This is a genomic window from Anaerobacillus sp. MEB173 (assembly GCF_052119505.1).
Classification (GTDB): Bacteria; Bacillota; Bacilli; order Bacillales; family JBJMAU01; genus JBJMAU01.
The window spans coordinates 401949-517291 of the sequence record NZ_JBJMAU010000001.1; the positions used below are offsets into that span (position 1 = coordinate 401949).

Sequence of the window (115343 nt, forward strand, 5' to 3'; positions counted from 1 at the left end):
GAAGCCCCCCTTACATCGCTTTAATATATTGTGGAGCCTCTTTTTGAATAAAGTTCACAATTTCATTGATTGAAGAGCCCATCGGGAAGACACCGTTTGCTCCAATTTCTAGTAATGTATTTACATCTTGTTCAGGAATAATTCCACCAACGACGATTAATACATCATTTCGCACTCCCTCATCTTCTAATCTATTTACTAATTTCTTAGTTAACGAGACATGGGCACCTGATAGAATACTTAAACCAATGACATGTGTATCTTCTTGAATTGCAATTTCTACGATCTGTTCAATGTTTTTTCGTAACCCTGTATAGACAACTTCCATACCTGCATCACGTAAAGATTGGGCAATTACTTTTGCACCTCGATCATGACCATCAAGTCCTGGCTTTGCAACTAATACACGAATCGGCATTTCCATATATATCTCTCCTAACATTGTTTATTTGATTGATAGATAATTAAAACGTTTTTGGTTCATTAAATTCACCAAAAATTTCACGCATAGCTCCCGTCATTTCCCCAACCGTTGCACCAACACGAACAGCATCGATTAAAAGAGGCATCAAGTTAACATTTCCTTCAGCACCACGCTTTAATGCAGAGATTGCCTTATTCACTTCACTATTACTTCTTTCTAACTTTAATTCTTTTAAACGATTTAATTGCCTTTGTAAAATATTAGGATCAGGCTGATAAATTTCCGTTTCGATCTTTTCGTCTTTTCTTGCAAATTTATTCACACCAATTATCGTCTTCTCACCTGATTCAATATTACGTTGTACTTCATAGGCACGTTTAGAAATTTCGCTTTGAATTATTCCACGTTCAATAGCAGGTATCATTCCCCCTAACCCTTCTATCTTATTTATGATTTTCAAAGCTTCTTCCTCTACTTTATTTGTAAGTTCCTCAACGAAATAGGAACCACCTAATGGATCAACTGTTTTTGACACTCCTGTTTCGTCTAAAATAATTTGTTGTGTTCGCAGGGCTAATTCCGCTGTGCTTTCAGATGGGATCGTAAACGCTTCATCCCATGCACATGTAAAGACCGACTGAACACCTCCTAATACAGCTGCTAACGCTTCAAAAGAAACACGAACAGTATTATTTAATGGTTGTTGTGCAGTAAGAGAACTTCCGCCACATACTGTTCCAAACTTAAACATCATTGTCTTTGGATCTTTTGCGCCAAATCGCTCTTTCATCAAATTCGCCCATATTCTTCTACCTGCTCGATACTTTGCTATTTCCTCGAAAAATTCAGTATGAGTGTAAAAGAAGAAGCTAAGCGACGGACCAAATTTATCAACATCTAAACCGCGGTCAAGTGCTGCTTGTACGTAAGTAATACCGTCTGCTAATGTATACGCAAGTTCTTGTACAGCAGAAGCTCCAGCATCTCTAAAGTGGGCACCAGCAATACTAATAGGCTTAAAGCGAGGTGCTTCATTCATACTCCATTCCAATGTATCTACAATTAAACGAACAGATGGTTCTGGTGGGAAGATCCAAGTACCGCGTGCTACATATTCTTTTAAAATATCATTTTGTGTGGTGCCAGTAATTTTCCGCCAAGGTACTCCTTGTCTTTCAGCAACAACAGCATACATAGCTAACAAAATCGCTGCAGTTGAATTAATTGTAAAAGATGTTGATATCTTATCTAACGGTATGTTATGAAAAAGAATCTCCATATCTTTAATAGAATCAATGGCCACACCAACTCTCCCAACCTCTTCCTCAACCATGGGATGATCAGAATCATATCCTAACTGTGTTGGGAGATCCAATGCGACACTTAAACCTGTTTGCCCCTGGTCTAGAAGGAAGCGATAACGCTCATTCGATTCTTCAGCAGTACCAAACCCAGAATATTGCCGCATTGTCCATGGTCTTTTCGTATACATACTTTTATAAATCCCTCTTGTATAAGGGTACTGTCCAGGTTCACCGATCCTTTCTTCATCGATACTAGTATTTTCTTTCGAATACAACGGTTCAAGTTCAATTCCTGATTCTGTTTTGAATTTTCCTGTCTCTGTCGCTTTCATGCAAATCCTCTCCTTTGAAAATGTATATTGTCGACATTATTTATTAACAAAATATTCCATTATGTTGGCCTAGTAACGGTGCTGGAGTAAATTTTTCGTCGCCTGCTTTCCCTTTTAGTTTTATGGGATTACCAATCGCTTTAACTTTTCCACATGTTGGATGATCCATCTCAATAACCATATTTCGTGCAAGAACCTGTTGATGCTGTAAAGCTTTGTCAATCGTTAAAACAGGAGCACAAGGTACACCAGCTTCTATTAATAAATCAGCCCAGTAATCGGTTGTATTTGTAATCAGTCGTTGTTTTATTCTTGTAATGATGTATTCTTTATTTTCCATACGACTTTTCATTTCTTTTAAATTCTCATCGTTACCTAAATCCCACAACTCCAATACGTCACACAGGATTTTCCAAAACTTATCATTCATTGCAGCAATCGTTATAAATCCGTCTTTTGTCGGAAAATTTTGTGCAGGTACAATCGATGGATGACCAGATTCGGGGATTCGCTTTGCAATATCGCCAGCATTTAAATAGTTAGCTGCTAAATACGTTAGCATGGATAACTGACTATCCATGAGGCTAACATCTAATGGTACACCTTCTCCTGTCCTCTCACGATGTAATAGCGCTGAAGCAATTGAAAAAGCTGCAAACAACCCACCTACATGATCGACCATAGAAATTCCTGTTTTCGTTGGCAGACCATTTGGTTCCCCTGTTAAGCTCATTACTCCTGTTAGTGCTTGAATAATATAATCGTATGCAGGCTGATCACGGTATGGTCCTGTATAACCAAAACCTGATATCGAACACGTAATAATATCAGGTTTTATTGTTTTTAAAATGTCATAATCAATTTTTAAACGACTGGTAACTCCAGGCCTAAAGTTATCAATAACTACATCAGCGTCTTTTACTAATTGATAAAATTGCTTTAATCCTTCATCTGTTGTTAAATCAATCGTTACACTTTTTTTCCCGCGATTAAGACTTAAAAAATAAACACTTTCCTCTTCAATGAAATGAGGCGGTACATTTCTTGCACTATCTGGCTTATTTGGATTCTCTATTTTTATGACATCACCACCGAGGTCAGCAATTAACATTGTGCAATATGGTCCTGACAAAAAATGAGTTAAATCTAAAATCTTAACACCTGATAACAAATTCAACATCCGTTTCCCCCCTGTTATGATTTATTTTTAAAAAATTATTAATATTCAGTAAGTTTTGTAGGTAATTTCAGTAAGTCTAGCTATTAACGATAATAAACGTTCCTAATGCTTGCGCAATCAGTGAACCACTCTCATCCTCAATACTACACTCACCAACAATTGTTTTTCCTCCTAAATGAAGAATCTTTGGTTTTGCTATGAGTTTTGCCCCTGATCCTTTTTTAATATAATTTATTTTTAATTCTAACGTAAATACCTTTTGACCTTCGCTAAGAGTATCAATCACTTTATAACCAATCGCAACATCAGCCAGTGTATAAAGAGCTCCTCCTTGAGCAACACCGTACGTATTTGCATTTTGTAAACCTAAATGCATGTATACATGATTTTCTTCCACAATTCGTTCAATCCCTAAAAATTGACCAAGGTAATGAAGCCCTCCGTCCTCTTTTGCAGAACGAAGAGACTCAAGTACATGTAAGACCTGCTGTAACTCTTCAACAGTTGAATTTTCTATGTTGGTATGTACCAACCTCGTTAAGACTCTTTTTTGTTGTGTCTCTTCTATATTATTCAGATTCATTTATAACCCTCACTTTCTCACCATTATCATTTCATCGGAAAAGTAAATGAGTGTCAGACGTTATTTTTTTATATATGTTTCTAATATAGCTAAAGCTCTATTTTCCTTTAAGCGTAAACTTTCTAAAATGCGAGTAAAGTTTCTTTCATTTAAACCTTTGAGCATTTCCTTATACTCTGATAAAGAATATTCTAAACTAGAAGGATAGGAAAGTGAGATATATCTAAATGGTGTTAGTTGCTTTTTAAGCTTGAAATAAATATCCCTTAATACATCATTATCGGAAAACGTAAAATATTTACTTTGCAGCTCATCTAAGAAAATATAGTAGCTTTTAATATCCTGTCTTTTTACCGCTTCCTCCATTTTTTCTACTAAAGAATCTAGCTCTTTTAATTGTTCTGGTGTGACCAAATCCATGACTTTTCTTAAAGCGATTTCTTGTAACCGATAGACAGTTTCATATAAATCACTTAATTCTTTTTTTGTATACTCTTTTACAAAAACCCCTCTTCTTGGAATGCGTTCAACAATTCCATCTTTCTCAAGAATATATAACGCCTCCCGAATCGGTGCGCGACTTGTTCCAAAGAAATTCGTTAATTCATTTTCCAAGAGGCGATCACCCTGTTTGAGAATTCCTTCAGAAATTTGACCAGCTATTGCTTGAGCTATTTTTTGAGATAAAGTAATATTTTCAAACTCATTTGATTGAAATCCTTCAAAAATAGCCCCAGTATGAAAACTATGTTCTTTTGACATCCTAACCACTCCTAAACCTTACTCTATACGTTTTACGCATGTTTCTATAAAGATAGTACCATATTACGATTTAGCTATTAGGTTTAATGTTTGACTATTTTGTTGTGAACTTTTCACTCTTCTCCAATGCAGTATCACAAGGATAGTAAGAAGAGATACCCCTAGTAAATCAGTACCCCATCCTGGAATAATTAAAGAAAATGCGGTAACTAAGGCAAGGAGTCGTTCAAATTTAGTTGTAGGTAAAATAACAATACCCATTGTCCCAGCAGCTAAAATGAGTACACCAACGAGTGCAGTAATAAAACTAAGAAGGATTTGGTGAAACTCTCCATTCATTAGTAAAACAGGATTATAGACAAACATAAATGGGATGATAAAGGCAACGATACCAATACGAAGTCCCTGTAATGCTGTTTTGCCCCAGCTTCCCTGTGATATCCCACACGCTACAAATACGGCTGCACAGACTGGAGGAGTTACCGCAGAAAGGGATGCAAAATAATATAAAAACAAATGTGCCGTAAGCCCTTCTATCCCCATACTAATTAAAGCAGGACCAACTACAGAGGCAGCTAAAACATAGGCCGCAGGAGTCGGTGCCCCCATCCCTAATATAACAGTAATTACCATCGCTAATAATAACGCAGGTAATAGCATGCCTTGACTCATAGTCATGACTACCGTTGAAAACTTCACACCTGCTCCACTAATATTAATGGCCATGACTAATGTTTGGGCGGCTCCAATCAGCATAACAATAGTTACCATATTTCGAGCACCACGTCCAATTGAAACAAATAGACGACTCAATGTATCCTTAAAGCTTTCTATTGAAGTTACATTACATACTAAGTACAACACTGCTGTTGCAACAAAGGCAAAGTAACCAGCTGTACCTGCAGTATATCCTTTGATCATTAAATACACCATAATTACCATTGGTATGAATAATGGCACGGTTTTTCTCCAATTAAAAGCCACCTTCCAAGTAGGGATTTCATCTTTCGGTACACCATGTAACCCATTTTTCTTGGCATAAAAATTAATTGATATCATTAACGAAATGAAAAACAATAGGGCTGGGATTAACGCGGCCATTGCCACATGAATATAATTAATTCCTAGTAGTTCTGCCATTAAGAATGCACCTGCACCCATTACAGGGGGCATAAACTGTCCTCCAGCAGATGCCATTGATTCCACAGCACCAGCAAAATTGCGATTGTAGCCTAAACGTTTCATTAATGGAATTGTAAAGTTTCCAGTCGTTGCAACATTGGCTACTGCACTTCCATTAATAGTCCCAAAGAACGCGCTTGTTACGCAGGCCATCTGTGCTCCACCACCACGCCACCGACCAGTCAGCTTTTTTCCAATGTCAAAAAATGTATCTCCTAATCCCAAATATAAAATAAGGGATCCATAAAGAATAAAAATCACTAATACATTTGCTGAAATCGACATAAGTTGGCCCCAAACTCCTTGCGTTCCTAACATAAAGACTTGGATAAACCTGCCGTAGTCTACACCGGGATGAGCCCAAATTCCCGGAAACATTGGACCAAAAAATGTATAGAATAACGCAACAATAATTAACCCTGGGATCACCCAGCCTAATGTTCTTCTCGCACCCTCGACAACCAACAGTAAAAGAATCGTCCCTAATACGATATCAAGATTGTTATATACACCATGATGCTCAACAATACGAGGATAGATTACGATCATATATACAGTAATAGCAACTGCTAATATTGCAAAAATAACGTCTACAGTAAACAAAACGCGATTTTTTTGCAATCGGGAATGACAGGCATACATAATAAAACATAAGAAAATTGCTCCGCCAAGATGAATTGAACGTTGTATAATTCCTGGCAATGAGCCAAAGCCCATCGTGTAAATATGAAATAGTGCCCAACTAAACCCGACAATACCAAGAATGAGTAAGTATGGCGTTGATAATTGCCTCGTTTTTGAACGATCAGAATGATTTTCAACTTCAAATAACTTTAGAAACTGGTTATAAAGTTGTTGGAACATATTTTCCCCCCTCCTTAAGAGGTCGTATACTCCTAACCAACGTTAGGAGTATACTGCCCACTCCTAGTTTACTTCTTCATATTCGGCCGGAATTAATTCTTCAGGAACATCTAATCCGATTTCTTTTAAAAATTGAACAGCACCAGCATGCAAAGGAATTGGTGAATTTAACGTAAGCTCAGGTAAGTTTATATCCTTTCCTGCTGGATATGAGCTTCCCCAAATGCCTTTTCCTTCATCAGACCACATTGCCGTCCACATTTTATAGCCAACTTCCTGTGAAACAGATTCATCTAATAGTGCTCCTAACATGAACTGAGGAGTTAGAACATCTTCATCAACACCTCGATATGAGCCACTTGGAATAGTAGCAATGCTATAATACGGTAGCTCTTGTTGAACTAATTCCGCTTGTTCCTCTGTAATCCCAAGTAAATTAATATCAACTTGTGCTGCGACTTGTTGCACATATGAATCAGGTGCAGCACCCGCCTTAGTCAGTCCATCAATACGGCGGTCTGAAAAAGCGTTTTGAGCATCAGACATACTTCCGCTATAATGATTTGTTTCAATATTTAATACATCAAAAATCTCCCGAATTGAATTTTCCGTTGTTGTACCAGAGCCCCCTAAAGAAAAATCCGCTTCTACTAGGTCTTCTAAACTTTCAATCCCAGTCGACTTATTGACAACAAAATTAAAAGGTGATGGCGCAAAGTACCATAATGCACGAATACTATCGTTTTTTTCAAAGTCATCCAAACCATTAAATGCTTTGTAATCGCTTACAGAGACACCAAGTGAAAAAGTTGACTCTCCTCGTGCTAGCCTTTCCATATTATCAGTAGCACCTCCTGTTTCAGTTACAGTAATTTGTAGCTCTGGAAACTGTGTACTAATTGCATTAGCTGCACCTACGAAAAATGCATAAAAGGAAGAGGAGCTATCTGTTGTTAATAAAGAAAACATATGCCTTTCTTCTCCATCAGCTGAGGACTCTGATGCCCCTGAAGAACATGCCGTTATAAATAGTAAACTTAGAACCATAAGCAATACTTTAATTGAACCAACCCGTTTCATAATCTGCTCCCCCTTAAATGATTATATTTTGTTTAAGAAAAACAAATTGATATTAGTTGTCTGTTCTCCCCCCTAACTCAGATATTTAGTATGCTTGTCCATTGCTAACTAAATCCATTGTTATAACTAAAGCTAGTAAATTATTATGTATAATGTCGACAATATTTCCTTGAACAAAGTATAGTACAATTTCAGAATTTTGTAAATATTATAACTATTGAAAAAAATAGGTTCTTTTGTAATATAAAAACGAAAGCCATTTATTTTTTTGACTTTCGCTTACAAAGCATTATCATTTTTTCAAAAAATTTTTTTTTGATATGTATAACCCTCCTCAAAACGGCAATAATAAATAACGTGAACGGCACTACACAGTGTCTTCACCCAAATCAAATACTTTCCTATATGCCATATCAGTTCGTTTAAGGCTCCAAATGTTTGCCTCAATTAAAGGGGTGGGTTAGCTTGAACAATTTAGTGATTTACACAGATTGTTAATGCAGTGACTTTACACTTTTGAAATGAGGTGTCTACAAAAGACAAATATCGTTTCGACCCTAGACGTAACAGTGATTGGAACTGATTAGGAAGATTGGTTTGGAACAAAAGAGGTGATCATAGGTGATCACCTCTTTTGTCATGTTCTATTATTGGTTCCCTGTGCCAAATAAACGTCTTTCTTTTTCTTCTTGTATTTTTTCCTTGTAACCTAATGCTACTGTTACTAAGTACATCGACAATCCAATGCCTGCTCCAATTCCTACACCTTTAAAAAATTTCCCCATGATACAATCCTCTCCCCAGAAAGATAATTTAACGCAAACCTTGACATAAAATTAGAAAATTTGCATTCTGCATTCTTACTATTATTTTAGAGAATTTTTACTATTTCCTCAATCAAATTTTTTGTGACCGAAATTTTTCCGGTTGTTTTCTAAAATAGATTTGTTTCCTTTAAATCTTTGGAGTATTATGATTGTGTTTTCGTGAAAAAAAAGCTTATACTAATGTTCAGGAGGTGTATAGTATGGACAGTCAAGAAGTGATTCGACTCACATCCTTATCTACAAAAGGGGGTTGAGGATGCAAAATTGGTCCTGAGGACTTGTCGCAAGTTTTGCGGCACTTACCAGAAAGAGAACATGATCCTAACTTGCTTGTTGGGCTTGATACATCAGATGATGCCGGAGTTTATAAGTTAACTGAAGAGATTGCGATCATTCAAACAGTTGATTTTTTTACTCCAATTGTTGATGATCCATATATGTTTGGTCAAATCGCAGCAGCCAATTCATTGAGTGATGTGTATGCGATGGGTGGAAAGCCAAAAACAGTCATGAACATTGTTGGTTTTCCCATTAAAAAACTAGGCGCTGAAGTGTTAGCACAAATTTTATGCGGTGCAGCTGATAAAGTAAAGGAAGCTGGGGCGATCATTGTTGGTGGTCATTCGATTGATGATCAAGAACCAAAGTTCGGATTATCTGTAACAGGTCTTGTGCATCCTGATAAAGTCTACAAAAATATTGGTGCTAAGCCAGGGGATGCAATCGTCTTAACGAAGCCACTTGGTGTTGGTATTCAAACGACCGCGATCAAAAATAACGCCTTAACAGATGCACAAATTGAAAAAGTGATGGAAACAATGGCAACATTGAATAAAGAAGCTGCTGAAGCACTGAACTCTTTCCATCCAAATGCAGTAACTGACATTACAGGTTTTGGACTTTTAGGACATGCGTATGAAATGGCTAGCGGCAGTCATGTAAGCATCACAGTCGCTCTTAACAATGTTCCTTTCCTTGATGGAACAAAAGAACTTGCTGAGAAAGGAATCGTTCCTGGAGGCTCAAAAGCAAATCATCGCTGGATCAAAGATTCTGTACATTACGATGAGGCAATAACAGAATTTGAACAATGGATGCTATGCGATGCGATTACATCTGGCGGCTTATTAATTAGCATGCCTAAGGATGAGGCCAATGACTATGTAAAAGCCTTACATGACCAAGGAACAACGGTTGCGGCTATCGTCGGTGAAGTTAATGAAAAAAGCGAAAAAGCCATATATGTGAGTAAGTAATCTCAAAACAAGACCATCAAAATCGATGGTCTTGTTTTTTTCTATCAATATTCAAATTAATAAAATTTAAAGTGCATTATTCAATTCTTATCAAGTAAAATGAAATGGGAGGTGTTCACTTTGTCAATTTTTCATACGATTTGCGAAAGAAGATCGTATTCAAATAAAAAAGATAGCCATGTACATGATTATTTCCAACTTCTATTTCCGCTACACGGCTGCCTTTATATTGGAACTGCCAACAAAGAATTTTCTTTAACCGAACAAGGGTTACTGTTTTTACCACCTCAATGTGAACATACTTATTACTCAATAAATCGAAATGAATTTATCGTATTAGATATACCTAGGATGCTTTTCGATAATAAACCTAAATATCCAACCGAAGAAATTTTACTCAAAAACGATGAAAACTGGCAAGCGATTCGTACGCTTTTAATGAATGAAGCAGAAAAAGGGGCAAGTAATAGCGGACTAAATGATTTAATGCATTATATTTCTCGACTTTTACGAGAACATTCTACACCACCATCGATTCAATATATCCATGAAAACTATCATAAACAAATGTCCATTGAAACATTGGCTAGTCTTGAACATTATCAAGTAAACTATTACGGGCAATGGTTTAAAGAAGCCTATGGTGTTACACCTACTAAATATATCCAATCAATTCGACTTGAGAAAGCAAAACAGTTACTACATAACACGGATTTATCTTTACTTGCAATAGCCAACCTAGTGGGATATGAATTTCAATCTTCCCTAACTCGCCTGTTTCAACAATATGAGCAAATGACACCTCAGCAATACAGACTAACTTCACGCAAAGCAAATAAAAATGAGATAAAAATAAGCTTAAAATTGGATAAGTAAAACCTTATAATTAGTGATACATTTATTTCATAGAATCTTTACTGATAAGGAGGTTTTTTATTTGAAAGCATATCTCGGCCCAATGTATTTAGCATTAGCAGCTGCCATTTGGGGAGGCCTATATGTTGTTAGTAAGTTTACCTTAGATACGATTCCACCAATGACATTGCTCTTTATTCGTTATCTTATGGCATCCGTTGTTATGTGGCTAATTTGTCTTTACTATCAAGTGCCATTACAGCTAAAGCAATATCGTGGTTTATTAATTCAAATCGGCTTTATTGGTTATTTTCTTTCCATTGCAGCACAATTCATTGGAACAAAACTTACTTCGGCGCATATGGGTTCACTAATCACGACACTATCACCTTTATTCTTATCTATATTTGCCATCTTTTTGTTAAAAGAGAAAATGTCAAGAAATCAGGTATTCTCAATGTTCTTAGCCATCATTGGTATATTTGTCATCGTTGGGATTCCAGGTGCAAATGGGGGTTATAGTGATCAAGGATTAGGTATCATTGTGTTACTTATTGCTGCATTAACATGGGGCTACTATTCTGTTATATCTAGGAAAGCTTCACGTTATTATTCACCAATTCAAATTACAACAATCGGAATTTGGTTAGCGACAATCATAACATTCCCAACCATTTTTTTTGAAATGAATCAATGGCATTACCAAGACTTATTTACCGTTCCGGTTATTCTTAGTACATTGTATATTGGAGTAATCTCAACTGCCTTAGCATACTTCAGCTGGAACAAAGGTCTGCAATTAACTCCGGCACACCAAGCAGGTTTATTTTTCTTTTTGCAGCCTGTTGTCGGCAGTTTGTTTGGCTGGATATTCTTAAAGGAACAATTAAGTGTTACTTTCTTTCTTGGCAGTATTTTTATTTTAATCGGTGTCTACTTAACGATGAAAACAGAAAAACATTCCTCCATTTCGAAAGAAACAAAAACAGAAACAGCCTAGTCACTTCAATGACTAGGCTGTTTCTGTACTTATTCATCCTTGCATGGAAACTAATGCATCTTCTTTCTCTGTATCATAGATTTCATGGAAAATGGATTCACTGAATTGTTCAGGCTTGCCATCAAAAATTAATTCCCCTTGCTTTAAAGCGATGATTCTTGTGGCATAACGCTGAGCAATGTTAACATCATGAACATTGATAATCGTTAACAGCTCGCGTTCATAATGAAATCGTTGCAATAGCTGAAAGATTTTATTCGATGTACCAGGGTCGAGACTTGCCACTGGCTCATCGCCTAAAAACAGCTTTGGTTGCTGCACTAATGCCCGAGCAATTCCAACACGCTGTTTTTGCCCCCCACTAAGTGCCTCAACTCTTCGCTCGGCAAAATCAGCAAGTTCAACATCAGCAATTGCTTGATAAGCTACCTTTTTTTCCTCTTCAGAAAAAATACCAAACAAGTTTTTCATCGGATCACGTCCGCCAAACGTTCCTGTTAAGACATTTTGCAGGACGCTTAATCGTGGAATCAAATTAAAATGTTGAAAGATCATCCCAATTTCTTTACGGACATGTCGCAATTCCTTTTCCTTTAGTCCAGAAATCTCTTTTCCCTGCCAAATCACTTCGCCGCTTGTCGGCTGCTGCAAGCCATTAAGACAACGAATAAATGTCGACTTTCCGGCCCCGCTTTTTCCTAATATACAAACAAATTCCCCTTTTTTAAAAGCGACGCTAATATCTTTTAAAGCAAATTCTTTCGCCTTTGGATAACGTACAGATAATTGATTAATTTTAAGCATTTTGATCTCTCCTAAATTGCCCGTTTGCGAATTTTTCCACCTACGAAATCGACAAGGATAACTAGAACGCTAATCATCAAAATATCAAGGGCAACAGACTTATACTGCATGGTCTGGAAATGGTTAAACAATTGCTGACCAATCCCCCCAGCTCCTATGAAACCAAGAATAAGTGATGTCCTGATAGCTACTTCAAACCGGTAAAAATAATGTGACAATACATTAGGCCAAATTTGCGGCAGAATGGAAAAAAGAACGGCGACCCATCTTGTTGCACCAACAGCTTTCATCGCCTCCTGTGGACCGTGATCAGCAGACTCAATCAGTTCCGAAATCAGTTTTCCAAGAACACCTACATTGTGAAGCATTATTGCAATCACTGCTGGAAATGGTCCAAGACCTACAGCAACAACAAAAACAAGACCAAAAACAATTTCAGGTATTGAACGCAACACACTTAGCGATGCTCTCGTCGTACTAAAAAAAATCGGGTGGCGACTTGTATTATAAGCCGCCATAAAACTGATTGGTAAAGCAATTATCAAGGCAATAAACGTCCCTAGAAAAGCCATTGCCAACGTGACAAAACTCTCTTCAATCAACTTAGGAAGAATCGACCAGTTTGGCGGAAAAAAACGTTCCTGTACAAAGTAAAAGGCATTAATAAACTGCTCGAATTTGTGTAACTGAAAATCAGTCAACCGCATACTTATCCAAATAAAAAAGATAAGAATAAGCCCTATAATGATATAGCGTCGTTTAAACCAAACCAAACCTCTCTACTCCTCTAAAAGTCCAATTTCTCTAGCCGCTTGAACAGCCTCCACAATTGCACTGTATTCTTCATCACTTGTAGCAATAAATGCAGATGCACCACCGAAAATTGTTAAAATTTCTTCATCGTCAATATTTTCAAACGCTTCTTGTACTAATGCAATTGTTGATTCATCCATATCGCCAGGAACTACCCACGGATATTGGTATAGCTGATCTGATTCCCAAATAATTTTAAATTGATCACCGTCAATTGAACCTTCTTTAATTAATGCCTGAAAAATTGCACTATCAATTGCTCCAGCATCTACTTGTTTATTTTGTACAGATTGCGCTGTAATATCATGTGATCCTGTATATGTGATCGTCTGAAAATCTGTATCGTCAACTGTTCTAAATACCCCACGTTGATAAAGTTCAACACTTGGAATAACTGAACCAGATGTTGATGACATGCTTCCGAATGCGAAATCAACTTCACTTGAATCCGCAAGTAACTCTTCTAGAGTTTCCCATTCAGCGTCGACGTGCGTAATAATATAGGAATAATAATACGGTTCACCGTCAATAAGTTGTGTTGCAACTGCCTTTGCACCACTTTGTTCATGAGCCAACACATACGTAACAGGACCAAGGTACGCCAAATCAATATGGCTGTAATTAATTGCTTCGACAACCGCATTGTAAGAAGGGTAATATTCTACCTCTACTTCACGATTTAGTTTTTCCGATAATTCAGCTTCTAAATTATTTATACCTGTTTCCATTTCACCGATTGATTGTGATGGAATAACAGCGACTTTAAAAACTCCCTCTGCTTCTGTTGCCTGTTCTTCATTTTCTGCTTCTGTTTCTCCTGTTTCTTCTGTTTGTTCCACTTCTTCTACTTCATCAGTCCCTCCAGCTCCACAACCAGCTAAAAAGAGTGCTGTAAGGATCATTAATAACCATTTTTTCATCGTATTCACCCCGTACAATTTTTATAAATTTTTAGATACGTCTTAATTTCTTGTTCAATATGATGTTCTTTTGCTATATAATCTTTAGCATTCTTTGTAATCTTATCTTGCAAACTCTTTGATCGCAGTACTTTTGTTGCCTGCTCTAAAAATTGGCTAGGATCATCAAAAAGAAAGCCTGTTTTTCCGTGCTGTATTACACTTTCATTCCCACCATTCCGTCTTGCAAACACCACTTTACCCAGACTCATCGCTTCCAAAATTGCTGCTGGCTGCCCTTCAGAAATCGATGTATTAACAACAAAATCTGCTGCCTCATAAGTACCTTTCATTTGTGATAAAGGCACTTCATTCACATATGTAAGCCATGGAGAGCTTTGACAAGCTTTTAACACGTCATCTAAGATTTCTTTTTCAATCACAGCCCCGACAATAACGAATTGCAATTGATTGTGTTCTTCCTTTAGTTGGTCTAGTGCTGAACGAAGAAAAAGAACATCTTTTACTTTTCGTAATCCTGCTGGTAATAAAAATCGTGGTGATGACATCTCAGTAAATACCGTCGATGCTTCACAATCATCCTTTGGCGGAAACCAAATACTTTGCGGAACAACGTGTAATTTCTTTTGATCCAATGCAAAAACTGAGCCAACTTTATCACGACCATCCTCACTAAAAACAGTTATAGCACAGGCATTCTCAACTAAGTTCTTCATACGGGAAACAAGATCAGATTGAAAAATATCATGATTCACATCTGTTCCCCCAGAGGTTAACACATATTTTTTATCTAAAAAGAAGTTATTCTTTTCTTGCCAGGCAGCAAAGCGCCGGAAATGTAAAATATGATACAGTGAACAGCCGGTAAGCCGCTCTTCATCAGCTTTTGTCCATTGTTTTTCTTCGTATGAAAAAACTTCAACTTCAATTCCTACTCCCCTGAGACCAGTAATAATTCTCTTAGCCGTCGTTGCATTACCTCTGTTCTGTTCAAAATAAGGGGTAAAAAAGGCAATTTTAAGCCCGTAATTCGTTTTTTCCTGCATTATTTTTCCACCCATTCTAAAAGCTTAGTTTACAAGTATACTTTTATAACTTTACTCTTTCTAAGCTTTTAGATGCAAGCAAAATCCCATCTATCACGAGTCTTTTCCTCATTTTTCAACAAATCCTATAAATATTTCCCTCCTCCCCTGAATCTACTCCATATTCGCATAAAAAAAACGAAATTGAACGATAAGATTTAATTATAAAACGAATCATACCGTGGATTAAAAGAAATGTAAATAAATTTATACTGAAAATAAAATTATAATTTTCCGAATTGTTTTATAATCATGATTATGATATAATCTAGATTAACTAGATCTGATTGTGAAAATAATCATTAAAAAAAGGGGAGATTAAAATGACAATGACTAAAGGATTAGAAGGGATTGTTGCAACATCTTCAAGCGTCAGCTCAATTATTGATGGTGTTTTAACTTATCAAGGATATAACATTGATGATTTAGCAAACAATGCAAACTTTGAGGAAGTGATCTACTTATTGTGGAATGGATGTCTGCCTAATGTACAGGAATTAGAGCACCTACAACAAGAACTGCGTATTCATGCTTCAATCCCACAACAAATAATCGAAATCATGAAAGCGCTTCCCCTGAATAAAGTACACCCAATGGCTGCTTTACGCTCTGTTATTTCAAGTTTAGCCCTTTATGACGATGAAGCAGATCTATTAACCGAAGAAAGTAATATGAGAAAAGCGATTCGACTCCAAGCTCAAATTTCCACAATTATTGCTGCATTTTCAAGAATTCGCGAAGGAAAAGAGCCAATTCCACCAAGAAAGGATTTAGGAATTGCAGCGAACTTTCTCTATATGCTAACTGGACATGAGCCTGATCAGATTTCAATTAACGCACTCGACAAAGCGCTCGTCCTCCATGCTGATCACGAGTTAAATGCCTCCACATTCACGGCGCGTGTATGTGTTGCAACCTTATCAGATTTGTATTCTGGGGTAACTGCTGCAATCGGAGCATTGAAAGGGCCATTGCATGGCGGGGCGAACGAAGCGGTTATGTCCATGCTAAAGGACATTGATCAAATTGAAAATGTACAACCATATCTTGAAAGAGCCTTTTCCAATAAACAAAAAATTATGGGCTTTGGACACCGTGTTTATAAAGATGGTGACCCTCGTGCCAAACATTTGCGTGAGATGGCCAAACAATTAACAGCAATCACCGGGGAGCACAAATGGTATGAAATGTCACTTTTAATTGAAGATATTGTAACAAGACAAAAAGGCATTTTACCTAATGTCGATTTTTACTCTGCGACTGTATATCATAGTCTCGGGATTCAACACGATCTCTTCACCCCTATTTTCGCCATAAGCCGTACATCAGGCTGGATTGCCCATATTTTAGAGCAATATCGTAACAACCGGCTTATCCGCCCAAGGGCAGAGTATGTTGGACCAACGAAGCAAATCTTTATCCCGATCGAAAGGCGATAAAACAAAACAAACTACCTTTTATCATTGAAGGTAGTTTGTTTATTATTTACGTTTAGTTCTCTGCATTCTCTTTAATATAAGAGATAAACGATGCAACAATTGGTTGTTCTACTTGGTCTTTCAAGCATGACACATAAAATGTTCGACCTGCACAAAAATCTTTAATCAGAACTTCCTGTACACGTTCAAATTGTACAGCCCGCTTTGCCGCTAACGAAGAGATCGCTGAAATTCCTAACCCTGCTTCTACTGCAGCAATCACCGCTTCTGTACTGCCCATTTGTCCAGCAATTTTAAACATATCAATATGGTACCCTGATTTAGTGATGTTTTCCTCCCAAACCCTCCTCGTACTGGAGTTTGGTTCCCGAATGATCCAATCTAATTTAATCAACTCCTGCAATGTAACTGAATCGGTTAAGTCCCAATCGAGAGGAGCAATAATTGTTAATTCATCATTTAAAAGAGGAAACGAGACGATTTTCGGGTGCTCCTCGGGTTTGCCTGTTACTGTCACATCGACTGTATGGTTTAGAAGCCATTTAATCACCTCTTGGCTCCCGGAAATACACATTTGAATACTTACATCCGGGAACCTGGTTCGATAGTTTCTAATTATCGCAGGTAAGAAATATTCAGATGGAATCGTACTTGCTCCAAGTGAAAGCTTCCCTGAAGCCTCTTGACCAAGCAAATCATTTTCTAGATTGTCCCACAACTTTAATATAATTTGACTTTGTTTATAAACAACCTCACCTTGTGAAGTTAGTTGGATCCCTTCAGAGTCCCGATTTAATAATTTTTTCTGAAAATGGGATTCAAGCAACTGGATTCGTTGGGTAATTGCAGGCTGGGAAACAGATAATAAATGAGCAGCCTCTTTATAGCTTTTTGTTTGGACGACCTTTACGAACGCTCGTAAATGATTTAAATTCATTCTCCCACCCTCTCACGATCTTCAACCATTAAAAAGCAATGATTTATTGTACCTCGGTTAGTCGTTGTACAATAAGTCCACTCTCTTCTTCTGACACTGTACGAAAATCAATCATTAATTGATCTTCTTTCATCCGAGTAATAACTACCGGATCACCAAGACGCAGATGATCGAATAGCTTTTGGGTGCTTAATTGCTTGTGCTTAATTGTAACGACAACTGTTGGAATTTCTACTGTCGGCATTGTTCCGCCCCCAATTTGAGACGTATCCTCTTTTATTTCACAATCAAAATCACCGCTATGATCACGTAACAACGCATGAAAAGCTGACGCTCTAGCCCGTACTTCTTCAACGGTCAACAGGATATCACGTACAGTCGGAATCGAATGAAGTTCATCAGTGCCATGCTCATACGCTCCAATTGTAGCTTCAAGTGCTGCTAATGTCATTTTATCAACACGTAACACCCGTGCTAGCTGGTGCTTCTTTAGTTTAGCTACTAATTCTTTTTTTCCAGCAATAATCCCTGCTTGTGGCCCGCCAAGTAATTTATCGCCACTAAATGAAACAAGATCAACACCCATCTTTAACACTTCGGAAACAACCGGCTCGTCGCCAATCCCATGCCTTGAAAAATCATAAAGTGCACCACTGCCAAGGTCCTCGTAAAAAATAAGGTTATTCTTAGCCGAAAATTGTGCTAATTCTTTTGTATCAACTTCAGCAGTAAAACCAACGGTTTTAAAATTACTCGTATGAACCTTTAAAATCATTGCCGTCTCTTCATTTGCTGCTCTCTCGTAATCATATAAATGTGTTTTATTCGTCGTCCCTACCTCAACAAGTTTAGCACCACTCTCTTCCATGATCGAGGATACGCGAAATGATCCGCCAATTTCAACAAGCTGTCCTCGTGAGACAATCACTTCTTTATCCTGGGCAAGAGCACGTAAAATTAAATAAACCGCTGCAGCATTATTATTCACAACCATCGCAGCTTCAGCCCCTGTGACCCTTTTAATTGTTTCTTCAACAATATCATGACGCGATCCTCTTGCGCCTTTAGCAATGTTGTATTCAAGGTTCGAATAGTTTTCTGCTGTGAGAGTAACTTGACGAATCGCTTCTTCGCTAAGCCTTGCTCGACCTAAGTTTGTATGTAATATTGTTCCTGTTCCATTTATCACTTTTCGCAGTTGATATTTTTGGTATCCTTCCGCTTTTTGTTCAATTGCATCAAATATTTTTGTAATAAAAAGAGCTTTTGTCGGCTCTTCACTCTCCCATTCACCTGAAAGAAGCTGATGGCGAATATGCTCAATTTCTGCCTGAACCCATTCTGTTAACGTATGATATGGAATATTTTTTTCTTCGACCATCGCATCGAACCGCTCGTCTGATTGCAAAAGGTGGATTGCTGGTAACTCTCGTAAATATTGTTTCATTTTTTTCTCCCTCACCCATATTAATAGTTGTAATTTTTCCCAATTCAAGTATGGAATATAGCTACATTCTTTAATTTGCTTGCGTTGCCTGGACCGACTTTCTATGTTGTTTCTGGATAACCGGCAGACTAATTTCCACGATTGTCCCCTGGCCTTCATCACTAAAAAATGTCATGCTGCCATTATGCTGTTCAATAATTTTAAAACAGACCATTAAACCAATTCCAGTACCCTTTTCTTTCGTTGAATAAAAAGGCTCTCCAAGTCGATGCAAACGTTCCTTAGGAATTCCGCAGCCATTATCGATCACACGTATACAAACAGTTTCATTATTTACATTATGCATTTCTACTGCAATTCGGCCATTACTACCTGTTGCCTCCATCGCATTTTGTATCAAATTGATAACCACTTGTTTTAATTGGCTTTCGATACAATCAATCCTTGTTCGATCATCCTGAACAACTAAAGTTATGTCTACATTATCTAAAATCGCATTTGTTCGCAATAAATCAGTTACATCTTTTAACGTTTTTGCAAGATTACGTGACTCAAATAAGTTTTCATGATGCGGTTTAGCCAGACTTAAAAACTCTTGAATAATTAGTTCGACCCGGTTGATTTCTGAGACGACGATCGTCATATAGTCCTTATTGACTGAGGTGGACTCATTCATCATTTGCAAAAAACCTTTTACAGATGTTAATGGATTTCGAATTTCGTGAGCAACACCGGCTGCTAATCGGCTTACAACCGAAAGCTTTTCAGATTTTAACATCAGTTCCTCTGTTTTTTTCTTTTCAGTTATATCCTCGACCATCACAAAAAGTGCAATTACCTTACCATTGACAATAGAAGGAATAAGCGTGACGCGCAAATATTTTTTTTCATCAAGATGATTCGTTATTGTCATATCAAAGATTTGTGAATTTCCTTTTAATGCATGAAGATAAATTAATGTAAAGTCGTTTTCCGTTTTTAAAGACTTTAATAATGTAAACCAATTGTTATCAATGATTTGTTTTTGAGGCAAAGCTAACAATCTTTCACATTCTTTATTCGTTGTTAAAATATTCCCCTGTCTATCAATCGAAAAAATGGCATTTGGGTGGTGATCAATTAACGATTTATATTTCTTTTCGCTTTCTAGTAATTTATTTTTTGTTTTTTCCAATTCCTTTGTTTTCTGCGTAATTTTGTTTAACAACTCATCATTTTCTTTTAACGTAATAACCTGTCTTATTACAATTAAAGCAAGGACAAATGCTCCGCCTACGAAAAGGTTTGTCAGTTCATCCTTATTGATAAACAGTAAGAATAGGAATATGAAAAGTCCAATATAAGGAATCACAATTCGGCGTAGCCCTGTTGTTCCAAACGGAGAATATAAAACGTCCTTTCCAGTTTTTATGGAAACACGGTCATATAAACTGGAAATTGCGATTAAAAGCAGACAAATATTCCATATCGGCGTTAACAACGAAAAATGCTGATAGCTTGAATATATGGACTGCGCTAAATAAACAAAATCACTTACAATATAAATAAACAATCCAATGATATTTAAGTAGATAACTGAAGCTGGGAAAATTGGCTTCGAAGAGAAATAGACTAACACAATCCCCAACAGTAAGCCTAAATGGGCAATTGGATAGGCTAATGTAAGAACACTATCAAACGTGATCAAACTTTCATTTTTAATTAATATAGGCTTAAAAAAATAGACCCAACAAACTGTTGTGACGACGGTTATAATGATAAAAGCATCAAAAAACAATTGAATATTTTTTAATAGTTGTCCCTTCCAAAACAAAGACACTCGGTAGATCAATGCTACTGCATAGAGTAATACAAAGATAATGTAAAAAAAATCAGCAAACCCCGGAAACGTATACTTAGCACCCAAAAAAGAAAGATAATATCTCCAGATGATTTCAGCAATCAAGTAACTAAAAAATGCACAAAGAATGAGAAACCAAAACTTCTTTTCCATCTCATTCCTTTTCGTTTGAATCGCCAGCATAATCACAGCTATCGCCATAACAGGTCCGATAATCCCTATCACCCCGCCCCACCGCAGTGAGTCCAAACTTCCATTACTAGTCATAATCCAAAAATAATAGATGATGGAATAGACAATACAAATAGAGATGACAAGCTTTTTATTCATTTCAGCTGAAAACCTCATGCTTACCACTAACCCTTCACGAATAATAATCATGATTATAAAATTAACTTTGATTATTATTATATCCCACTCTTTATTTATATACAATTCTGAATATTGTATATTTTTGCAGTCAATCTATTATTTTAACTTGAAAAAATAGTTTTAGTTAGTATATAATAGAATTAGATTAGTTCATGGGGTTGGTTGCGTAACTGGTGTTTGCCGAGGTCTTCAAAACCTTATGGGAGGCGCGTGCCGTCTTCGGTGGGTTCGATTCCCACACAGTCCCGCCAAATAATACATATCAAGGGGTTCGGTACTTAACATTCCTTAATAGGAAAGTTAAGACCGGCTCTTTTTTTATGAAGTGGTGCCCAAATTCGTGCCGAAACTGGATTATCTTTTATTTTAACTTTTTTCCTTAGAGTCTATTCCCCTCTGTCATATTACTTTAATGTGAAAATTTAAGATACAATCAATAATAAAAAACTTCTTTAATAAGGTGCTTGTTCTATATACTACCATTTCTACTTTGTACAAAGATCAAGCACCTCTATTGTAGCCTTTTGTTATTCTGGTTGATTTGGAGTATTAGGATCTGGAGTGAACTTAGGTTTATATCCTTGATACTTCATCTCTGCTACCATTCCTCCACCAGCATGATGTAATTCGTGGCAGTGAAATAACCAATTCCCAGGATTATTTGCTTTAAAAACAATTTCATAGGTTTCATCTGGTCTAACATTTAAAGTGTCTTTTAAAATTGGGGATCCTTGAATCATTGTTCCATTTCTTGACACGACATAGAAAATCTCTCTATGTAAATGCATTGGATGATCAACATCTGTTTTGTTTATAATTGCAAACTTTACAACATCTCCCTCTTCAACCTCATATATTTCATGCTTTGGAAACTGCTTTCCATTGATTCCAAATGACTCACCACCGTCGTTTGTTCCTAACAACATCTCATATTCTTTCGTTATTTCTCCTAAATCAATTTTCTTCGATTTCCCATACGTTGTAAAATCAAAATATGATGTTGCTTTAACAGTTTGTAATTCTTGATTTTCATAGCCTTTATACACTAATGGAATCAATATATCCAAATTATCTTTATTCGCTTCGGCAAATACTTGTATCCCCCATGATCCAGGTTGATTTAAGTCAATTTCGACATCATAACGTTCACCAGGCCCAATACGAAATGACTCTTCTGTAAGGAAAGTTGGTTCATTTAATAGTTGCCCATCTAAATGAGTTATTTTAAATGAATGTTCTGGAATAATCACTACCTGTGTAAATAATCCAGCATTTAAGAACCGAAGTTTAATCTTATCTCCCTCAGTAACAACAATCGTTTCAACATCAGGTTCAGCTTTTCCATTTATAACTATTGTATCGTACATTACATTCATCGTTTCTGTATGTGCTGCTTCTTCATCCATGTCCATAACATGGACACCCATTTCCATATTCTGATCCATATTCATTCGAGTATGATCAACTTCCATGTTCATTGGCATATCTAGCATCATCGTAGAAAATTCATCAATCACAATGACTTCATCCAAATCATATGTTGGGCCATTTTTAGGTTCAACAATAAACACACCATATAGACCATTCCCTATTTGCTCGGCACCATTCTGGTGGGAATGGTACCAATAAGTCCCAGGAACATCAGCAGTATACTCATAGGAGAATTCCTCACCTGGCATTATTGCATTTTGTGTCACACCCGGTACTCCATCCATTTCATTAGAAACAGGGAAACCATGTAAATGTAATACAGTTGGAGTTGAAAGAGAGTTTTTCACATTTAAAACAACCTTTTCACCTTCTTGAACACGAATTTCATTTCCAGGTAATGTTCCGTTAAATGTCCATGCAATAAAATTTAATTTTACATTTAACATCCAATGCGTTTTCATTGCTTCAATAGAAAACTCTTTTACATTACCATCTACACTTACATTCTCAATCATAGTTTCATCATTTTTCTGATCTAGCGATACTTCTGTTTCAGTCTCATTACTACATGCACCAACGACAATTAACAGCAAAAGTGAAATTCCCAGCAAAATAAGTTTTCTTTTCATAATCCTTCACTCCTGTTTACCTTGCTTTTTGGCACGTTCCCGACCTTCGGAAAAATTCAGCCGAAAAAAGTTTATGTGGGTATCCGCTCTGTTTTTTTATGGATTTTATAATGCCTAATGTGAATGGTCGCCAAAATCTATCAAAAAACTCTCATAAAACTATCAGGTTTTCATGCTCTTCTTCATGGCCATGTGCATCTTCTTCCTCGTCACCATGACCATGACCACCGGGAGGATTAATTATTAACCAAACTAAATTTGTTTCTTTGTTTACTTCTACGTTATATGCTTTTCCATCTAATTGAACGACTTCTTGTCTACCTTCAGGATAATATATTACTGACAAGGTTTGGTCTTGTTCATTACCAACTGCAACAATATACTCCTCTTCAGCTACCTCTGCTTCAACATCCTCTTCCTCAACTACTTGCTCTTCTAGTCCTAGACCACTTCCCCCGCTAGTACTTGAACGGGACTTATCAACCCGATAGAAACGCTCCCAAATATAAGGGAGATCTTCACTCGGAATTCCTCGTCCTGTATCACTGATCTCAATCATATTCTCGTGGTCATTTTCATATAATTTCAATGTAACTTTTCCGCCTTTAGCTGTATATCGTATACTATTTTCAATGAGATTAATAATCGCCTGCCCCATACGGTGTTGGTCAATAGTCAGCACCATGTCATCAATTCCAATAATTTCATATGTTAACAAATTTTGGTCAAACATGAGTTGTCCGCTTTCTAAAATTGAGCTTAGCCACGGAACTGCTTTTATCGTTTCTAATTCGATTCTTACTTGAATTTCTTCTAACTTCGTTAACTGGAATAGATCCCTTACTAAATGCTCCATTCTACTTGCTTCTTGATAAATAACCTCTATATTCCGTTGCCAATCCTTTTTATCAATATGATTAGTATCTCTCATAATTGCTGAATACCCTTTAATATAAGTGATTGGCGTTCTAAGATCATGTGATATATGTGAGATAAATTGCTGTCTTGAATCACGGTATTCTTTTAATTGTTTTGCCATTTTTGCCATTGAAGTAATATCATTGGCAAGCTGTCCAACCTCATCATTCCCCTTTATGTTTGGTGTAATGTCAAAATCTCCTTTCGCAATTTACAATATCCAATCATTGATTATATTAATACAGGGATCGATTTTCATATTCCTCATATTAAAAAATCATCATGCTGATAACAAGAATTAATAAACAAACGATAATCATCGTAATCTTTGTTGATAATCGTTTCTTCATAACAGACACTCCTTAGACGATTAATATTTATGTATAAAGAAGAATTAACAATTTTACTTGTCAATTCTCCTCCTCTACCATTTGATAACCAATACCCCAAACGGTTTCAATAATCATTTTTGTAAAATCAACTTGCTTTAATTTTTCTCGTATATTTTTAATATGTGCATCAACCGTCCGTGTATCACCACCATAATGATCGTCCCACTCCAATTCTAATAAATGCTCACGACTGTACACTCGTCCTAAATTAGATGCTAATCGGGTCAGCAAATTGAATTCTTTTTTCGTAAGGGGAATAGTCATTCCTTGATACATTACTTTCATTTGTTCTAGATCGAATTGTAGATCATGGACTCCGAATTGTTCCTTTTTTGTATCTCGGTTCGATCTTCTTAATACAGATTCAATCCTAGCTACAAGTTCACGAGGTTCAAAAGGTTTTACGATATAGTCATCAGCACCAGTTTGCAACCCTTCAACCACTTTTTCCGACTCACCTAAAGCAGTCAATAATATCACAGGTAACTCCTCATCTATAGCTTCACGAATTTTATTCAGAACTTCAAACCCATCAACAGTCGGCATCATAATATCTAAGATTACTAAATCATATGAACGGTCCATTATTTTTTGTAGAGCATCATAGCCTGAAACCGCCTCTTCTACAACATAACCATGGGGCTTTAAACATATCGATAATAAGTTTCTCATTTCTATTTCATCATCAACAATTAAAATTCTCTTCTCCATTGTCGTTACCTCCATCAAACCAATTAATTAGTAATTGCCATAATACTTGACCCTTTCTCGCACTATTTTTAGCTTTCTTTGTGTAAAAAGTATGTAGAAACAATGAAATTAATATGCCTCCTAGCATATAACTTTTACGTGTTCAAAACATATCTATATATTCTTCATATTTTTTTCATAACTCATAGTTAAAATAAACATAGAAATTAAGAAAGGAGATAGAATATGAGTAAGTTTAAAAAGAGAATAATCGCGTTATTAGCTACTGGTCTTATACTAGGGATTGGGACTAGTGCAATCGCATCCTCTGATACAGAGGTTTTTGACGACTTTTCATTTGAAAAAATGCTTCCATTTATGAAACAAATGCACCCGGATATGGACGAAGGCCAATTAGAGGAAATGTATGAAAATTGTCACGGAGAAAATGGAATGATGAAACAAGTGCCTAGTGAACAAAAAGAACAAATGATGGAACGCATGATGAAAAATGAAGGAACACAACTACATCAACAAATGATGAATCAACTATAATCACCTAATAGCCTTAGATTAATGACCCCCTTATTAATATAGTGAAAAGCAGGACACTGTATATCAGTGCCTGCTTAATTTGTATTTCATTTTAAATATGAAAAATGATTAAAAAAATACCAGCAAACCGTTGCGTCCATTGTCCAATTTTTCTACCACGTTTCATAAATGTATCACTCAGTCCAAAAGTCCAAATAAGATACATTGCTAGAAATAACGGAATTGATGTACCGATAGACAAAATATGTAGAAACTTTGAAATTTTAAGATACAATATTAAAATTGAGTTTATCAACGAATTTAGGAAGGAATGTATTTACATAAAAAAAATAAGATGGTATCACTAGTTCTTAGTGTACCACCTACGTTTTTTTCATTTATTCATCTACATATAATTGTTTTTTCTAAAAATATAAAGTTTTAATTAATGTCCTCCATGAGGGTCATCGCCTTTTTCTGAAACGATTTCGAGTTTTTCATCAATCACACCTTGTGTCCGATATGAAATAATATCTTCAGACCCTAATACATAGCCATGATTATATGGTCCTTCTGTAGGTTCATCTTTAAATGTTGGTTTTAAAGATCCAAGGTATTGATACACCTCTGTTGTTAACTCCCCATTCTCTAACAAAACCATAGGGGCATGTTTCCCTAGATGAGCAAATGGTGCTCCAGCAATTGCTAATTCTGGAGTTGTTGTTGAGACAAACACTAACCCATGACCCGGACTGTCAATTCCCCATCCAAAATTTGTTTGCTCATCCTTAAATTTTGCAAATTGAATCGACACCTCTACAGGATTTTCTCCAGTAATCCTTGTTACGTTTCCATACTCTTGTAATTGGTTTACAAGATCTTCAGATATTATTGATTCAGGACCTAATACATATATATTTGCTTCCCCATTGCGTTTTTCTAATGCTTCCTTCGTTGACTCTGGAATATCGCCAGCTGATACATAAAGTAACGGTTCTTCCATATGAGAAATCCAGTTACCAGCTGGAAGTGTATAAGGAATAGCTTTCTCTTCAGATGATCCTATTATTACCCCTTGCGGTACACTTCCTGTAATTTCTGAATATATTTGATCAAGATCTCTGGCAAAAGCGGCTGGATCCTCAGATGTAATCTGCTTCACTTCAAAATCTTGATTTAAACTATTCAATTGATCATCCGCTAATTCACCCATAACCATTATTTGTGTTCCCTCTATGTTTCCTTTTGGTTGTAAACGATGAATTTCATTTATAACAAGGTCATTTAAATTATTCCCTTCAAAAAGTAAAACAGGACCATCATTCGGGTGATGGATTAGGTTTACACTTGCTAAAGCTACTTGCCATTGCCCCTGTGGAGCAAGAATAACTGTACCTGGTTGATTTTCCTTATGTGTGGCAGGCCAAATCGTTTGAGAAACCATAATGGAAAATCTAATCGGATCGTCCTCATTTATACGAGTAATATTTTTTGTGCTTAGGTGCAAAAGGTTATTTGTAGCATTTTCATTAAATTCTTTTGGAGGTTCCTCTGCCCCTTCGACTTGACCGCTCCTCTCTTCCTCACCAGTTTGATTATGATCCATTTCTCCTTCGTCCATTTCCTCCATTTCATGATCAGCCTCATTTATTTCATCAGCACGTTCCTGATCTTGATCTGCACCACAACCAACTAAAGCTCCAATCCATATTATTAACACAAAAAACCTGAGTATATTTTTTCCGTACACTAGCTTTCTTCACTCCTTTGTTATTTTGTAATTTCCTCATTATGTTTTTCATATTTAATTTCTTTCATACGATTCAATAATCAATCCAATCTTTCACTCCATCATTTTATAGCATTTCACTAACAATACTTGTACTTATTAAGTTTATAAAAGCATACATTTAAATAAATATTTAAGGGGGGTCAAGTTATGGATTCCGTCTATGGATTGATCATTACCTACTCGATTATTGTTCTATGGATTTTTAGTTTTACGTTTCTGTATAGAAAACGCATTACTTGTATGGTTGGAATGATGATTGCAATGACAATGGGGATGACAATCGGAATTACATTGGGGACCATCATCGGGATGATCTATCCTGATTACCTTTTTAAAACGACTGTTATTAGTATGTTAATTGGAGGTATTACAGGAGTTATTTTCGGATTGCATATTAGTATTATGGGAGTTCTAGATGGATTATTATCGGGTATTATGGGTGGTATGATGGGTGCCATGTTAGGTACAATGATTACAAGTGAAACCTATAACACTGTTATTAATGTTTTAGGTGTCCTTTCTGCGGGTATATTTTTTATTTTATTTTTGATGATGCAAAGTGAAATAAAAGTTAAAGAAAAAGGATGGAAATATTTCTTTTTTGCAAAACCAATGCCTCTTTTTTTAGTTGTACTCTTTTTTCTTTACATAACAAATCAATATTATTATACCGCACCTCAAGCGGTAAAAGATCACTCCGAACATTTTAATAACAGTACCAGCACTCAATTAAACAGTAACTATTCACCAATAGTCATTGAAGCAAATGAATTTAACTACTCTCTGCAAAACATTGATGTAAAGAAGGGGGAAGTAGTGACTATTATTCTAAAGAATAACGGTAACGTTGACCATGACTTAGAAATTGTTGGTACAAATATTCATCTTCATAGTAAGCCTGGGAAACAAAATTCTACTACATTCTCAATAGAAAAAAACGGTCAATATACCGCTATCTGTACGCTTCCTAATCATCAGGAAAAAGGAATGGCGTTAACCATTACAGTTTTATAAGGTTCAGTTATTAAAAAACGGGCATTGACCTAAATTGGGTCTGCCCGTTCTCTTATTTTGTCTTGTATCAATTATTGAATTTTACCCTCTTTGACTAATAAATTCCACGTATTAGCTGCATCATCAGATTTATATATATGTCCATTAAACGTTGCAAAGACTATTTCTGATTTTTTTTGAGGATTTTGGGCAAGGTACATAACAGCATCTTGATTCATTGTAGGGAGTTCCATTTGTTCCTTAGTTTCATTTTCAAGTGAATACTTTACAAGTACTGGCTCCTTTCCGTATGCACCATACCATAACGTTTCTTCAGAAAAATGGACTGAAGTACCTTGTTGTTTAGTGGTTAGCAAAATAAAATTTTGACCAGCGTCCTTTGATAGGAATACCCCTCTTTGACTTGCAATAGCAACCATATCTCCATTTGTAGGGTGTACAGCAATATTTAGAATGTTTTCCCCTAACTCATCAGCATTTATTTCACTCCAGCTTTGTCCCTTATCCTTTGAAACATATAATCCAAGACCAAGTGTTGAACTTGGCATTTCATTTAATAAATACACCGTATGATTATTAAAACCTACCCCCATGGCATGAAAGTCACTTTCCCCTTCCATCCCTAAATCTTCTAGGGTTTGTCCATTATCAAAACTTCTCTTTAAACCTAAAGGATTTGGCAGATTAACACCAGGCCCTGGATGACCACTTGCATAAAAACCTTGGTTTACGGCATTAAAGCCCATATAGTCATTGTTTAATTCCTTAGTTTTAAACCATTTTCCATTTTCATATACTCTAATCCCATCATGTGCTGCAATGAAAATAGCGTTTTGATTGCCTGCATATCCTAAACCATGAATATGGTCAACTAATCCATCATATGGTTCAAAAAAGTCATGATTGGAGATGCCTTCAGTATGATCATCATTTTGCATACCATCCTCCTGCTGAGTTACTTGATTATCCATAGTAACCTGCTCAATGTTAGTCTCATCTTCTGGTACCGCCGAATTCCCACTGCCGCATGCTGATAATAGAATTGTAAAAGAAAAAGTAGTAGCAATTAATAAACTCTTTTTCAATTTTAAGACCTCCTCTATATATTCATCTATTAAATTAACTTAAATTTAAGAAGAAAATGTGAAAAAACTATAATCTTTTGTAACTCTTTAATGAATAAGTAAATATGTAAACGAGAAAACTATATTTTGTTTGGATGTACCGTAAGTCTTCGGATAATTGTGCTATATAAGGGTTCATTTTCTTCGATGATCAGTCCTGCACTCTCAATATTTGCTGTTGTTCTGCGATTAATATTTGCCCCCCATAACTTTACAGTAAGTGGATTTAATAAGTCCATCAATATGCCGACAATTTCATTTTCACTTCTTACATGGTCTATAAGCAAAATTTTACCATCTGGTTTACAAACTCTTCTCATTTCTTTAAGGCCTTGGATTGGATCTGGAACTGAACAATTAACACATGTAGCGATAACATAGTCAAATGAATTATCTGAAAAATCCATAGATTGTATGTCCATTTCAATAAGGTGCAATTGAAATGGCAAGTTGGTATTATCTCCTTTTTTCCTTGCATACTCTAGCATACCTGGACTAAAATCGATGCCTGTTAAAGTAATTTCCCCTGGATAAAATGTCAAGTTTGCACCTGTACCTATCCCTACTTCTAACACATTTCCATGTAAATCTTGAAGTAGTTCTTTTCGCCATTTCTCCTTTACCATTCGATCCATCACATCATAAATTCTAGACACTCGGTCATATCTCTTTTTTATTTTTTTCAGTTAAGTTAGGATTCATAAGTTTTCTCCTTTATTCTAATTAGTTCTAAAAACCAAAAAAAGAATCTATATAAATAAGTTTAAGTTTGAATACTTTCTCTTTAATTGTAAAATTACTAAAATATAACAGTGGTTAACTAAACTTTTAACTTATCTCAACTGGTTTTATTCTTAAAATACCTATCAAAGATTAGATAGCTTAGGAGCAATAAAAATAATATATACAGAACTATTAGAATCGAAATTACAAGTTTAACTATTTTTATATAAAGTGGTTCCGAAGTAGAAACTTCTTCGTCTCCCTCATCTTTCAATTTACTTAATGACTGTTGAAGGATAATCTCATCATCCTGCCCCTTAACGATTAATTCCCCAGAAGTACTGATTCTTATATCAACGTTTTCACCTAATTTACTAGTAAAACTAATATTATGAGTAAGCAGGAATTCATTATCTTCATCATTAACATATCATTTGTTCTTTGGTATAAAATTAGTTTTGTAATGAGAAAAGCCGTAATCCAGTAACTTTACTGTATCTTCATAAGCATTTTCACTACTCGAGGCCTTTAAAGTAACCACGATCAATTCAGTATTTTCTTGCTTGGCAGAAGTAATTAATGTGTGACCAGACTGATCAACAAAGCCATTTTTCACACCGGATACGCCCTCATAACGCCATAACAATTTATTGTGATTGTATAATGTTGTTTCCCAACCTTCTCCAATCCATTCCATTTCTTTTGTAGCTACAATTTCTCGGAACACCTCATTGTTCATAGCATATTTTGTGATCATAGCCATATCTAAAGCCGTAGTTTCGTGATCTGTATCAAATAACCCATGCGGATTGGTAAAGTTTGAATTAGAAACGTTGACTTTTTCTCCTAGAAATCGATTCATTCGCTTAGCAAATAACTCTTCACTCGAATTCATATGTTCAGCAATTGCAATACCTGCATCATTACCTGAATTAATTAACTAGTCTTGTACAAGCTTTAGTAAAGACACCTGTTCTCCCTCAAGCAAGTAAACACGGGTTCCTTCAACATTTCTTGCATTACTACTAACGGTGACGATATCATCAAGATTACCTTCCTCAATTGCTATGATCCCAGTAACGATTTTTGTTATACTAGCAGGATACATCTGCTTATTTGCTTGTTTTTCATAAAGGATTTCCCCAGTAGTCGCATCTATTACAACTGCCGCTTCACTGTTTAAAAATAATTCTCCCTCGTTATCTGCAATAATCATGATAGGGAATATTAAATTTAACATAGTAAGGAATAAGATCATAAGAAGGTACTTCATTGATTGTTTCATATTAACATGTCCTTTTTTCTTTAAGATTGTTTAACTTTTTTCAAAAATAAATATAGTAAATATAGTCCAAATAATATCAAAATTAGCTTCCCAGTCCACGTCCATTGTGTTACCTGGTAAACTGAATATGCTTCTATGAGTAATGCTGGAATTTTCCCTATGGTACTTGCAATAGCAAAAACTAACAGGGATACTTTTCCCATGGCACTTAAAAGTGTCACGATACCCGAGGGTATAAAAGGAAGCAGTCGTAATGAAAGGATTAAATAAAAGGCGTTCCTACCTTGCACACATAGTAATTTTTGGGTTATGGGATATTTTTCTACTATAGGTACAGTGAATCTCTTAAAACCTTTCCTATATAAGTAAAATGCAATGATAGCACCTAGAGCTTCTCCAACAAAGGATAATAATGTACCATACCAAAATCCAAAGAAAATAAGATTGGCTGCAGTTATAAAAAAGCTTGGTATAATACCAAAGATAGCAACAACTATATTAATAAAAATACTAATAAAAATTGCATATCGTTTATAATCTTCAAAAAAATTAAGTAATAATTCGTCCACAGTTTCTCCCTCGATGTTCACCTATTTTTTTAATGTTATATTGGAAATTTTCTTTTGAAATTAACAAATATTAATTATGAATAAATATTAACTAAAAAGTATGTAATTTCTGTGAAGATTTTTAATATGTAAAAATAACTTTTTTCATCAATCTTCACAATTTATACAAAAAGAAGTGCGATAATCTTGTTAATAATGTTTGAAATCATTATTAATAACTATTTTTAAGTTGGAGGCCTATAGGTGATATTCGCATTATTTATAATTATTTATATAATCATATTTATCCTTAGCTATATTGCATTAACAAAGGTTTTAAAGGTTAACGGACTTTTTAAACAAGGACTTTTTATATTCTTTTACCTGATCTTTCTTTTTAATAGTTTGATTCTCTTTTTTTATTTAAAAGACTCAAATTTTAAACTTGAGTTATCAAAAATACAGGTTTTTTTAGACGAGAAAATTGATTCTCAAATAAATTCGGTTAATGCTTCACTCTCAGAAATACCTAAAGAAAAAGACTTTTTACTTTATGATTCTTTTTTTGTATATAAAGATGAACAAGTTAAGGAAAAATTCCCCTCTTATGCGGAGGCTATTTCATATGCAAAAAAAATACAGGGTGCAGATGTCTTTTATAACGATCTAAATCAACGAGTTTGGTCAAGTAGTATTAAATTACCTATTAAAATTATTTTAGATGCCCCTTTAGTATCGCAATTACCTGAATTGCCCAGAGGTTGTGAAGTAGCGAGTCTTACAATGATGTTAAATTATGCAGGTATATATGAGGCCAATAAAATGCAATTGGCAGAGGAAGTAAGGAAGGATCCAACTCCTTATAGTAAAATAGATGATAAAATATATTTTGGTGATCCAAATGAAGGATTTGTCGGTGATATGTATACATTGGATAACCCTGGTTATGGTGTTTATCATGAACCGATTAAAGAATTAGCTGAACTATATTTGCCAAACAAGGTAATTAACATGACCGGCGTAGAGTTTGATACTGTTTTATACCACATAAGTAACGGAAATCCTGTATGGGTAATCTCAAATGTTACATTTGCGGAATTACCACCTAATGCATTTCAAACTTGGATAACCCCAAACGGAAAAATAGATATTACTTATCGATTGCATGCAGTGTTAGTTACTGGCTTTGACGAAGAGTATGTATATTTTAACGATCCCCTGCAGAATGCAAAGAACAGAAAAACTCTAAGGGAAAATTTTCGTGCAGCTTGGGAACAAATGGGGAAACAAGCAATTACCTATATAAAATAGTATAATCAATAAAAAAATAGGCCTAAACCCAACATAGAATAGTTGGGTTTAGGCCTATTGTGATCGATTGTGATTTCGCTCCCACTTTTGAGATACGACTAAAATAGTAACTAAATTTACATATATATTAATTGCTTTTCTTCTGTTTGAAGCTTTTCTTCTAGTCCAAAATTGTATACTTTCTCCACATATACTTGATGCCAAATCATGAAAACAAGAATTGTCCATAGCTTACGGCTCAAATCAGCTTTTCCTTGACGGTGAAGTTCCAATTGGGCAAAAATTTCAAATTTATTGAAATAGCGATCTGTTTCACTTTCTGTTATCAATTTGTGTGCCCAATCATACAATTCGTCCCTTAACCAATGGCGAATCGGAACAGGGAATCCAAGCTTTTTACGTTTTAATATTGAGTCCGGTACAATTCCTTCCATTGCTTTTCTTAAAACATATTTTGTAGTTTGCTCAGCAATTTTTGATGAATGATGTATCTTTGCGGCAACATCAAATACTTCTGAATCCAAAAATGGAACTCGTAATTCCAGAGAGTGAGCCATTGTCATTTTGTCTGCCTTAACGAGGATATCACCGCGTAGCCATGTATGAAGGTCAATGTATTGCATCTTTTCTACGTCATGGTAATGTGTGATCCTTTGATATAATGGCTTTGTTACATTTTGATAATTCAACCCTTTTCTATAATTTTTAAGTAAACTAGCCTTTTCCTTTTCACTGTATATTTTTGCATTACCAATAAATCGTTCCTCAATTGGCGTACATCCTCTTTCCAAAAAGCTTTTTCCTCTTACCCCTTTAGGAAGCATGCTAGCTATTGACTGAAGCATGTTTTTAGATCCTTCTGGAAGATACTTAAACCATTTCAATGATTCAGGTTCACGATAAATATTATATCCACCAAATAACTCGTCTGCTCCTTCACCTGATAAAACAACATTTACATGTTTACTGGCTTCCTTTGCTACAAAATAAAGTGGCACCGCAGCCGGATCAGCAACAGGATCATCCAGATGCCAAATGATTTTTGGGAGCGAACTTACAAACTCCTCTGGTTTTACAACGTAGTGAATATTTTCTACACCTAGTCTTTCAGCTGAATCCTTTGCAACATCGATCTCACTATATCCATCTCTTTCGAAGCCAACGGTAAATGTTTTTATCTTTGGATTGTGTTCCTTGGCTAATGCCACGATACTAGTGGAATCAATCCCCCCGGATAAAAATGCCCCAACTGGCACATCACTTCGCATATGCATCTTAACAGAGCTTATTAATGATTCACGTATCTCTTTGATTTGGTTCTCAAGGGGCATTACAATAGGAGTAAACGTTGGTTCCCAATAGCTTTTTATTGTTACAGCGTGTCCTAATTTTTTATAAAAGTATTGACCAGGTTCTAACCTCTTTACAGATTCAGACATCGTTAAAGGTTCAGGGACATATTGATACGTTAAATAATGGTGTAGTGCCTTTTGATTAACAGAATGATGTTCACATGCCAACAGGATACTCTTTTTTTCTGAAGCAAATAATAGTCTATCTTCCTCCTCCATATAGAAAAAAGGTTTAATTCCAAATCGATCCCTTGCACCGAAAAGCTCCTTATTTTCCTTATCCCATATTACAAAAGCAAACATTCCTCGTAAGTCTTTTACAGCTTTCTCTTTTTTATGGTTATAAAGAGCTATGATTACTTCAGTATCAGAATTTGTTTTAAATCCATAGCCAATATTTTCTAACCTTTCTCTTATTTCAATATAATTATATATTTCTCCATTAAAAATAATCCAATAACGATCATCTTCATACGACAACGGTTGTTTTCCGCTTTCAATATCGATGATACTCAATCTACGAAAACCAAATTGAATATAGTCATCAAAATAAAATCCAACATCATCTGGACCACGATGCGTGATCATATTTGTCATACTAACAAACTGATCCTTTTTATAGTCAGTAAATCCTATTGGATTCTTATTCAAACAACCTACAAACCCACACATGTTTTTTCCTCCAAACAAAATAAAATCTAAAAAGTTAAGATAGAAACCATTATATTTATGAAATGTGTAATTTCTGTGAAGAAAATTAAAAAGAAAAATATTTTTTACGATTATCATAGTGAAAAACTTATAATCATTAAAGAACTGTAAACATATTCTTTTTAACTAGCAAACTCATCCAGTTTCCTTTCCCTAATAACAATACAATTATATTTTTAAACTAAAATAATAAATAGTAACATAGATGAATGTCCATACATATGATGAAATTGTTTCATTACAAACTTTACATTGGAGGAGATTTAATGCAACATATGATGTCACATCACCAGTTATTACACACAATTCAACATTGCGAGGCTATTTGTGAATTTACAGAGTATTCGGTTCTACAAATGCCAGATGCTGGCCATAGAAAAGAACAACTAAGATTACTTAGGGATTGTGCTGATATCTGTACGTTGACCGCGAAGTTTGTTTCTCGTTGTAGTCCATTTGCAAAATCGCTTGCAGCGCTATGTGGACAAATTTGCGAAATTTGTGGTAACCATTGTTTACACCACCCTGATCCACAGTCGCAAACCTGTGGCCAAATATGTTTACATTGTGCTCAAGAATGTCGCGTCTTTGCAATGGGTGCCTAATTATTGTTCCCTGTGTAGTTTAGTGGCATCTGCTAAAGGAACCTTTAACCATAAGATTTAAATAGTAATAATCACGATTTAATTCAAATTTTAATCTAATAAAACTACGTCATCAATAGTAACCCAGTCAAGATTAAGAGTGATGACTTATGCATGGTATTCTATAATTATTTTATTATCTGTCTAAATAATAAATTTGTTTTGTTTAAAGTTTCTAAATTGAAGGTAAAAAAGAAATAATATTATGCTACAAAAGAATATATAAACAGTTGTATCCTTATCAGGAGCTATTATTGGAGAACTCAACAACGTTAATAGCCAAACCATTGACTTATTTCCAATTACGGATGACCATAAGAATGCCTTTATTCCAATTGGAGATAATGCTGCCATAATAGAAATCATATTACTTGGTATAATTGGTATATTACGTAGTAATGTTATTACCCAAACACCATATATATTTATATAAGGAAGCCAATTTTGATAGTTTCCCTTATTCCGATTCCATAACCTTACAGTCCAATCAGAACTAAAGTATCTTGCTAAAATAAAACAGACAATCGCACCTAGAAAACTACCAATCCAACTAAACAAAAATCCTTCAATAAGCCCGAAGCTACTAACATGAATAATTATTATTAAGAAAAAGGGGAATACTGTAATAACTCCTTGTAAAATAGCTAGCGGTATTGTAATCCAAAGCAAACGATAGCCTAATTTTCCCCTCAAATCTTCAGTAAAATAAACAATATTTTCATCGAGGAGATATTGGATTTCTTCTATTCTTAATAACCCAACTATAAAGATTACCAAAAAAACAAATATGATCCATTTTTCTTTTTTCATAGTTTATCTCCTTACTAATTGTTCTATCTAAATATACAAAATTGTAGTTCTTATTTTACTTAGTAAGTTTGATAAAAGTATGAAGAAAATCTAGAAAAGAAACAAAAAATATCAAAACACTGATTTGAAGAAATATTCCTATTTATGCAAGGAATTCAAAGAAGTCGTATCCATGCACAATTTGCCATGATTCAAAGATTTTATTGGAGCAAATTTTCGTATATTTTTAAGTTCATTTTTTATGAAATTTCTTTATTATTAAAAGCTAACCAAAAATGGTTAGCTTTTACTCTTTTGTATATTGACCAGAATAGATAAAAGTAGGGAATCCTTTACTGTTCTTGTTGAAATAAAGCCGTAGATAAATACCTCTCACCTGTATCTGGTAAAATGACAACAATGGTCTTACCTATATTTTCCGGTTTACTTGCGATAATCGATGCAGCATGTAATGCTGCACCCGAAGAAATTCCAACTAAGATTCCTTCTTCTTTACCAAGTGCACGTGCTGCTTGAAATGCCTCGTCATTTTTTACTTTTACGACTTCATCATATATACCTACATTAAGTATTTTTGGTATGAAACCAGCTCCAATTCCTTGGATTTTATGCGGACCAGGACTTTCGCCTGATAGGACTGGAAGAAAAAAACAAAATTGTAACTCAACACCTACATCTTCATTACAACAACTCTGTTCTTTTTTACCAATAAAAACTTTACCAATTTTTTGGTTCATAACCAATCTCAGTACCAGTTGTTCCTCTATAGTTATGGATATGAATTGGATAATTTGTTAAAAAATGATAATTACCTTTATGGAAATATGGAAGGTGTTCTGTTTTTCCTATTAATTCGTGATAATGAGAACCATCTGACCGTGGAATAGCCGGGCCTGTTATTCCTTCAAAATGATGAAAGTGTCCACTCAAAGTTGAGGTAATACCTTTAAACGTATGGACATGACTATCTGTACTATTTCCATTCACAGAAAAAACAAAGCCTTGTAAAGTATGCATATGGTCAAAATTAGTTGAAGTAAGGACACCAAAGTAATGCGAATGATATGGGGCTAGATTAAATGACATAAAATTCACCTTATCAGAAAAAGTATGATTTTTCGATACTATTTAAGTAATTGAGCTTACTAGATATACTATGAATTCAAACGAAGTATGTGTAAAAATAATTGCTTGTTTTAAATCCAAAATTTTTGCTTAAAAGATATGGATAAAAATCATGGTGATCTTGCAATTAATCACAAAAAAATAGATCTATTTGTTAAACCAGGAAATACACATAATTTCTTTATATTTTCTTCATCGGTTCATTATATCTGTTGGATAATATGAAAGTAGAAAAACAAAAGGAGTGATTGAAAATGAAAAAAAGTATAATTGGCTTATTATCATTAGGACTCGTATTTGGAATCGGTACGACTGTCTTTGGAAATGCTGACGTTGAAACAGTCGTTAAAAACGAGTTCCCAAGTTTTGAAGAGATGGCGCCATTAATGCAGGAGATGCACCCAGATTGGACTGAGAAAGACATGGAAACCATGTACCAAAGTTGTCACGGTTCCGAATAATAATTTGCGATCTTAGCAAGTCTTAGGTATATCAGAATAAAATTTTTTCGGAAAATTATAAGAAACTTACACTTTAGTAAAGTTAGTCCCATCGAAAATAATTTTTAGAGCTCTAGTTGATAAAAAACCAGAGCTCTAAATATATACTAATTACTCAATATGGATTTCATTTCACCTGAATACAAATGAATAAGAGGTGATAAAAGATGATGAATGGAATACATGGATTTGGAGGATGGGCGATTTTCGGAATGCTTTTCCAAATTGCTATTATTATAGGTGTTGTATACTTGATTGTATATTTATATCAAAGTACTTCAAGAAGAGATAACAACAATTTAAATGATCATCATGGCCAAAAAACAAACTTAGAAATTTTAGAAGAACGTTATGTACGAGGAGAGATTGATGAAGAAGAGTTTATACAAAAGAAGCGATTATTAATTGTAAGTATAATCAAATAAAAAAAATGGAATTTATTTCACTTCAATAACGTAAGGAAATGCTATAACCTCTTCATCAAATTTAAATTCAGCCCAAAGCTTGTAGACGCCTGGTTTATTAAAATGTGCCATAAACACAGTCTCATGATCAGACATGGGATGAACATGGATAAACTCTTCTACCTGATCATCAATAATCACGACATGACCTAATGCACCTAAATATGGTTCAGGTGTATCATTTTTAATACTAAAAGTAAGCTTACTATCCTTTCCAACTTCAAATGGATCGTGTTTAAATTCAACAATTTTCCCCTGTACCTCTTTTGTTAGCTGCTGATCCACTTGTAAAACTGAATCTATATGGTGTGGATGAGCAGTAGACTCTCCTTTAAATGGAAGTGGCTCAATACGGTATTCTTTTCCTTTAGGGTTAATATCTACAAAAGCTCGATATGAATGACCAGTTAAATCAATTTTATGCTCAAAGATGTAATCATTAAATTGAGTAGGGTGTAAGTGATAATATTCGTTTAAGTCCTTACTCACAACGATGAGGTGGATAAGTTCTTCATGCGTAACACCTAGTTTAAGGGCAACCCCTTCGTTATCCTCCAAATGTACACGTAACACGTTATCCTTATATGAAACAGTGGTGTTAATTTCATTTTCTATCACCATATTATGATGATGATTTCCATGGTCATGTTGTTGATGTTCATGTTGTTGCTCCATTTCTAATTCCTCCTATCGATGATTAAAATACAATATTAAGACTACTAAGTGTTCCTTCTCTTCCGAAAAAATATTTCAGACTCCCACCGATCAAAAGGATGAGACCGATGTTTGGTTGGTCCAGAAGATACTTTTGGGGCATGCTTTGGAGCGTCTTCCTTTTCAGCTGCTTTTTGTAAAGCGGTTTGAATCGGTTCCCATCTTCTTAACAGTAATACAATGAAACAGATCGTAACTCCTGTTATTGCATATACGACCCACGGTAAATAGCTAATTTCTGTTCCTATTTCAAGGAGCCTTCCACCAATAAAATTACCGCCTGCTTCACCTAAGCCAGAAACGACGTTCGCAAGTCCGAAAAATAATCCAATCAATTCTGCTCTTGATAATTGTGACACAGTACTATCAATCGTTGGTAGAATTAGCATTTCACCCATTACAAAGATGGCCCCACTTACCACCAAATGAATAAATGCACTAGAAAAATACAATGAACCTACACCTACACCGATAAAAATCATTCCAAACCCTAATGCTGTTAGTGGATGAAGACGCTGAATAATCCCATTCGTTACAAATCCTTGAGAAAAAATAACAATTACACTGTTAATCGTCCAAATTAATGCTACATTTTTAGGATCAGGTAATATATCAGCTGCACGTAAAGGTAAGGCCAAAGCAAGCTGTGCATATAAAGCCCAAATTAAAATACTAACGACACCAAACACGATAAATGGTTTATTCTTTAATACTTCACGATAAGCACCCGATGGAATGACTGGACAAGGATCATCGCCGCAATTTTTCGGTAAGAGCAACCAACTTTTTATTGTAAGTAATATATATATTGCCCCAGCAATCCAAAAAATGATTTGCGAGGAACCAGTAATTAAAAAGAAAACAATTAACCCGGCGGTTGCAGTTCCTATATTTGCTGCAATTCCACGTAGCGAAAAAGCAGTGGTTTGGTTTTCTTTTGATGCTAAAGCAGCAATTGCCGCTTTCGTTGAAGGTGCGTTTAAACCATTCCCCACACCAATGATAATGGCCATCAATAAAAGTAAAAAATATGTAGAAAAAAGCCCAAAGCCAATTAATCCCCCTGCACCAATAAGAGCTCCTAAACCAATAATAAATCTTCTCCCAATTCGATCCGCTAAAAATCCACCCATAATACTTCCGAATTGAAAAGATATTGCTATAGCAGCAAGTACAGTACCGATCTGGATAAGTGATAATCCTGCTTCTATTCTTAGCATGATCGGTAAAATAGGAATCACCATATACGTACCTAAATGAGACAATAGGACTCCTATCATCAATATAAAAAGTGATCGTTCCAATTTCATTATTTCACTCAATCCCATTTCGTTCACCCTTATTGATTGGAATAAAAGCAGGTAACCATTAGCTACCTGCCTTAAATGTTACATAGCTGCCATTTTACGGCATTCTTCAGCACACTGACGGCAGAAGTTCGCACATTCTTGACAATGCGCATCTTGGAATTTAGCACATTCAACAGCACAAGCATCACAAATTGTTGCACAAAGTTGGCAAAATTGCTTTGCATACATGCTCCCACGCGACATCCACTGGGAGGCCATTGCACAAATGTCTGCACAATCCCTTAAAATATTGATACAATGCGTTCTTGCTTGCACATCAGCTTCTTTCAAACATGATGTTAAACACTGTTCACACGCTTGCATACATTTGTTACAAGCGTCGATACACGTTTGAAATTGTTGGACTGATGAATCAACAACCGTTGTCATAATAATCACTTCCTTTATTAAGATTCTTTTTTATCATTTTCTAAACAAAAAATAATAAACTGGAAATACAACCCTTCACACAAATTAGTCCAGTACATTCTACTGGACTTTAAATTTATCCAATGAGTTAATCTAATAGCTTGGAACGTATTTTTTGCAACATTTGATTTTTCGAATTTTGGTATCAACTTTAGTTTTTCCTACATATTAAAAAGAACAATAATTATACTTTTTAAAGGGAAGTGTTTAAATTGTTATTTAATAATAATTATCAGTATATAAACCCATTTTCCAATATTAATCGTCGTGACTTCATCGCCAGTAAATGGATCAAGAACAAGAATCTCTTGCCCACCCATCATACCGGTATATAGATATTGACCATCGGGAGTAATCTCAATTCCATGTGCAAGATTCTCCTCACTTACTTTTATGTTACTGGTTATCTCACCTTTCGTACTATCGTAGATACTAATCGTTCCATCTGTTGAGTTAGGGATAAAAGCATAATAGCCTTCTTCATCCCCAAAATTTACATACCAAACAACTGAACCTACAGCTACTACAAATAATAAGCCTATCAATATAGAAATTAATTTTTTTATCATTACAAATCAACTCCTTACTATAAGGTAATACAGCTAGAGTGAGTAAACCTAATGTCCCCTTACTCGTTTTCTTTAGTAAATCCCATCGATTAATTTTATTGATTATATTTCCTCACCCTATCTATTCCTTACTACTCTTTTACAATCATTGTTCCTCTGTACATACCCATATGGCAGGTAAATTCTTAATTATCTTCATTCATTAGAGGAAGATTAACCGTGACCTTTTTTACCGATAGGCAACTTTGCACTTTCTTGATAATTATCATGTTCCGACACTTCCTTTCTATTAGAAAGCTACTTATCACCTCCTAAGACAGGTTTACATTGTAGTTATGATATTAGACTTTTTAATAGGTTGTATGAATTAATGTTTTCCATGATCATGAGATTTAGTACTAGAATGGTTGTCATGATTGTGCCCTCTATGCATAAATAAATGTAATAAAGGACAAATCAATAGAAGAAGCAAAATAGGATTAAATGTACCTTTGATAACAAAAAAGATAATTCCAATAACTAAAAAAATACCGAGGCAATATAACATTACCTTTATTGAATTTTTCATTTTATTCACCTCCTAAATATAGGATAAAAAATAAATATGGAAAAACGATGAATCTAATTTGAAGGATTTTTGACACTAGTAAAAAATGTAAAAAAACACTCAATTATTTTGTCAAGACAATCAAAAACTTAATTTTCGAAAACTCAACATTCGTGGTATGAAACTTGTAAGATTAGAATAATAGAACCCAAAACAAAAACCTGAAGGGAAGTCGTATACTCCGCATCAGGTTTTATTTTAGCGACAGTGATAAACAGTCCCTCTTGTTTACTTTTAGTGTACTCGATGATCCATGGGAAGAGAGAACAACACAATATTAATAACAGTAAAGATAATCATTATTAGATAGAAAGGCCATAATTTTTTTATTGGCTTTCTATCGCCAATTCGATATACAGCATAAAGCGAACCAATTGCTCCTAGTCCAATCATTACAAACTGCCAAATTCTAACAGTTTCATCAGAAGCAAAGCCCAAGTCTCCTGTCATCTGAACACCAAATAATGCTACTGTATTAAACCAAACCGCTTTTCCTTCCGTAATTAGATGGAAAAGATTGTGCCCAATGTGTCCGGCTAAGTCTAATGGGATGATCGCATAACCATAACGAATAAAATTATTTTTTACTGTTGTCGTCGAATCAACTGCTACAGTTATCTTTGCAGTGAGCCACATTAAGAAAATTGGGATGATCATTGCAATAAGAAAAGCGATTGTAAAATTAACTGGATAATATGTTGTTCTCGTTAAAGTACCGATACCATTTAAAATACCTTCCCAGAACTCTAGCATTGTCATGTTTTGTACAAAAACAATCCCCATAATAACAGTAGCTAAAAATGCATGCTCAAGCTTTGGATTTTGAAGAAGCCATAATTCACTCGTTGGCTTTCTAACAGACAAACGAATCGAATCATTAGGACATGTTTTAACACAGTTACCACAAAGGTTACAATCAGCACTTGTATTCATAGTTCTAACAAACTGAAACATATTACAACCTTCTGCCTTTTCATTCCCTTTATAACAGTCTTGCGTTTTACACGTACGACATATATCAGGTGTACCCCTTAACTCTAACATTCCTGCTCTTGAATAATTTCCTGCCAATCCCCCTAAGAAACACAGTGTTTTACAAAATGTTCGTCGTTCATAAAACACTGATGTAATGACGACCATTGTAAATAACCCTAATAGTAAATATCCTGAACCCCTTGGAGATTCAACTACACCCCAAATATGATCGCCCCACGTAATTAAAATAAAGAATATGTCTATCAACCAAATACCATATTTCTTTAAAAATTTCGGCATTGGCCTTTCTTTCCCTACTAATCTGCGCACAATATCACTTGTTTTTCCGAATGGACATACAGCACACCAAAATCTCCCTAATGCGATAAAAATAATAGGAATTATCGGCCACCATAGCACCCATGTCATTGAAATTCCAAAGTTATTATGGGGATCAACAGTACCTAAGACTAACTGAAAAACAATAACTGAAAAAACTACCATTCCCATCCACTGAAAAATACCTGGATACCATCGACTTTGAATAAATTTTTTAATAATAGGAACCTTAAGTAAATCATTTTTGGGCTTTGGATCAAGTTGTGGTGGTACTAATTTACGCTCTGGTTTTGCCATTTATATTGCCCCTCCTTTTTAACCATTTGTGCCAAGCTCCATATAGCAGAAAACTCAAGTTAATAACTCCAAAAGAACCTAAAACAATATAATTTGGAGGGGTTTCCTCAATTGTCTCTCCATGACCTGCGTCACCATGACCGTCTTCGTCCATATTCATCATATCGTGATCATCTTCTCCATGAACATCTTCGTCCATGTTCATCATATCGTGATCATCTTCTCCATGAACATCATTTTCCATGTACATCATATCGTGACCAACTTCTCCATGAACATCGTTATTTACATCTGTATTACTACTAGAATCTTCTACTCTTTTATCATCATGACCATGTGGTGAATCCCCAGGTGCTGCGAGTCCAATGTTAGAAAATGATAAACTACTAAGTAATAGCAACAATATTATTTTGCTTTTTTTCATCAAGTTACCTCCTTCTCACTTCTAATATCTGAATTTTATAGTATTACTCCAGTTAAAGTGTGAAAGAACTGTAAAAAAATCTTGTATAAATATAGGCTATTTTATTCAAAAATGTATTTTTATTATTTATTAATAATTTACACTGGAATAATAGTGTAATACTCTTGATGCTTTATCTGGCTATTCTAATTACTTTGGCCACCCATGCACAAATAAATGTAACAATGGGAGAAGTAACAAAAAAAGTAGTATTGGACTAAACCATCCTTTAATAAAAAAGTAGAGTACACCGAACACATAGATTATCCCTAAACTGTAACCGAAAAAACTTTTAAAGTTCCTCATGAAAATCCCTCATTTCTATTTTCACACACATATACCATTCATTTGATTGTTCCAACTCCTTAAATTCTAATATAGAGACAAAATATAATATTTCTTATTAAAAAAAGATGCCTGTTCTATAGTACCGTTTCTAGCTGTACCAAGATCTAGCATCCCTGTTGTTTATATTTATATTATGGTTGATTTTGAATAGTAGGATTTAAGTCTAAATAGTCATCACCCTTGATATTTAGGTTCTAGTAGTGGTTACTATAAATTTCACTAGAATCTTAAAAATCGTTTTTACTACTAATTATTTCGTCTTGAAGTTGTTGATTTTTAATCCTAAGATGTTCCACTCTTTTTTTAAGTTGCTTAACATCTTCCTGTGAAAAACTTTCTTGTTCTTGTCCTTTTTTTGAAACTTTTATCATTTTAAAACAAAAATACAAACAAACTAGTTTTGCCAAAATGAATAGTATTAAAAAGGTATTTAAAGAAGTCATTGCTTTACTCCTTCACAGCTAATTGTTTGACTTATAAATTTCTTTGTGTAAATCTTGACTTTGTTTTTCTAAGTCGTTGATTTGCTTTGCAAGTTCTTGAATTTGTTTTGATTGGTCATGTTTAGAATGACTTGAACTACAACACCCAACCTTTCCTTTTCCTTTAAAACATATGAAGAATAAAATTCCTAAAACAGCAACTAATAAATATGTGAGTAAGTTCATCATATTCCCCCATTACTAAAGGCATTTTTAAACTTTACTTATTTTTTAATGATTGAACTTCTTTCATTAGTTTTTGGTTCTGTTCTGTTAATTGATGAATATCTTGCTGTAGTGAATGGACATCTGATTTTTGAGTTTGATTGGTATGGTTCATTTTACTCATAAAATAAAACATTCCGATTATCATGATAGGACAAAGTAATAGAGCTAGATAATAAAGTAAATTTTCCATTATTAAAACCTCCCTTATTTTTCTTCTTTAACTATAAAATAAAAATATGAAGAAACTATGGATTAAAAAAGGTAGTAACAAATTTTTTTCATTTGCAACTACCTTTCTGAAAATTTTCTAATTATCACTTTTTAAGATATTTATACAATGTTTGATTTGAACCTTCGTAACCGAAGTGTATTTAAAATAACAGATACAGAACTAAATGCCATTGCAGCACCTGCTAACATCGGATTCATTAAAATACCGAATAACGGATAAAGTAATCCAGCAGCAACTGGGATTAAAACAACATTATACCCAAACGCCCAACCAAGGTTTTGCCAGATCATCCTCATTGTCGCTTTTGATAATCTCAGTGCTGTCACAACTCCAATGATATCACCACGCATCAACGTAATATTAGCAGTTTCCATCGCGACATCTGTTCCTGTTCCTAGGGCAATACCAAGATCAGCTTGGGCAAGGGCTGGTGCATCATTAATTCCATCACCGACCATAGCGACCACTTTACCTTTTCCTTGCAATTTCTCAACTTCCTCCGCTTTGTGCTCTGGAAGTACTTCTGCAATATAATGATCAATTCCAGCCTCTTTTGCAATGGCATGAGCAGTCCGTTTATGATCACCTGTTAGCATAATCACTTCAATCCCCATCGCTTTTAGCGATTGAACTGCCTGAACTGTATTCTTTTTTAATGTATCTGCCACTGCAATAATACCAGCAAATTGTCCATTAATTGCAACATACATCGGGGTCTTTCCTTGATCTGCTATCTGTTCGGATTTTTCTAAGTAGTCTTCAAACTGTATGTTGTATTTCTCCATAAGTTTAGCATTACCTACTAACACTTCCATATTATCGATCTGTGAAACAAGACCATGACCGACAATTGCTTCAAAGAATGTAACCTCATCTAATTTAAGGTCCTTTTCTTTAGCCGCTTGTACGATTGCTTCACCAAGCGGATGTTCTGATGCTGTTTCTACTGAGGCGACGATCCTTAATAGTTCTTCTTCAGAAACAATTCCTGTTGTAAGTAAATCGGTTAATTTAGGTTTCCCTTCTGTAATTGTTCCAGTTTTATCTAAAACAACTGTATTTGTTTTGTGTGCTAGTTCAAGACTCGTCGCATCTTTAATTAAAACCCCATTCTCTGCTCCTTTTTCAGTCCCTACCATTATCGCCGTAGGGGTCGCTAAACCTAATGCACATGGACAGGCGATGATAAGAACAGCAATAAATGTCGTTAAGGCGAAAATAAGCGATGGTTCTGGGCCAACAAAATACCAAACAATAAAAGAAATGAAGGCTACAACAACAACTGCAGGAACAAAATAGGCTGAAATAAGATCAACAATACGCTGGATTGGCGCTTTTGAACCTTGTGCCTCATTCACCATTCGTATAATTTGTGCTAATGCTGTTTCCTTCCCTACTTTTGTAGCTCTGAATGTAAAACTTCCAGATTTGTTAATCGTTGCCCCGATGACTTCGTCTCCTACTGTCTTTTCAACTGGAATCGATTCTCCTGTTAACATCGATTCATCAATGGCCGATTTCCCTTTTATGACGACACCATCAACTGGTATTCGTTCTCCTGGTCGTACGATAGTTTCATCATCAATCTGGACTTGATCAACAGTTACATCAAGTTCTTTTCCGTCTCGGATCACTCTAGCAGTTTTTGCTTGTAAACTCATTAATTTCTTAATCGCTGTTGATGTTTTCCCTTTTGCTTTAGCTTCAAAGTAACGTCCTAGAAGGATAAGTGTTGTAATAACAGTGGTGACATCATAATAGAGCTGATACGGGAAACCCATTTGAGTTAATGTCGTTGGGAATAATGTCATGGCCCCACTATAAACCCAAGCAGATGTTGTCCCCATGGCAACTAATACGTTCATATCGGCGGATTTATTTTTCAATACCTTATAACTATTTCGATAAAAACGCCAACCCGGAACTAACTGAACATAACTTGTTAATAGTAATAAAAAGAGTGGGTTTGACATAAACTTCGGTACCCAAGGTCCCCAGCCTTCCATCATATGTGGAATACTGCCAAATAAGACAATCAATGTAACAACAGCACCATATGTGAAATCCTTTTTTAATTTTATCGTTTCTTGTTCATTTTCATCTTGATCGGACACATTTTCTTGGTCCTCTTCAATTAAAGAAGCCTCATACCCTAATTTTTCGACTGCTTTTATTACTTCTGCTGGATCAAAGCCAATTTCCACACTTTCTACTTGAGCTTGATTTGCTGCAAGATTAACGTTAACTGAACCGACACCAATCACTTTTGAAATGGCCTTTTCAACCCGATTCACACAAGAAGAACAGGTCATCCCTTTTACCGAAAACAACAATTTTCTCTTCTTTGTTTCCTTATCGTCAATATTCTTTGCCTTATAACCTAACTTTTCAATCACTTGAATGACCTTTTCAGAAGTAACCTTTGTTGGATCCACTTCTACTTGAGCCTGGTTCGATGCTAAATTTACAGTAACAGAGTGTACACCTTCTAGTTTACCTACCATTTTTTCAACTCGATTTACACAAGACGCACAGGTCATCCCTTGTACAGAAAAAATAACTTTATCCATTAACGCCACCTCCAATTCATAAGCATATGGTAAACCGTATTCTTCCATTTATTTCTCTAAAGGTAAAGATAGTTCATCGTGCTAAAGAAACGGTCTTTTAATGGCATTTCGTGAGGCTCAGAACCTAAAGGAATCATTTCTTTTACTTCAAAATTGTTTCGATCAATTATAGCTAGGTCATTTGAATCACGATATGTCACAAATGCCCAATTACCATTAGGAGATAAAAAGATATGATTCGCATAAGATCCTGTCTTTATTCTTTCTATTACTGTTAAAGTTTCATTATCAATGATATTTTCCAAATTTCCTCAGTATTCAAATCAATCCCTAATAAACTTTTCGCATCAAATCAGTACCAACATAAAGAATATCCCCATTTGGCGACTGAGCAATCCCATGGGAAAGTTGTTCACTGTTTAACTGGATCGTACTAGGTGTTTTACTCTCCTTTAAATCGACTATAGACACAGTCCCTTCATCTGCATTTGCAACAAAAAAACTTGGAACTTCGTAAGTTGGTTTAAAAGTAGTAAAAAATAAAAAAACGGCAAATCCCGTTAGTATATTTGCTAAAAAAGTATTTGTTTTTCATAATATTCCCTCCCTTTTATTATTGGTATTATATAGAAAAAATAAGTAGAAACCATGAAGAATTTTTGAACAAAAAAGCCTTATCTTTATAAAGGGATCAATAGACAGCACCAACAAAAGCGATTCAGATTATTTGCTTCCACTGCGATTAACCGTATATAATCGTTCATAGAAATTTAAGGACTATTTACTTTCATTTAAGGTAAAATATTCATGATATAGTTTTTTCAAACAAAATTCTTGACCTTACATTATAATTATTATAAAGTAAGATTAAGTATTAAATGAATGGGGGATTTAATCGTATGGAAAAAATTACTTTGTACAGCAGCACTGGTTGTCCTTATTGTGTCAAAATTAAAAATGACCTTAAAGCATGGGGTTATGACTATGAGGAAAAAAACGTAACTGAGAATCCGGATTACTTTGAAGATTTACACAAACATGGTATATTTTCTGTACCTGTTACATTTGTTGGGGATGAGCCATTTATAGGATACCGTCCAAAGAAAATGGCAAAAGCATTAGGGGTGACTGGAGACAAGGCTCAGGCGAAACCAGAGGCTGAATCTGAAAACGCGGAAGAACTATTCCAACCTGTTGAAGGCAAAATACTTGACGAAGTTTGGGATTTTGTTACTATTGGTGGTGGACCTGCTGGTGCCGCAGCAGCTGTTTATGCTTCCCGCGGTCAATTAAAAACATTGATTATTGACAAAGCTCCTGCAGCGGGAACACTAGCAATTACACATAAAATTGCAAACTATCCTGGCGTTCGCGGTGAGTTAACAGGTCAAGAACTACTATCACAAATGCAATTACAAGCAAAAGACTTTGGCACAACATTTGTTCGTTCAAATGTGTTAAGTGCTGACTTCTCTGGGGAAATTAAAGAACTTGAACTTCCAGAAGGAAAAATCAAAGCGAAAAGTGTATTTATCGCTGTTGGAGCAAAAGCACCAGGCAGCAAAATTAAAGGTGAGGAAGAATTTACTGGACGTGGTGTAAGTTATTGCTCAACTTGTGATGCGGCATTCTTCAACAATCGTGTTGTAGCAGTAAGTGGTGATACGGAAGAAGCCGTACATGAAGCTCAAGCACTTGCCAAATTTGCTAGTGAAGTTAAGTTCCTTGTACCAACAAATAAATTAAAAGGCGATGCAGATGTCTCCGAAATTGAAAAGTTAGATAATGTCGTGATACACTGGAATCATCGTGTCAAGGAAATTATTGGTGACAAAAAAGTAGACAAGATTGTCGTGCGCGATGCAGATAAAAATGAAGTTACTTGGGATGTCGATGGCATTTTCTTATACTTAGCCGGAATGAAACCAGGTACTGATTTCTTAAGAGGACAAGTTGAACTTGACGCAGAGGGCTATGTAGACGTTGATAGTGAACTACGTACGAGTGTCGATGGTGTATTTGCAGGTGGAGATGCTCGCAAAACACCAATTAAGCAAGCTGTTATCTCAGCTGCTGATGGTTGTATCGCTGCAATGGGTGCCGATCAACATGTCAACAAACGTAAAAAGTTAAGACCTCAATACAGCTAATTGCCTGGGAGAGGGTGAGAATCTCTCTCCCGGATAATTAATAAAAATTAATTTTACATAGGAGGGATAATCATGCCAAGCGGAGCAACTGAAACAAAAACGCTTAAAGTTGGTGATCAAGCACCTGACTTTACATTAAAAGCTCATGGCAACCGTGAAGTTAAACTTTCTGACTATCGCGGGAAGAATGTATTTTTAGTATTTTACCCACTAGATTGGACACCTGTCTGAGGCGCGCAAATGCCTTCATACGAGGATGACCTCGAAGAATTTGAAGGCTTAAATACCCAAGTTTTGGGTATTAGCGTTGACAGCATTCCGTCTCATGAAGCATGGCAAAAATCAATCGGTGGAATCAGCTATCCACTTCTTTCAGACTTCTACCCACACGGTGCAGTGTCTGAACAGTACGGTGTTCTTCGTACAGTTGAAGGAGAACCAGCATTTGGTGCATCTGAGCGTGCATTATTTGTTATTGATAAAAATGGTGTAATCCAATTTATCGATGTTCATCCAATTGGAGAGCAACCAGATAACGCTGAAATCTTCGACGTATTAAACAAACTTGAAAATCAATAATACCTCGATTTAGTAAGAGCCCGGCTGCGTTTATTCGCACTGGGCTCTTACGTATTTCGCTAAACCCTCTTCACTTATCTAATTTTATTACAATTTAGAAGTTAGTTTTTGAATATCTAATAATGATTGATCTTCCATCGCTTCAAAAAGAACTTGATAACCATCAATTCCAGCTCCTTCGGCAATAACCCATTCATTTAACCCTTCCAACTCCATCATTTTTCGAATCTCTGGCTTAGTCGGATCCATTGCTAATAATAGATTCGTGAATCGATTAGCTAACTCATCATCAAAATCAGGTAATACGGTGAAATTACAGTGAGAATACCCTGATGACGTCCAAATTCCTTTTATTTCATTACTATTGACTAGACCTTGTTCTAACATTCGAATCCAAGTTGATTCACCAATGGCACCTGCATCTGCTTCACCATCTTTTAATGCACGCAGTACCTCATACTCACTTGTACCTGTATCCCCATGTTTACCAACATCTAAATTAAATCTAGTAAGCTCAATATCTTGTTCCGGATTTAATCCATTTTGTTTAAGAAAATGATATGGAAGAATGGCTGCCTGTCCTGAATCTGCACTCCCTAGTGTTACTTTTTTACCTTTAAGATCTTTTAATGTATCAATTCCCCGATCTGTTCTTGCAATAAACTTCGTTGTAAAGTTAATGTCCGTGTCTCTCATTCCTAAAACTTTCGCCTTTCCTTCCAGTGCATGTTGAATCCTTACGTAAGCGACGTTCGTATTCCAAGCGATATCAACAAAACCATTTAATAACGAATCAACCTGAGCTTCATAATTTGAAAACAAAACAAAATCAATTGGAAAGTTATTTTCTTGAAAATAATCACGAATCATTTCCCAGATTGTCACTACTTTTGGATCGTATGCAACTGCACCTAACATTAACGTTTTTTGATTTGTACTCATTTCATCCGCCACCTTTTTATTTTTTAAAATAAAGGAATGCCAGCTACCGATTTTCCAACCCATTCTTTTAACACTTCTGTAGTTGGTCCCATTACCGATCCTGCTCTTGCATCTCGTAAAAAACGTTCAACTGATAGATTTTTTGTGTAGCCATAGCCGCCGCAAACTTGCATCGCAATATTGGTTACTTTTTGAGCAGTGTCACATGCGACGATTTTTGATTGCATTACATTGAGGACTGCACCCTCTTTTCCTTCAACTGCCGCCTGAGCTGCGCTTTTATTAAATAATGAAGCGGATTCAACCGCACCATACATGTCAGACAAATAAAATTGGATTGCTTGGATCTCGGCTAACGAACGTCCATCTGTATATCTTCTATTTTTGGCATGTTCAAGTGCAGCATTGTATGCCCCTCTAGCTAAGCCGACATTCGCACCAGCAACACCAATAATAAAAGTTGGAGCGATCACTTCGAATATTAAATCCATTCCCTCTCCACCAGAACCAATTACATTTGTTTCAGGTACCATTACATCATTCATCTCTAAAGCGATACTGTTATTCCCGCTAAAACCGATCCCCTCCCAAGTTCCTTTAAAGTCAACCCCAGGAAGATTTGTATCAACAATAATCATATCTAACTTCTTTTCAAGTACAGAATTGGTTAAGACGATGAGAAAATCTGCGTGTTCACCATTTGTAACAAAACTCTTTTTTCCATTTAAAACATAGCAATCATCTTTTAAATTAGCTTTTATTTCTGGAATATAAAAGTGTGAGCCAGTTCCGCTTTCACTAAATGCTAACGTACCAATTTTTTTACCTTGGGCGATTTGTTTTAAGTAATTTTCCTTATGAACATCATTTGCTCTTGAGGCAATCACTGCTGTCCCAACTGAATGCATTTGAAAGCACATCGCTGTCGAACCGCAACTAGTTGCAAGTAGTTCTGTCACTTCCGCCAGGTCTTGAAGTGTTCCCCCTAATCCCCCGAATTCCTCTGGCACTAATAATCCTAGAAGACCATTGCTCGCAAATGTTTCAAATGCTTCTTTCGGGAATCGTCTCTTTTGATCAATTTCTTTCGCTAATGGAGCGACTACCTCATTTATCACTTGTTTTGTCACTTCAATGACGTTATCTCGAGAAGTTACCGCCATATACTATTCCCCCTACATGTAGATTCATATTTTCAAAGTTTACATAAAGTTTTCAGTATGACTGCTCGATATTTTCTCAGCAGTCACACGGTCTAACCCGATTTGCAGCATCCGTTGCACACGGTGTTCATACATAATCTCCTGTAAACGCTCCACCTTCTTAAAGCCAATTTTTAATTGTTCAGGAGAACGGCCACCGCCAGCAAGAATGGCTAGAGCCTCCATCAAAAATGAATTTTCATTTGTACCAGAGCCACTTAAATACTTATTTCTTTCTTCTGCAGCATCAATGAGTGATTGCACCATTTTTGGATTTTTTTCTAAAATATGACGGACATGTCCGATTCCATAGGATACATGACGGCCTTCATCGATTTTTGCTAAATGAACAATTTTACGGGTAACTGGGTCTGGAGCATGTTCTTCAATATACGTCAGCAGATCGAGGAATGTCCCTTCGCCTAATACATGGAGCAGAAAAGATGATTGGAAATAATTATCTTGAATGAACAAACTATGTAACGATCTTTCTGTTAATGAAGAAGAGTATTGAAGTCCTCCCCCATTTGCTACGGCCCGTTTAATGAACGCTTCGATATGTCTTGATTCGTCTTGAACCAATGTCGATAAATACATCATGACTTCGATATAATGCGGATTAATTTGTGCCATAAATTTGGCTGGAATATACAAAGCAGAATATTCATTCTCAGCTAAAAAGGTCATAATTTGACATACAGCCCACTCCAAATCTTCGGATATTTCCGGCAACTCATTCCATGGGATATCTGTTGTCGCATTCCATTGGTTTTCTTTTGCTTGTTCATAGAGGTCAGTGACATTCTCTGCCCAAACTTCATCTTTTGCATTCAATTTGAAATTAAAGTCAGGTATACCTGGCTCTGCCACGGCCCCCCTAGGAACAAATCCGATATAAGATGGTGCATGGTCAAGAATATTGCCAAGGCGACCTTCGAACCAATCACGAATATCAATCTTGTCCCCTTTTCTGAGTGGTAGTCGAATCCCCCAATCAGGAGCTTCAGTCATCGATGTATGTTTTTTTCGAATTAAATGGCGATAATGATTACCGGCATCTAATGCCATTACATACTCATATTTGTGCAGGCGACACCAGCTTTGTAAATCATCTTTAACATTTGGCAAATATGAGATAACCTCTAATATCTTATTTGCCTGCAGCCGTTCTAACGCGTTTTTTAATAGTAGAAAAAAATTTGAACCAAATGGCATATCACCTAAATCCAGTTGCTCATTCGGCGTAATTCCAACCACTTCGTACTGCTTTTCTAGTTCATTCAAGTTGACACCACCTTTGTATATATAAGGAATATTCAGTAAATTATTTTTTCTTATGATAATGATAACATTTACTTATAAATTTTACAATATAATCTTGATTACTTTATAATTTTTATAAAAAAGCTAACTTCTTGCTATATTCTCACACTTGACATTACACTAAAAAGAGGTTGCTCCATATTTGGAACAACCCTCTTTCTTATGCAAAAAAATCTCAGAAAACGTAAAAAGAATTATAGATCAGCTATCGGCAACAACGGATAATGTTTCATTCTTGATATTCATCGATGTTAAGAGATATGTTCTACTCTTTACTTCTTCAGGATCCATTATTTTTCTTGCAACACCAGTCTCTATCGCCGCTTTTGCTGTGGCTGCAGCAACTTCAGGTGCAACACGGTAGTCAAACGGTCCTGGTATGACATAGCTTTCAGAAAGCTCATAATCAGAAACAAGGGAAGCGATCGCATAGACAGCAGCCTTTTTCATTTCTTCGTTAATTTCGGTCGCGTGAACATCCAATGCTCCTCGGAAAATACCTGGAAATGCTAATACATTATTTACTTGATTTGGGAAATCAGATCTCCCCGTTCCAATCACTCTTACTCCAGCATCTTTCGCCTCTTCAGGCATAATTTCCGGAGTTGGATTGGCCATCGCAAAGATAATTGGGTCAACATGCATCATCTCGATCATTTCTTTTGTCAATGCTCCTGCAGCTGAGACACCGATAAAGACATCAGCATTGTCTAACGCATCAATTAACGTACCCTCTTGCTTTTGACGGTTTGTATATGTCGCCACTTCTTCTTTTATGTTGTTCATTCCATATGGACGTCCTTCATATATAATTCCTTTAGAATCACACATGATAATGTCACTCACACCAAATGAACGTAACAACTTGATGACGGCAATTCCAGCTGCACCTGCTCCATTTACAACAACTTTAATATCTTCCATCTCTTTTTGAACGATTTTGAGTGCATTAACTAACCCAGCGACCGTTACAATCGCTGTACCGTGCTGATCATCATGGAAAATTGGAATATTCGTCTCTTGCTTTAATCTTTCCTCAATAATAAAGCAATTTGGTGCGGCAATATCCTCCAAGTTAACACCGCCAAAGGTTGGCTCCATTAACTTTACGGTTTCAACAATTTTATCAACGTCTGAAGTATTTAAACAAATTGGAAAGGCATCAACACCAGCGAAGCTTTTGAAAAGAATCGCTTTTCCTTCCATAACAGGCAAAGAGGCTGAAGCTCCAATATTTCCAAGACCTAATACAGCTGATCCATCGGAAACAACAGCCACCATATTACCTTTCATCGTATACTCATATACTTTACTTTCATCTTGATGAATTTCTTTACAAGGTTCTGCTACGCCTGGTGAATATGCTAGACTTAAATCTTCCGCATTTCGAATCGAAACTTTTGATGCTGATTCGAGTTTCCCTTGATTATCACGATGCATCTGTAAAGCTCTTTCCCGTGAATCTGTCAATGTTTACACTCTCCTTTTTTGATACACTTTTGTGGATTTTTACCTATTCTGAATATTCAGAATCAAAAACTCAAAAAACAAACTTCTTAACGCAATTAAGAAGTTTCCCTAACAACCGAACTAAAAAGGAGAATGTATCGAATCAACATTCGTGTTAAAAGTAACTAGATACTTTCCAACAATGAGATATATTCGTCATTGTCATTCTCTATTCCTTTTTATTTTTTTAAAATGCCATTGCTGATTTTTCGTCTGTGACTGAATCAGCAATGGCATTCAATAAGGACTGTAGTTGACGATTACTTAGACAACAAACTTTGCTCTTGCATCGTTCATTGCTGCGACAATCGTATCTTTATCAAGTGATAATTCCATTAATCCAATGTGCTCTTGGTACACATCTTCTGGGATTGCCGCTTTAATCTCATCCTCTAAAATGTGATAAACAGAAAGTCCAAGTCCTACACCAGCTAGTGGTCCAGCATACGTTGGATCACCAACAGTAACCGTTTCGGCATAAATATCTGCACTATCAGCATCAGGAGAACCTAAAATAACAATTACGTTTTCTTTGCCAAACTTTTCAGCTGCTTTAATTAATTCTGATTGGACCACCTGGTCCACTGCACCTGCAGCCGTTCAAACGAAGCATTGTGTATCCATATAGGCAATTTCTACATCAATCGCCTTCATACATTCTGCAATCGATGGCGCTGGAACACCATCACGTTCACCTAATACAAATACCTTTTTCCCTTTTAACATTAATCTCATCCTCTCCAAATTAAATTAAGTATATTAACTCCTATGAATATAGGAAACTGTTAAGCAATTTCTAAAATGATATTCTCGATATCCTGTTTCGTTAAATCGCCGCCGGATACGCGCTTTACCTCTTCCCCGTTTTTATAGACTAAGAAAGCTGGTAAGCCCATAACACGAAGATCAATACACAGTCTGCGGTTTTGCGAAGAGTTAATTTTAACGATCTTGACTTTTTCTTCATAAGCCGCTGACAATGATTCGATATCTGGCATTAAATTCAGGCACGGCACACAACTTGGGCCCCAAAAATCAACAATAACTGGCTTTTCTGATTCAATTACCTCATTTTGAAATGTATCCTTGTTTACTTCGATCATCTTACTTCACTCCTTCGTTTTTTTCGATAATGAATGACATTCCATCTGATAAAGTTGTCATTTTTCCTAAAAAGAGACTTCCTTTTCCTACAAACATTGCAGTTTCGATTTCTCCATTCATAATCATTTCTCTAGAATGACCTAAGAATGGAATCGCTGAGGCGATATGGCCTTGAGTTGGCGAAAAACCAAGCATCCCGTGTTTATCTTCAAATGTTTCCATTCCAGAACGTTCCATTTCCTTGCGTAATACCGCCATACCCGCAAGAGTTCTGTAGTTTCCACGCGGGACATTCCCGTTCCCATTTGGTTCTGTTACATCCGGATTGTGTAATTCAACTGCAAATTTATCAATCTCAGTAATCTTTTTACCGATTTTCTCTAATGGCTTAACGACAAGAGATTGATAGATTGCTTGGGCTGACGATCCAGCAGAAATTTCATGCTTTCCGAATGCATCTGTTCGGATCTTCGGACTTTTACCATCATCTTTCCCGATAAGGATAGCGATCGCTCCCATTTGATCCTCTGTGATCGGCATTTCTTTTGAGACGTTACCGGCATATTTCATGCCAAGCTTCGCTAAGCACCCGCCACCGATAATCAGTACCTCATCATGTACGCCTGCTTGCACCAAGCTCGCGGCAATACTTACAGCGTGAGCTGGGGCACAACAAAATGATTTAACATCAGATCCTGTCGCATTCACACATCCAGCATGCTCAGCAATCGACTTTGCCATATTTCCGCCGCCGCGCTGGTAGCGGTCACCAACTGCTTCCTCGTCACATCCGAGAACATAACCGATTTGTTCAGGTCGTACATCAAAATTCTTTAATGCATGACGCATCGCTACAATCCCAGATGCTTTATTACATAAGTTTTCTAGTAAAATGTGAGCAGATAGAAACTTATCTTCTTCATGGCCCGTTTCAATGCAGCCAATCAGTTGATCTTTATTAATATGAAGAGGAAGTGCGATACCTTGTTCAATTTTTTCCTGAATGTCAGGCAGCTTCACACCTTCCCCAAGAAGTGTGAGATCTTCTTCATTAATAAGCGGATGATTTTGCAGTTTTGGCTTAACCTCTGTTGCTAAAAACTGTTCCTCAAGAGAAACAAGCTTGTAGCGGTCAGCAATTTTTAACCATCCATAAAACTCATCTTCTGGAAGAATCTCTCCCCATTGACTAAAACGATCCGCTCCTTGTAATTTCACATTCGTCCATGGCCGCTCATAGTCTTTGAGAAGCTCAGGTCTCATATTCCCAATAAAAACCTGGTTAGGAGGGTAGGCTACTGCATCCTCATAGGATCGTAAGTGTGAGTGAATCGTGTCTAACACTTTTGGATCCTTCTCAATTTCACGAATCGGCTTTGAACCGTGACGAACTAAACTTGGTGTATGTGTAATTACAAATGATGCTCCTTTGATTACTGGTTGCGTTGTCATCTTATACCTCCAAATTCATTTCTTTTACTTGTTCCTCTAATTCCTCGACATATGTCTGAGCCGAAAATGCGGCAATACTTCCATCACCAGTCGCGGTAATGACTTGGCGCAGCTTCTTTTCGTTTAAGTCACCCGCTGAGAAGATTCCTTTTACACTTGTTCTCATCTCTTCATCAGCAACAACGTATCCTTCTTGATTTGTAATCCCTAAGTTCTCTACATAGTTTGTGATCGGATCCATACCAATATAGATAAAAATTCCGTTGCATGGAAATTCCGATACTTCACCCGTTTGTGTATTCTTTATGACAACACCTGATACCATTCCGTCTCCCTTAATTTCCTCCACCACATGGTTCCATATAAATTCTATTTTTTCGTTGTCAAACGCACGTTTTTGTATTATCTTTTGCGCACGTAATTCATCACGACGATGAATAATGGTTACTTTTGAAGCGAAGCGAGTTAAGAAGAGTGCTTCTTCAACAGCTGAATCCCCCCCACCGACAACAACTAATTCCTGATCAGCAAAGAATGCACCATCACACACTGCACAATATGAGACACCAAAACCTGATAGCTCTAATTCACCTGGAACACCTATGTTGCGATGCTTAGCACCAGTCGCTAAAATAATTGACTTCGCCTGAATCTCTGCCCCATCACTAAGGACGATTGTTTTATATGGAAATGTATCTTTTATTTCCTTCACTTCTGCTCGAACAAACTCAGCACCGAACTTTTTTGAATGTTCGAACATTTTATTTGATAGATCCGGACCCAGAATGGATTCGTAGCCAGGATAGTTTTCAATATCCTCTGTTTTTGTCATTTGTCCGCCTGGAAGTGCTTTTTCAATCATCAACGTTTCCATTTTTGCACGGGATGTATAAACAGCTGCGGTCATCCCGGCAGGTCCTGCACCAATAATGATCACATCATATAATTTTTTTTCACTCACTCGTAGCTCCCCCTCTTTTTTAAACTTTTTATAGAAAACGACCCCTTATCAATCTCTTATATCATTAAATTTTCACTTCACAAATCGTAACTTCTTCAAGTGGAGTTGAGAGACTTTCAAGTGCGACACCTACGCGATGACGGCGCAGCTTCAGCTGTTGCTCTTCTGGTAAACTTGGGTTTCCAAGCGGATTTGGAATCGAAACCGTTGGAACAATACGGTTTGCCCCTACTGTTTTGGCAATGGATACGAGATTCGCCATTTGAACAATTGTAATTCCTGCTTTTTCAATTTCACGTGTGATCGTTGCACCGCAACGAGTACACGTCCCTCAGGTCGAGGTAAGAATAACCGCTGACACATTGGCATCCCTTAATTCCTGGGCAATCTCAGCACCCATTCTGCTCGCATCTGCTTGGGTCGTCCCTGTTCCTACAGTACTGTAAATGAAATCATGGACTTTCCCGATGGCTCCATCTTGTTCAAATTCACGCAGAACATCAAGCGGAACAATAACATTTGGATTGGCGTTCGCAGCTGATGGATCAAACCCGGCATGGATAGTTTGCCATTCTCCTGCTTTTAATGTATCAAGTCCAGAAATGTTATATTTGCCCCATTTTGTTGCTGAAGCTGATTGAATTCGATCAGGATTTCCAATAGGAACAATTCCCCCTGATGTTACAACTGCCACAGTCGCATCCGCTAAATTTGGAACGGCATTAGCAATCGGAACACGATCGACAATCGGCATTGGCATTTCTGTATCATACTCAGTACCGGCTAGCTTTTTCAAAAGCATATCGACAACACGATCTGCCCCTGGCACTTTGTCCTCACGAAACGTTTCTAAGCGAACACCGCGGGCAAAATAGCCTTCCTCCTTTGCAGAAAGGATGTTTTCACCTTGAGCAAGCTTTTTAATGAATGCCGCCATTTTTGGAACATCCTGTCTCATAGCTGCAGCACTGTTTCCGCCTGGAAAAATGTAAATATCCTTATGGAACATTTCAACCGCTGGATTTTCAACATACATACTTGTTGCCACAGGTACGTTATATTTTTCTTTTACAGCCTTACAAATTTGCCCGCAAGCAAAACCGTAACGGCCTGCCATGAACGCTGGACCAGCCACAAAATAATCAAAGTCTTTGTCAGCTAAAAAGCCTAAAATCGTTTCAATCGCTTCTTCTGTATTTGAGCCAAAGAAGTTGTCACCGCAAATGATTGTATGTGTCACTTCCATCTCTGAACCGAGTACGTTATTTAATAACATTCCTGGTCCAACAACGCCCTCTTGGATGATTGGAGCAAAATCTGCCTTGTCTTCACCGCCGATTTGCCCAAAAAATTGGTTAATATAATGGATAACTTTTTTCACGATTTCCCCCCCTTTTTAATATTCAACCACTGTTTTATAGTGATTGCCTGTATTCGAATCGGAACAGAACATTCCGTTGTTCTCCATTTCAATCGAGCCGTCGTCTTTCACACAACCTTCCCAGCCGCCTGAATTACCGTCTCTTGCTAATGCTTCAAGTTCTCCAATCACAGTTTCCATTGGCGGCAGTGTGATAAATTGCGACACATTCCCTGTAGAAACAATCGCATTTGCTTTTTCTGATAAATCAACTAGCGATTGCGATCTTCCATCGCGGCCAGTACATTCATTTGTAATTCCAACTGTTTTGATACCTGCGTCCTCTAATTCGTTAATTACAAGAATGAAGTCCGCATCAGGATTTCCATAGCCTTCCTCACAAACGATTGCCCCATCGGCTCCTAAGGTTGTCGCAATGTTTCGAACGAACATTGCTGATCGTTGTTTTTCTTCTAATTGAACATTTAAGTTGGAAACGATGACTCCCAGCAAATTAATCGTTTTCCCATGTTCACTCATTAAGCGTTTGATTGTTGCATTATTTACATGTTGATACGTCGAGATTTTTGATGACGATGGCATGAAGCTTCCTGAAATCAGTGCTCCATCCAACAGTTCATTTGGATGCATCAACGTCGGAACCATCCGATTCGAATCCCAGCCGTAGACAAGGGCATTGTAACCGTTTTCAAGCATTTGTGATTGAAGCTGCATCACATAGACAACACGTGGTAGCTGGTTTGTTTCATCACTTCGCTGATCAACTGGTGGCAGGTCATACACTTCTAAATCCTCTGGTAAACTTTCTTTTACGCAATTTCCTAAGTATTCAGCTAATCGCATTGCTGCCCAGCGAATTGCCTTATTTTTCTTTTGTTGTTCTTGCTTTTCGAATTCTTCATTCGTATCAGCAACAAGGCATATGTTTAATGTTTCTGAAAAAATCGTTTGCTGTGCCCCAGGTCCGCTCATGTCAATCAAGCCATCTTGGAAACCTCCCCAATGTTTTCCTACGGCTAATACACAAGTTCCTTTTAATACGTGTGTACGGCCGTTTCCAGCAGGGACAAGTTTGTTTGTTACACCAGGAAACATCACACCACCAGATACTTTACAACGTGGTTCAATAGCCTCCTTGACTGGATTAATTCGAATCGCATCTCCAGGCTTTGCTAGGACAAGATCAGCATCAGTAATGCTATCGTCTTCATAGACAACCTGCAATGCTTCCTCCTTATTAATCGTTAATCGTCCGTTTTCATAGAATGTTTTTTCTCCAAAAACAACGTCTCTTACATTAAAATTTCCTACCTCTAATTTCACGTATGTCCCTCCCTTTATTAAAAGTATTAATCTTGACTACATAATAATCACGATTACTAAAAGTGGTAAATTTTTTTCGTTTTCGCAATTTCGTAATCATGATTAGATTATAACCGTGTTATAATGGGTTTGTAAATACCTTTTTCGAAATTTTTTAATTTAATTTTATTTTTCAAATTATCTGAATCATTCCCCTTTACATTTTACTGTAATCGTGATTATAATTTAACCACGATTGGTAACTTCCTATCAACAAATCATTCGAAAATGAAAAGAAAGGGGTTGTAATAATGAAAAAGATTACAAAAATTAATAAGCTACTCGTTGCAAACCGTGGGGAGATTGCTATTCGTATTTTTCGAGCTTGTACAGAATTAAATATTCGTACAGTCGCGATTTATTCTGAAGAGGATATGAACTCCCTCCATCGTTACAAGGCTGATGAAGGCTACCTCGTTGGCCAAGGAAAGAAACCAATCGATGCTTACCTTGATATTGAAGGAATTATTGAGATTGCATTGCGAAACAATGTTGATGCGATCCATCCTGGGTATGGGTTTCTCTCAGAAAACGCCCAATTTGTAAGAAGGTGTCAAGAGGAAGGAATTATTTTTATTGGTCCAAAGCAGGAGCAAGTTGATATGTTTGGCGATAAGATTACTGCCAGACAAATTGCAATCGATGCTGGGGTACCAGTCGTTCCTGGAACAACTGAACCAATCGACAAGCTTCAAGATGCTATGCTTTTTGCAAAGGACTACGGCTATCCAATTATTATTAAGTCGGCATCTGGTGGTGGCGGAATAGGAATGCGAATCGTTCGTGAGCCTAACGAACTTGAGGAATCATTTAATCGTGCCCGGTCTGAGGCTTTGTCTTCATTTGGAAATGCAGAGGTTTATGTTGAAAAGTACATTGAAAACCCTAAACATATTGAAGTGCAGATTGTTGCCGACCAATATGGAAATACGATTCATTTATTTGAAAGAGATTGTTCAATCCAAAGACGTTATCAAAAGGTTGTTGAAGTGGCACCTAGTATTGCCTTAGACGATGACCTCCGCCAGCAAATCTGCGAGGCAGCTGTAGCGTTAGTCTCCAATGTTAACTATATTAATGCGGGGACAGTTGAATTTTTACTTACTCCTGATAAGCAGTTTTACTTCATTGAAGTCAATCCGCGAATTCAGGTCGAGCATACGATTACCGAGATGATTACTGGGATTGATATTGTTCAATCACAAATTAGAATTGCTGAAGGGTACGCTCTATCAGATGAGGAAATTTCGATTCCGCCGCAGGAAGAGATTACAATGAATGGCTTTGCGATTCAATCCCGTATCACAACGGAGGACCCTGCAAACGGCTTTATGCCTGATACAGGCCGTATTTTAGCTTACCGTTCTGGCGGTGGTTTTGGCATTCGCTTAGATGCCTCTAATGACTTTACTGGTGCCCGAATTACTCCCCACTATGACTCAATGCTTGTAAAAGTATCGGCATGGGGAAATTCGTTTGAGCATGCCTCTAAAAAAATGCTGCGTACCTTAAAGGAATTTCGAATCCGTGGTGTAAAGACAAACATTCCATTTCTCATTAACGTTGTACAACACCCGCAATTTTTAAATGGACAATACTCTACCGCATTTATTGACCAAACAGCTGAACTATTTGAATTTCCAAAAACGTTAGACCGCGGAACAAAGCTGCTGCAATACTTAGGCAATACGATTGTTAACGGTCACCCAGGCTTAAATAAAGCAGAAAAAAAACCGGCATTCATTCAGCCGCGAATTCCCAAAACAACGTATCAGCAGTCTTATCCTAGTGGAACGAAGCAAATTCTTGAGCAACAAGGAGCTGCCGGTGTTGTTGATTGGATTAAAGGGCAAAACTCCTTGCTCGTCACAGATACGACATTCCGGGATGCACACCAATCTTTATTTGCAACCCGAGTTCGAACTCATGATTTAACACAGATTGCTGAAGCAACTGGTAAGATGGCAAGTGGTTTGTTCTCACTGGAAATGTGGGGCGGCGCGACATTTGATACAAGCATGCGCTTCTTAAAGGAATGTCCATGGGAAAGGCTTGAAAAATTACGAGAGCGAATTCCAAATGTAATGTTCCAAATGCTATTACGAGGCGCAAATGCAGTTGGGTATACAAATTATCCGGATAATGTGATCCGCGAATTTGTAAAGCACTCCGCTGAACGTGGTATTGATGTGTTCCGTGTTTTTGATAGCTTAAACTGGATTGAAGGAATGCGCGTTGCGATTGATGCTGTTTTGGAAAGCGGAAAAATTGCCGAAGCAACGATGTGCTACACAGGAAATATCCTAGATCCATCAAATAAAAAATATAATCTTTCCTACTATGTTAATCTTGCAAAAGAACTGGAAGCGACCGGTGCTCATATTCTAGCCATTAAAGATATGGCAGGGCTTCTACTTCCACAAGCAGCCTATGAATTAGTGAGTGCGTTAAAACAAGAAATTTCCATTCCGATTCATTTACACACCCATGATATGAGCGGCAGTGGTAGTTCTGTTTTATTAAAAGCGGCTGAAGCCGGCGTCGATATCGTTGACGGTGCTCTTGGTTCGATGTCAGGTCAATCCTCTCAACCAAGCTTAGACGCCCTTGTTGCTGCACTTCAATATGATGAAAGAATGCCACAGCTGGAGCAAGAAAATCTCTTAAAGCTAAGCGACTACTGGGAGGATATTCGCCACTATTATCAAGGATTTTCGAACGGAATTAACGGAGGTACAATCGAGGTTTACAAGCATCAAATGCCAGGAGGTCAATATAGCAACCTTCAACAACAGGCTAGGGCTGTGGGATTAGGTGAACGTTGGGGTGAAGTGAAAGAAATGTACCCGGCGGTCAATCAATTATTTGGAGATATCGTAAAAGTTACTCCTTCCTCCAAAGTTGTCGGAGATATGGCCTTATTTATGGTCCAAAACAATCTTAATGAAGAGAATATTTATGAAAAAGGAAAAGTAGTAGATTTTCCTGACTCTGTTATTCAATTTTTCCAAGGCTATTTGGGTCAGCCTTACCAGGGCTTCCCTGCTGAATTACAGGAGGTTATTTTAAAAGGACGAGAAAGAATTACGTGTCGTGCTGGTGAACTCCTCCCCCCAGTTGATTTTGAGAAAATAACAGAGGAGCTTCAAGGAAAAATTGGTCGAAATGTATCAATGCTAGATGTTCTTTCTTACATTATGTACCCGCAGGTTTTCTTAGAGAAAGAACAGCATCAAAAAGAATTCAGCAATGTTTCCGTTCTCGATACACCGAGCTTCTTCTACGGACTAAATATCGGTGAAGAAATTCCGGTAAAAATTGAGCCTGGGAAAACGTTAACTGTTAAATTGTTATCAATTGGACCCATCCATGCCGACGGAACGAGAATTATTTATTTTGAACTGAATGGCCAGCCACGAGAAATTGTTGTTCAAGATCAGGCCGCGCAAGTTACTGTTCAAAAACGAAAAAAAATAAGCGCCGGTAATCCCAAACAAATCGGGGCATCGATGCCAGGAAATGTGTTAGCCATTTTAGTAAAGCCAGGCGACAAAGTAACAAAAGGTGCTCATTTGCTCGTCACTGAGGCAATGAAAATGGAAACAACCATTCAAGCCCCAGAAAATGCAACGATTAAAGATATCACTGTTCAAGCAGGTGATACAATCGAAACAAATGATTTGTTAATCGAGTTTGAATAATTATTTCACCTTGTTTATTACAGAAAATTGCAACCGCTTCCACGATTCGATTTGAGTGAGGTGTTGGTCGTATTAAATAAATGAGGAGGAATATAAAATGTATACTACTTTAAAAAATAATATCGTGTTTGCTGTGTCCCTACTGATTATTAGTATCTTTATCGTGTTTGGTGTATTTTTTAACGAGGCATTGGCAAAAATCACGTCCGGCTTTTTATCGACAACGATTGATTACTTTGGTTGGTTCTACTTAATGGCAACACTAGGCTTCCTATTCTTTGCAGCGCTGTTAATTTTCTCAAGATTCGGGAAGCTTAGATTAGGGGAAGATACAGATCGTCCAGAATATAGTACATGGTCTTGGATTGCGATGCTGTTTAGTGCCGGGATGGGTGTCGGTCTCATCTTCTGGGGAGTCGCAGAACCGATCTTCCACTATACAACGCCTCCTTACGGTGAAGGTAATACTGCAGAAGCCGCTAACACGGCAATGACTTATACTTACTTTCACTGGGGCCTACACCCATGGGCTGTATATACGGTAATTGGGTTAAGTCTGGCGTTCTTTCAGTATCGACGAAAACTACCTGGTTTGATAAGCTCAGTCTTCTATCCATTATTAGGGGAACGTATCCATGGACCAATTGGAAAAACTATTGATATTCTTGCGATCTTTGCAACGGTATTTGGGATTGCTACATCATTAGGACTTGGAACAATGCAAATTGCCGGCGGATTAAACTTCATTTTTGATGTTCCAAATAACACAACAACACAAATGATTATTATCGGTTGTGTGACGTTAATCTTTGCTGGATCTGCATGGATTGGAATTAGTAAAGGGATGAAAATCCTCTCGAATATCAACATTATTCTCGCCTTTACCATTATGTTTGCCTTAATGGTTATCGGTCCAACGTCTGAGATTTTTAAAGTACTGACGAGTACAGTCGGTAGCTATTTAGATAATATCCTTTATATGAGTTTACGTATCCGACCTTTTGGTGATAATTCGTGGATCGCTGGCTGGACCCTTTTCTATTGGGCATGGTGGATTGCTTGGGCACCATTTGTCGGCAGCTTTATTGCGAAGGTATCTAAAGGAAGAACAATTAAAGAATTTGTTCTAGGCGTGTTGTTTATTCCAACGATTGGAACATTTGTCTGGTTTTCTACCTTTGGAGGCTCTGCCCTACACTTAATCCACAATCTTGGAAATACAGCTTTAGCTGAAGCAGCAACATCGGATGTAACAACTGCTTTATTCACATTCTTTGAATATTTTCCATTAGGTTCTTTGTTAAGCATCCTGGCTGTCATCTTAGTCGTTACGTTTTTTGTTACATCAGCAGATTCTGCCACTTTCGTATTAGGAATTTTTAGCTCCCAAGGAGATTTAAATCCATCAAAAGCGATTAAACTTACATGGGGTGTTATCCTGGCGCTCGTTTCGATCGTTTTATTACTGAGTGAAAGTCTCCAAACATTACAGACAGCATCAATCGCTGCAGCGTTTCCATTCGCGATCGTCATGACAGTTATGTGCTATGCTCTCCTCAAAGGGTTAATTGAAGATTATGCAGGTGTAAAACAAATTAAACAGCCAGTTCAGGATGCAAACGAAGAAAACGAAAGAAATGTAATGTAAACAAAAAAGGAAATGGAAGGGGGCTCACCCCTTCCATTTTTTCAGATTTTTATCCGGATTGAATTAACTGCTGCTTTAATATATTTCATTGTGATATTAGTAGCCTCTTCACTCGTATAATCGACTCGGTTATTCAGCATCATCGTATGCATTCCCTGCCAAATAAGCGTCGCATGTTCATTTATTTCCTCCGCCTGTTCTGCCTCTATTAAACCTTCTTTTACACTTTCCTCCAGAGCAATTTTCCCTCTTTTTGATAGAATAGATTCCTTAAACATCGGCTTTAAATTCGCCGGTAAATCCAGGAAATCCTCTGGAGAAACCACATAATAATCATTAAATAATTGTTCAGGAGAACAGCCTAAATTTGAGGTGAATAATGCATGATATATTTGTGGTTCTTTGTAAGAATACTTACAAAAACACTCCCATATTAGAAGGTATCTTTCTAAAGGATCTTTGGCCGGCTCAATGTATTTTGGCAATGCTGTTGAATATTTCTTTAATGAACGCATTGCAGCAAAAAAGATTAAATGTGAAAGCTCACCAAAATAATTATAGATCGTTGCACTATTATAACCTGCTATATCAGCAACCTTTCGAATCGTTACATGTTCAACGCCTTCTTTTTCAATGATGTCTGATGCAGCATCAATAAAATAACCCATCATCCGTTTCATCTGTATCTCTTTCTTATTCACTGGTTCCACCTCTGCATCCTATTGAACTCTTTTATTTTTCTATCTAAACTATTTGTTATGTAACCTACTATTGAACTTTTAAAATAAACATGATTACTTTTTCTTATTATATCATGGAAAAAAAACAAAACTCAAAGTTTAACACTTTGAGTTTTGCATCTGAGTATATGTCTTCCATTAATTACCGCTGCGTGAAAGATAGCTTTCGACAACGCTGGATTTCCACCTTCTATTGCCATCTTCGCGTTCAGTTAGCGTCAATTTATCCAATAGCTCTAAAAAGGTAACAAGGTACTTTCGAGATAGCTGCAGCACTTCTTTCGCTTCCTGCAGCGTAAATAATTCATTCGTTTGTTGAGTGAGCTTCTCGAGATGTTCAAGTAATACTTCTTTATGAATCATATGTTTCTCATCAAGTGCGTACCCGATCTCTTTTCGTAACAAATAATGCTTCAATTCCTCCGATAATGGCTGCGGAATTTGCGCGGATGCGACATTCGTCTCCCACGGTTGAACAGTAAGTCCTTGTTGTTTCAGTGCTCCCTCTACCTGTGTCATTCGTTTAGACCACTTTTCCGGATAGTACGGTTCAAAGTCTTCGATCGCAATAAACTGCTCCTGCCTTATTAGCCGGCCTTGATTTACTGCATAATCAATAATAAATTCCATTACTTTTTTCGGTACCGCCGTTGTAAATGACTGAATCAACTCTGCTTTATTTTTTCCTTGCCGTAATGGGTATTCCTCATGATACTCTTTAAGATCATTAATAATAAACTCAACAAGATCTTCGTAGACCTCTTTCAACATAAATTGCCCTTTGACCGGCTCAATCAATAAATCATTCTCAGAGAGTTCTGTCATGATCTCTTGTACAGTATCAACAGGAAGGACAATTTCCTTAGCTAATTGTTCGATCGACAATTGCTTATGTTCCTTTAACCCGTCAATGACTCGATCTTTCGGTGTCCCTTCTTTCTTTCGCGTTAGCATCGAGATGGTTTCTTCACCAAAGCGATACCGCTCACCCATCGCATCAATTACGGTACCACCCCCAATCGTTTCGACTGGAGTTGGACGTCGGACAATAAAACGATCTCCCCTTTTCGTAACAATTGGGTTATCTAAGCGAATTTGACAAAGAACTGACTCATTCTCTTTTAGCTCATTACGATCAAAGAAGACAATCTTTCCAAACTCTTCGGCCGTACCAATATGTAATTTCACTAACGAGCGCTGTTTCACTGGAAAATCCAAATCTTTCACTGACTCTAATGCTACATCGATAGTTTGTGTTGAAGTATAGTGTCTAGTTGAAACGAGAACATCCCCGCGTTTAATGTCTTCTTTCGAAATGCCGCCAAGGTTGATCGCTACCCGTTGCCCAGCTTGACCAATCTTACGTGGTTCACGGTGAACTTGTAATTGTCTTGCTCTTACTTTATCGCCTTTTGGAAGAATTTCTAACGTATCCCCCTCTTTTACAACACCTTCATATACTGTTCCACGTACAACAGTTCCTTGACCATGCACAGTAAAGACTTGATCAATCGGCAGACGAAAAGCGCCTTTTGCATCTCGACCAGGAATTTCCTCTAGCTGCTTGGTAATCATTTCTTTTAATTCGTCTATTCCCTTTCCAGATAAACTGTCAACAAAAACTAGCGGAGCTCCTTCAAAAAAGGTTCCTTTCACCTGTTCTTCAATATCTTCTTGAACAAGTTTGATAAAATCCTCATCGACTCGATCTACTTTCGTAACGACGATCATGCCCCGTTCAATTCCGAGTAATGTTAAAATATCCAAATGCTCCTTTGTCTGTGGCATAACACCTTCATCAGCTGCAACAACAAGCAGGACAAGATCAATCCCAGCCACACCAGCAATCATCTGTCTAATAAATCGTTCATGTCCCGGCACATCTATAATTGAGACTTCAGCATCGTCACTGATTTTAAATGGTGCATAGCCCAATTCAATTGAAATACTACGTTCCTTTTCTTCTTTTAAACGATCAGTATCTACATTCGTTAGCGCTTTCGTTAACGACGTTTTTCCATGGTCAATATGTCCAGCCATCCCAATTGTAAAATATTTTTTCTCCTTCATTCTGAAAATCCCCTCCGCTGTTTGCCTTATCTATTATAGGGTTGTCATTAATTTATTCTAACTAGTGTACCAAATTCCCTTTATTTAAGCTAAAAAGAACATGTTTACGTTATCATAATATCGGAAAGAGTTAAAGGATTCCATTATTTAATTAACCCTGTTTCCTCAAGCCACGCCCGACTAACTTCAGTAATGCCTTTATGCTCTTTATCAACCTGATAAATTAACTGTATAATAGTGTCCGTTGATAATTGAAGAGTCAATTCGCTGATTAGCTCATGTAGATCATTCGAATACATGCTGTCACTTAACAACGGTTCTACTCTTCCTTCCGTATTATCCGAAACCACCCAATACATATCAATTTGACCTTGTTCAAGTGCAGAAACTGCTACATCACTTTCTAAGTTAATCGTCTCCTCAACTCGAAAGCCATTCTCTTCTAACAGTATGGAAGTGATCTTTACTAGTATCAGTTGCTCTGTATACTCTGTACCACCAATATTTATCGTTCCCTTTGATTCAATTGTTCCCGTACCTGATTGAGTATTACATGCAGTAATAAGGACAACTGGTAATAAAAGCAAAAAAATAATTATTCCGTTTTTCATCATATATCATCCACTCAATTTTCGATTTAGTTTGTTCTATTAATTTTTAAGCAATTTTCATGCCATATTTTAGCGGATTAATAGTTGTTTCTCCATCTATTTTGTCAAATTTCATGTTACTACCGTAAAGATTTTTTGACAACTAACAAAAATTCAAAAAAGAGACTCCATAAATTAAAGTCTCTTAAACAAAAACTATAAAAATATTAACCCAAAAATAACTGCTAACGCGATAATTAAAAGAGGATTAAATTTGAAAATAAAAACACCAATGACCGTAACTACAAAGATTGCAATTGTTACTTTATCTGAAACTTCCTTTAAGCCTAATTCCCAAGTTACTTGTAGTAACAAAACGATAACGACAACTCGTAACACTTGAACAACTGATTCAATTTTTGAGACATTTTTAAATTTAATGTATAAGCTGGTTAAAAGTATGACAAGAATAGCAGTTGGTAATACCATTCCTGTTATCGCGACAACTATACCCATTACTCCGCCAACTTTATATCCTACAATAGCTGCCAACTTAGTCGTTATGGGGCCAGGAAGAGTATTACCAAGTGCAAGCATATCGAGAAACTCCTCATTTTCCATCCACTGGTAATTTTCAACAACTTCTTTTTGAATAAAAGGAATAGATGCAGGTCCCCCACCGAATCCAAACAAGCCTGGTTTCACAAAACCAACGAAAAGCTCCCAATATATTTTCAGCGACTCATTCATCTGCGGAGTCCCTTACTCTTTTAACTGTAACAATCGTATCATTCCACGCTTGACCACCGCCTATAGGATCAGCTAGACTAGCTATCAACGAGTTAGGATTAACGCCTGTTGATTTCCACCATTTATTTAATTCAAGATCATTATCTTTGATACTTGCCTCTCCACTAATAGGCGACTTTTTTCCTGAAGCAGTTTTTCCATATTCACGATGACCAAAACTGGCTGAAATCGCAATTACTTTTGGATGAATCCCTTCGGTTACATGTGCAGAAACCACGATTTTCCCTAGTTCATTACTAATTTCAATTTGATCACCCTTATTGATCTTTAATTGCGCAGCTGTTTTTCGATTAATCCATACAGGGTTATCATGTACAAGCTCTGCTAGCCATTTTTGATTCATCGTTCGGGACTGAGTATGAACATTCCACTTAAAAGTTGTTAATACACATTCATTTTCTTTGAGCTCTCGCTGAACGGCTTTTTTATAGATAGGCAACGGTGAATATCTTTTCATAGTTTCCTTATTTAGCTGTTCAATACGAGGGTTAAAAATTTGAAACTTTCGTGATTGCGTTTGAAACCCCTCGTATGCTATTCCGTCAATATAAACACCGACTGGCTTCTCTGCAACTGTGATGACACCTGTGTCTTTATCAATATGTCCATTTTTCATTAACTCTGATGAGAGTGGTTTCTTATACGGTTCATAAGGCATCTCTTTTTCCTGATCCCAATAAAATCCAGTTTCTTGTAATCGTTCTAAACCCCCAGGAATATGTTTTGTCCACTCCTTCATAAATTCAATTGGTGTTTCATAATTAAAATAACGTTCCATACCAAAGCCAACTTTATGGGCAATATCACGAAGAATCATTCGAATCTCGCGTACATCACCTAATGGCTTGACAACAGGCTGTCTTAATCCTACATACGGAGTAAGTTCATACGAATTTCTAGCATCCAAATCCCATCGCTCTAAAAAGGTAGTATCTGGGAGGATGATGTCTGCTAAATGGGCTGATTCACTATAGAAACTATCAATAGCTACATGAAAAGGTATTTTTTTTTCATCAAGATATACACTGTGCACATCTGTTGGTCCTTCTGGCCAACTCATTGGCGCATTGACAAAATAGGTGATCAAAACATCAATATTAACTTTACCTGAAGCAATCGCCGGATATAAGGTTGAGGAAATAGCGCGAGGATATAACTCATTTGCATATGAAAAATAAAATGGGTGTGATAGTTCTGTTTTCATTTCAACCTTAGGTGGCACAGGCTTTGGCTCACGTACAATCGTTTGATCAAACTTCTCATGTAAGTAACACCATCCGCCTTTTTTTCCAACAGATCCAACAATAGCATTTAATAAAATTATCGCAGATTCATTATAAAAACCGTTCGTATGCGCGTGGCTTCCTCGATTCGAAATCGTCGTACATTGTGGTGCAGATTGAGCAAATTCCCGAGCGATACGACGTATCGTGGCCGCCGGAACACCACTTTCTTGCTCTGCCGTCTCAGGTGTATACTTTCTTAAGTGAGCTTTCAGCTTCTCAGATGGAAATGTGGTCCATTTATCTAGAAATTCCGCATCATGCAGACCCTCTTCCATAAGTACATGGCCAATGGAAAGAGCAATAAGTCCATCTGTTCCTGGAAAAACTGGAATCCATTCGTCAGATTTTGCCGCTGTATTCGAAAGTCTAACATCAAAAGTGACTAGTTTTGCCCCCCTTTTCCTAGCCGCTGCGACACGGTTTAAAAATGGAATATGACCTTGATGTGCTTCATAAAAGTTGCTTCCAAAGTTGAGCATATAAGAAGTATTTGTGACATCATTTGTATCCCAATCAGCATCGCCAACTGCTGCTTTAATCGCCATCCGCTTGTTTAACGAACAAAGACCACGATGGCCAATTTTGTTGGGTGTTCCAAAGGCATTGGTGAAGCGGTCGATCAATCCGTTTGTACAGTCGCGCCCATATTGAAAAGCAAGTTTTTCTGGTTGATTTTGTTCCAGAAGTGGTTTTAAACGACTGCTAACTTCATCTAGTGCTTCGTCCCAACTAATTTTACGCCACTTCCCTTCACCTCGACGTCCGATTCTTTTTAATGGATAAAGAATTCGGTTTGGATCATATAGCATATTGATTGCTGCATGCCCTTTTGCACAAATAAAGCCACGAGAGTTTGGATCATGTTGATTTCCTTCTATTTTTACCACTTTCCCATTTTCAACATTAGCAATTACACCGCACACTGTACTACAATTAATACACATCGTAGGGATTTTTTTCCTTCGTTTTACCATTGATTTACATCCCCCTTCTCCCCTTTTTATTAACTCCTTTCAATTCTTCTTCCACTTCTTTATTTAATTGATAATAATAGATATTTGGTTTTGTACCTAGCTCTACTTTTAAATTAGATACTTCATTATTTTTGATGAATTGATAAATTGGCGATTCTTTATCATTCAAATCCCCAAAAATAAAGGCTTCCGTTGGACAACTTTCCACACATGAGGGTTGTTGTCCATCATCTAATCGCTGTTTGCAAAAATCACATTTACTTGCAATGTTTGTCTGCGGATGCAGATAGATGGCATCATATGGACATGCAGTAACACACTTTCCAACTCCTGTACATGTTTCTTCAATAATATCAACAATTCCATTTTCATTTATAATAATTGAATTGGTCGGACAAGCAGTAAGGCAAGGGGCTTCACTACAATGGTTGCACATAACAGGGACAAAAGTCCGGGTAACTGATGGGTATTCACCTGTCTCCACATCCTCAACTTTTGTTCGAAACACACCGAGTGGAACTTCGTGTTCAGATTTACAAGAAACTGTACAGGACATACATCCTGCACAGCACTCAATATCTATTACCATACCGTAACGCTTTGTTGACATACATATCACCCATTTCTAGTAATAGAATTAACCTGTTTTTTTTGATACGATACGAACGTAAGAAGGATCGACGGTTGCATAAACGACATCACCCTCTTGAATTTGAAAATAGGCCTGATCTGATGATGTTACTTCTACTATTAATGGTATAGCTCCTTCAATAAATATACGAAGCCGGTTTCCATACCTTAACAGATTACTAACTTTACCTGAAATAACATTTAACGATGAATTATTTGGCAGCCTCTTTGTAACCTGGATATCCCACGGATGAATAACTAACGAAATATTACCTTCTCCCTGATCCTTTGAATACAACGATTGATTCCCAAAAATATTTAATTGGACAAGATCCTTATTTTGTCGAATCACGTTGGCATTAAAATAGTTTGTACCACTAAAATCAGCGACGAATGCAGAAGATGGTCGTTGAATTAATTCTTGTGGTGTCCCTTCCTGTAATACAACTCCTTGATCCATAACAAGAATTCGTTGTCCGAAACTAATCGCATCCTCATAATCATGAGTAACAACAATGGCTGGAATTTGTAAGAGCGCTAGCGTTTTTCGTAATTCCCTTCGTACCTTATCACGTGTTGTTACATCTAACGCAGAAAGAGGCTCATCAAGCAAAAGTACCTTCGGCCTTAATACTAAGGCTCTCGCTAAAGCAACCCTTTGTTGCTGCCCACCTGAGAGTTCATTTGGCATATTATGTAAGTACTCTGAGATGTTTAACATGTCTAGTTGTTCCTCTATTAAATTACGGTGCTTTTTTTTAGGAACTTTTCTTGCTTCAAGTCCATAGGCGATATTTTCATAAACGGATAGATGCGGAAATAAAGCATAGTTTTGGAACAAGAACCCACATCCGCGTTGTTCCGCAGGTAAGTCTGTTCCTTTTTTCTGATTAAAGTATTCAACATCATCTACTAAAATACGACCAGAATCTGGCTTTAATAAGCCTGCAATTGCTCTTAACGTTGTACTTTTTCCACAGCCACTATGACCTACAATGACCAATGTCTCTTTTCCCATTGAAAATGATACATTTAATTCAAAGTCCCTGAGGCTCTTTTTGATTTCACAGATAACCATTGATTTTTCCCCTTTCGTTTTTTAAGATAAATTTTAAATGCTGGATAATGTTCAATTATTTTTACACTCAATAATAAGCAAAATGAAACTATGATCAGAAGGGCAGAGAGTGCAATAGCAATTTTCATATCAGATTCCATGGCTGCAAATATTGCAAGCGGCATCGTTTGTGTATGTCCTGGTAAATTACCTGCAAACATAATCGTCGCCCCAAACTCTCCTAATGCACGCCCCCAACTGAGCGCCGCCCCTGTCAACAGACCTGGTAATGAAAGCGGTAATGTTACTTTAAAAAAGGTCCGAATACGTGAGCCGCCTAAAGTTCTTGAAACAGAGTCAAGATTTGAGTCAACACCTGAAAATGCAGTACGTGCTGCCATAATATAAAACGGTGCTGCTATAAAGGCCTGGGCCATAATAACAGCAATCGCTGTAAAACCAATTTGAATTCCAAAAAGGTCAAACCACTTTCCTAATAAGCCAAACCGTCCGAAAACCATTAGTAATCCTACACCAGCGACCGCGGGTGGAATGACGATAGGAAGCTGAATTAATACATCTAGTACTTGTTTTCCTTTAAAATTATTTTTTGCTAGAAAATAAGCTAGCGGTGTTCCAAATAAAACAATGAGACTTAAGGACCAAACCGTTGTCCAGAGGCTTAGCTTTAACGATTCTATCGCTAGTGGTGTATTTAAATATGAGATTACCTCTGATGGTTTCATGTCGAAAAATACGATAAACATTGGTAAAAAGATAAACGTTAGTGTTGTTACTACAATGACTGTAAACAAAGTCCTTTGGCTTAAGCGTAGAAGTTTCAAATTTCCTTCACCTTCCTTTTCATTATTTCACTTTTATAAATTGATGATGGGCAAGTATTTCTTGTCCTTCTTCTGATAACACATAATCAATCCATTGTTGTGCAAGTTCAGGCTGTTGCGCATTAGTCGTAATGGCAATTGTATTCTCTGAAATAATATTTAGCTCATCAGGTATGTCGATCGTCATCACTTTATCTTTTATACTTGGAATGACATCGGTCACGTACGTGATGCCGATATCGCCTTCACCCATTGTGATCTTCCCAGATACTTGCCTTGTATTTGTTTCTAAAGAGGCAGTATTTGCTAGTACTGTTTCTTTAAAATTACTGCCATACTTTTCATTAGCTCTTTCTAAAAATTGTCTAGTGAACATTCCAATTGGCACATCTTCAACTCCAATGACTAACCGATATTCCTTTGTAGCCAAATCTTCAATAGAAACTATGTTACTTGGATTACTTATTGGCAGCATGATCGTTAATGTATTATTTGAAAAACTCAAAGCCTCTCCTACTAACTGTTGCTCTTGAAGTGCATTCATATGGCTTATATCAGACGATGCAAATACATCAGCAGGTGCTCCTTGCTCAATTTGTGCACGTACCACTTGAGCCCCCGCAAAGCTAATTATCACTTTTACCCCCATCTTTTCTTCAAAATTATCCTTTAGTTCAGTAAAAGCATCCTGCAATTGTGCTGCTGCAAATATTGTCAATTCTGGTTCTTTTGCTTGACTAGAATTACTACATCCCAAACTACTAATCATTAATATGCTGAAAAGACAAAACAAAATAATTCTCATATCCACCCCTCCAAGATTTTTGATAATTTTTTCTTATACATCATATAACATTTTCTTATAATATAATCATGATTATAAAGTAATCTAGATTTATAATCAATACTTTTCTACAATTTTTTGACTTTTCTTAAAATAATAATAAGGATTAAAAAAACGTTACAGTCGACAATAGACTTGTAACGTTTCATTAATAGTTTTTTAATGGATTAAACCTTGCTCAATGAGCCAAAGACGACTTATCTCAGCAATATCCTTATATTCCATATCAACAGCGTGATTTAAAGTGGTCATCGTCTCGCTATCAAGTTTTTTTACTAGTTGATTCATCAACTCATTAAGCTCGCTCGTATAAACCTCGCTCCTAACGACTGGAAAAGCATAGTAGGGTAGGAAAAACGATTGATCGTCTTCTAAAATAGTCAGGTTAAAGCCTTTAATCCGGGCATCGGTCGCAAAACCAACAGCAATATCGACCTGTCCTTCCCGAAGCGCATCATACAGCAGTCCTGTATCTCTCCGAACAATATTTTCTTTAGGGAAATGAAAATCATAATGCTCCTCTAAGCCTTTGACTCCATCAAGTCGCGAATAAAACTCTGCCTCTGTTCCGAACAATAAGTCGCTATCACCACTGTTCATATATTCTGCTAAATCTGATAATGTAGAAATCTGTAGCACATTCGCTAATTCTTCTCGCATAAGTAAGGCATACGTATTATTTATTTCCGAATGATCAAGCCAGAGTAAGCCGTCTTTTTTATCTTGCTCCCTTGCATTTTCATAATCATGATCAAAATCTGAGAATTGACTCGAGCTCTCATGAACTAGGATGGCTGTGGCTGTATATTCCCAATAGAGATCAATCAGACCATTTTCTAGAGCAGAGCGAATCGGGGTACTTCCCATATGACTGATTTCTTCTATCTCATACCCGTGCTCCTGTAAATAGATTGAAGTTATTTTTGCTAATAAAAGCTGTTCCGTAAAGTATTTTGCCCCAACCTTAATTTTCCCTTTTGGCTCTTCAATTGGAGAAAGACTTTCCGTTTTGTTCGAACAGCCGGCTAGTACACTAATGAATAAGAAAATACATAGTATGCCTATTGAATTTTTCATTCTTCCCCCCATAAAATCTCTTCTAATTTTTTGAGAAGTATTTGTTCATCTTATAGAGTAGGCTTTGCCTTGAAATACCTAGTTTCTTTGCTGCTGATGCTGGTTGTCCTAAGCCCTCATCTAACGCCTTTAAAATAAGCTGCTTTTCAATCTCTTCAAGCTGCTCTGGAAGTGTCTTCTCATCATCCAGCTCCGGCTTATGTAAAAAGCTGTTTTTCATCTCACGAATTTCACGTGGAAAATCATCGACAGAAAGCTCTTCACCACGGCAAAGAATAACAGCCCGTTCAATCACATTTTCAAGTTCTCTTACATTTCCAGGCCATGAATAGCTCATTAACCGTTGCGTTAAATCTGGTGACAAAGTAAAGCTTCGGTTCATTTTTTGCCGATACCGCTCAAGGAATTTTCCAATCAGAAGGGGGATATCATCGCTACGTTCTCGTAATGGAGGAATATAAATATCAATCACGTTTAGGCGATAATAGAGATCCTCTCTAAATTTCCCCTCGTCAACCATTTGTTTTAAATTACGATTCGTCGCAGTAATAATTCGGACATCAACATTTCTAATTTCATCACTGCCTACCCGCATAAATTCTTTGTCTTGAACCGCCTGCAGTAATTTCGCTTGAAATGCTGGTGTAATTTCCCCGATCTCATCTAAAAATAACGTCCCGTGATTTGCTGCTTCAAACTTCCCTTTTCGACTTGCAACAGCGCCGGTAAAGGACCCTTTTTCATGGCCAAAAAGCTCACTTTCTAACAGCTGCTCGGGTATCGCTGCACAGTTAATTGAAACAAAAGGACGATTGTGACGATCACTATATTTATGAAGTAATTTGGCAATCATCGTCTTGCCAGTCCCGCTTTCACCTTGTAAAAGAATACTTGCATTCGTTTGCGATACCCGTTTGACTAACTCAAATATCTCCTTCATTTCTGAACTTACACCGAGCAGCTCATCAGAAGACTCGCTGTCCCTTAGCTGCTCCTTCAAACGAATATTTTCTTCCTTCATCCGTAAAAACTCAAATGCTTTTTCAATCACAACGATCAACTCGTTTAATTTCACAGGCTTTACAATATAATCAAACGCTCCAGTTTTCATTGCCGTTACCGCATTTTCAACATCACCATAAGCTGTCATAATTACATAAACCTTATCAGGATAGAGTGCGCTAAATTCCTGAAGAAGATCGAGTCCTGTTGCATCTGGTAATTTCAGATCTAAAAATACAACCTTTGCATTCGATTCAGCCATTTTCCGCCTTGCCTCTTGACCATTAGCGGCAGTACTCACTAGATAGCCTTTTTTTGTTAATGAAGCTTGGAAAATCCGTAATAATTTAGACTCATCATCAACAAGTAATAATTCATTCATCATGGAGTGCCCCCTTCCTTTTCGGTAATTCCACCCACATTGTCGTTCCCTTGCCTAGCTCACTTTCCACACCAATGTGCCCGTTTAATTGTTGAATAATTTCATGAACGATTGACAAGCCTAAGCCTGTCCCCTCGCTCTTTGTTGTATAAAACGGATTAAAAATCCATTTGATCTTCTTTTCATCGATACCGATACCAGAATCAGTAAAAAGAATCGTCCAGTTGTCTTCTTTTTCAACAAACTGAATCGTTAAGTCTCCACCAGCTTCCATTGCTTGCACACTATTTAACATAATATTTAAAAATAACTGTGCTAGCTTATTCTCATTCGCCTGAACAATCGCACGATTACCTTCAAATTTCTTTGTCACCGTAATGTCGTGCTCAGTAAACTTTTTCCGTAAAAGCGAAATGAGTTCTTCGACAACAGGAACGACATCAACCGGCTGTAACGTAAAATCTCGATCATCCTTGGCCATTTTTAAGAAATCAGTAAGAAGAATATCTAGCCGTTCCGTAGTTTCTAATATATCTTCTGTTAAACTTTCAATATATTCATCTTCCATTTCGTCCTTCACCTCTAACTGAATCGCCTCCGCTGCAGCTTGAATAATACTAAGCGGGTTTTTAATTTCATGGGCAATTCCTGCTGTTAATTGACCTAATGAAGCTAACCGTTCTGTTTGTCGTACATGGTCCTCTAGCTTTTTAATATCACTAACATCGCGGAGAATGAGTATCGCACCGATATTTTGATTTTTTTCATCATAAAATAAAGAGGAATAGAGGCGTACATCGTGTTTTTCGCCATTTTTATTCATAATCTTAGTTTCTACTTCGTTAAATTGCTTTCCTTCTTTTAATGTTTTCCAGGATAAAAATTCCGCCTCTGAAGCTCTTAACGGAATATCAATAATTTGCTTTCCAATCACTTCTTCAGCTGTAAAGAGAGTTAATTCCTCTGCCCCTCTATTATAAGTTATAATTCTACCATCCTGATCCATTGTTATGACGGCATAAGGAATCGATTGAAGAATATGATATAATCTTTTTTCATTATCCTTTAATTCTTTGGCCATATCATCCATCGTATAGACTAAATCTTCTATTTCATCATTTGTTCTCATAATTTCAAAGCTTTCACGCTGGTGATCTTTATACTCCTGAACCTGCCTGATTAAACGGTGGATCGGTTTTACGACACTGCTTGTCGTTATAAGGGTGATGATGACCGTAATAACTACAATAAGGATAAATGCTTTTAGCAACAGCGTTTGTACTTGAGTTGCAGGGTGCAACGCTTGACTGACTGGTTCCCCAACGATAAGACCGAAGTTACCAATCTCAGTAGGCCGATAAGCAAAAATCATCTGATGATTAAATAATCTTCCTTCCCAAATACCAAATCGGCTTTTTCGTAAGTTCTCAATCAGTTCCACAGAATTGATTTTCTGTCCTATGTATTCCTCCTTATTGTGAGCGACAATATTGCCACCGCGGTCAATTAGTACATTCATCCCTCCATCACCAATTTTTACTTGGTTTAAATAGCGGGACATTGAATGTAAATTTATAACCGAAATTACCCCTCCAACAAGCTCATTGTTCTTATTAAGAGCTGGGTACGTGACTGTGATGACTGGTCGATGTCCATCAATCATATGTAAGGGAGAGATGTAAAACGTTTTACTCCAGCTTACTCTTTCAATCATTTCTGTAAAAGGATTGCCCTCAGCAAATAGTGGTGTTTCCGGGGTCGTTTTAATAATGTGACCATTGTGATCAAAAAGAGCGATCGTGGAATACAGCGCACTTCTCGATACTATTTCATGTGCTTCACTCAGATCAACTTGACCTTCATTCTCAACATTGTGGACGTATTGATTCGAAATAATTTTCATATCATTAATAATGTTTGACACAATAAAAGTCGTTTTCTTGCTAATTGTTTTTGCCATAAGTTCATTGCGATACTCAATTTCCGTTTGGACTGACTGATTTGTTACTTGAAACGTAATGACATAGATGGCGATTAAAGAACAAATACTAACAATTAATGAAATGAATACGTATTTTTTTACTAGTTTCGATTGCAGAAATGTCATTCGTCATTTACTCCCTACTATGTAAGAATTTATCATTTTAACTAGAATAACAACTCTTTTTTTCAAACCATAATGGAAAGGCTTACGATTGTCAATCTAAAATTCTATTAACATCAAACAATAACTAAAACAATACGAAAAATCCTGACTGTCACGTAGTCAGGATTTTTTTTAATGGGACTACCTAGCCCCTCAGTATTACTTTCAGGATACTCTTTTTAAAGAATGTTGATGATATCGATTTCCAGCTTCAATGGTTGCATCTAGTCCTAACAATTTCCTTGGATTATCTACAATCATTTTGCGAATATCATTACCAGAAATACCAACGTGAAGCATATCCTCAACGAATAAATTCATCGCATCAATTGGAGAAATATTATGAAGCTGACCATAGTTCGTTACCATGACACACGAATCTGCGCCTAATAGCTTTATGCTTTTTGCCATTTGTCGTAATGTTAATGCCTGATAATCTTCACTGCATGCTAAGTAGCTTTTTTCAATAAAACATCCTTTGCGCGCAAATTCTAACTCAGCTTCATATGGCAGACGTGATATACCTAGATCTGTTTGCTGAACCAAAATTTTTTCTACTCTATGTTTTAATGCTGCCTCTACTAGGACGTTGATTTCATCCGAGCTAATATGTCCTGTAGCTAAAACAACATCATTGTTTGCAATAAGCTCCAAAATTGCATGCACTTGTGGTAATACCTTCTGATTCTCATCCCAAATCACTAGTCCGTTGTTTTGGCTACTGCCGTTCCTTCTTTTATTAAAATGCTTTAAGGTGGTGCCGAAATACCGCTGATGATTTAATGCAGAAAGAGTTGGCATTGAAATAATTTTCGCTCCAGCTTGAATCGCCTTTTCCACCGCAGCTGGACTCAATCCACCGGCAAAATGATTACAAACAAATTCACCGTATACATGAAGCTCTGGCTCTTTACTGCGAATCATTTGAGCTCTTTGAACCGACTCAAATTCATCTCCCTTTAATATCACACCTGCCAGACTTGCTCTTTTTACATCTTCTATTAGTTCCAAATCTGTTTGCTTTTGCGGAGCCAGACTTGGTGCATTATGTACGTGAAGCTCAAAGGCACCTTCTAATAATGGGTGAAATGTACTAATCATTACTTACACGCCCCTTTACTATTCTTCGTTATACCATTTAACTTGCAAAAAGCGTGCCAAAGAATAAAAACAATGAAATCGGCCATAAATTTATAAAATTCTAAATATTATTTATATATTTGTAAAAAAATTTTGCGCATACTAATAAGATTTTTTACATATCGTATCCATCAAAAAAACACCACATATCTCAGTGATGCTTTTCAATCTATGTTACTTCTTCCTCAAGCTCATTAACAATTACTTTAAACCGTCGAATTCGCTTCCCTTCCATTTCTGCAACAATAATGGTTACATGATCAATATTTAACTCATCACCTATGACTGGGATACGTTGTAACGCTTCTACAAACCAACCACCAAGCGTATGATATGTACTGATTGGTAAAGTAATTTTCATCATCTCGCAAAACTCATCAAGTGCAAAATCAGCAAAAAAGTCATACGTATGTTCATCAAGTTGATCCATTATACTTATTTTCTCGTCATGTTCATCCCAAATTTCGCCAACAATTTCCTCAAGTATATCCTCCATCGTAATAAGTCCTTCAGTGCCTCCAAATTCATCAATAACAATTGCCATATGTGTTTTACTTTTTTGCAATTCAGGCAATAAAGTCGAAATTTTTAACGATTCAACAACAAACATCGGCTTACGTAACAGGTCTCTCACTTCAAATTCCTTTTGCCTGACAAGCTGGGATAAAAATTCACGTTCAGATAAAATTCCAATTATATTATCAATGTTATCTTCATAGACCGGAACACGTGAATACCGTTCCTCTAAAAACACGTCTAATATTTCTTCAATTGGTTGATTCACCTCTACAGCAACCATATCAATTCTAGGCTTTAGTATTTCACCGACTAAAATATCGTTAAAATCAAGGGCACTATGTACAAGTTCCTTTTCTTGCTGGTCGATAACCCCTTCCTCTTCACTAATATCAATCATCACTTTCAGCTCTTCTTCTGTGACAGAAGGTGATGTGTTTGATTGAAACATCTTGGAAGTAGCCTTCTTTAACTGTAAAAAAAACCAAGTCACAGGTGTAAGAGCTGTCATTAGTAAAGAAAGAATGCCAGAAATATAAATTGAAAAGCGTTCAGCATTTTCTTTTGCTATTGATTTTGGTAATACCTCCCCAAATATCAATACTAAAATCGTCATTACAATGGTACTTATGAGTATACCTGACCCAGCCCCAAAAATATTTGTCGCAATCTGCGCTGAAATAGAGGCTGCAGCAATATTTACAATATTATTGCCAACCAAAATCGTTGACAATGCTTTATCAAAATTTTCGGCGATTCCAAGTGCCCGCATACCGCCACGATGATTCTCGTCAGCAAGGTTTTTTAGACGAATTTTATTTACACTCGAATACGCCGTTTCTGCAGAAGAAAAAAAGGCAGATAAAAACAATAAGAACACTAGAAGTAAAATAAGACTAAAAGATAAGTCCTCCATAGCAGTCACTCCCGAATCTATGCTAACTGAAGAATCATTAGTTTATAGTGTACCCAAAAGTGGTATTTATAAAAAAATAAGTAAATCGAACAAAGAAAAACAGTCCGATTTACTAATAGGTTAATTCCTTACTCAGAGCACTTCCATTTTTTAGCACGATGTTGAACCTCGACAAATTGCTCTTCAAATTCAGTAACTGGTAATGATTTACCAAAATAAGATCCTTGGATCTCAGGGCAATCATTGCGCTTTAAAAACTCAACCTGGGCTTCCTCTTCGACACCTTCTGCAATCACGTGAAGGTTTAAGTTATGAGCCAGATAGACAATCGTCGAGATAATTGAACTTTTCGATGAAGAAACCGTCACATCACCAATAAATGATTTATTAATTTTCAAGCGATCAATCGGTAGCTCTCGCAAATAATTTAGTGAACTGTAGCCAATCCCAAAATCATCAACACTTATTTGGACTCCTAATCGTTTTTCATTCGTTTGAAAGTGACTCTCACGAAATGGATCATGTAACAATTGTTTACTTACTTCTTACGATGTAACATGCTCAATTACTTCCAATACTTTGTGAGCAGTCTCTGAATCTTTGGAAATCGTTACTACTCTGCCAATCCAAGTACCACCGCGTGATTCATTTGTCCCGCCCCCAGGAACGAGCGTCCAGCCTACCTTATCAGCGACCTGAGATTGTTTTTTCATATTATACACTGGCTCTTTCCTAAAATTTCTTTAATTATTAGGCGATATCGTCAACATTTCAAATTTGTTTCTTTAAAATAAAAGCTTGTCAAAATATAGAACAAGCTGTATAATATGAACCTGTGAGAAAATGATTTCATAGTAAATGAAGAATTTCTTTTTATATGGGGCTGGTTGTGTAACTGGTGTTTGCCGAGGTCTTCAAAACCTTATGGGAGGCGCGTGCCGTCTCCGGTGGGTTCGATTCCCACACAGTCCCGCCAAACTTCTAGTACACCGTTGGACGGTGGAAATTGAATAAGAATAACACTTTACAGTTGATGTAGTTCATCATAAATACACATTTGACAAAATTATTTCACACCAAAAAAATTGTTTGGTTTTATTGATTTTGCTTATTTCCTCAATGTACACCGTTTTACGAAATGGACCAAATTTTATTTTGATTACCCCATTTTCAATCGTATAGCCTGTCGCAAACCAAAGCCAGCATATAAAGAACGCCATCGGAAATGTAATGAATATTCCAATTACGTCTTGCCTCGTAATCGCTGGGACAAACATAATGAGAACCGTTCCCCAAATAATGAGCGTTAGACATAGATCTTTTTAGACGGAAAATACATAGTCTTCACCTTTAAATATAGTAGATATATTTCTTACGACCTATACGATTGGAACAAGAACTAAGTTTCATTTACTTTTTATTCTCGCCAACCATATGTTCAATTACTTCCTCAAGTGATAAACGGTTAATATGGTTAATGGTAATTCCTTCTGTTTCTAACTCTTTTTCGATGACTGGTAAATCATCCGTAACCAATTGCAAAGGATTTTCTTCTATCTTTATTACATTCGGATGATTCTTCAACACTTCTGAAACGTGTGATACCCATAACCGTGCCCATTTATCATGAAACTCATCTTTTTCAAATGAGTGGATGATCTTTCCTTCTTCCAAAATTGTAATGTAATCACACAGTTGCTTAACCTCATCGATGTTATGGGTAGCTAGGACAATACTTCTTTTCCCATCTTCCATATAAGTCATAAGATCTTCTTTCATTTTCCGTTGTGAAATGATATCAACACCTGCTGATGGTTCATCTAATAACAGAAGCTTTGGTTCATGGCAAAGAGCAAAGATAAACTCAACTTTCTTCTTTGTCCCTTTTGAGCATTTCCCATACTTTTGACCTTCATCGATATGATATCTCTCAAGTAATTGAGTGTACTGCTTGTCGTCCCAACTTGGATACTGCTTCGACTTGAAAATCAATTGAACCTAAAGAAAACTTTTTATAATGTTTCGTCAATCCTTTTATATCAACAATTGAGGTAAACATGTCTATCCCCCATTTACTTAATTATCAAAATTCCGCTTTATCACTTCGTTAAAAATCGTCAATAAATCATCTATCGAACAACCGACCTGCTTCCCTTGTTCAATCGCTTTTTGAAAAGCATCATATACAACTTTTTGTTTTGCTTGTTCCTTTTGTAGTGCCTCGACCTCTTTAACAAATGTCCCTTTTCCTTGTACTGTTTTGATATAGCCACTACTTTCTAAATTTTGGTAAGCCCGCCGCGTTGTAATCACACTGCACGCTAATTCACTGGCCAATGCTCGAATAGAAGGAAGGGGTGTTCCCGGTGGAAGCTGACCACCGACAATTAACGCTTTAACCTGAGTTTCAATTTGATGATAGATCGGCTCCCTGCTTTCCTCCGAGACACGAATCGGTAGCTTCATCTCTTCCTCCTCCCTCCTTACAAGTAATCTCTTTTTGATAATCTAATAGTCAGAAATTTGTTCCAAATATAACTACCCCATACACCGACAAGAAGGGAGATGATAGCTAATGGCCAGCCATGACTCTTAATAAGTACCAATACCGTTTCGACGATGCCTTGGTCGACTAAATTGTAGAAAATAAATACTGTTACGAAAAAGACAACGATAAAAGCCCATGGAACAATATGCAGTATTTTTCCATTTGTTCCATATTCAATAAATGGATTGATCCCTCCGATAGCTAGTGCATACCCGAACCAAAAGAGGATAAAAATCAAATACTCAACCGGTGTTAAAAGTTCAAAGAAATGTCCTGGCAATACAATCGTTATCGTTAAATAAAATGCAAAGGACATCATGAGTAATGTTCCAACCATGAGAAGGATTCGACTTAACGAGAGTGTTGGAATAGGAATTGGCAACGAACGCAATAAGGCCATTCTTTTACTAAATGGATCGTCTTTAACGGTTTGAAAGTTTAAATACGGTCGAGACATAAAGATCGCTGCAAACGATGGGGTCAGTACGAGAAAAATAATGTCCAGTAACGTATGATTATAAAACATCATTTCATCCCCAAATAACTTTCTTACAGATTGATCAAGAAGAATACTAGAAAATATAGCAATAAAAATCGTTGCTAATAACGTCAAGCTAATGGCTATCCATTGTGCTTTTAGTTCTTTTTTTGCTAACCAAAATGCCTGTTGAAACAAGTCACTTCCCCCTCCTTTTACTCAAAAAGATTGCGCTCTCCATGGCCTAATAAATCGATACCAAAATGAACCAAAACAGCAAATGTTAAACTCCATATCACGATACTTGTTGTCATCCAATAGGCTGTTTTCTTTTTCGCTCCTCCTAATGTTAAGCTCATAAACGCAGTAAGGTGACTCCCAACAAATAACGGACCAATGATGGCAAGCCCTGGTAAGCCGTACTTTTTCCATAACTTTTGTGCTCTTACTGCTCTCGTACCGGGTGCTTTTTCTTCATTACTTTTTTCCTTTTGTCTCCATTCTTTAATTTTATTAATAAAAACAATCACAAATAAAACCGTTACAATATTCCCGACTAAACCAAGGATGATGACTGGTACTGGAGATAAACCAGCAATCATCGCAATCGGAATAACGCCATATGCCTCAAAAAATGGCACCGCAGCAAATATAAAAACAAGAACATAAGCCCATAAAGTATCTAATAAATTCATTTATTTATGACCTCCAAGTGTTATGGTGTTTATATCTGTATATACACTATAACATCTAAATAATCGATTGCAAAGTATAAAATAAAAAGGGACCAGATATAATGAACTGCCCCCTGCCAAGTAGACAGGGGGCAGTTCATTATGGAACCCCTTTTGCACATTTGTTTTTGCTGTAATTGTTACAATACTTCTACACCTAAACTTTCTATAGCCATTTGTACATATTCTTGTAAATACTATATGTAGAAAGGCGGATCGTTTTGGATGTGAAGAGCTTAAAAGAGTCTTTTGGTGCAATTCATGTGGTTCAAGAGATTAGCTTTTCCAATAACCCGTTGATTTATCATCCTTAATATTTAGTTAAAATTTCACCATACACATAAGGTAATACCTTAATCAAAAAGACGTGCTATTTGCACGTCTTTTTGTAGTTTAGGCTTGTCAATTCCCATTTCAACATTGTATCTACTAATTCCGTACTGTTCATATGCAATTTTTCTAGCACTTTAATTCATGGTATATTATCATACTCACATTCAGCGACTACTTTTTCAACATTACTAAATGAAAATGCCCAATTTATAATTTCTTTTATTGATCATTAACCATAACAAAATAAAATCCACAAGTGACATATAATTCTGAATATTAAATTGACTTTATTCTTTTAGTGTAATAAAATGAATTTAAATGAATAATAGCGGTTGAATATTGTGGGAGAGACTAAACAAATCGTTTAGCACCGAAGGAGCAAGGCCTAAATATTAGGCATTAATCTCTCAGGTAAAAGGACCACAGTAGGACGCGTCTCTGGAGAGAGCCATGAGCCACCCACGGAGTTAAACTCTCAGGTAAAAGGACAGAGAAAAATAGGAAATCACCTATTTTTCTCTGTCCTTTTTTGTGGAGAAAAAATAGGAATAACAAATAAAGAGGTGGTAGTCCACACAATATTAAAAACTGCAGTCAATATACCCAAAAAGGAAAGCGCTTACACCCTAGAGTAACTTAACGTACAATCTAAAAAATGTTATTTTTAGGAGTGATAAAATGGATATCTTAGAGATATTAGGAAAAATCAATAACGTATTATGGGGTCCTCCAAGTCTTATCTTATTATTTGGGACAGGCTTGTTTTTAACATTTGTTTTAAAAGGATTGCAATTTCGCCATCTCATTTATGCATTTAAGATTGGATTTGGTAAAGAAGATCATAATGATGCTGCTGCTGAAGGAGATGTAAGTCATTTTAAGGCACTTATGACAGCACTCGCTGCGACTATAGGGAACGGAAACATTGCTGGTGTTGCAACTGCTATCACACTTGGTGGCCCTGGTGCAATCTTTTGGATGTGGGTTGTTGGTTTACTAGGTATGGCGACAAAGTACGCTGAAGCCTTGCTTGCTGTGAAATATCGTGTAAAAAATGACAATGGTGAATATTCAAGTGGGCCGATGTATTACATCGAACGGGGCCTGGGGAAAAAATATAAGCTGCTAGCGATTACCTTTGCCTTATTTGGTGCCTTTGCCGCTTTGGGTATTGGAAACAGCGTACAGTCCAATACGATTGCTGATGTAACAAGCAACAGCTTTGGCATTGCTAACTGGGTTACTGGCTTAATCTTAGTTTTATTAGTGAGCTTTATTATTTTCGGTGGAATTCAGCGTATTAGTACCGTTGCTAGTTTCTTTGTTCCGATTATGGCGTTCCTTTACATAGGGGGAGCAATCATCATTCTTATACTAAATTACGATATGATTATCCCAGCTTTTCAATTAATTTTTCATTATGCCTTTAATCCTGTTGCTGCAGCTGGTGGTTTCCTAGGTGTTGTCGTATCCGAGGCTATACGTAATGGTGTTGCTCGTGGAATTTTCTCAAACGAAGCAGGTCTTGGTACAGCAGCATTAATCGCCGGGAACGCACGTGCAGATCACCCTGTTAAACAAGCACTCGTAGCCATGACTGGTACATTTATCGTAACGATTATTGTATGTACAATGACTGGTTTAACACTGCTTATTACAGGTTTCTGGGATCCATCTGGCGGGTTACTTTCTGGCGTGACTCATGACGCAGCACTTGAAGGGGGCGCATTGACCAGTGCAGCGTTTGCTTCTGTTCTAGGTGTAGTTGGTGAATATATTGTTTCCTTCTCGGTTATCTTCTTTGGCTTCTCAACAATCGTTGGCTGGTATATATACGGGGAAAAGTGCTTTGAATACTTAGCTGGCTCTAAAGGAATTGCAGGTTATCGTCTTATTTATATTGCCGCTTGTGGTATTGGGACAGTTGCTAACCTTACAACAGTCTGGGCATTTGCTGATATGGCCAATGCATTAATGATGATTCCAAACTTAATTGCCCTTCTCCTTCTTTGGAAAGTTGTCGTAGCTGAGACCAATGATTATTTCACAAATTTCTACGGTAATGTTAATGCGGCTCGTTCTGTTGAAAAAGAGATTAGTTAATCGATGAGCGATAAGAATAAGGCTACTGGAACGTCCCAGTAGCCTTATTTTTTTGCTAATATTCATAATAAAATTATCTTTAATCATTTTTTAAAATTGATTTTATCAATTCATTTAAAAACTTCTACTCGTAAACGTCATTTTCAACTAGTATTTTTCTAATATTATAGAAAGAAACAGCCAAACCTAAACAAACTAGGCTGGCTGTAATGAGTTGTCTATCTTGATAAAAATGAACAGAAAAACTCATGTAAATACAATCGTTTTATTACCATGGACAATCACTTTATCTTCAATATGCCAGGAAACAGCTTGGGCAAGAACAAGACGTTCTACATGTCGTCCTGCAACTTTCAACCCTTCTATCGTATAACGATGATTTACTCGTTCCACATCTTGCTGGATAATCGGCCCTTCATCAAGATCATTCGTTACATAATGTGCAGTTGCTCCTATCAGCTTAACCCCGCGGTTAAATGCTCTTGCATAAGGATTTGCGCCAACAAATGCCGGTAAGAATGAATGATGGATATTAATGATTTGATTTGGGTATTTCGCTATAAAACTAGGAGAAAGAATTTGCATATATCTTGCTAAAACAATAAAGTCTACCTTTCCATCTAGCAGTTCTAATGCTTTCTTTTCTGCAATTTCTTTCGAATCAGAAGAGATCGGAATATGATAAAATGGAATACCATACCCTTCAACCTCTTCTTTTAAATCCTCATGATTACTAATGACCATTGGGATGTCTACTTGAATTTCGTTCGATTTCCAACGCCAGATTAGCTCCATTAGGCAGTGATCGGCTTTTGATACAAAAATGGCCATTCGTTTTAATTTTTTCTTACTACTCAGCGTCCATTCCATTGGATAATCTTCAGCCATCAAATGTAAGTTTTGTTCAAGAGTACTAAACGAAGAATTAAAGTCTTCTAATTCAAACTCAATTCTCATAAAAAACATCCCTGATTTAGGATCAGTAGTATGTTGGTCAAAGTGGATAATATTAGCGCTGTGCTCTAGCAGTAAATTAGACATCTCTGAGATAATACCTGGTTTTTCTGGACACGTAATTAACAGAGTAGCCTGACTAACCTCTTTTTCTGTATGCATTTACTCTTCCTCCCTCCTTTTTTCTTCTTAAGCATGAATCTCCTTACCGTCAATAGCTAATGCAGCCTCACCAATTGCTTCAGATAAGGCCGGGTGTGGATGGATGGTATGTGAAATATCCATAGATGTTGCGTTTAATACATGAGCAAGACCTAGTTCAGTAATCATATCGGTTACATGCGGTCCAACCATATGTGCTCCTAATAGCTTATTAGTTGTTTCTTCAACGATAAGTTTGACAAAGCCATCCGATTCACCATAAACTAACGCCTTTCCAATCGCACGGAATGGGAATTTTCCTATTTTTACTTCGAATCCTTTCTCTTTTGCCTCTTCTTCTGTTAAACCGACACTCGCTACTTCTGGATTGCTATAGACGCACTTTGGAACAAGCGTCAGATCAAGTGGTGAAGTCTCTTTACCTGCCATATGTTCAATTGCGATGATTCCTTCATGTGAGGCAACATGGGCAAGTTGTAGCCCACCAATCACATCACCGATCGCATAAATAGTAGGTTCACTTGTTTGATAGTTTTCATTTGTTTTAATAAACAGACGATCAACATTAATGTTTTGATTCTCAAGACCGATTCCGCTTGTATTTGGTACTCGACCAACAGACACTAATAGTTTGTCAGCCGAAAACTGTGTTTCTTTTCCTTTATGTTCAGCTGTAATCGCAACACCTTCGCCCTTTTCTAATGTATCTGGAAGTACCTTCGCACCTGTTACGATTTTCACACCTTTTTTCTTCATTAATCGTTGTACTTCTTTTGAAACATCTTTATCCTCTGTCGGTAAAATGCGATCAGCATATTCAACCACAGTTACTTTCACACCAAAATCATTGAGCATTGATGCCCATTCAATCCCAATAACGCCACCGCCAACAATAATAATCGAACTAGGAAGGGTTTCCATTTGTAATGCTTCATCTGAAGTCATCACGTATTGTCCATCTGCTTCAAGGCCAGGAAGTGTTCTAGGACGAGATCCTGTTGCAATTAAAATGTTTTTTGAATGAAGTGTGATTTGTTCTCCATCGCTAGTTTCAATCAAAACATCTTTTGCTTCTGAAATACTGCCTTTACCCTCATAAACATCGATTTTTCCTTTTTTCAATAAATGTTGGATCCCTTTAAACAAACGATCTGTAATTTCCTCTTTTCTGGATTGTACTTTTGAGAAATCGAGACTAACTTCTGGGGCAATGACACCAAACTGTTCACCGTGCTTCGTATTGGCATATACTTCTGCACTTCTTAACAAGGCCTTGCTTGGGATACACCCCGCATGTAGACAAGTTCCACCAACTTTACTTTTTTCAATAACTGCCGTTGTTAGCCCCAATTGAGATGCACGAATTGCCGCGACATATCCGCCAGGACCTCCACCGATAATGACAACATCATATTCTTTTGCCAACAAATTCTCCCCCTCGTCTCTTTCACTATCAATCTTTCTGCTTTACTCTACTCCAATTCTACCAGCCACGATCTTGCATTCGTTCAGAAGGTTGAAGGGTTGAGATTTCAATCCCTTTCATTGCATTCCCTAATCCTTTTGATAGATTGGCGATTAATTCATAGTCTTCGTAATGAGTAGTTGCTTCGACAATTGCAGTTGCAAATTTTTCTGGATGATCAGACTTAAAGATACCAGACCCAACAAACACACCATCTGCCCCTAGCTGCATCATGAGAGCCGCATCGGCAGGGGTTGCTACACCACCCGCAGCAAAATTTACAACTGGCAGCTTTCCTGTTTCTTTAATTTGAAGTAATAAGTCGTATGAAGCGCCTATATTTTTTGCTTCCGTCATTAGTTCATCGGTAGACATTGAAGCAACTTTCTTAATTTGCGCTTGCATCATGCGCATATGACGAACTGCTTCAACAATATTTCCTGTACCGGGCTCACCTTTTGTCCGGATCATTGATGCCCCTTCACCAATCCGGCGGCAAACTTCACCTAAGTCCCGAGCACCACAAACAAATGGTACGGTAAAGTCTCGTTTATATAGGTGGAACACTTCGTCAGCTGGTGTTAATACTTCACTTTCATCAATGTAGTCAACACCCATTGCTTCAAGCACTTTGGCCTCAACTATATGCCCGATTCTTGCTTTTGCCATCACTGGAATTGAAACAGCATTCATCACTTCTTCAACAATTCTCGGATCTGCCATACGCGCTACACCACCAGCGGCACGGATGTCAGCTGGTACACGTTCTAGTGCCATAACCGCAACAGCACCTGCTGCTTCGGCAATCTTTGCTTGTTCTGCATTGACAACATCCATAATGACGCCGCCTTTTTGCATTTCCGCCATTCCACGTTTCACTCGTTCTGTTCCTGATTTCTGCATTTTCTTTTCTCCTCTTAATCTATTTCAATCGCACATGCACTTGATTCAAAGCTTTCCCCAACGAGAAACCCTTGTTCTTCACAATAATCAATTTGAGTTTCTTCATCTAAATACCGTTTTGTAAACCGATCGATGCGAATTTGAATTCCTTCATACTCAATCACCGTATCGTTTCGTCGGGGCTCATCAACAATTAACGAAAACTTGACTGACACCCCACAGCCTCCAGCTACATCAGCATCAATTCGTGCTGAACGTTCTTCATTGATCTCGATTCCTTTTAGCTTCTGTAACGCAGTATCTGTAAGTGTAATAACCATCGAATCCCCTCCTTTCTCACGAATCCAGATCTTACAAGCTTAGGCATTAACCCGTGCTGATTCAACCTGCTCATCAGCATGATAAGAAGAACGAACAAGCGGTCCTGATTCACAATGACTAAAGCCTTTTGAGATTGCAATTTCCTTCAATTCTTGAAACTCTTGCGGGCTCCAATACTTTTGGACTTGTAAATGTTTTTTTGTCGGTTGTAAATATTGGCCAATAGTCAAAATATCAACCTCATGAGCGCGGAGATCATCCATTGTTTCGATAACTTCTTCCTTTGTTTCACCAAGACCAATCATAATACTTGATTTAGTTGGAGTCGTTGGGCTAAGTTGTTTGGCTCGTTGTAATAACTCTAGTGAACGCTCATATGTTGCCCTGGCACGGACTGTTGGAGATAAACGCTTCACTGTTTCAATGTTGTGATTTAGTATATCCGGCTTTGCATCCATTAAGGTTTGTAAATTTTCATATTCCCCATTCATATCCGATGGAAGTACTTCAATGCTACAAAATGGATTACGTCGGCGTACTGCTCTTATTGTTTCCGCAAAAATTTGAGCTCCGCCGTCTTTGAGATCATCCCGAGCAACAGCCGTAATCACGGCATGTTTTAATCCCATTTGCTCTACTGATTCGGCAATACGTTCTGGCTCTTCCCAATCGAGCTCGGTCGGCAGTCCCGTTGTTACCGCACAAAAACGGCAAGCACGTGTACAAATACTCCCTAAGATCATGAATGTCGCCGTCTTACGTTCAGCCCAGCATTCGTGTATGTTCGGACATTTTGCTTCTTCACAGACCGTATTCAGGTTTTTTTCGTTCATCATCTTTTTTATTCCGGTGTACTCTGCATTCGTATTTAATTTAATTTTTAGCCATTCTGGTTTACGGACGTACTCGATCGGCATCTTATCACTCCTATGACTGAAACTTAAAATGTCCCTCAATTTGGTTTAATATAAACCACCAGGAGTGAATTTCCTTCCCGGTGGTTTACTTTCAACTGTAGAAGTAGTTTAGGATTTTACTAGTTCTTTGTCTGCTAGTTTCTCATCAATTTTTTCCTCTTTTTTATAACGTAAGATTGGTTGTCGGGCTGCTTGCACTTCATCCAATCGACCAATGACAGTTGTATGTGGTGCTTCTAGTACAACACTTGGGTTCTCCTCAACTTCTTTAGCAATTTGAGCCATGACATCAGCAAATGCGTCCATCGTTTCTTTTGACTCTGTCTCTGTTGGCTCAATCATCATACATTCCTCTACATTTAGAGGGAAATAGATTGTCGGTGGATGGTAGCCAAAATCTAGAAGACGTTTTGCCATGTCAAGTGTTCGAACGCCCAATTTTTTCTGTCTTGATCCTGATAAAACAAATTCATGTTTACAAACTTGTGAGTATGGAGCTTCAAAATACGGCTCCAGTTTTTTACGAAGGTAGTTCGCATGAAGAACCGCACTTTCAGATACTTGACGTAATCCATCAGGACCCATCGTGCGAATATACGTATAAGCACGAACGAGAATACCAAAGTTTCCATAATAGCCTTTGACGCGACCGATTGAAAGTGGATAATTTGAGTTCAATACGTATTGTCCATTATCTTTTTCAATACGCGGGATAGGTAAATACGGAATTAACTTTTCTTTTACACCGACTGGACCTGCTCCAGGACCACCACCGCCATGTGGCGTTGTGAATGTCTTGTGGAGATTTAAGTGAACGATGTCAAAGCCCATTTTTCCTGGTGTTGTTTTACCTAAAATCGCATTAGCATTGGCGCCATCATAGTACAGTAAGCCGCCTGCTTCATGAACCACTCTAGCAATTTCTTTGATTTCTGTTTCAAATAATCCAAGTGTATTAGGGTTTGTCAGCATCAAGGCTGCCGTATCGCTATCAACATGTTTCTTTAATTCTTCTAGGTCAACTAAACCATCCTTATTCGATGGGATCGTTACTGCTTTATAACCAGCCACCGATGCCGTTGCTGGATTTGTACCGTGAGAGGAATCTGGAACTAGGACTTTTGTTCTTGTCTCTCCTTTTTGCTCATGATAGGCTCTTACCATCATTAGACCGGTCCATTCACCTTGAGCTCCTGCGGATGGTTGTAATGTCACAGCATCCATACCTGTGATTTCAGCTAATTCTTCCTGTAATTCGTATAATAGCTGCAACGCTCCTTGTACAGTCTCGCCTGGCTGATATGGGTGAATGCGGCTAAAACCTTCAAAACGCGCCACATCTTCGTTAATTTTCGGGTTATATTTCATCGTACAAGATCCAAGCGGATAGAAACCGTTATCGATCCCATGGTTTTTATTCGACAGTGCTGTATAATGGCGTACGAGCTGAAGCTCTGATACTTCTGGAAGCTCTGCTGCTGTATCACGAATTAAATGTTTCGGAAATTTATCATTTACATCAACTTTGCCGACGTCACTTTCAGGAAGGCTGTAACCAACACGTCCTTGTTGACTGACTTCAAAGATTAGCTCATTAGTCTCTACCATTTACAACCGCCTCCAATACTTCTACAAATTGGTCCATCTCTTCTTTTGTTCGTTGATCAGTCACAGCGATGAGCATGACTTTGTCTAAGCCGTAATCAGTTCCTAAATCAAACCCACCGATTATTCCTGCATTTAAAAGTGCTTCATTCACTACCTTAACAGGGATTGGAAGTTCAACGGCAAATTCATTAAAGAATGGTGATTTATTGACAACAGAAAATCCTTTTTCTTCTAAACGTTTAGCCATGTAATCCGCTTTTTCAAGATTCAACTGTGCCATATCGCGAATCCCTTGCTTTCCAAGAGCTGACATACAAATTGCCGAAGCAAGTGCATTCAATGCCTGATTTGAACAAATATTTGATGTCGCTTTGTCACGACGAATATGCTGCTCACGAGCCTGTAATGTTAACACAAAACCACGTTTTCCTTCTTCATCTGTCGTTTGCCCGACAATACGGCCTGGCACTTTACGCATAAATTTTTTGTTAACCGCAAAGTAACCGCAGTGTGGTCCACCAAAAGACATCGGAATTCCGAGTGGCTGCATATCACCGATAACGATATCCGCCCCTAATTTACCTGGTGCTTCTAGGAGTGCTAGTGCCAATGGATTTGCACTAACGACTAATAGTGCTCCTTTTTCTGCAGCAATTTTCTTAATTTCTTGTAAGTCTTCAATTGAGCCAAAGAAGTTTGGGTATTGAACAATCACCGCTGCAGTATCCTTTTCAATTTGTTCTTTCAGCTTTTCTAAGTCGGTCGTTTCCTCAGTAAGATTTACTTCTTCAACTGAATACCCTTGACCACGTGCAACTGTATTTAAAATGGAGCGTGATTCAGGATGAACCGCTTTCGAAACCAATACTTTTGAACGTCTCGTTTGGGCAACGGCAAGTGATGCTGCCTCTGCAAGCGAAGTGAAACCGTCATACATTGATGAATTGGCAACATCCATTCCTGTTAATTCACAAACCATTGTTTGAAATTCAAAGATCGCTTGTAACTCACCTTGACTGATTTCTGGTTGATAAGGAGTATAAGCTGTATAAAATTCTGAACGTGAAATCATATGATTAACGACACTAGGAATGTAGTGATCATACGTACCGGCACCAAGAAAAATAGAATATTGATTTGCATTTTTATTTTTTCCAGCCATCTGGTACATTTTTTTCAGAAGTACCGGTTCCGGATCAGCCTTCGGAATGTTTAACTCCCCGTCTAGACGAATATCCGCTGGAATATCGGCAAATAAATCATCAACAGAATTAACATTTAATAACGAGAGCATTTCCTTCTGATCTTGTTTCGTGTCAGGAAGGTATCGAAAAGTAGCTGTCATATTATTCCTCTCCTTCATCAATAAATGCTTTGTAACCATCTTCATTTAGTAATGCGGCCAGTTCCTCAGGATTTGATAATTCTACTTCTATTAACCAACCTGCATCATATGGTTGTTCGTTAATTGTCTCTGGAGCATCCTCTAAATCTTCATTTACACTAACTACTGTACCTGATACAGGAGAGAAGAGTTCAGAAACTGCTTTCACCGACTCGATTGTTCCCATCGATTCATTTGCTGTTACTTCATCATCAACTTCTGGATTTTCAACAAAGACGATATCTCCTAATGAATTTTGGGCATAATCAGTGATCCCGATTCGTACACGATTTCCTTCAAGTTGTAATACCCACTCATGTTCCTTGCTATATCGTAAGTTTGCTGTAATTGTCGTCATCATTTTTTCATCCTTTCAAATCTATCTATTTTTTAGTTCTAATATATATACTAATCAAATGCGAATACTAGGTTAACGGTTAAAAACGTCTCCAATAAAAATCGTATCATTCTCGGAATTTCCACTTCCTATGAATCTGTTATTATTACCCGTTCCCTTGTGAGTTTTACCCTTTTTTATAAAACGGTGATTTTACTACAACAGCATCAACCAATTTCTTACGGATCTCAACTTTCAGCTTTGTTCCCACCTTTGCATGTTCTGCTGATAGTAGAGCAAGTCCTAAGCTTTTCTTTAAAGTTGGTGACTGTGTTCCTGATGTGATAAAACCAATTTCCTCTTCACCAGCAGCAGAAAGGACTTTGTAGCCGTGGCGTGGAATGCCCCTGCCTGTTACTTCTATACCAACTAGCTTACGTGTTAATCCTTCTTCTTTTTGTTTTGCAAGAGCTTCTTTACCGATAAAATCACTTTCTTTATTCGTTTTCACTGCAAAGCCGATTCCTGCTTCAAGGGGACTGATATCACTTGTAAGTTCCTGACTATAAAGTGCGAGACGAGCCTCAAAACGAAGTGTATCACGCGCACCAAGTCCACACGGCTTTAAGCTATCATCTTTTCCCGCGTCGATTAGCTTATTCCAAAGTGCTTCACCTTTGTCAGCTGCGAAATAAAGCTCAAAACCGTCCTCTCCTGTGTAACCCGTTCGGGAAACGAGAACTTCTGTAATACCATCAACATTGACATCTTGAGCAAAGTGGAAAAAGCCAATTGCCGATAAATCTGTTTCGGTTAATTTTTGTAAGATTGCTTCTGCCTTTGGACCTTGGATCGCAAGTTGGGCAATATCATTCGAAATATTCTGAACTGTCACTCCGCCTTTTACATGCTGCTTCATCCATTCAACATCTTTTTCGATGTTTGCTGCATTAATGACGAGTAAATATTTTTCATTCCTAAGCTTGTAAACGAGCAAGTCATCGACTGTACCACCGTCTGGATAACACATTGCTGTATACTGCGCTTGATTTATACTAAGTTTTGTAACATCATTTGTCAGCAGGCAGTTAAGATAGCTTTCAGCATCTTTACCTTCAACGAGCACTTCCCCCATATGAGAGACATCAAAGAGACCTGCTTGATTCCGTACAGCCTCATGTTCCTCTAAAATACTTGAAAACTGTACCGGAAGTGCCCATCCTCCAAAATCAATTACTTTTGCACCATACTTTTCATACGTTTCAAAAAGTGGTGTACGCTGTAACGTTGTTTCATTACTCATGTCAAAACCCCCTGGATTAAGTTTTTTAATATGAAAGCGCAGGCGCCTTGCTCAGCCGCGACAAGCACTGGAGGGCCGACAATAAGTGTCGCGCCTTTTGACACGTTTGACGGACCGAAGTGACCTCGAGCGGCTAGGCGCTGGAGCTAGACATCTCCGAATTTTTCTTATCTTTTAAAGAGACGTTCTTTCACTTTTTTACCTGTTTCTGTCATCGCCAAGCCCCCTAATGACGTTTCCTTGAGTGTCCAGGGCATATCTTTTCCGATCTTATACATGGCTTCAATCACTTGATCACACGGAATACGGCTTTCAACACCAGCAAGCGCTAAGTCTGCTGCTGAAAATGCGATTGACGTTCCAATGACATTTCGCTTAATACAAGGTACTTCAACAAGTCCTGCAACTGGATCACAAACTAAACCAAGGAGCGATTTCATTGCAATCGCCGTTGCATTTACCGCTTGTTCTGGTGTACCGCCTTTCAATTCAACAATTGTTCCTGCTGCCATCGCAGCTGCTGAGCCGACCTCTGCCTGACAACCGCCTGCAGCCCCTGAAATAAAAGCGCGATTAGCAATAACATAACCAAGTGCACTTGCCGTAAACAATCCCATAACCAAATCGTTATTTGGGGTGCCTCCATTTTTCTGAAGAGAGAATAGTACTCCAGGTAATATCCCAGCAGCACCGGCAGTTGGAGTGGCTACGATGACCCCCATCCGTGCATTACTCTCTGATGTAGCAAGTGAAAATGTCATCGCATCACTGATAAAACTTCCTGATAAAGATTTACCTTGTCTTACATAATCATTCATTTTCGTTGCATCCCCACCTGAAATACCGCTCGGTGCAGACGAGGGGTCGTTTGTTCCGCTATCTACAGCTTCTTTCATTTTAATTAAGCGCTCTTCCATCATCCGGAAAATTGTTTCTTTATCTTTTCCTGATTTTTCCTCTTCCATCATCAGCATGATTTGGCCAATCGTTTTCTTTTCAGTTGTACAAATTTCAATAAGCTCACTCATTGACCGGATTTCCATCATACAACACCCTTTAGAACAGTTTCTTTCTTCATGTCTTGATGGAAGCATGCTACAAGCGTCGATATACTATCGCTTGAGCTCAACCGGATATCTTTCATCTCATCGTTAATCATAAAGATTTTTGATAAACCTCCACCTAACGACACACCACCAACTTTAACTTCAATGTTTTTACGTTTTGCCGATATAACCGTTGTATTCGGGTGATCAAAATACGGACAACTCTCTTCAAGTTGAAGCCTATAGTATAGTCCATTGTGATGAGTCATTTCGATGGCATGTTTTATCCGGGAATCATCTGTATCCATTCCAAGCAATCCACCTAGAATCGCTTTATCTGTTCCATGTCCTTGATGTGTTTCTGCAAAGGAGCCGTAGAAAGTAATTTCTGCTTTTTCAGGACATCCATCCAAAAGTTCGTGAACAAACTTACCAATTGATACGACACCTGCAGTATGAGAACTCGATGGTCCAACCATAATTGGACCAATAATGTCAAAACAACTTTGAAATTCCATGAGTGATTGCTCCTTTCTTACACATTGATTGGTTGTTGAAATAATGGATAGGCACCACAAATGGCTTTTGTTGTTTCCTTTGCCTTTGCTAAAACCGTTGAATCCCCTTTACTCTTCAATACATCTGCGATTACTTTAGCGATTTTCTCCATTTCATCCTTTTTCATCCCGCGTGTTGTTAATGCAGCAGTTCCCATGCGGATTCCACTTGTAACAAAAGGACTTTGCGGATCAAACGGGATCGTATTTTTGTTCACTGTAATACCTGCTTCTTCTAGCAACTTCTCCGCTTCTTTTCCAGTTAAGTTCCACGGACGTACATCAAGTAATACAATATGGTTATCTGTTCCTCCTGAAACTAGGGCTGCTCCTTCTTTCTTTAGAGCTTCACCAAGTGATTCGGCATTTTCGATGACCTGTTTGGCATATTCTTTAAAGCTTGGCTGTAACGCTTCTTTGAAGGCAACTGCTTTAGCCGCAATAATGTGCATCAATGGCCCGCCTTGGATACCTGGGAAAACCGCTTTATTAATTTGTTTAATGATCTCTTCATCATTTGTTAAAATGATACCGCCGCGAGGTCCGCGTAATGTTTTATGCGTAGTACTTGTGACAACGTCAGCATAAGGAACTGGTGATGGGTGTAATCCTGCTGCAACAAGACCTGCAATATGTGCCATATCCACCATTAGCTTCGCACCAACTTGATCAGCAATTTCTCTAAACCTTGCAAAATCAATCTTTCTTGGATATGCACTTGTACCAGCAATAATTAATTTTGGTTTTTCTTTTTTGGCTATTGTTTCAAGCTCATCATAATCAATCAGCTGAGTATCTTCTCTCACCCCGTACGATACAACATCAAACCATTTTCCTGACATACTTACTGGACTTCCATGTGTGAGATGTCCACCATGCGATAAATTCATTCCCATCACTTTATCACCTGGTTGAAGTAAGGCAAAAAATACAGCTGTATTCGCCTGTGCTCCAGAATGAGGCTGGACGTTTGCGAATTTGGCTCCAAATAAAGTAGTCAACCGGTCAATCGCCGCTTGTTCTGCAAGATCAACGTATTCACAACCACCATAATAACGTTTTCCTGGATAACCTTCTGCATATTTATTTGTCATTACACTCCCCATGGCTTCTAATACGTCTGAACTTACAAAATTCTCAGATGCAATTAACTCCAATGTGTTATGCTGACGTTTTTTTTCACTTTCTATTGCTTCGAAAATAACTGAATCATTTTGTTTTAAACTCATTCAAATCCCTCCTAAATTTTTAAAACACCTAACTTATCTATCTGCTACACTTTTTATCCATGAAAAAAAGGACAGGAAAGGTAGCTCACTCACTACCTTTTCTGTCCTTGATTGCAAACAAAAAGGACAGAAAAAGATAGTTTATTTTCGCTACCCTTCTCTGTCCTTTTACCTGAGAGTTTAACTTCATTATTATCGAAGTCTACCCCTTTGGTGGCGTTTAATTACGCGCTCTCCAGAGGTGCGTCCTGTTGTAGTTCTTCTACCTGAGAGATTTGTCCCAAGGGTCTTTTTGGAACTTGCTCCTTCGGTGTGCACTTACTTATACACTCTCCTACAACCATCATCCGCAATCTATTCATTTTTTGATTAAGTTTAGAATAACGACTTAATTTACGACTGTCAACTATATTTTCCTACTATTTTTATTTTTCTAAAAAGAAATAATATTATAAAAGAATTATTTTATTTCAATTGTTTTTTCAAATTGAGAATAATTATATTGTTCAAAATAACTACACACAACGTGTCCAACTGATTTTGCCGCAACCAAAAGGGAGTCTTCATCAATATCGAACTTCGGATGGTGATTAAAATAGACTTTTTCTACTCCTTTTGGTTTACAGCCAATATAAAAGAATGTTCCAGGAATCTTTTCTAGGTAGTAAGCAAAATCTTCTGAACCGGAAAACTTCGGAAATTCAATCACTTGTTTTATATCTAGGTCGTCCACCTTTTCAAGTGTTGATTTTACAAATTCAGTAATTTCCGGGTGATTATATAAAGGCGGATAATCATTAACATACGTAAAATCGCACTCTACCGCAAATTCAGCTTCGATTCCTTTCACAATTCGGTGCATTTCTGTTTCAATGATTTGTCTTGTCTCAACTGACATATAACGAGCATCACCTTCAAGTTCAACACGATCTTTAATAACATTTCGGGCGCCTTTCCCATCAAAAGATCCCACCGTAATTACACCAGTATCAAACGGATTTAATCTACGGCTTATAATCGTTTGAATCGCTGTTACAAAATGTGCCCCAGCTACAATCGGGTCGTTCGCCAAATGTGGTGATGAACCGTGTCCGCCAGCTCCTTGAATACCTAGGTTAAAACCACTTCTCCCTGCCATCGAATACTCGCTGTTATAACCAACTGTTCCTGTAGATTCAGTAGGAAATAAATGAGTACCAAAAATATGATCCACATCATCAAGGATCCCTGAATCCAAAATACTCTTTGCTCCACCAGGTGGTGTTTCTTCGGCATGCTGATGAATAATTTTGATTGTACCTGATAAAGATGATTTCAATTGAATGAGACAATCAGCAAGTATCATCAAGTAAGCGGTATGTCCATCATGTCCACACGCATGCATTACACCGTCATTTTTCGACTTAAATGGTACATCAGTCTCTTCTTTAATTGCCAGTGCATCAAAGTCTGCACGTAAAGCAATCGTTTTTCCCGGATTTTCTCCTTTAATTGTGACGACAATTCCATAACCATTACCGACGTTCCGTGCAATGTCTACATCTTTTCCCTCATAAAAATTGGCAATATAATTAGCGGTATTTGCCTCTTTAAACGAAAGTTCCGGGTATTGATGCAAATACCGTCTAATCGTAATCATTTCTTCTTTTCGTTCTTCCAGCATTTTCATTAATTGTTCCTTCATAAAAAAGTTTCCCCACCTTTGATTATGAATAATTTAGTTCTAAACGTTGTAAGTGTAAGAGGAAAAGTGGATGTAAAGATAATCATGAAAAAATGTCCCTTCCTCTAAAAAACGTTATACAGGCATTTTTGCTTCGTTTCTCTTTTCTAAGAAGAGGCAAATCGTTATTGTCAAAATGATGCATAGTAACATTTTCATATAAACAACCAGTGCTGTCAGATTAATTACAAATCCTATCACAAGTCCAATCACACCATAAATTGGCTTTTTCATCGCAAACTGAGCTAATACCCCACCAAAGATCGCTGGTAAAATAAACGGAAACACTTGTTGTATATGCTCTGGTATTCTTGAAACCAGCATGGCTCCTACCAAGATCATTGGAATTAGAAACACTTTGTTTACTAATGATGCAGCTCCTATTGCAAGTGTCGCTGCTATTTCTCCTTTCTTGGTTCCTGGCTCTGCACCAATTGAATTTTGGGCTGCTGCAGCAGCTGGCAGACACATGTTTCCTACATTACCTGTCAGAAAACTAATATAAGTACCCGAAACACCCAAAATAGTATAATACATGATTGGTTCAAGCACCCAAACAACAGCAATAATTCCTGCATAGGCGAGAAATCCACTCAAAATAACATTCCAACCAGGATGATGTCCTAAGAAAAATGAAAGAACGACCGGCAACGATAACGATAAGATTATCGCGGCCCAAACTGTCAATCGACCCCAAAAATGAGCTCTTTTATGAAACTGTTCCATTGCAGAACTACTAGTCCCGCTAACTGTTGTCTCAATTGTTTCTTTCAAACCCATAATTTATCCCCCCGTCATTAGATAATGATAAAGTAACCCACAACTAAGCTGGCAAGAATCGATAGGCCAAGGGACCATTCGCGTATCCAGTTTTTCTGCAGCTTATCCGCTAATGCAGTTAAAACAAACATTGTTATACTCGCTGTCAGTACAGCTACAATATACTCAAATCCTTTAACCATTTCAGCACTTGCTAAATTCCCGAATGCAGCTACCATTGCAGCTGTGGCTATCACCATCATAAGCTTTTTATTTTTTTCATTTTTATTGATGATTTTCTTTTCAATCTTACTGATTGATTTCGTAGCCAATGCAACAAACAGTAACCAGCCTACCCCACCTAAACATAACGTCCAAACAACTGCTGTAAATGCCTGGGTATTAAAGCTCGTACTTCCTAATTCAGCACCATAAGCATTTGCACCTAGACTTGCACCAACCGATTCAATCGGGGCCGATCCAATAATTCCAATCCTCATCAACGTCAGGGGTTCTCCCAAAAACGGGATTAATGATAAGGCAACAATAATAATCGCAAATGAAGGGCCAATTGCCGAAATGGCTCCTGTTTTTATGGCGCTATTCACCTCACCTTTTGTCATGCCAATTTCTTTACTTGCATCTTTTGCTAACAGAATAAACTTAATCGCTTGAAAAATGACCACGCCTAAAACCATGAGTGCAATAACCCAAACTAAGAAACCACTAGCTAACCTCATAGCCTCTACCATCATCAGCACCACCTTTTCTTCTTTCATTGACAATTACCAGAAACCACGTGTACCCAAATACCAATTCAGGTCTTTCTCCAACATATTTTTTCACCCAGAAAGGATCTTCCCAAACACCTCCTTGATTGATAGCGTTTTCATAAATTACAAAAATGAAGTAGCGGGTTACAAACCCCGCTATAAATCAGGTTAAAATAGGAATTCAGTTTTTTCTAATCTAGGATGTTAAGACTTTAGGATTATGTTCTAGCCATAGTGGCGGTTCGTTTCAGCAAAGTAGTAAATTCTTATTATTCTATCGATACCATTTCTTAATTTTCTGTCTTTTCTTTCTACACTTTTTACTATACACTGGGGTTGGGAGTATTACAATGTGGTAACATACATAATAATAGATGATATAATGTATATTATCACATAACGATAGAAGGAGTTACATATGAACGCAACTGAGTACAGTCTATTATTTTTAAAAGATAAGTTGAAAAATAGTTCGTTTCAAGTGTGGGGATATAATCATTTCACGAATAATGAATACTTAATTCATAATAACGGAGATAACGAACCATCCCCCCCTTCAATTCACTCATCAAATGAGGAAGAAAGCTCATATAACATAGTAAAAGAAAGCAACCGAGTGGTCCTTTCTTATTTCTACCCAGAAGGAAACCAAGTGAATGTCTGTATTTATTTGCAATCAGTACCTTTATCTAAAGAAGAAATTCAGCATTTATATTACTTTTTCTACCTTTATCACACGAAAGAAATTATCGAAAGAAAAGATAATGAACTATACAATCTCGTCAATAGTATTCACTCAATAACCTCTAGTCTTGATCTTGATGAAGTACTTGAAAAAATTATAAGTAATGCACTTAAAGTTATTCCTTCAGCAGAAGCCGGGTTATTATTTCTTTATGATCAAACGAGTGAGAGGTTAACACCTAAAGCGCCTGTTGGATTCAATAACTCCATTTATAATATAAAATTTAAAGTCGGGGAATCAATTACTGGCAAAATTTTCGAAGACGGGAAAGGCAGAATATTCAATTCAAAAAAAGACGTATTTGAAGAAATGTCCAAATACAATATCTCAACAGAAAACTTTGATTATCTTACTTCGGGGAAATCTCCGGAAGCAGCAATGGGTGTACCTGTATCAATTGAAGACAAAAGAATTGGTGTAATGATTATTCATCAATGGAAGCAAAAAAAAGTATTCGACAATCATGACTTACAATTATTGCAAGGTTTTGCTGAACAGGCTGCAATTGCTATTCAAAATGCACAATATTATATGGAGGCAAATAAAAGGTTAGTCGAGGTTACAGAGTTAAGTCATGAACTTCAAGAAAAAAACATGCAACTCCAAAAAAGACATGAGATACATCAAGCATTAATCAATATTTCTTTGCAAAATCAGGGAGTTGAAAAAATTATTTACGAATTTAATCATATGATTAAACCAACATTATCTTTTTTTAATGCCCTTGAAAATAAGTTCTATTTAAATAAAAGATCAAAGCAACCACCTTTCAGTATTTTTGAAATGAAAATGATATTTAGGGAAAAGCGCATTTCATTACATGTTACTGTGAGTGACGATGATAAGAACAGTTATTTACTGTATCCAATATATAACGGTATTGCTTTTCTAGGTTGCTTTATTGTTCATTTATCAGAACCTTTATCTAAATCTGACCAAATGACCCTTGAACAAGGCAGCTCTGTATTAGCTCTAGAATTGGTTAAAAAACAAACAATTACTGAAATCTATTATAAAAAAAGACACGAACAGTTTCAGAATTTACTAAGCTATAAAGATAACGAGCAATTAATTCAACAAGCAAATGAAATCGGAATAGACATCTCATCTTACTGTTTTATTGCTATTTTCGAGATACCGGGATACTCTGATTTACAACTGCTTGAGATAGAAATACATCAACTAGTTTCTAAAATAAAAAATGAACTAATGGTTTCAGATAAATTAATTTACGGATTCCATAATAAAATTATATTACTTGTATCAAGTTTAGAGATTGAAGACCTAAATCATATTCAAATTAAAATTCAGACTATTAGAAAGGAATATAAAAATAGTAATAATGCTCTCTTTCGAGGTGGAATCAGCAGTACTTATAAAGGGCTGGAAAGTGTAAAGAAATGTTACGATGAAGCAACGAAGACCCTATCTTATTTAGCTGATCGTAATAGAAATGATATTATTTGTTACGAAGACATTGGTTTAAACCGTTTATTTTTAAATCAATCCTCGCAAGAAATAGAATCATTTGTACATGATGTACTATCCCCGTTATGGTCTGATAACGACAGAAACAAAGATTTAGAAAAAACTCTCATTACTTACATTGAATACAATCGTTCCGCTACGAAAACAGCGAATGATCTGCATATTCATATTAATACGCTTTATCAACGACTAAAAAAAATTGAAGATTTACTTCATATTGATTTTCAAAATAATGAAGATGTATTAAAAATTCAATTAGCGTGTCATTTAAAAGCAACTTATGACCGTGACAAATCATAGCATAAAAACACCCAGGAATTTTTCTACGATCCTGGGTGTTTGCAGTTTATAATCCCTTTTTCAGTTTTAGTTGTCAAGTATTAAACAATCCTCACATTTCCACGACTATTTCATCATTTTTAACACAGTTCTATAGAGAACGTCGGCACCGATTGCTAAATCTTCATTGGAGGCAAATTCTGCAGGGTTATGACTGATCCCCTCCTTACAGCGTACAAAAATCATTCCGTAGTCACATACATTTGACAACATTAGCGAATCATGAAAAGCGCCACTCATTAGGTTCGGTGCATCTAGACCTAGATGTTGACATTCACTACGAATAATATCTTTAATCCATCCGGCACAGAAACTCGGTTCACTATTTTGGTCTTCAATAATTTCAACAGTTACGTTGTGTTTTTCAGCAATTTGTTTAAAATTCTCTCTCAGATCGTATTCGCACATATTTCTTCGATCCAGGTCAATGTCACGCAGATCAATCGTAAATTCAACTTCCTCTGGAATAACATTTCGAGATGCAGGAGAAACATTGAGAGCTCCTACTGTTCCAACTGTTGTCGCAGCAGAATCACGTTTTACGAGCTCATTGAATGAAAGGATCATTTCTGAAGCACCCACTAGTGCATCTTGACGCATATACATAGGTACGGTTCCAGCATGCCCAGCAAAACCTTTCACTTTTACAGTTAGCCATAATGGTCCAGCAATACCCGTGACAATTCCAACTGGTTGATCTACCTTTTCCAATAGTGGACCTTGTTCGATATGAAGTTCAAGAAAAGAATGAATGCTTCCTGGCGGATAAACGGAGTCCGACAATTTATCTGGATTACATCCGAACTCACGTAATGCCTGTTCTCTTGTAACTCCGTCCTTATCTACTCTTCCTAATTCACCTTCATCTAACTTTCCGATTATTCCTCTCGAACCGAAAAGCCCTTTATTAAAGCGCCACCCTTCTTCATCACAAAAAGAGACAACTTCGATTGGCCGGTCTGGTACAATTCCTTTTTCAGTCATGGTAGCAACGGCTTCAATGCCACTAAGTACACCTGCAGTTCCATCAAATCGCCCTCCATTGGGCTGTGAATCTAAGTGTGAGCCGATCATTAATACGGGAGCATCAGGGTCTTTCCCTTCTATACGACCAAATAAATTTCCGCAGTTATCAAGACGTGTCGTCATACCTGCGTCTTCCATCCATTTAGAAACCAACTCAAATGCCTTTTTTTCAACGGTTGATAAGGTCGGACGACAAACACCCGTTTCACCAATCTTCCCAATTTCCGCTAGTTGTTCAATATTCTGGCTTAATCTATTTTTATTAATCGTTAATTGATCTAAAATTGTCTTCATCATGCTTCCTTCCTTCTATAAGCTTGTAAGTTGTACCTTTTCGTTTACTAATTAAGCACCTGCCTTTTTATCTTTTTGTTTTTCCATGAAATAAATAACTGTGATTGTAAGTGCGACAGTCAGAGCGATTTTTATTAAATTAAAAATCGGTGAAAATAAAACTAACATCCCTATTCCTAATGCCACGATTCCATACTTTGGTGTTTTATAGGCAAACTGACCTAACACCGCACCAAAGATGGCAGGGAGAATAAAGTTAAATGCGTTGTGTATTGCTTCTGGTAAAGCATTAACGATTGCCGTGCCTAATAAAATGATCAAGACCATTATCGTAATATTTACAAGCGATGCAACTGCAATCCCCAAAACGCCAGCAATTTCAGCTTTGCGTGATCCAGTTTCTGCTCCTATTGCTTTTTGTGCGGCTGCAGAACAAGGGAGACACATATTAGCAATATTTCCAGTTAAAAATGCTAAATACGTTCCGCCAATTCCAAGTGTAGGGTAGTATGTGATCGGCTCCAATATCCACATGATTCCGATAAAACTCGCATAACCAATTAGTCCTACAAGAATGACATTCCAACCAGGGTGAGCACCTACAACAAACGACATATATAAAGGTACGACAAGACACATTGCAATTAATACAAAAAGCGTTAAACGTCCCCAAAAATGTGCTTTATCATGAAACATTTCAATACCATTTGACCTTGAAGGTTCAATATCTGTTACAACCTTTTTCTGGACATTTAAACTCATATTTTCTCCCCCTTGTTAGATTAAAAATTTGAATAACTAAATAACAATTTTCTCTATTAATCATTAAAGACCATCATATTAAACTAGTGAAATATCCACTTGCCATCCCGATTACCATAGCTATTCCTAATGCCCACTCTTTAAGCCAGCCAATATCCTTATTATCAGCAACTTTCATTATGATGATCATTGCAAAGATTGCGACAACCCCAGCAACGGTGTGATTAAAACTATTAACCATTTGCGCACTTGCAAGGTATGCAAACGCCCCTAACATTGCAGCTAATGAGATAATCGCCATCACTTTTGAATTCTTTTTCTCGATTTTTTTCTGAGTTTTTCCTAGTTGTCTAGTAAAAAGGGCTGTAAAAATTAACCACCCCATTCCTCCCAAGGACATTGTCCATAAAACGGCACTAAAGGCTTCTAAGGAAAAATCAGGTGCATTAAGTTCAGTTCCAAATGCATTTGCACCGATTACCGCAGCAGATGATTCTGTTGCTGCAGAACCGATAATACCAATTCTCATTAACGTGAGCGGTGATCCTATAAGAGCAATTAACGACACAAGCACAATCGCAATTCCAAATGAAGGTCCGATGGAACTGATAAACCCTGTTCTTATTGCCGTTTTTACTTCTGTCTCTGTCATTCCGACACCAGGAGCAGATTCTTTTGCTATCTTTATAAATATAATTGCCTGAAACACTACAATTGCTACAAAGATAAAAGCCATGATCCATAATGGAGTACTATTAGCAACACTCATTACTTCATTCAAAATAATTCCTCCTTTATTTTTCGTTTTAATATTAAGAATAATAGTTACTATGACATTATTTCATAGCTAAACTTTTGGTACTTGAGAAGTAGTTTAATACGGAAGAAATGAATAGTTTTCCTATATACATCATTGCTTCCTCTTGTACATCAAACATTGGATGGTGGTGTGGGTATACCTTACTTTCTTCTTCCATCGCTCCACCTACCCAAACAAATGTACCTGGCACTTCTTTTAAATAATAAGCGAAATCTTCCATCCCCATTTGCGGTGGTATTGTTTGTACCATTTCTTCTCCAAATAAATCCTTTGCTACTTTCTTTACTCGCTTCGTCTCGACGGGGTCGTTTACTACAGCTGGATAACCACGTACGTAGTTATACGTCACAGAAGCTCCAAAAGCCTTGCATGTATTCACAGCTATTTTTTCAATCGATTCTTCAACCCAATCACGAACATCGTCATCAAACGTTCGTACAGTTCCTTTCAGAGTTACTTTATCAGGGATAACATTAAAGCTGTCACCACCATTAAAAGATGCCACTGATACTACGGCTGGTTTTAAAGGATCAACTTGGCGACTAACGATTTGCTGCAAGTTTAAAAGTAATTGACTTCCAACAACGAGGGGATCGATACCTAAATGTGGCATAGCGGCGTGTACACCTTTTCCTGCAATCTCGATTTCAAATGTGTCACCATTTGCCATTGAACTGCCTTCATTTACACCAATAACTCCAAGCGGTGCTGTCGAGTTCACATGTGCCCCATAAATCACATCGACTCCCTCAAGGCAGCCATCTTCAATCATAGACTTTGCACCGCCAGGAATCACTTCTTCAGCAAACTGATGAATAAAAACAACATTTCCTTCTAAACTATCTTTGTTTTCACTTAATACTTTGGCGACACCAAGTAATCCCGCTGTGTGAAGATCATGTCCACACGCGTGCATCACCCCCGGGATACGCGAACGGTAGTCAACATCTTTTTCATCTTGTATCGGAAGTGCATCGAAATCAGCACGTAACGCAACTGTTTTACCAGGCCTGCTTCCTCTTAAAATACCAACTACTCCACGTCCCCCTACACCAGTTTTTACTTCTAATCCTAAATCAGTAAGAAAATCGGTAACTTTCTTTGGTGTTTCAACTTCTTTGTGGGAGAGCTCGGGGTACATATGGAGATTCCTTCTAAAATTTACTAATTCAGGATAAATTTCTTCTAATCTAGAAAACAACTTTTCTTTCATGTGAACCATCCCTTTCATATAAAGTAAAATGTAATGCTTTAAGATTCTTTATTTTTTCCTACCTTCTTCAAATTTGGCAATTTTCGGACGATTTTCCCCATAATTTGTTGCTTGTTCAAATGCATATCCTATTCGCATTACTTCATTGTCTGCTCTGTGAGGGCCAACAATTTGTAATCCTAGTGGTAAACCATCAGATGTAAATCCACTTGGAACAGATAATGCTGGATTACCAAGAGCGGAAATGTAATAGGCAGAACGCATCCAATCGATATATGTTTCCATTTGAACACCATTTATTTGTGTTGGAAACTCCAAATTTACATTAAAAGGAGCTACTTGGCTAACCGGTAATATAAGAGCATCATATTGGTCGAAAAATTTCCGTACTCTATGATACAAAATGTTGCGTAACCTCTCTGCTTGTCCAATATCTACTCCAAGTAGTTCTCGTCCTTTATTTACATTCCATATAAAGCTAGGCTTCAGCACTTCTTGATATTGATCAAATATTTCTCTACTGGACAACTCGAATTCCCAAGCGCGGAACGTATGAAATACTTCATTGGCTTCTGATAAATCAGGACAAGCTTCTTCTACATGACACCCTAAATCTTCAAAGTAGTTTATTTGTTCCTCGATATTCCTTTTTACAACAGGATCAACGGGAATTGCTCCGCCAAAATCAGCAGACCAGGCAATACGCAGACTGCTTATATCGTCATTAAAGGTCTTTAAAAATACTTCTCCAGGTTCTTCAATGGAAATGGGTGATCTGTTGTCAGGTCCAGCGATAACTGACATCATCAGTGCTGCATCCAACACATTCCGTGCGATCGGGCCTTGTACTCCAAGCGTTGAATAAAGTGCATCTCTAGGGTATATTGGGACACGTCCTGGTGATGTTCTCATACCTACAACATTATTGAAGGCAGCTGGGTATCTTAAGGAGCCCCCCATATCACTGCCGTCTGCTAGTGGTAGCATTCCTGTTGCAACAGCAACCGCCGCTCCTCCACTACTTCCACCTGCTGTACAATTTAAGTTATATGGATTTCTCGTCACACCATATACTTCATTAAACGTATGGGCACCTGCTCCAAATTCAGGTACATTCGTTTTTCCGATCACAATCGCACCGGCACTTCTTAAACGCTCAACAATAAGCTCATCTTCTGTTGAGATATTGTCACGTAGGGCGAGGGAACCACTTGTCATTGGAAATCCTTTTGCATTATGTGTATCCTTTATTGCAATTGGTAGACCGTGGAGAGGTCCTACTTTTTTTCCTGAAGAAAGAAATTCATCGGCTTTCTCGGCACCTTTTAATGCCTCGTTTTCATTTAAAGCAACGATTGCATTCACATCAGGATTTATTCTTGCAATTTGTTTTAGATGAGCCTTCATCACTTCAACGGCAGACACTTTACGTTGTTGAATGGCACTCGCAATCTCTCGTGCAGTAGAAAAACAATTGACATTTTCCAAGTTATATCCATCCCCCTTTTATAAATTCTGGTTAGAAGTAAACGCTTACATTCCTTTTAACACATGAAAATTTGAAAAAAATAAATACGAAAATGATACCTCGTCCTTATATTAAGTTTATTTGCAATAACCATGCCAATTTTCAAACAAAACAAAAAACGTTGATTCACCGCCTTTTTTTCACGAAAGAAGTCTTTTTTCTGTTTGCCTAACTGTTTTCTAATTATGCATTACCGCATAGATATAACTTTTTATATTTCTGAATTTTCAAAATGGACAATTGTAAG

General features: G+C 37.1%; 105 protein-coding genes, 2 tRNA genes, 2 pseudogenes and 4 riboswitches. Of the genes and pseudogenes, 18 read left to right on the plus strand and 91 right to left on the minus strand.

The window, feature by feature from the left end; genetic code table 11:
* Nucleotides 1–10: 10 nt before the first annotated feature.
* The 8 genes from ACJ2A9_RS02065 to ACJ2A9_RS02100 form a co-directional block, all read right to left on the minus strand.
* Nucleotides 11–424 carry a cobalamin B12-binding domain-containing protein gene (locus tag ACJ2A9_RS02065; protein ID WP_441419939.1) on the minus strand — a complete coding sequence of 138 codons (414 nt, stop codon included), beginning with the start codon at nucleotides 422–424 and terminating at the stop codon, nucleotides 11–13.
* Nucleotides 425–464: 40 nt separating this feature from the next.
* Nucleotides 465–2060: an acyl-CoA mutase large subunit family protein gene (locus ACJ2A9_RS02070; RefSeq protein WP_441419940.1), complete on the minus strand. Its 1596-nt coding sequence runs from the start codon at nucleotides 2058–2060 to the stop codon at nucleotides 465–467.
* Between the two features lie 43 nt (nucleotides 2061–2103).
* Nucleotides 2104–3240, minus strand: a complete 1137-nt coding sequence (locus ACJ2A9_RS02075; protein WP_441419941.1) for a CaiB/BaiF CoA transferase family protein — start codon at nucleotides 3238–3240, stop codon at nucleotides 2104–2106.
* Between the two features lie 76 nt (nucleotides 3241–3316).
* Nucleotides 3317–3823: a PaaI family thioesterase gene (locus tag ACJ2A9_RS02080; protein WP_441419942.1), complete on the minus strand. Its 507-nt coding sequence runs from the start codon at nucleotides 3821–3823 to the stop codon at nucleotides 3317–3319.
* 60 nt (nucleotides 3824–3883) lie between these two features.
* Nucleotides 3884–4585 carry a GntR family transcriptional regulator gene (locus tag ACJ2A9_RS02085; protein WP_441419943.1) on the minus strand — a complete coding sequence of 234 codons (702 nt, stop codon included), beginning with the start codon at nucleotides 4583–4585 and terminating at the stop codon, nucleotides 3884–3886.
* A 63-nt stretch (nucleotides 4586–4648) separates the two neighbouring features.
* A complete protein-coding gene (locus ACJ2A9_RS02090; RefSeq protein WP_441419944.1) occupies nucleotides 4649–6631 on the minus strand; it encodes a TRAP transporter permease in 1983 nt (660 codons plus the stop codon).
* Between the two features lie 63 nt (nucleotides 6632–6694).
* Nucleotides 6695–7711 (minus strand): TAXI family TRAP transporter solute-binding subunit, encoded by a 1017-nt coding sequence (locus ACJ2A9_RS02095; protein ID WP_441419945.1) that lies wholly within the window; start codon nucleotides 7709–7711, stop codon nucleotides 6695–6697.
* A gap of 647 nt (nucleotides 7712–8358) precedes the next feature.
* Complete coding sequence (locus ACJ2A9_RS02100) at nucleotides 8359–8496, minus strand: hypothetical protein (protein WP_441419946.1); 138 nt, start codon at nucleotides 8494–8496, stop codon at nucleotides 8359–8361.
* Between the two features lie 242 nt (nucleotides 8497–8738).
* Between ACJ2A9_RS02100 and selD the strand changes: the two genes are divergently transcribed.
* The 3 genes from selD (at nucleotide 8739) to ACJ2A9_RS02115 (ending at nucleotide 11649) form a co-directional block, all read left to right on the plus strand.
* Complete coding sequence (gene selD, locus ACJ2A9_RS02105; protein WP_441419947.1) at nucleotides 8739–9794, plus strand: selenide, water dikinase SelD; 1056 nt, start codon at nucleotides 8739–8741, stop codon at nucleotides 9792–9794.
* A gap of 120 nt (nucleotides 9795–9914) precedes the next feature.
* Entirely contained in the window at nucleotides 9915–10670 is a 756-nt protein-coding gene (locus ACJ2A9_RS02110; protein ID WP_441419948.1) for an AraC family transcriptional regulator, read from the plus strand.
* Between the two features lie 61 nt (nucleotides 10671–10731).
* On the plus strand, nucleotides 10732–11649 hold the full coding sequence (locus ACJ2A9_RS02115; protein WP_441419949.1) for a DMT family transporter: 918 nt from the start codon (nucleotides 10732–10734) through the stop codon (nucleotides 11647–11649).
* A gap of 33 nt (nucleotides 11650–11682) precedes the next feature.
* On the opposite strand, the gene phnC is transcribed toward ACJ2A9_RS02115, so the two are convergent.
* From phnC to ACJ2A9_RS02135, 4 genes are read right to left on the minus strand one after another with little or no spacing between them, the layout of a single operon-like run.
* Nucleotides 11683–12453 (minus strand): phosphonate ABC transporter ATP-binding protein, encoded by a 771-nt coding sequence (phnC, locus tag ACJ2A9_RS02120; RefSeq protein WP_441419950.1) that lies wholly within the window; start codon nucleotides 12451–12453, stop codon nucleotides 11683–11685.
* 11 nt (nucleotides 12454–12464) lie between these two features.
* Nucleotides 12465–13226 (minus strand): phosphonate ABC transporter, permease protein PhnE, encoded by a 762-nt coding sequence (phnE, locus tag ACJ2A9_RS02125; RefSeq protein ID WP_441419951.1) that lies wholly within the window; start codon nucleotides 13224–13226, stop codon nucleotides 12465–12467.
* Nucleotides 13227–13232: 6 nt separating this feature from the next.
* Nucleotides 13233–14186, minus strand: a complete 954-nt coding sequence (gene phnD / locus ACJ2A9_RS02130; protein WP_441419952.1) for a phosphate/phosphite/phosphonate ABC transporter substrate-binding protein — start codon at nucleotides 14184–14186, stop codon at nucleotides 13233–13235.
* A gap of 5 nt (nucleotides 14187–14191) precedes the next feature.
* On the minus strand, nucleotides 14192–15232 hold the full coding sequence (locus tag ACJ2A9_RS02135) for a glycosyltransferase family 4 protein (protein ID WP_441419953.1): 1041 nt from the start codon (nucleotides 15230–15232) through the stop codon (nucleotides 14192–14194).
* Nucleotides 15233–15594: 362 nt separating this feature from the next.
* Between ACJ2A9_RS02135 and citZ the strand changes: the two genes are divergently transcribed.
* The gene (citZ, locus tag ACJ2A9_RS02140; RefSeq protein ID WP_441419954.1) at nucleotides 15595–16710 is read left to right on the plus strand and encodes a citrate synthase; all 1116 of its coding nucleotides are present in this window, start codon (nucleotides 15595–15597) and stop codon (nucleotides 16708–16710) included.
* A 52-nt stretch (nucleotides 16711–16762) separates the two neighbouring features.
* On the opposite strand, the gene ACJ2A9_RS02145 is transcribed toward citZ, so the two are convergent.
* From ACJ2A9_RS02145 to ACJ2A9_RS02155, 3 genes are all read right to left on the minus strand, one after another.
* Nucleotides 16763–17647, minus strand: coding sequence for a selenium metabolism-associated LysR family transcriptional regulator (locus ACJ2A9_RS02145; protein ID WP_441419955.1), 885 nt, complete (start codon nucleotides 17645–17647; stop codon nucleotides 16763–16765).
* Between the two features lie 43 nt (nucleotides 17648–17690).
* Nucleotides 17691–19094, minus strand: a complete 1404-nt coding sequence (gene selA / locus ACJ2A9_RS02150; protein ID WP_441419956.1) for an L-seryl-tRNA(Sec) selenium transferase — start codon at nucleotides 19092–19094, stop codon at nucleotides 17691–17693.
* Nucleotides 19095–19164: 70 nt separating this feature from the next.
* On the minus strand, nucleotides 19165–21264 hold the full coding sequence (locus ACJ2A9_RS02155; protein ID WP_441419957.1) for an ATP-binding protein: 2100 nt from the start codon (nucleotides 21262–21264) through the stop codon (nucleotides 19165–19167).
* A gap of 196 nt (nucleotides 21265–21460) precedes the next feature.
* Between ACJ2A9_RS02155 and ACJ2A9_RS02160 the strand changes: the two genes are divergently transcribed.
* Nucleotides 21461–21557 (plus strand) — tRNA-Sec (locus tag ACJ2A9_RS02160).
* Nucleotides 21558–21833: 276 nt separating this feature from the next.
* Here the strand turns inward: ACJ2A9_RS02160 and ACJ2A9_RS02165 are convergent.
* The 3 genes from ACJ2A9_RS02165 to ACJ2A9_RS02175 form a co-directional block, all read right to left on the minus strand.
* Complete coding sequence (locus ACJ2A9_RS02165; protein ID WP_441419958.1) at nucleotides 21834–23366, minus strand: multicopper oxidase family protein; 1533 nt, start codon at nucleotides 23364–23366, stop codon at nucleotides 21834–21836.
* Nucleotides 23367–23517: 151 nt separating this feature from the next.
* On the minus strand, nucleotides 23518–24414 hold the full coding sequence (locus ACJ2A9_RS02170) for a sensor histidine kinase (protein ID WP_441419959.1): 897 nt from the start codon (nucleotides 24412–24414) through the stop codon (nucleotides 23518–23520).
* Nucleotides 24415–24694: 280 nt separating this feature from the next.
* Nucleotides 24695–25387 (minus strand): response regulator transcription factor, encoded by a 693-nt coding sequence (locus tag ACJ2A9_RS02175; RefSeq protein ID WP_441419960.1) that lies wholly within the window; start codon nucleotides 25385–25387, stop codon nucleotides 24695–24697.
* Nucleotides 25388–25612: 225 nt separating this feature from the next.
* Between ACJ2A9_RS02175 and ACJ2A9_RS02180 the strand changes: the two genes are divergently transcribed.
* A complete protein-coding gene (locus tag ACJ2A9_RS02180) occupies nucleotides 25613–25921 on the plus strand; it encodes a hypothetical protein (protein WP_441419961.1) in 309 nt (102 codons plus the stop codon).
* Between the two features lie 424 nt (nucleotides 25922–26345).
* Here ACJ2A9_RS02180 and ACJ2A9_RS02185 read toward each other — a convergent pair whose 3' ends face one another.
* Nucleotides 26346–27650 (minus strand): cell wall-binding repeat-containing protein, encoded by a 1305-nt coding sequence (locus ACJ2A9_RS02185; protein WP_441419962.1) that lies wholly within the window; start codon nucleotides 27648–27650, stop codon nucleotides 26346–26348.
* A gap of 189 nt (nucleotides 27651–27839) precedes the next feature.
* Here ACJ2A9_RS02185 and ACJ2A9_RS02190 point away from each other — a divergent pair, with 189 nt between their 5' ends.
* Nucleotides 27840–28706 carry a cupredoxin domain-containing protein gene (locus ACJ2A9_RS02190; protein ID WP_441419963.1) on the plus strand — a complete coding sequence of 289 codons (867 nt, stop codon included), beginning with the start codon at nucleotides 27840–27842 and terminating at the stop codon, nucleotides 28704–28706.
* 71 nt (nucleotides 28707–28777) lie between these two features.
* Here the strand turns inward: ACJ2A9_RS02190 and ACJ2A9_RS02195 are convergent, their stop codons facing one another.
* The 4 genes and pseudogenes from ACJ2A9_RS02195 to ACJ2A9_RS02210 form a co-directional block, all read right to left on the minus strand.
* Nucleotides 28778–29791 carry a F510_1955 family glycosylhydrolase gene (locus tag ACJ2A9_RS02195; RefSeq protein WP_441419964.1) on the minus strand — a complete coding sequence of 338 codons (1014 nt, stop codon included), beginning with the start codon at nucleotides 29789–29791 and terminating at the stop codon, nucleotides 28778–28780.
* A gap of 119 nt (nucleotides 29792–29910) precedes the next feature.
* Entirely contained in the window at nucleotides 29911–30516 is a 606-nt protein-coding gene (locus ACJ2A9_RS02200) for a class I SAM-dependent methyltransferase (RefSeq protein ID WP_441420385.1), read from the minus strand.
* 467 nt (nucleotides 30517–30983) lie between these two features.
* Nucleotides 30984–31838 (minus strand): annotated as a pseudogene (locus tag ACJ2A9_RS02205) (D-alanyl-D-alanine carboxypeptidase family protein).
* A 20-nt stretch (nucleotides 31839–31858) separates the two neighbouring features.
* Nucleotides 31859–32407, minus strand: coding sequence for a TVP38/TMEM64 family protein (locus tag ACJ2A9_RS02210; RefSeq protein ID WP_441419965.1), 549 nt, complete (start codon nucleotides 32405–32407; stop codon nucleotides 31859–31861).
* A gap of 243 nt (nucleotides 32408–32650) precedes the next feature.
* Here ACJ2A9_RS02210 and ACJ2A9_RS02215 point away from each other — a divergent pair, with 243 nt between their 5' ends.
* Nucleotides 32651–33697 (plus strand): C39 family peptidase, encoded by a 1047-nt coding sequence (locus tag ACJ2A9_RS02215; protein WP_441419966.1) that lies wholly within the window; start codon nucleotides 32651–32653, stop codon nucleotides 33695–33697.
* 116 nt (nucleotides 33698–33813) lie between these two features.
* On the opposite strand, the gene asnB is transcribed toward ACJ2A9_RS02215, so the two are convergent.
* Complete coding sequence (gene asnB, locus ACJ2A9_RS02220) at nucleotides 33814–35721, minus strand: asparagine synthase (glutamine-hydrolyzing) (RefSeq protein ID WP_441419967.1); 1908 nt, start codon at nucleotides 35719–35721, stop codon at nucleotides 33814–33816.
* 395 nt (nucleotides 35722–36116) lie between these two features.
* On the opposite strand from asnB, the gene ACJ2A9_RS02225 reads away from it, so the two are divergent.
* Nucleotides 36117–36365 (plus strand): four-helix bundle copper-binding protein, encoded by a 249-nt coding sequence (locus ACJ2A9_RS02225; RefSeq protein ID WP_441420386.1) that lies wholly within the window; start codon nucleotides 36117–36119, stop codon nucleotides 36363–36365.
* A gap of 183 nt (nucleotides 36366–36548) precedes the next feature.
* Here ACJ2A9_RS02225 and ACJ2A9_RS02230 read toward each other — a convergent pair whose 3' ends face one another.
* The 3 genes and pseudogenes from ACJ2A9_RS02230 to ACJ2A9_RS02240 form a co-directional block, all read right to left on the minus strand.
* Nucleotides 36549–37214: a TVP38/TMEM64 family protein gene (locus ACJ2A9_RS02230; RefSeq protein WP_441419968.1), complete on the minus strand. Its 666-nt coding sequence runs from the start codon at nucleotides 37212–37214 to the stop codon at nucleotides 36549–36551.
* A gap of 332 nt (nucleotides 37215–37546) precedes the next feature.
* Nucleotides 37547–37855 (minus strand): annotated as a pseudogene (locus ACJ2A9_RS02235) (pyridoxal-phosphate dependent enzyme); the annotation flags it as partial.
* A gap of 76 nt (nucleotides 37856–37931) precedes the next feature.
* Nucleotides 37932–38300, minus strand: a complete 369-nt coding sequence (locus ACJ2A9_RS02240) for a YmaF family protein (protein ID WP_441419969.1) — start codon at nucleotides 38298–38300, stop codon at nucleotides 37932–37934.
* A gap of 293 nt (nucleotides 38301–38593) precedes the next feature.
* Here ACJ2A9_RS02240 and ACJ2A9_RS02245 point away from each other — a divergent pair, with 293 nt between their 5' ends.
* Complete coding sequence (locus tag ACJ2A9_RS02245; RefSeq protein WP_441419970.1) at nucleotides 38594–38800, plus strand: hypothetical protein; 207 nt, start codon at nucleotides 38594–38596, stop codon at nucleotides 38798–38800.
* Between the two features lie 209 nt (nucleotides 38801–39009).
* Nucleotides 39010–39264: an SHOCT domain-containing protein gene (locus ACJ2A9_RS02250; protein WP_441419971.1), complete on the plus strand. Its 255-nt coding sequence runs from the start codon at nucleotides 39010–39012 to the stop codon at nucleotides 39262–39264.
* 12 nt (nucleotides 39265–39276) lie between these two features.
* Here the strand turns inward: ACJ2A9_RS02250 and ACJ2A9_RS02255 are convergent, their stop codons facing one another.
* The 13 genes from ACJ2A9_RS02255 to ACJ2A9_RS02315 all read right to left on the minus strand — a co-directional run bounded on the left by ACJ2A9_RS02255 (nucleotide 39277) and on the right by ACJ2A9_RS02315 (nucleotide 49376).
* A complete protein-coding gene (locus ACJ2A9_RS02255) occupies nucleotides 39277–39978 on the minus strand; it encodes a hypothetical protein (RefSeq protein ID WP_441419972.1) in 702 nt (233 codons plus the stop codon).
* 44 nt (nucleotides 39979–40022) lie between these two features.
* Nucleotides 40023–41345: an MFS transporter gene (locus tag ACJ2A9_RS02260; RefSeq protein WP_441419973.1), complete on the minus strand. Its 1323-nt coding sequence runs from the start codon at nucleotides 41343–41345 to the stop codon at nucleotides 40023–40025.
* Nucleotides 41346–41405: 60 nt separating this feature from the next.
* On the minus strand, nucleotides 41406–41756 hold the full coding sequence (locus ACJ2A9_RS02265) for a four-helix bundle copper-binding protein (RefSeq protein WP_441419974.1): 351 nt from the start codon (nucleotides 41754–41756) through the stop codon (nucleotides 41406–41408).
* Between the two features lie 254 nt (nucleotides 41757–42010).
* Nucleotides 42011–42364, minus strand: coding sequence for a YncE family protein (locus ACJ2A9_RS02270; protein ID WP_441419975.1), 354 nt, complete (start codon nucleotides 42362–42364; stop codon nucleotides 42011–42013).
* A 367-nt stretch (nucleotides 42365–42731) separates the two neighbouring features.
* The gene (locus ACJ2A9_RS02275; RefSeq protein ID WP_441419976.1) at nucleotides 42732–42932 is read right to left on the minus strand and encodes a DUF2933 domain-containing protein; all 201 of its coding nucleotides are present in this window, start codon (nucleotides 42930–42932) and stop codon (nucleotides 42732–42734) included.
* Nucleotides 42933–43205: 273 nt separating this feature from the next.
* Nucleotides 43206–44582, minus strand: a complete 1377-nt coding sequence (locus ACJ2A9_RS02280) for a 4Fe-4S binding protein (RefSeq protein WP_441419977.1) — start codon at nucleotides 44580–44582, stop codon at nucleotides 43206–43208.
* Nucleotides 44563–45006 (minus strand): hypothetical protein, encoded by a 444-nt coding sequence (locus ACJ2A9_RS02285; protein ID WP_441419978.1) that lies wholly within the window; start codon nucleotides 45004–45006, stop codon nucleotides 44563–44565. Before ACJ2A9_RS02285 ends, ACJ2A9_RS02280 begins: the two co-directional genes overlap by 20 nt.
* Before the next feature lie 614 nt (nucleotides 45007–45620).
* On the minus strand, nucleotides 45621–45836 hold the full coding sequence (locus ACJ2A9_RS02290; protein ID WP_441419979.1) for a hypothetical protein: 216 nt from the start codon (nucleotides 45834–45836) through the stop codon (nucleotides 45621–45623).
* 18 nt (nucleotides 45837–45854) lie between these two features.
* The gene (locus tag ACJ2A9_RS02295) at nucleotides 45855–46061 is read right to left on the minus strand and encodes a hypothetical protein (protein ID WP_441419980.1); all 207 of its coding nucleotides are present in this window, start codon (nucleotides 46059–46061) and stop codon (nucleotides 45855–45857) included.
* A gap of 34 nt (nucleotides 46062–46095) precedes the next feature.
* Nucleotides 46096–46293: a hypothetical protein gene (locus ACJ2A9_RS02300; protein WP_441419981.1), complete on the minus strand. Its 198-nt coding sequence runs from the start codon at nucleotides 46291–46293 to the stop codon at nucleotides 46096–46098.
* Between the two features lie 140 nt (nucleotides 46294–46433).
* Nucleotides 46434–48905 carry a heavy metal translocating P-type ATPase gene (locus tag ACJ2A9_RS02305; RefSeq protein WP_441419982.1) on the minus strand — a complete coding sequence of 824 codons (2472 nt, stop codon included), beginning with the start codon at nucleotides 48903–48905 and terminating at the stop codon, nucleotides 46434–46436.
* A 56-nt stretch (nucleotides 48906–48961) separates the two neighbouring features.
* Nucleotides 48962–49210 (minus strand): YncE family protein, encoded by a 249-nt coding sequence (locus ACJ2A9_RS02310; protein ID WP_441419983.1) that lies wholly within the window; start codon nucleotides 49208–49210, stop codon nucleotides 48962–48964.
* 25 nt (nucleotides 49211–49235) lie between these two features.
* Nucleotides 49236–49376 carry a hypothetical protein gene (locus ACJ2A9_RS02315; RefSeq protein WP_441419984.1) on the minus strand — a complete coding sequence of 47 codons (141 nt, stop codon included), beginning with the start codon at nucleotides 49374–49376 and terminating at the stop codon, nucleotides 49236–49238.
* Between the two features lie 428 nt (nucleotides 49377–49804).
* Between ACJ2A9_RS02315 and ACJ2A9_RS02320 the strand changes: the two genes are divergently transcribed.
* Together ACJ2A9_RS02320 and ACJ2A9_RS02325 are read left to right on the plus strand one after the other, a co-directional pair.
* On the plus strand, nucleotides 49805–51055 hold the full coding sequence (locus ACJ2A9_RS02320; protein WP_441419985.1) for an FAD-dependent oxidoreductase: 1251 nt from the start codon (nucleotides 49805–49807) through the stop codon (nucleotides 51053–51055).
* 72 nt (nucleotides 51056–51127) lie between these two features.
* Nucleotides 51128–51634: a peroxiredoxin gene (locus tag ACJ2A9_RS02325; RefSeq protein ID WP_441419986.1), complete on the plus strand. Its 507-nt coding sequence runs from the start codon at nucleotides 51128–51130 to the stop codon at nucleotides 51632–51634.
* An 87-nt stretch (nucleotides 51635–51721) separates the two neighbouring features.
* On the opposite strand, the gene ACJ2A9_RS02330 is transcribed toward ACJ2A9_RS02325, so the two are convergent.
* From ACJ2A9_RS02330 to ACJ2A9_RS02375, 10 genes are all read right to left on the minus strand, one after another.
* Nucleotides 51722–52576 carry a phosphate/phosphite/phosphonate ABC transporter substrate-binding protein gene (locus tag ACJ2A9_RS02330; protein WP_441419987.1) on the minus strand — a complete coding sequence of 285 codons (855 nt, stop codon included), beginning with the start codon at nucleotides 52574–52576 and terminating at the stop codon, nucleotides 51722–51724.
* A gap of 23 nt (nucleotides 52577–52599) precedes the next feature.
* On the minus strand, nucleotides 52600–53739 hold the full coding sequence (locus ACJ2A9_RS02335) for an acyl-CoA dehydrogenase family protein (RefSeq protein ID WP_441419988.1): 1140 nt from the start codon (nucleotides 53737–53739) through the stop codon (nucleotides 52600–52602).
* Nucleotides 53740–53778: 39 nt separating this feature from the next.
* Entirely contained in the window at nucleotides 53779–55062 is a 1284-nt protein-coding gene (locus ACJ2A9_RS02340; protein ID WP_441419989.1) for a sulfurtransferase TusA family protein, read from the minus strand.
* A gap of 240 nt (nucleotides 55063–55302) precedes the next feature.
* Nucleotides 55303–56541 carry an NAD(P)-dependent malic enzyme gene (locus tag ACJ2A9_RS02345; RefSeq protein WP_441420387.1) on the minus strand — a complete coding sequence of 413 codons (1239 nt, stop codon included), beginning with the start codon at nucleotides 56539–56541 and terminating at the stop codon, nucleotides 55303–55305.
* A 333-nt stretch (nucleotides 56542–56874) separates the two neighbouring features.
* The gene (gene grdA, locus ACJ2A9_RS02350; protein WP_441419990.1) at nucleotides 56875–57336 is read right to left on the minus strand and encodes a glycine/sarcosine/betaine reductase complex selenoprotein A; all 462 of its coding nucleotides are present in this window, start codon (nucleotides 57334–57336) and stop codon (nucleotides 56875–56877) included.
* A gap of 59 nt (nucleotides 57337–57395) precedes the next feature.
* Nucleotides 57396–57713, minus strand: a complete 318-nt coding sequence (locus ACJ2A9_RS02355; RefSeq protein WP_441419991.1) for a thioredoxin family protein — start codon at nucleotides 57711–57713, stop codon at nucleotides 57396–57398.
* Nucleotide 57714: 1 nt separating this feature from the next.
* Nucleotides 57715–59166, minus strand: a complete 1452-nt coding sequence (gene grdC, locus ACJ2A9_RS02360; RefSeq protein WP_441419992.1) for a glycine/sarcosine/betaine reductase complex component C subunit beta — start codon at nucleotides 59164–59166, stop codon at nucleotides 57715–57717.
* A gap of 1 nt (nucleotide 59167) precedes the next feature.
* Nucleotides 59168–60127 (minus strand): thioredoxin-disulfide reductase, encoded by a 960-nt coding sequence (gene trxB, locus ACJ2A9_RS02365; RefSeq protein WP_441419993.1) that lies wholly within the window; start codon nucleotides 60125–60127, stop codon nucleotides 59168–59170.
* A 64-nt stretch (nucleotides 60128–60191) separates the two neighbouring features.
* Complete coding sequence (locus ACJ2A9_RS02370; RefSeq protein WP_441419994.1) at nucleotides 60192–61508, minus strand: glycine/betaine/sarcosine/D-proline family reductase selenoprotein B; 1317 nt, start codon at nucleotides 61506–61508, stop codon at nucleotides 60192–60194.
* A 15-nt stretch (nucleotides 61509–61523) separates the two neighbouring features.
* Entirely contained in the window at nucleotides 61524–62831 is a 1308-nt protein-coding gene (locus ACJ2A9_RS02375) for a glycine/sarcosine/betaine reductase component B subunit (protein ID WP_441419995.1), read from the minus strand.
* 290 nt (nucleotides 62832–63121) lie between these two features.
* Here ACJ2A9_RS02375 and ACJ2A9_RS02380 point away from each other — a divergent pair, with 290 nt between their 5' ends.
* Nucleotides 63122–66571: a pyruvate carboxylase gene (locus ACJ2A9_RS02380; protein ID WP_441419996.1), complete on the plus strand. Its 3450-nt coding sequence runs from the start codon at nucleotides 63122–63124 to the stop codon at nucleotides 66569–66571.
* Between the two features lie 97 nt (nucleotides 66572–66668).
* Nucleotides 66669–68219, plus strand: a complete 1551-nt coding sequence (locus tag ACJ2A9_RS02385; RefSeq protein ID WP_441419997.1) for a glycine betaine uptake BCCT transporter — start codon at nucleotides 66669–66671, stop codon at nucleotides 68217–68219.
* Nucleotides 68220–68260: 41 nt separating this feature from the next.
* Here ACJ2A9_RS02385 and ACJ2A9_RS02390 read toward each other — a convergent pair whose 3' ends face one another.
* The 16 genes from ACJ2A9_RS02390 to ACJ2A9_RS02465 all read right to left on the minus strand — a co-directional run bounded on the left by ACJ2A9_RS02390 (nucleotide 68261) and on the right by ACJ2A9_RS02465 (nucleotide 85957).
* A complete protein-coding gene (locus ACJ2A9_RS02390; RefSeq protein WP_441419998.1) occupies nucleotides 68261–68920 on the minus strand; it encodes a TetR/AcrR family transcriptional regulator in 660 nt (219 codons plus the stop codon).
* 177 nt (nucleotides 68921–69097) lie between these two features.
* Complete coding sequence (gene selB, locus ACJ2A9_RS02395; RefSeq protein ID WP_441419999.1) at nucleotides 69098–71029, minus strand: selenocysteine-specific translation elongation factor; 1932 nt, start codon at nucleotides 71027–71029, stop codon at nucleotides 69098–69100.
* A 143-nt stretch (nucleotides 71030–71172) separates the two neighbouring features.
* Nucleotides 71173–71640 carry a glycine betaine ABC transporter substrate-binding protein gene (locus ACJ2A9_RS02400; RefSeq protein WP_441420000.1) on the minus strand — a complete coding sequence of 156 codons (468 nt, stop codon included), beginning with the start codon at nucleotides 71638–71640 and terminating at the stop codon, nucleotides 71173–71175.
* Nucleotides 71641–71835: 195 nt separating this feature from the next.
* On the minus strand, nucleotides 71836–72369 hold the full coding sequence (locus ACJ2A9_RS02405; RefSeq protein ID WP_441420001.1) for a chromate transporter: 534 nt from the start codon (nucleotides 72367–72369) through the stop codon (nucleotides 71836–71838).
* Nucleotides 72362–74689 (minus strand): molybdopterin-containing oxidoreductase family protein, encoded by a 2328-nt coding sequence (locus ACJ2A9_RS02410; protein ID WP_441420002.1) that lies wholly within the window; start codon nucleotides 74687–74689, stop codon nucleotides 72362–72364. Before ACJ2A9_RS02410 ends, ACJ2A9_RS02405 begins: the two co-directional genes overlap by 8 nt.
* Nucleotides 74690–74693: 4 nt before the next feature.
* Nucleotides 74694–75299 carry a 4Fe-4S dicluster domain-containing protein gene (locus ACJ2A9_RS02415; RefSeq protein ID WP_441420003.1) on the minus strand — a complete coding sequence of 202 codons (606 nt, stop codon included), beginning with the start codon at nucleotides 75297–75299 and terminating at the stop codon, nucleotides 74694–74696.
* Nucleotides 75300–75326: 27 nt separating this feature from the next.
* On the minus strand, nucleotides 75327–76397 hold the full coding sequence (locus ACJ2A9_RS02420; protein WP_441420004.1) for an ABC transporter ATP-binding protein: 1071 nt from the start codon (nucleotides 76395–76397) through the stop codon (nucleotides 75327–75329).
* A complete protein-coding gene (locus ACJ2A9_RS02425; protein WP_441420005.1) occupies nucleotides 76352–77221 on the minus strand; it encodes an ABC transporter permease in 870 nt (289 codons plus the stop codon). Before ACJ2A9_RS02425 ends, ACJ2A9_RS02420 begins: the two co-directional genes overlap by 46 nt.
* A gap of 22 nt (nucleotides 77222–77243) precedes the next feature.
* Nucleotides 77244–78026 (minus strand): molybdate ABC transporter substrate-binding protein, encoded by a 783-nt coding sequence (gene modA / locus ACJ2A9_RS02430; RefSeq protein WP_441420006.1) that lies wholly within the window; start codon nucleotides 78024–78026, stop codon nucleotides 77244–77246.
* Nucleotides 78027–78224: 198 nt separating this feature from the next.
* The gene (locus ACJ2A9_RS02435; protein ID WP_441420007.1) at nucleotides 78225–79142 is read right to left on the minus strand and encodes a glycine betaine ABC transporter substrate-binding protein; all 918 of its coding nucleotides are present in this window, start codon (nucleotides 79140–79142) and stop codon (nucleotides 78225–78227) included.
* Nucleotides 79143–79164: 22 nt separating this feature from the next.
* On the minus strand, nucleotides 79165–80526 hold the full coding sequence (locus ACJ2A9_RS02440; RefSeq protein WP_441420008.1) for a sigma-54-dependent transcriptional regulator: 1362 nt from the start codon (nucleotides 80524–80526) through the stop codon (nucleotides 79165–79167).
* Nucleotides 80519–82633: a sensor histidine kinase gene (locus ACJ2A9_RS02445; RefSeq protein WP_441420009.1), complete on the minus strand. Its 2115-nt coding sequence runs from the start codon at nucleotides 82631–82633 to the stop codon at nucleotides 80519–80521. The genes ACJ2A9_RS02440 and ACJ2A9_RS02445 overlap by 8 nt, the downstream gene beginning before the upstream one ends.
* A 204-nt stretch (nucleotides 82634–82837) precedes the next feature.
* A complete protein-coding gene (locus tag ACJ2A9_RS02450; RefSeq protein WP_441420010.1) occupies nucleotides 82838–83773 on the minus strand; it encodes a DUF6282 family protein in 936 nt (311 codons plus the stop codon).
* A 208-nt stretch (nucleotides 83774–83981) separates the two neighbouring features.
* Nucleotides 83982–85244, minus strand: a complete 1263-nt coding sequence (locus ACJ2A9_RS02455; protein ID WP_441420011.1) for a hemolysin family protein — start codon at nucleotides 85242–85244, stop codon at nucleotides 83982–83984.
* Nucleotides 85245–85372: 128 nt separating this feature from the next.
* Nucleotides 85373–85774 (minus strand): EAL domain-containing protein, encoded by a 402-nt coding sequence (locus ACJ2A9_RS02460; protein WP_441420012.1) that lies wholly within the window; start codon nucleotides 85772–85774, stop codon nucleotides 85373–85375.
* A gap of 15 nt (nucleotides 85775–85789) precedes the next feature.
* Nucleotides 85790–85957, minus strand: a complete 168-nt coding sequence (locus ACJ2A9_RS02465; protein WP_441420013.1) for a hypothetical protein — start codon at nucleotides 85955–85957, stop codon at nucleotides 85790–85792.
* A 166-nt stretch (nucleotides 85958–86123) separates the two neighbouring features.
* Here ACJ2A9_RS02465 and ACJ2A9_RS02470 point away from each other — a divergent pair.
* Nucleotides 86124–86220: transfer RNA gene (locus tag ACJ2A9_RS02470), tRNA-Sec, on the plus strand.
* Between the two features lie 67 nt (nucleotides 86221–86287).
* Here the strand turns inward: ACJ2A9_RS02470 and ACJ2A9_RS02475 are convergent.
* The 5 genes from ACJ2A9_RS02475 to ACJ2A9_RS02495 form a co-directional block, all read right to left on the minus strand.
* Complete coding sequence (locus ACJ2A9_RS02475; protein WP_441420014.1) at nucleotides 86288–86521, minus strand: PH domain-containing protein; 234 nt, start codon at nucleotides 86519–86521, stop codon at nucleotides 86288–86290.
* Between the two features lie 133 nt (nucleotides 86522–86654).
* Nucleotides 86655–87236, minus strand: a complete 582-nt coding sequence (locus ACJ2A9_RS02480; protein ID WP_441420015.1) for a hypothetical protein — start codon at nucleotides 87234–87236, stop codon at nucleotides 86655–86657.
* Between the two features lie 84 nt (nucleotides 87237–87320).
* Nucleotides 87321–87710: a GntR family transcriptional regulator gene (locus ACJ2A9_RS02485; RefSeq protein ID WP_441420016.1), complete on the minus strand. Its 390-nt coding sequence runs from the start codon at nucleotides 87708–87710 to the stop codon at nucleotides 87321–87323.
* Between the two features lie 17 nt (nucleotides 87711–87727).
* Nucleotides 87728–88468 carry a hypothetical protein gene (locus ACJ2A9_RS02490; protein ID WP_441420017.1) on the minus strand — a complete coding sequence of 247 codons (741 nt, stop codon included), beginning with the start codon at nucleotides 88466–88468 and terminating at the stop codon, nucleotides 87728–87730.
* Nucleotides 88469–88485: 17 nt separating this feature from the next.
* Nucleotides 88486–88965 (minus strand): small multi-drug export protein, encoded by a 480-nt coding sequence (locus ACJ2A9_RS02495; protein ID WP_441420018.1) that lies wholly within the window; start codon nucleotides 88963–88965, stop codon nucleotides 88486–88488.
* A 704-nt stretch (nucleotides 88966–89669) separates the two neighbouring features.
* A riboswitch (glycine riboswitch) is annotated at nucleotides 89670–89770 on the plus strand.
* A gap of 2 nt (nucleotides 89771–89772) precedes the next feature.
* Nucleotides 89773–89831: riboswitch (glycine riboswitch) on the plus strand.
* 184 nt (nucleotides 89832–90015) lie between these two features.
* Between ACJ2A9_RS02495 and ACJ2A9_RS02500 the strand changes: the two genes are divergently transcribed.
* Entirely contained in the window at nucleotides 90016–91440 is a 1425-nt protein-coding gene (locus ACJ2A9_RS02500; RefSeq protein ID WP_441420019.1) for an alanine/glycine:cation symporter family protein, read from the plus strand.
* A gap of 246 nt (nucleotides 91441–91686) precedes the next feature.
* Here ACJ2A9_RS02500 and purU read toward each other — a convergent pair whose 3' ends face one another.
* The 15 genes from purU to ACJ2A9_RS02575 form a co-directional block, all read right to left on the minus strand.
* Complete coding sequence (gene purU, locus ACJ2A9_RS02505) at nucleotides 91687–92556, minus strand: formyltetrahydrofolate deformylase (protein WP_441420020.1); 870 nt, start codon at nucleotides 92554–92556, stop codon at nucleotides 91687–91689.
* Nucleotides 92557–92583: 27 nt separating this feature from the next.
* A complete protein-coding gene (lpdA, locus tag ACJ2A9_RS02510; protein WP_441420021.1) occupies nucleotides 92584–93981 on the minus strand; it encodes a dihydrolipoyl dehydrogenase in 1398 nt (465 codons plus the stop codon).
* Between the two features lie 58 nt (nucleotides 93982–94039).
* Nucleotides 94040–94924 (minus strand): pyridoxal 5'-phosphate synthase subunit PdxS, encoded by an 885-nt coding sequence (gene pdxS, locus ACJ2A9_RS02515; RefSeq protein WP_441420022.1) that lies wholly within the window; start codon nucleotides 94922–94924, stop codon nucleotides 94040–94042.
* A gap of 14 nt (nucleotides 94925–94938) precedes the next feature.
* Entirely contained in the window at nucleotides 94939–95244 is a 306-nt protein-coding gene (locus ACJ2A9_RS02520; RefSeq protein WP_441420023.1) for an iron-sulfur cluster biosynthesis family protein, read from the minus strand.
* 39 nt (nucleotides 95245–95283) lie between these two features.
* Nucleotides 95284–96162, minus strand: coding sequence for a lipoyl synthase (gene lipA / locus ACJ2A9_RS02525; protein ID WP_441420024.1), 879 nt, complete (start codon nucleotides 96160–96162; stop codon nucleotides 95284–95286).
* 108 nt (nucleotides 96163–96270) lie between these two features.
* A complete protein-coding gene (gcvPB, locus tag ACJ2A9_RS02530) occupies nucleotides 96271–97770 on the minus strand; it encodes an aminomethyl-transferring glycine dehydrogenase subunit GcvPB (protein WP_441420025.1) in 1500 nt (499 codons plus the stop codon).
* Nucleotides 97757–99115 carry an aminomethyl-transferring glycine dehydrogenase subunit GcvPA gene (gcvPA, locus tag ACJ2A9_RS02535; protein ID WP_441420026.1) on the minus strand — a complete coding sequence of 453 codons (1359 nt, stop codon included), beginning with the start codon at nucleotides 99113–99115 and terminating at the stop codon, nucleotides 97757–97759. Before gcvPA ends, gcvPB begins: the two co-directional genes overlap by 14 nt.
* A gap of 1 nt (nucleotide 99116) precedes the next feature.
* Entirely contained in the window at nucleotides 99117–99512 is a 396-nt protein-coding gene (gene gcvH, locus ACJ2A9_RS02540) for a glycine cleavage system protein GcvH (protein ID WP_441420027.1), read from the minus strand.
* A gap of 166 nt (nucleotides 99513–99678) precedes the next feature.
* The gene (gcvT, locus tag ACJ2A9_RS02545) at nucleotides 99679–100794 is read right to left on the minus strand and encodes a glycine cleavage system aminomethyltransferase GcvT (protein ID WP_441420028.1); all 1116 of its coding nucleotides are present in this window, start codon (nucleotides 100792–100794) and stop codon (nucleotides 99679–99681) included.
* A gap of 167 nt (nucleotides 100795–100961) precedes the next feature.
* Entirely contained in the window at nucleotides 100962–101837 is an 876-nt protein-coding gene (gene sdaAA, locus ACJ2A9_RS02550) for an L-serine ammonia-lyase, iron-sulfur-dependent, subunit alpha (protein ID WP_441420029.1), read from the minus strand.
* On the minus strand, nucleotides 101837–102358 hold the full coding sequence (locus ACJ2A9_RS02555; RefSeq protein ID WP_441420030.1) for a serine dehydratase beta chain: 522 nt from the start codon (nucleotides 102356–102358) through the stop codon (nucleotides 101837–101839). The genes sdaAA and ACJ2A9_RS02555 overlap by 1 nt, the downstream gene beginning before the upstream one ends.
* Before the next feature lie 17 nt (nucleotides 102359–102375).
* Nucleotides 102376–103626, minus strand: a complete 1251-nt coding sequence (gene glyA, locus ACJ2A9_RS02560; RefSeq protein WP_441420031.1) for a serine hydroxymethyltransferase — start codon at nucleotides 103624–103626, stop codon at nucleotides 102376–102378.
* 158 nt (nucleotides 103627–103784) lie between these two features.
* A riboswitch (glycine riboswitch) is annotated at nucleotides 103785–103867 on the minus strand.
* Between the two features lie 3 nt (nucleotides 103868–103870).
* Nucleotides 103871–103973: riboswitch (glycine riboswitch) on the minus strand.
* A gap of 113 nt (nucleotides 103974–104086) precedes the next feature.
* The gene (locus ACJ2A9_RS02565) at nucleotides 104087–105310 is read right to left on the minus strand and encodes an amidohydrolase (RefSeq protein WP_441420032.1); all 1224 of its coding nucleotides are present in this window, start codon (nucleotides 105308–105310) and stop codon (nucleotides 104087–104089) included.
* A gap of 114 nt (nucleotides 105311–105424) precedes the next feature.
* Complete coding sequence (locus ACJ2A9_RS02570) at nucleotides 105425–106129, minus strand: small-conductance mechanosensitive channel (RefSeq protein ID WP_441420033.1); 705 nt, start codon at nucleotides 106127–106129, stop codon at nucleotides 105425–105427.
* Nucleotides 106130–106146: 17 nt separating this feature from the next.
* Complete coding sequence (locus ACJ2A9_RS02575; RefSeq protein ID WP_441420034.1) at nucleotides 106147–106860, minus strand: DUF5058 family protein; 714 nt, start codon at nucleotides 106858–106860, stop codon at nucleotides 106147–106149.
* Nucleotides 106861–107299: 439 nt separating this feature from the next.
* Between ACJ2A9_RS02575 and ACJ2A9_RS02580 the strand changes: the two genes are divergently transcribed.
* Nucleotides 107300–109414, plus strand: a complete 2115-nt coding sequence (locus ACJ2A9_RS02580) for a helix-turn-helix domain-containing protein (RefSeq protein ID WP_441420035.1) — start codon at nucleotides 107300–107302, stop codon at nucleotides 109412–109414.
* Between the two features lie 105 nt (nucleotides 109415–109519).
* On the opposite strand, the gene ACJ2A9_RS02585 is transcribed toward ACJ2A9_RS02580, so the two are convergent.
* The 5 genes from ACJ2A9_RS02585 to ACJ2A9_RS02605 all read right to left on the minus strand — a co-directional run bounded on the left by ACJ2A9_RS02585 (nucleotide 109520) and on the right by ACJ2A9_RS02605 (nucleotide 115056).
* On the minus strand, nucleotides 109520–110773 hold the full coding sequence (locus ACJ2A9_RS02585; protein WP_441420388.1) for a M20 family metallo-hydrolase: 1254 nt from the start codon (nucleotides 110771–110773) through the stop codon (nucleotides 109520–109522).
* Nucleotides 110774–110824: 51 nt separating this feature from the next.
* A complete protein-coding gene (locus tag ACJ2A9_RS02590; protein ID WP_441420036.1) occupies nucleotides 110825–111535 on the minus strand; it encodes a small-conductance mechanosensitive channel in 711 nt (236 codons plus the stop codon).
* A 73-nt stretch (nucleotides 111536–111608) separates the two neighbouring features.
* The gene (locus ACJ2A9_RS02595) at nucleotides 111609–112316 is read right to left on the minus strand and encodes a DUF5058 family protein (RefSeq protein WP_441420037.1); all 708 of its coding nucleotides are present in this window, start codon (nucleotides 112314–112316) and stop codon (nucleotides 111609–111611) included.
* A gap of 55 nt (nucleotides 112317–112371) precedes the next feature.
* Complete coding sequence (locus ACJ2A9_RS02600; RefSeq protein ID WP_441420038.1) at nucleotides 112372–113568, minus strand: M20 metallopeptidase family protein; 1197 nt, start codon at nucleotides 113566–113568, stop codon at nucleotides 112372–112374.
* 48 nt (nucleotides 113569–113616) lie between these two features.
* Complete coding sequence (locus ACJ2A9_RS02605) at nucleotides 113617–115056, minus strand: amidase (protein ID WP_441420039.1); 1440 nt, start codon at nucleotides 115054–115056, stop codon at nucleotides 113617–113619.
* Nucleotides 115057–115343 lie beyond the last annotated feature (287 nt).

Bases quoted from the DNA above. Each gene is read 5' to 3' on its own strand.
- ACJ2A9_RS02065 (WP_441419939.1), bottom strand. From the start codon at position 424: ATGGAAATGCCGATTCGTGTATTAGTTGCAAAGCCAGGACTTGATGGT.
- ACJ2A9_RS02070 (WP_441419940.1), bottom strand. From the start codon at position 2,060: ATGAAAGCGACAGAGACAGGAAAATTCAAAACAGAATCAGGAATTGAA.
- ACJ2A9_RS02075 (WP_441419941.1), bottom strand. From the start codon at position 3,240: ATGTTGAATTTGTTATCAGGTGTTAAGATTTTAGATTTAACTCATTTT.
- ACJ2A9_RS02080 (WP_441419942.1), bottom strand. From the start codon at position 3,823: ATGAATCTGAATAATATAGAAGAGACACAACAAAAAAGAGTCTTAACG.
- ACJ2A9_RS02085 (WP_441419943.1), bottom strand. From the start codon at position 4,585: ATGTCAAAAGAACATAGTTTTCATACTGGGGCTATTTTTGAAGGATTT.
- ACJ2A9_RS02090 (WP_441419944.1), bottom strand. From the start codon at position 6,631: ATGTTCCAACAACTTTATAACCAGTTTCTAAAGTTATTTGAAGTTGAA.
- ACJ2A9_RS02095 (WP_441419945.1), bottom strand. From the start codon at position 7,711: ATGAAACGGGTTGGTTCAATTAAAGTATTGCTTATGGTTCTAAGTTTA.
- ACJ2A9_RS02100 (WP_441419946.1), bottom strand. From the start codon at position 8,496: ATGGGGAAATTTTTTAAAGGTGTAGGAATTGGAGCAGGCATTGGATTG.
- phnC (WP_441419950.1), bottom strand. From the start codon at position 12,453: ATGCTTAAAATTAATCAATTATCTGTACGTTATCCAAAGGCGAAAGAA.
- phnD (WP_441419952.1), bottom strand. From the start codon at position 14,186: ATGAAAAAATGGTTATTAATGATCCTTACAGCACTCTTTTTAGCTGGT.
- ACJ2A9_RS02135 (WP_441419953.1), bottom strand. From the start codon at position 15,232: ATGCAGGAAAAAACGAATTACGGGCTTAAAATTGCCTTTTTTACCCCT.
- citZ (WP_441419954.1), top strand. From the start codon at position 15,595: ATGACAATGACTAAAGGATTAGAAGGGATTGTTGCAACATCTTCAAGC.
- ACJ2A9_RS02145 (WP_441419955.1), bottom strand. From the start codon at position 17,647: ATGAATTTAAATCATTTACGAGCGTTCGTAAAGGTCGTCCAAACAAAA.
- selA (WP_441419956.1), bottom strand. From the start codon at position 19,094: ATGAAACAATATTTACGAGAGTTACCAGCAATCCACCTTTTGCAATCA.
- ACJ2A9_RS02155 (WP_441419957.1), bottom strand. From the start codon at position 21,264: ATGAATAAAAAGCTTGTCATCTCTATTTGTATTGTCTATTCCATCATC.
- ACJ2A9_RS02165 (WP_441419958.1), bottom strand. From the start codon at position 23,366: ATGAAAAGAAAACTTATTTTGCTGGGAATTTCACTTTTGCTGTTAATT.
- ACJ2A9_RS02170 (WP_441419959.1), bottom strand. From the start codon at position 24,414: ATGGCAAAAATGGCAAAACAATTAAAAGAATACCGTGATTCAAGACAG.
- ACJ2A9_RS02175 (WP_441419960.1), bottom strand. From the start codon at position 25,387: ATGGAGAAGAGAATTTTAATTGTTGATGATGAAATAGAAATGAGAAAC.
- ACJ2A9_RS02180 (WP_441419961.1), top strand. From the start codon at position 25,613: ATGAGTAAGTTTAAAAAGAGAATAATCGCGTTATTAGCTACTGGTCTT.
- ACJ2A9_RS02190 (WP_441419963.1), top strand. From the start codon at position 27,840: ATGGATTCCGTCTATGGATTGATCATTACCTACTCGATTATTGTTCTA.
- asnB (WP_441419967.1), bottom strand. From the start codon at position 35,721: ATGTGTGGGTTTGTAGGTTGTTTGAATAAGAATCCAATAGGATTTACT.
- ACJ2A9_RS02225 (WP_441420386.1), top strand. From the start codon at position 36,117: ATGCCAGATGCTGGCCATAGAAAAGAACAACTAAGATTACTTAGGGAT.
- ACJ2A9_RS02230 (WP_441419968.1), bottom strand. From the start codon at position 37,214: ATGAAAAAAGAAAAATGGATCATATTTGTTTTTTTGGTAATCTTTATA.
- ACJ2A9_RS02240 (WP_441419969.1), bottom strand. From the start codon at position 38,300: ATGTCATTTAATCTAGCCCCATATCATTCGCATTACTTTGGTGTCCTT.
- ACJ2A9_RS02245 (WP_441419970.1), top strand. From the start codon at position 38,594: ATGAAAAAAAGTATAATTGGCTTATTATCATTAGGACTCGTATTTGGA.
- ACJ2A9_RS02250 (WP_441419971.1), top strand. From the start codon at position 39,010: ATGAATGGAATACATGGATTTGGAGGATGGGCGATTTTCGGAATGCTT.
- ACJ2A9_RS02255 (WP_441419972.1), bottom strand. From the start codon at position 39,978: ATGGAGCAACAACATGAACATCAACAACATGACCATGGAAATCATCAT.
- ACJ2A9_RS02260 (WP_441419973.1), bottom strand. From the start codon at position 41,345: ATGGGATTGAGTGAAATAATGAAATTGGAACGATCACTTTTTATATTG.
- ACJ2A9_RS02265 (WP_441419974.1), bottom strand. From the start codon at position 41,756: ATGACAACGGTTGTTGATTCATCAGTCCAACAATTTCAAACGTGTATC.
- ACJ2A9_RS02270 (WP_441419975.1), bottom strand. From the start codon at position 42,364: ATGATAAAAAAATTAATTTCTATATTGATAGGCTTATTATTTGTAGTA.
- ACJ2A9_RS02275 (WP_441419976.1), bottom strand. From the start codon at position 42,932: ATGAAAAATTCAATAAAGGTAATGTTATATTGCCTCGGTATTTTTTTA.
- ACJ2A9_RS02280 (WP_441419977.1), bottom strand. From the start codon at position 44,582: ATGGCAAAACCAGAGCGTAAATTAGTACCACCACAACTTGATCCAAAG.
- ACJ2A9_RS02285 (WP_441419978.1), bottom strand. From the start codon at position 45,006: ATGAAAAAAAGCAAAATAATATTGTTGCTATTACTTAGTAGTTTATCA.
- ACJ2A9_RS02290 (WP_441419979.1), bottom strand. From the start codon at position 45,836: ATGACTTCTTTAAATACCTTTTTAATACTATTCATTTTGGCAAAACTA.
- ACJ2A9_RS02295 (WP_441419980.1), bottom strand. From the start codon at position 46,061: ATGAACTTACTCACATATTTATTAGTTGCTGTTTTAGGAATTTTATTC.
- ACJ2A9_RS02300 (WP_441419981.1), bottom strand. From the start codon at position 46,293: ATGGAAAATTTACTTTATTATCTAGCTCTATTACTTTGTCCTATCATG.
- ACJ2A9_RS02305 (WP_441419982.1), bottom strand. From the start codon at position 48,905: ATGGATAAAGTTATTTTTTCTGTACAAGGGATGACCTGTGCGTCTTGT.
- ACJ2A9_RS02320 (WP_441419985.1), top strand. From the start codon at position 49,805: ATGGAAAAAATTACTTTGTACAGCAGCACTGGTTGTCCTTATTGTGTC.
- ACJ2A9_RS02330 (WP_441419987.1), bottom strand. From the start codon at position 52,576: ATGAGTACAAATCAAAAAACGTTAATGTTAGGTGCAGTTGCATACGAT.
- ACJ2A9_RS02335 (WP_441419988.1), bottom strand. From the start codon at position 53,739: ATGGCGGTAACTTCTCGAGATAACGTCATTGAAGTGACAAAACAAGTG.
- ACJ2A9_RS02345 (WP_441420387.1), bottom strand. From the start codon at position 56,541: ATGCATCGTGATAATCAAGGGAAACTCGAATCAGCATCAAAAGTTTCG.
- ACJ2A9_RS02355 (WP_441419991.1), bottom strand. From the start codon at position 57,713: ATGATCGAAGTAAACAAGGATACATTTCAAAATGAGGTAATTGAATCA.
- grdC (WP_441419992.1), bottom strand. From the start codon at position 59,166: ATGACAACGCAACCAGTAATCAAAGGAGCATCATTTGTAATTACACAT.
- ACJ2A9_RS02380 (WP_441419996.1), top strand. From the start codon at position 63,122: ATGAAAAAGATTACAAAAATTAATAAGCTACTCGTTGCAAACCGTGGG.
- ACJ2A9_RS02385 (WP_441419997.1), top strand. From the start codon at position 66,669: ATGTATACTACTTTAAAAAATAATATCGTGTTTGCTGTGTCCCTACTG.
- selB (WP_441419999.1), bottom strand. From the start codon at position 71,029: ATGAAGGAGAAAAAATATTTTACAATTGGGATGGCTGGACATATTGAC.
- ACJ2A9_RS02400 (WP_441420000.1), bottom strand. From the start codon at position 71,640: ATGAAAAACGGAATAATTATTTTTTTGCTTTTATTACCAGTTGTCCTT.
- ACJ2A9_RS02405 (WP_441420001.1), bottom strand. From the start codon at position 72,369: ATGAATGAGTCGCTGAAAATATATTGGGAGCTTTTCGTTGGTTTTGTG.
- ACJ2A9_RS02410 (WP_441420002.1), bottom strand. From the start codon at position 74,689: ATGGTAAAACGAAGGAAAAAAATCCCTACGATGTGTATTAATTGTAGT.
- ACJ2A9_RS02415 (WP_441420003.1), bottom strand. From the start codon at position 75,299: ATGTCAACAAAGCGTTACGGTATGGTAATAGATATTGAGTGCTGTGCA.
- ACJ2A9_RS02420 (WP_441420004.1), bottom strand. From the start codon at position 76,397: ATGGTTATCTGTGAAATCAAAAAGAGCCTCAGGGACTTTGAATTAAAT.
- modA (WP_441420006.1), bottom strand. From the start codon at position 78,026: ATGAGAATTATTTTGTTTTGTCTTTTCAGCATATTAATGATTAGTAGT.
- ACJ2A9_RS02435 (WP_441420007.1), bottom strand. From the start codon at position 79,142: ATGAAAAATTCAATAGGCATACTATGTATTTTCTTATTCATTAGTGTA.
- ACJ2A9_RS02440 (WP_441420008.1), bottom strand. From the start codon at position 80,526: ATGAATGAATTATTACTTGTTGATGATGAGTCTAAATTATTACGGATT.
- ACJ2A9_RS02445 (WP_441420009.1), bottom strand. From the start codon at position 82,633: ATGACATTTCTGCAATCGAAACTAGTAAAAAAATACGTATTCATTTCA.
- ACJ2A9_RS02450 (WP_441420010.1), bottom strand. From the start codon at position 83,773: ATGATTAGTACATTTCACCCATTATTAGAAGGTGCCTTTGAGCTTCAC.
- ACJ2A9_RS02455 (WP_441420011.1), bottom strand. From the start codon at position 85,244: ATGGAGGACTTATCTTTTAGTCTTATTTTACTTCTAGTGTTCTTATTG.
- ACJ2A9_RS02465 (WP_441420013.1), bottom strand. From the start codon at position 85,957: ATGAAAAAACAATCTCAGGTCGCTGATAAGGTAGGCTGGACGCTCGTT.
- ACJ2A9_RS02475 (WP_441420014.1), bottom strand. From the start codon at position 86,521: ATGTTTGTCCCAGCGATTACGAGGCAAGACGTAATTGGAATATTCATT.
- ACJ2A9_RS02485 (WP_441420016.1), bottom strand. From the start codon at position 87,710: ATGAAGCTACCGATTCGTGTCTCGGAGGAAAGCAGGGAGCCGATCTAT.
- ACJ2A9_RS02495 (WP_441420018.1), bottom strand. From the start codon at position 88,965: ATGAATTTATTAGATACTTTATGGGCTTATGTTCTTGTTTTTATATTT.
- ACJ2A9_RS02500 (WP_441420019.1), top strand. From the start codon at position 90,016: ATGGATATCTTAGAGATATTAGGAAAAATCAATAACGTATTATGGGGT.
- purU (WP_441420020.1), bottom strand. From the start codon at position 92,556: ATGCATACAGAAAAAGAGGTTAGTCAGGCTACTCTGTTAATTACGTGT.
- pdxS (WP_441420022.1), bottom strand. From the start codon at position 94,924: ATGCAGAAATCAGGAACAGAACGAGTGAAACGTGGAATGGCGGAAATG.
- ACJ2A9_RS02520 (WP_441420023.1), bottom strand. From the start codon at position 95,244: ATGGTTATTACACTTACAGATACTGCGTTACAGAAGCTAAAAGGAATC.
- lipA (WP_441420024.1), bottom strand. From the start codon at position 96,162: ATGCCGATCGAGTACGTCCGTAAACCAGAATGGCTAAAAATTAAATTA.
- gcvPB (WP_441420025.1), bottom strand. From the start codon at position 97,770: ATGGTAGAGACTAATGAGCTAATCTTTGAAGTCAGTCAACAAGGACGT.
- gcvPA (WP_441420026.1), bottom strand. From the start codon at position 99,115: ATGACAGCTACTTTTCGATACCTTCCTGACACGAAACAAGATCAGAAG.
- gcvH (WP_441420027.1), bottom strand. From the start codon at position 99,512: ATGACGACAATTACAGCAAACTTACGATATAGCAAGGAACATGAGTGG.
- gcvT (WP_441420028.1), bottom strand. From the start codon at position 100,794: ATGAGTAATGAAACAACGTTACAGCGTACACCACTTTTTGAAACGTAT.
- sdaAA (WP_441420029.1), bottom strand. From the start codon at position 101,837: ATGGAAATCCGGTCAATGAGTGAGCTTATTGAAATTTGTACAACTGAA.
- ACJ2A9_RS02555 (WP_441420030.1), bottom strand. From the start codon at position 102,358: ATGGAATTTCAAAGTTGTTTTGACATTATTGGTCCAATTATGGTTGGA.
- glyA (WP_441420031.1), bottom strand. From the start codon at position 103,626: ATGAGTTTAAAACAAAATGATTCAGTTATTTTCGAAGCAATAGAAAGT.
- ACJ2A9_RS02565 (WP_441420032.1), bottom strand. From the start codon at position 105,310: ATGAAGGAACAATTAATGAAAATGCTGGAAGAACGAAAAGAAGAAATG.
- ACJ2A9_RS02570 (WP_441420033.1), bottom strand. From the start codon at position 106,129: ATGGGTTTGAAAGAAACAATTGAGACAACAGTTAGCGGGACTAGTAGT.
- ACJ2A9_RS02575 (WP_441420034.1), bottom strand. From the start codon at position 106,860: ATGGTAGAGGCTATGAGGTTAGCTAGTGGTTTCTTAGTTTGGGTTATT.
- ACJ2A9_RS02580 (WP_441420035.1), top strand. From the start codon at position 107,300: ATGAACGCAACTGAGTACAGTCTATTATTTTTAAAAGATAAGTTGAAA.
- ACJ2A9_RS02585 (WP_441420388.1), bottom strand. From the start codon at position 110,773: ATGAAGACAATTTTAGATCAATTAACGATTAATAAAAATAGATTAAGC.
- ACJ2A9_RS02590 (WP_441420036.1), bottom strand. From the start codon at position 111,535: ATGAGTTTAAATGTCCAGAAAAAGGTTGTAACAGATATTGAACCTTCA.
- ACJ2A9_RS02600 (WP_441420038.1), bottom strand. From the start codon at position 113,568: ATGAAAGAAAAGTTGTTTTCTAGATTAGAAGAAATTTATCCTGAATTA.